Raw genomic sequence first — 115,343 nt, 5'->3', positions numbered from 1 at the left:
TCCAATCATTATGAGAGAGAAATGAATAACGAAGTTCATTCTTTTTCAAAGCTGTTAAGCCGAAATAACATGGGAAAGTTGGTTCTAGCACGACACTCGAAAAATTTTGAAATTCTTTTGCAACCCAATTTGGTATGTCAGTTCTCGTTCTCATTCCTTCATTATCTAATAAATAAGACTCATTCATTCTTTCTTTCACCTCATTATGTATAGCATTCAATTAAGAATATTACATACTCGGCCTGTCCTATACCTATTTAAAAATTCGGCTGAAAAATTATTTAAAAATACAAAAAAATAAAATCGCTTACTTGACTAATTTCTACCAATTCGTGTATATTTAAATTAATCATTTAGCAGAATATTCAAGATTATAGCATTTTTAGTTTATATTATCTTTCAAATGAATTTCACTAAATGAAAAAAGCAAATGTTTTTAGGAGGAATTGTAACATGCAAGGAAAAGTAAAATGGTTTAACAACGAAAAAGGTTTTGGATTTATCGAAATGGAAGGCGCTGACGATGTATTCGTACATTTCTCTGCTATTCAAGGTGACGGCTACAAAGCTTTAGAAGAAGGTCAAGAAGTATCTTTCGATATCACTGAAGGAAACCGCGGACCTCAAGCTGCTAACGTAGTAAAACTTTAATCCAACATATAACAGGAGGTTACCTTACTTGGTAACCTCCTTTGTTATTCCTTTGTATATTTCCGTTTTACAGAGCAAAAACTATGTGAAATGCGCAATATACAAAGGAGGAAGTAATAATGGGATCAGAAGTAAATGATTTTGAAGAAGTGAAATTCCGTGTAGAAACAGCACAAAAAATGGTAGGGTCAGCGACAATTTCAATGGATCCAGATACATTAGAGCATGCGACTACTGCTGTAGAAGCCGCTCGCTCTCAGCTTGAAATTATGAAATCTGTTGCGACAGATTTAGATGAGCCATTTTTAATGAATGAGGAAAAGAAATTAAGTAAATGCGAGCATCAATTAAATGAAGCAAGACACTAAAAAACATCCAGAGAATTTTCTCTGGATGTTTTTCATGATAACTGTTCCCCATACTTTTTCAATGTTTCTCCAACTGTACATTGCCTAATACAAAATGAATGAGCGTAATACTTACTATTTGTCTTTCGATTATGTTCTCGCAAGAAACATCCTTCACAATACGTTTCTAATAAGTCATTTACCTCTGTAATGAGTTGCTTTTTATCCACCTTTGCACCTCTCTATTCGGTTATTTCTTTATGACTATCAATGACTGTTCCTTCTAATGCTTGCGTAGCTAATTGATGCGCTTCTTTATTTTGTTTTCTAGATATCGGCTCACATACAAGTTTTAATTTCATTTGCTTCGCTTTTTGTTCAATTTGATCTAAGTAATGATTTAAATGCTCATCATAACAAGGCCATTCTCCAGCCAATTGCTGCAGTACAACTTGAGAATCGCCGCGAAGTGTAACTGCTTCATACTTAATTCCGAATTCCTCGAGTATATTCATGCCATATAGTAATGATGCATATTCCGCTTCATTATTATCATATATACCTTCTATATATGCATTACGGCGAATTCGGTATTTTGTATTTCCTTTTTTATAGTATACACATATACCTACTCCAGCTTCTTTCGTCTGTACATCATAACCGCCATCAAAATAAACGAGGATTTCTTGGGGCTCTTCCTCCACTTGTTTACTCAGCTTTTTCATTTCCTTTAATGACCATTCTGCATCCATTTCATCATAAAATGATAGTTCTTTCACTCTTCCTGTTTTCTCGAAATCCTCTGCAAATTGCAATACATCTTCTATGTTCATATAATCTGTCGTTAATTCCGTCTGCAATCCGCTCTTTGTTTTATACAACCAATGAATTTTATATTTCATACTAGATTCCCCTTATATAAGACTTCTTATATGTAGTCAGCTAATGAAAGCCTCACTTTATTTTATTATATTGTATCAAGAGTCACAGCATTATATTCAATATGATTACATACAAAAAGAGCTATCCCTATAGGAATAGCTCTTTCATCTATTGCATAAATCTTTCAAATTGTACTCGTTTATTAATCCAGTACATTACAGGCATACCAATTGCCATGACAACAAATTCACCGACGGCACATGTTAACCAAGTCAACATAAATGGTAAATCAAATGCAAGATGAAGTTCAATTGCAATCATAAACATTGTAATTGTAAAAATAACTGTATTAAAAATCATACGAGCCCAAACACCTTTAATAAATCGCATAGAAATAATCGTTGCAACTAATGCAAGAATAGATTGCCCTACTCCAAATACTAAATCGTAAGCGATCATGGGTGAGAAAAAGAGATTTGTTAAAAATACACCTAATACAATTCCGTAAATTGCTTTCTTATTAAATACAACAAGATGATTAAACATCTCTGAAATACGAAACTGTACACTCGTAAAGCCAAATGGCTGAATAAGCATAGAAACAGCAATATATAATGCCGCTAAAATACCATTACCGACTAATGTTCTTATATTCATGACAAAATCTCCTTAGTTTTTTTACGTGGGATGGTTTCGAACCACGTTATTCGTTTTTTAAGCAACAAGAATACATTCTACGCAATACACACTCTCTCGTCAATAGATTCCTATCATTAACTACCTTTTTTCTTTTAGACAACGTATAATAAAACATATGAAAGTTTTAGGAGGTTTCACTTCATGACAGCAACAATTCAAAATGAAAAAGTGATCGTTTCCATTTCTGACAAAGGTGCAGAATTACAAAGCGTTCGCTTAAAAGAAGATAACACTGAATACTTATGGCAAGGCGATTCTACTTATTGGGGGCGCCGCTCACCAATTTTATTCCCAATTGTCGGCCGATTAGTAGATAATACATACTACGTAGATGGTAAACCATATTCTTTAACACAGCACGGCTTTGCTCGTGATCTTACATTCTCTGTACAAGAACAAAGTGAAACGAAAATCACTTATATTGTAACTAGTAATGAAGAAACATTAAAAAAATACCCATACGAATTCGAATTACTCGTTTCTTATGAGCTAGACGGACAAATCGTTCATGTAACATATGAAGTAAATAACCCTACTTCAAAAGAGATGTTCTTCTCAATCGGAGCACATCCTGGTTTCAACTTCCCCTTATTAGAGGGCGAATCATTTACAGATTATCATTTATCATTTAATGGTTCTGAACGCTTAGAAACAAGCGTATTAGAAGGACCTTACCTTTCAAGTAAAAAACAATTAATCGCTGAAAATACGAATGAATTACCACTTACATACGATTTATTCAAAAATGATGCGCTTATTTTTGAAAATATGAATACGGATGAAATCTCTATTCGTTCTCATAAACATAATAAATTTGTAAAAGTAGAATTTGACGGATTCCCATTTGTCGGCGTATGGACACCAGGCGAAAACGCACCTTTCTTATGTATTGAACCTTGGTACGGTATTGCTGATGAAGTAAATCCGGCAAAAGATTTCAAGGAAAAAAAAGGAATTCAATCTTTACAAGCGAATGAAACATTTACATGTCGTTATAGTATTACAATCGGCTAAGTTACTCTATCCCCTACTTCAAAGAAACATATAAGTAGGGGATCATCTTATAATTTGGAGGTTTCTCACTTTGATTGAAGTATATATTGATGGTGCATCAAAAGGAAATCCTGGTCCTTCTGGTGCTGGAGTGTTTATTAAAGGGGTGCAACCAGCTGTACAATTATCATTGCCCCTTGGGACAATGTCCAATCATGAAGCAGAATACCACGCTTTACTTGCGGCATTAAAATATTGCACGGAGCATAATTATAACATTGTCTCTTTTCGTACAGATTCGCAACTTGTCGAGCGAGCTGTCGAAAAAGAATACGCAAAAAACAAAATGTTTGCACCACTATTAGAGGAAGCATTACAGTATATAAAAAGTTTCGATCTCTTTTTTATTAAGTGGATTCCAAGTAGTCAAAATAAAGTTGCTGATGAATTAGCTAGAAAAGCTATCTTACAAAATTAACGGGGGTATGAGTGTGAAAAAAGATTGGGTTGCTCCTCTTGCTTTATTATTTGTCTCTTTTATTTGGGGAGCTACATTTGTTGTCGTTCAAAATGCTATGTCTTTCGTTGGTCCATTTACTTTTAATGGTATTCGCTTTTTATTCGCTGGAATTATTTTATTATTCGTTCAAATGATTTTCTCAAAAAAATCTTCAAAACAAGATATAAAACAGAGTAGTCTCGCTGGATTAATCGTTGGATTTTTTTTATGCGTTGGCTATGTATTACAAACATTCGGCTTACTTTATACAACTTCTTCAAAAGCTGGTTTCTTAACAGGTCTTAGTATCGTTATGGTACCCATTTTGTCTTTTATCTTTTTAAAACAAAAAGCTACCATTTTTATCGTAATGGGCATTGCTGTAGCAACAGCAGGTTTATACTTATTAACTGCTGGTGATTCTTTTCAATTAAATATTGGAGATATACTCGTTCTCGGTTGTGCAGTTGCTTTCGCTGCCCATATTCTTGTTAACGGCTTCTTCTCTAAGAAAATGTCACCTTTATTATTAAGCACGTCGCAAGTATTAGCTGTCGGTATGTTTTCTTCTATTTGCGCCTTTTTGTTTGAAGATTTGGAAAAATTATTTTCAGTAGCACTATGGACGAATTCCTCCTTTTTATTCGCTCTATTTCTAACTTCCCTATTTGCGACATCCATTGCTTTTTTTATTCAAACATCAGCACAAAAACATACGTCTCCAACGAGAGTAGCAATTATTTTCGCAATGGAGCCTGTTTTTGCTGCATTAACAGGCGTTCTCGTTGCAAACGAACAACTTTCTATTTCTGCTATTATCGGATGCCTATGTATTTTCCTAGGCATGGTTTTTGTTGAATTACCTTCCAAAACAAAAAAAGAAGCGCAGGCTGCGTGAAGTTACGCTTGTAACTTCCGCATAAAAGCCTTAGCGCTTTTTTTATCGGTAATTTCTTCTTCTTTCAAACGTTCTAATAACGCAACAAAATAACTCCCATCAAACTGTAATTGATGTTTAATTGTCGCTTCTATTGCTGCGTTCACAATTCCATCAGATGCACCAGTATATCCTTGTCCAAACATAATAAACCCTTGTGCTTCCTCTGATAGTTTAAATCCTTTCGTATGTAAGAATGAAAGATAATCTTCTACTGTTTGCATGATATTCCCACCTACTCAAAAATTCTCCATCTCCTATCATACATGTTTTTACACGCTATGAGAATGAAATTTCTTTGACAACTTTGTAAATCTATCGTCTACTGCATACACAATAGAGGATTTCCTTGCAATATGAATGAATATGTATAGTGGAACTTATTTCATATTAAAGGGGAGACACGATGAAACAGGCACTATTAATTATCGATGCGCAGCAAGAATTAATGGATGGGAATGAACAAGAAAAAGAAGTTTTTCGCAAAAAAGAGTTATTATCTACACTAAATACAGCCGTACAAAAAGCAATACATGCAAATTCCCTTATTGTTTTCGTAAGAGATATCGATGTTGCTTCTGGTAGCGGAGAAGGATTTGAAGTACATAATGAAATTCAAGTACCTCAGTCTGCAATCCTTATTAATAAAGCAGCAACAAACGCATTCTATGGCACTTCTCTACTTGAACTTTTAAAAGAAGAAAAAATTAATCATATCGTTATCGGTGGATGTAAAACAGAACATTGCATCGACACCGCAGTTAGAACAGCTACTGTACAAGGATTTGATGTTACATTAATTAAAAACGGTCATTCCACAACTGATTCTGACGTATTGACTGCAGAACAAATTATCTCTCACCATAATAAAATTCTCCATGGTCATTATAATGTGGATCATTTTTCTATGGTGAGAGATATCGAGGAAGACCTCTTCCAACCAACTCACGACCAATATCGTGATTAATAAAAAAGAATCCTTCTTTTAGAAGGATTCTTTTTTATCCAAAAATTTGCGCTGCAATACTGTATAGTTCCCCATTTCTTTTCAAAAATTGATCACTATTTCTCATCATAATTGGCGGTGTATTAACCTTTTGAAAACCAGTAATCTCTAATTCTTTCATGAAACCTTTCTTTCCTTCTGATACATCAATTCTTAATTTACCATGATGCTCTCTTGCTAAATCATGCACAATTCTCATTGCCATCGCATCATTTTTCGCAACGACTGGACCTATTATTTTATTTTCTGGTGTTTGTATACTTAAACCGTAACCTAATACATTTTGGTTGTTGTCCTTTACAACGATGCACTGTTCACTTTGTATAATTCTTTTCGTTAAAAATGCTTTTCTATTTGTTCCAAACGCATTTTCATCTAATTTTATTATTTTTTCTAAATCACACTCTTCATAATTCATCATATAATCTTCATTTCCTACACAATAATCATTCACATTGTACGAGTTACATATGTATTTAGAAACATAGCTTACTGCCCTAAATCCTAGTTTTTCATATAACGGCTTTCCTTCATCCGTAGCAATAAGCATAATTGGAGTTTGAGCCGATACGCTCTTAATGCATGAATTCGTTATCGCCTTTCCAATCCCATTCCCCTCATATTTCGGATGTACAATGACCATTCCGATAGACGCTAATTTCTCCCCATATAATATAATTGCCGCGCTAGCAATAAGTTCCTTTCTCTTATTCCACACACCGTATATAATACCTGAATCAAAAATAGTCTCAATTTCTTCTTTATTATAATCCCACCCAATATAAAAAGATAATGCTACAATATCGCCTATTTGTTCTTCCCTAAGACGCTCCACCTTAATTTCCAATTCAAGCATACTTCATCCCCTTATCTAGACATTTAAATCATTATTATTAAATCAACTTGTACATGTTTCACTTTATTTGTCACACACATATCCTATTTTGACCAAGACTATATTATAAATGAGGTGACAACATGCCCATTACGAATCGATTTTCTACCACCACTAACGGCGCACTCGCAATTACAGGTAATACTTTAGGCTTAAGTAAAATTAGTAATCAAAACCGTGCTGGTACAATCGGGGCAATTGGTGCATTCGTAACTACGAATACTGCTTTACAAGTAACGAGTTTTCCTGCTGGTACAACATTAAACTATACACAAAATAGTTCTACCGCTCTTTTAAATATCCCTGCTGGTAGTACTATTCTTTACGCAGAACTTGTTTGGGGTGGCAACTACTTATCTCGTGATCAAAACATTACGAGTGTATTAGGAAACCCCGTTTCTTTTACAACACCTGTGTCAACATACTCAATTACCCCTTCAACCGTTACAGCTTCTAATCAAACATTCGTTTCTGGATCTGTCACATTTGGATTTTATACACGTTCCGCAGATGTAACATCCCTCGTTCAAGCTGGAGGATCTGGCTCTTATACAACCGGCTCTGTCCCTGGACTTGTTGATCCTTTGGATGCTTCTAACGGAGCTATCAATTCTTCTGGATGGACGCTCATTGTCGCTTATCAAAACGGTTCCTTACCCGCAAGAAATTTAACAATTTACGTAGCTGGTAACCGCGTTTCTGTAGAAACTGGTAGTGCAGATGTATCTGTCTCAGGGTTTTTAACACCTGCCGGAGGACCTGTAAGCGGGAGATTATTTATAAGTTCTACTGAAGGGGATGCTGATTTAACTGGGGATCAAGCATTATTTGGACCAAATTTCAGTTCATTAAATGCATTATCCGGGCCAAATAATGCTGTAAATAATTTCTTCGGTTCTCAAGTTAATAATGCTGCCGGTAATTTAGATACAACTGGGACATTTGGAACACGAAATCAAAGTGCTTCTACAAGCACAAACATCTCTGCTGGGAGACAGGGCTGGGACATTACTTCTATTGATATTTCTCCTTATTTAACAAATTCTCAAGTGTCCGCCGCAATCCGTTTAACAACTAACGGAGACGCGTATATGTTGAATACAGTCGGTTTACAAATCAACATAAATTCTCCTAATATACAAGCAACGAAAAGCGTGAATAAAAGCGTCGCTGCAATTGGAGACGTTCTCACTTATACAGTTACTATCCCTAACACTGGACTTCTTCCTGCCAATAACGTTATTTTTACAGACATTCTCCCTAACGGTACTTCCTTTATACCTGGGACTGTAACGATAGATAATGTCCCGCAAACAAACGCAAATCCGGCTGCTGGTATATCTCTTGGAACCATTAATAATAACGCTTCTCGTACAGTAACTTTTCAAGCTACTGTCGTTTCTCTTCCAAGCCAAAACCCTATCTCTAACACTGCTAATATTACATTTCAATATACACCGATCGCCGGAGGAACAACTTTTAATGGTCTTGCAACAAGCAACTCTGCAGGAACACAAATTAACCTCGCAGATATTAATGGCACAAAATCAGTTAACAAAATATTTACCGATATTGGCGAAACGTTAACTTACAGTATTGCCTTAGCTAATGTAGGAAATATCGCTGCAACTAACGTTATATATACGGATCCGTTTCCTAGCGGGACTACTTTCATTCCGGGAAGTGTAACTGTTAACGGAGTTATTCAAGCTGGAGCGAATCCCGCTAATGGTATATCCATTGGAACTATTGCTGCTAATTCTACGACTACTGTTTTATTTCAAGTATTCGTTCCTTCTATTCCCCAAACAAATCCAATATTAAATAGTGGCACAACAACATATCAATACATTCCTGTACCAAATCAGCCAGCAGTAAGCGGGACTGATACGACAAATATTGTCTCCACTCAAGTGAATAATGCTACTGTAACAATGACGAAAGCAGTAGATAAAAATTTTGCAGATATTGGTGATACATTAACTTACACCGTTTCCTTTACAGGTACAGGTAATACGAATGCGAATAACGTTATTTTTACAGATATCATTCCTACTGGAACAACTTTTGTTCTAAACAGTTTAACAATAGATGGAACGACACAAGTTGGAGCAAATCCTGCTAACGGTGTAAATGTAGGATCCATCCCAACTGGCACAACAAAAAATGTTTCGTTTCAAGTAGTAGTAAACACAATACCCGCGTCAAGTGTCGTTTCTAATGGATCAAGCGCTTCTTATCAATATACCGTCAATCCTAGCCAATCACCCGTTACAAAAAATATCTCTTCTAATCTTGTTTCCACTCAAATTAACAACGCGAATTTAACATTAACAAAATCAACAAACAAACAATTTGCTACAATTGGCGAAACGATAAGTTATACAATCCTCATTACAAACAGTGGAAATACAGCCGCAACTAACGTGCAACTAACAGATCCACTTCCAAATGGAACGATATTGACTCCTGGTACTGTAACACTAAATGGAGTTTTGCAAAATGTAAATTCTCTCGTCGCTTTACCTATCGGAACAATTCCTGGCGGAGCTACTTTTACTCTTTCTTTCCAAGTAACAGTTATTAATATTACCGCCCAAAATCCTATCATTAATAATGCTTTCGCTTCTTATCTATATACTGTTAATCCAAGTCTGCCACCAACTTCAAAAACAGCAAATTCTAATTCTGTTACATCAACAATTAGACTAGCAAACCTTCAAGCTACGAAGTCTGTAGATAAAACATTTGCGGAAGTTGGAGATGTATTAACTTATACCTTTGCTCTTACAAACGATGGAAATGTTGCGGCGAACAATGTAGTACTATCCGATTCAATTGCGAATGGTACTGCCTTTGTACCAAACAGTGTTACAATTAACAATGTTGCTCAGCCAGGTGTTACACCAGCTAGCATCAATATTGGTAGCATCAATGCAAATACTACAATTACAGCTTCATTCCAAGTATTAATAACTAGCATCCCAAATCCAAATCCTATTTCAAATAGCGCTTCTATTTCCTATAACTTTATCGTGGATCCAAACGCTTCACCTGTAAGTAAGAACACTACTTCAACCACTACATTTACTCAAGTAAACGATGCAAATGTCATTTCAGCAAAAACAGTGGATCGGGCATTTGCTACTGTTGGGGATGTATTAACTTATACTATTCTTTTAACGAATGCAGGAAGTGTTACTGCTGATAGCCCTACTTTCGTTGATACGAATCCAGACGGTACTACCTTTATTCCAAACACTTTCCTTATTAATAGTGTACTCCAAAATAACGCTGATCCAAACGCCGGTGTTCTGTTACCTTCCATTCCTGCTAACGGTGAAATTACTGTTTCTTATCAAGTAACCGTCACTGCTTTACCTACACAAAATCCAACAACAAATTCATCTAGTACACAGTATAGCTTTATTCTAAATCCAGGCGATCCACCAACTATAGAAACCTCTTTAAGTAACACTGTAAGCACACAAATTAATTTAGCAAATGTAGTTATTGTCAAACAGGTAGATTTAACTATTGCTGATGTTGGGCAACCAATCACATATACAATTGCCTTAGCGAACCTTGGGAATACTCCAGCGAATAATGTAGTTGTTACCGACATACTCCCTCCTGGTACGACTCTTGTACCAAATAGTATTTTTATAGGCGGCGCTTTACAGCTAGGTGCTGATCCAAGTGTTGGTCTTCAAGTTGGAACAATTCCCACAGGTGGAATTACAACCATTGTTTTTCAAATTAGTGCAAATAGTTTACCTTCACCAAATCCAGTTCAAAATAGTGCTGCACTACAATATAGCTTTATCGCAGATCCAAATTTACCTGCTGTTGTTAGAAATGCCACTAGCAATATCGTAACGACACAAATTAACACCGCAAATCTTGTTGCTACGAAACTAACAAGTACAAATTTCGCTGATGTTGGCGATGTCATAACTTATGCAACAATTTTAACGAATAACGGCAATATCCCTGCCACTAATGTAACGTTTACAGATATCATTCCAGATGGTACCATCTTTCTTCCTAATACTGTAACGATTAACGGTGTCCCTATAGCAAATGCAAATCCTGCTAACGGCATTTTGATCGGTACGATTGTGGCAAATTCATCACGTACCGTTTCATTCCAAGTTTTTGTACCAACTATTCCTGCTGTAAATCCAATTACGAATCAATCAGGCACTACATTCCAATACACGTACGATCCATCCAAACCAGCCATCATGCAGATGGTTGCTTCTAACACTGTACAAACAGCTATTAATAACGCTACGATTACCTCTGCAAAATCTGCTGATAAACAGTTTGCGAACGTAAATGATATTATTACGTATACGACTACTTTAACAAATAATGGGAACACACTTGCATCAAGTATAGTATTTACAGATACCATTCCAAGCGGGACATCTTTTATTCCAAATAGCGTAACAGTAAATGGTACTACGCTCTCTAATGCAAATCCAGCAAATGGCATAGCAATTGATCCGATAAATCCTAATGCAAATACGACCATCTCGTTCCAAGTGCAAGTAAATTCCATTCCGAATCCGAACCCTATCCCGAACCAAAGTAACACAACGTACCAATATTTCGTAAATCCTAACTTACCTCCAACATCCTCCAATGCGTTAAGTAACGTAATAACAACTCAAATTAATAACGCTACAATCATCGCTACGAAATCAGTGAACACACCGACTGCTGCAATTGGAGATATCGTTACCTATACGATTGCAGTAACGAACACAGGAAATATTCCCGCTAGTGCAACTGTTTTAACGGATGGACTTGGCGCAGGGGCTTCATTTATCCAGAATTCTGTAACTATTAATAATGTTCCACAGCCAGGATTAGATCCATCACTTGGTATTCACTTAGCAGATATTCCTCCCGGAGATACTATATTCATTACTTTTCAAGCACAAATTTTAGCGATACCACCTAGTGGCACATTAACAAATAATGCTCTTGTAAATTATGAATATAACGTGAATCCAAACCAATCACCTGCTGTTGGTAGTACAATTACGAATACGACGGTTACTCCAATTATTGATGCTACTCTATCTATAAATAAAACTGTCAATTCAACATTCGCTACTATTGGAGATACACTCACTTTCACTTCTACCATTATTAATTCCGGGAACACTACCGCAAACAATGTTATTTTTACAGATTTAATTCCAGATGGTACGACGTTTATCCCAAATAGTTTTACAGTAAATGGAATAACTATTCCTAATACAAATCCACAAAACGGTATCAATATCGGGAACATAAATTCAAATGCATCAGTTATACTCAGCTTTCAAGTAAACATTAAAACAATCCCAAATCCTAATCCAATTCCTAACAAATCATCGCTTCAATATAGCTTTATTGTTGATATAAATGAACCGCCTGTTTCACGGACCGTTCAATCCAATAAAACTTTTACACAAGTAAATACAGCCTCCGTAATCGCAACAAAAACTGCAAGCAGTGCATTTGCTGCTGTCGGAGATACAATTACGTATACAACTACTCTCACTAATAGCGGAAATACTACCGCAAACACACCTGTTTTTATCGATATATTACCACCTGAACTTTCATTCGTTCCTGATAGCTTACAAATTAATACCATCCCACAACTTGGATTTAGACCAGATAGCGGGATTTCTTTAGACCCCATTCCAGTTGGAGGAACAACAACAATTAGCTTCCAAGCTATCGTTGGCTCAATACCAGCTACAAATCCTACGTTGAATCAATCCAGTACGACATATTCTATCATTGTGGATCCTACCCAGCCGCCAGTGACAGAAACAGCTACAAGTAATCCAACTTTAGTGCAAATTAACGAAGCAATTATTCAAGCAACAAAAAGTGTCGATCGTATATTTTCTGACATCGCACCCGGAAATTCATTTTTAACTTATACAGTTTTATTGGATAATATAGGAAACACAACTGCTACTAATATCACTTTTACAGATCCGATTCCAAATAATACAGTATTTATAGAAGATAGCGTTCGAGTAGGTGGGGTTTTATTACCTGGAGTAAATCCGGCGAACGGGATACCAATTGGGGATATTATTGCAGGAGATTTTATAAACGTCACCTTTCGTGTGCAAGTAGTTAGCATCCCAAATCCTATTTTTACAATCGGACCTGGGGGACCAAACTCACCCGTTGTAAACGGAGCTTCTATTAATTATCAATTTATGACAGGGCCTAATTTACCACTCGTTTCACGAAGTACAACATCTAATCCGGTTTCAACACAAATAAATTCCGGAGAAATTTTGGCAATTAAATCTGTAGATAAAACTTTTGCAAAGATCGGGGATACACTTTCCTATACAATTTCATTAAGCAACCCTGGAAATGTCACTTCACAAAATATACTTTTCACGGATATTTTGCCTGATGGAACGACATTTATATCTGGTACTCTTGTAAATGATTCTGGTGCTCAGCAAATTGGAAACCCCGCTAACGGAATTCAAGTTGGAAATATAAATCCTGGCAGTACGATTGCTATTACGATAAACGTACTTGTAACAAACATTCCAAGTATAAATCCAATTTCAAATTTTAGTTCTGTACAGTATTCACATGTGGTCGATCCTAGCCAACCTGCCGTATCACAAACGAATATATCTAATACTGTTTCGACAACTATTAATAGTGCTATATTAACTACTACAAAAAGTGCTGATAAATCCATTCTTTCTGTCGGAGATACGATTACGTATACAACTACTATTACAAATACAGGAAATACTGCAGCAACGAATATTACTTTCACAAGCGCTATTCCAGCCAACACTACATTTATACCAAATTCGGTCACAATCAATGGTATGCAGCAACTTGGTGCACGGCCAGCACTTGGACTCAATATACCCAATATCGCTCCTGGCGAAACAGTAACCGTTACTTTCCAAGTAACTGTTATTTCTATTCCCCCTTCAAGTTCAATTATGGATAACGATACAATTTTATACTCTTATACCGTTGATCCAAGCGCAGCTCCTGTTACTACTTCTACTTCAACGAACAGCGTTACAAACCCTGTACTAGATGCTATGATAACGATGATTAAATCAGTTGATCAAACACTTGTAACACTAGGTGATACTATTACCTATACGACACTTTTAACGAATAGTGGGAATACAAATGCTACGAATATTACGTTCACTGACCTTATTCCAGACGGTACAACGTTCGTTTTGGATAGTGTCACAATAAATGGTATCACACAAATTGGTCTTAATCCTAATACAGGTATTACAATTGGATCAATTGCTCCTAACAGCTCAATAGCAATAGCATTTCAAGTTACCGCTACTTCTACTCCTGTTCAAAATCCTATTGCCAATTCGGCTAGTGCTTCTTACACATTTATCACTGACCCTAATGCCCCTATTGTTTCAAGGAATGTTACTTCAAACACAGTGTTCACTACAATTAACACAGCTATCATTCTTTCATTAAAACAAGTCGATAAATCCTTTAGTCGTATTGGAGACACACTCACCTATACTGTTACTTTAACAAACAATGGAAACTCATCTGCACAAAATGTTATTTTCTCAGATACAATGCCGAGCGGAACTACATTTATTGCAAACTCATTTTCTATTAACGGGGTTTCTCAAAGTGGTGCGGACCCATCGAACGGAGTAAATATTGGGCCTATAACAGCTGGGTCTACAGTAACTGTTTCATTCCAAGTAAACGTGGCGTCATTACCAACCGAGAACCAAATTGTAAATTTCTCATCAACATCGTATCAATTAGTCTCACCGCCTGATCCAGAAACTTCAATTAGTAATCCCGTTTCAACGCAAATTAAAGAAGCTATATTATCCATGACGAAAAATGAAAGTGTCTCCTTTGCAGATATCGGGCAAACTGCTTTTTATACTACGTCTATTTCGAATATAGGAAATACGGATGCCACTAATATTGTATTTACAGATGCATTACCAAGTGGACTCACATTTGTTCCTAACACATTAACAGTCGATGGCGTTTTACAACCAAATGCGAATCCAAATACAGGTGTAGTACTTGCAACACTTCCACCAAATGAAATATATAGTATCGTATTTCAAGTTACGGTTAACAGCATCCCACCTATTAATCCTGCACCAAATACAGCAGCAACGACGTATGAGTTTACTGTTGATCCAGGGAATCCGCCAGTATCGAGTGCAGCTACCTCCAACACGACACTTCTTCAAATAAACAACGCAAATATTATTAGCACAAAAACAGCAGATCTTACTTTTGCGGATGTTGGTAATACAATAACATTTACACTTAACCTTCCTAATAATGGGAATGTAGCTGCAACTGATGTTACCGTTATCGATATACTTGATAGCAATTTAAGTTTCGTTCCAAACAGTTTCACAGTTAATGGGCAAACCATTCCAAACGCTGATTTATCTACTGGTGTAAATATCGGTTCAATTAATGGTGGAAATACATCAATTGTCACATTCCAAGCCATCGTTTCAACCCTCCCAATCAACAATCCTATTTCTAATTCGGCTCTTACCACTTACCGTTATATTGTTGATTCAGATCAGCCGTTCATTTCGACTTCCAATCAATCTAATACAACGACAACACAAGTTAATAGCGCTATCCTTACTGCACAAAAAAATTCAAATGTGGAAACAGTAGATATTGGGCAAGATATTGTCTACTCAGTTACGATTACAAATAGCGGAAATGTTAGTGCGACGAATGTTATTTTTACCGACCTAATTCCAGACGGAACTTCCTTTGAACCGAATAGTTTTACACTTAACGGAACTACCATCCCAAATACAGACATAATGACAGGCGTTCCAATTGGAGATATCGCACCAAACCAGTTTGTCATCGTAGCATTTCATATTAATGCCAATGAAATTCCACCTATAAATCCAATTACCAATCAAGCTAGCATTAGCTTCCAGCATATCGTTAATCCAGCTAATCCTCCCGTTTCAAAAAATATTACTTCTACTACTGTTTCCACAAAAATCGAAAGTGCAATTTTAAACACAATTAAAATTGCCGATAAAGCTTTTGCAACGATTGGTGATACGATTACGTATACAACTACGATTACGAATACAGGAAATATTCCGGCTAATAACGTTATTTTCTCAGACCCGATACCATCGTGGACACAATTTGTGGCGGGATCAGTTATTGTTGATGGCACTCCATTACCATCTGCTTCTATCATTGATGGTGTTGGCATAAATACGATCACTCCAAATCAAACTGTAACAATCGTATTCCAAGTTCAAATTGTAAGCAACCCAACAACGTTCACACCTGAACTCCAAAACTTAGGATTTGTAAACTTCCAATATAACGTAGGAAATGCATTACAGGCTCAGCCTGGCAATGTGGAAACGAACGTCTTCGTTACTTCTATTAATTCAACAATACTTTCAGCCGTAAAAACTGCTAATACAGCCTTTGCAAACATCGGCGACACGATCACTTATACAGTTTTAATTCAAAATGGTGGCAATACAAACGCTACGAATGTAAATTTCTCAGATCCGATTCCAGCAGGAACAACTTTTGTTGAAAATAGTTTTACTGTAAATGGAAGTACCATTCCAGGTGCAAATCCAAATAACGGAGTGAATATCGGAACCGTTAACGCGGGTAGTTCCTTAACTGCTACTTTCCAAGTCATAGTTACATCTACTCCACCTTCGAATCCAATTACAAACGTTGCATCTATTCAATACGAATTTATAGTTGATCCGGCCTCTCCTCCTGTTACCGGCACAATAAATTCTAATAGTGCTTCCACACAAATTAATAACGCGACTGTTACAACTGTTTTAGAAGCAAATCGTACAATCGTATCTACCTTAGATATAATTACGTATACAGCAACATTAACGAATACTGGAAACTTCCCTGCAAATTCTGTATTACTCATTAACGGAGTTCCTGAAGGGGCATTATTTGTTCCAAATAGTGTCACGCTTAACGGGATTTCACTTCCAGATGCAAGTCCAACTCTCGGTATTCCAGTTGGTATTATCGCACCAGGTGATTCTGCTACTATTACGTTCCAATTTCTTGCAAGTTCTATTCCACCACAAGGAGCGATTATAAATCAAGCACTTACAAGTTACACTTATATCGTCGACCCAAGTCAACCTCCAGTTACAGCAACATCTTCATCTAATACGGTAAATACAGCTGTCGTTGATGCATCGCTATCTGTAATTAAAAATACAGATTCTCTCGTACAATCTACTGACGGTACAATCACTTACACGGTAGTCGTTCAAAATAACGGAAATACAACTGCAAATACAGTTACTTTAACAGATTTGGTCCCAGAAGGAACTGCATTTATTCCAAATAGCGTAACCATAAATGGCGTTTCAGCTCCGGGTGCTGATCCAAACGTAGGAATCTCCTTAAACGCCATTGCACCTTCAGAAATCGTCACCGTCACATTCCAAGTTATCGTTCAATCCATTCCAAGCGTGAATCCAATTTCTAATATAGCCCGTATTGACTATACTTTTATCGCCGATCCAACTGCTCCTATCATCTCTCGAACAATTACGTCTAATCCAGCTTTCACACAAATTTCGGATGCGAATGTTCTTTCTTTAAAAGCTGTCAATGCACAACAAGCAACAACCGGTGACATTTTGACCTATACGATAACGCTAGAAAATACCGGAAATATTCCAGCTACTAATCTCATATTTTCAGATACGATTCTAGAAGGGACTACATTCGTAGAAAATAGTTTTACACTTAACGGAACAGCTATACTTGGTGCAAATCCAAATGCAGGTGTTACTTTGCCTAACCTAGTAGCAAACGCTACTCACCTTATTTCGTTCCAAATTCTTATTAACGATTCATTCTCGCAACAATCGATTACAAATCAATCTAATACAACATATACAATTCAACCAGACCCAGGACAACCGCCTATTACTGAAACATCTACAAGTAATATCGTCATTACAAATTTCGTGCAAGCACAATTGACAGTTACAAAAACGTCCAATCCAATAACTGTAGATATTGGCGGAACTATACTTTATATTTCTGAAGTGAAAAATATCGGCAACGTTGACGCAATAAATATTATTTTTACAGATTCTATTCCAGCTGGGACTACATTCGTTCCCGACAGTGTCACAATTAACGGTGTACTTCAGCCAGGTGTAAATCCAGAAAACGGAATACCAATTGGAACGATTCCACCAAACAGTTCCAAAACAATACTATTTCAAGTACAAACAAATAATCCACCAACTGCAACCGAAATTGTAAATCAATCATCTGTAAATTACCAATATGTAAGTATTCCTACAGCTCCACCAGTGAATCGCTCTGCAAATTCTAATATCGTTACAACATCACTTCAAAATGCAAATATTATTTCTGTTAAACAGGCGGATGTTACTTTCGTAGCCATCGGGCAAAATATTACCTACACAAATACAATACAAAATATAGGAACTGTTCCAGCTAACAATACGGTGTTCATTGACAACTTTCCAGAAGGTACTATATTCATTGAAGATAGCTTATCAATAAATAATGTGATTCAGCCTGGTGCAAATCCTCAAAATGGAATAACTCTCGGCACGATACAACAAAATGAAACAGTCACTATTTCATTTCAAGTACAACTTACAAATATACCAGAGGGCAACACTGTCATTAACATTTCAGACACCTCGTATGAATACCAAATTGACCCTAGTTCTCCGATTGTTCAGCGTAGATCATTATCAAATGCAGTAAATACTGAAGTGCGGACGGCAAATGTTAGTGCAATTAAATCTGCTAACAGATCTATTACACGTATCGGTCAAATCATCACATATACAGTCGCTGTTACAAACGCTGGTACAGTACCTATTACAAATACTATCCTAATTGACGCAATTGCTGCTGGCACTGCATTCGTTCCAAATAGCATCCTTGTAGACGGCATACCAAGACCTAACGAAAATCCAATTATCGGTATCAATCTTGGTATTATCCTTCCAAATAATACGATTATTGTTACGTTCCAAGTAAATGTAGTCTCTATACCTGCACAAAATACTATTAATAATATCGCTGTTATACACTATGAATATAAACCGGAACAAAGCGCACCACCAATTTCAGAAACAACCTCTTCCAATACTACAAATATACAATTTATTGATGTGATTCTTATCGCTACAAAATCTGCTAATAAAGTATTAGCTAATATTGATGACACCATTGAATATACAGTATTCATTCAAAATAACGGATCTACTACAACTAACTCCATCTTTTTTACAGATACTATAGAAGATGGAACAGTATTTATTCCGGGAAGTGTAACAGTTAACAACACTGTACTTCCTGCAGCAGATCCGAATATCGGCTTTTTCATTCCTAATATTGCGTCAGGGCAAGCGACTACAATAACGTTACAAGTTTCCGTTACGAATTTGCCAGCTTTAAATCCAACGCCTAATACTGCAAACATCGTCTACGACTTTATTTTCAATCCTGACTTTGCACCAATTCAAAAATCTACTACTTCCAATACTACTTTCGTCCAAATTAATGATGCTGATATCGTTTCACTGAAAACTGTTGATTTAACTTCTGTAACGATTGGTGACATTTTAACTTATACAACAACTTTAACGAATATAGGAAATGCAGATGCTACTACTGTTGTATTTACAGACAATATACCTGACGGAACAACCTTTATAGAAGGTAGCGTTTTAGTAAATAATATTCCTCAGCTTAACGCGAATCCAAGTACTGGTATACTTGTAGGAACGATTGCTCCTAACGTTTCTATCCCAGTCACATTTTCCGTTACTGTGGTAGCTCTTCCAGCTAGTGGTCGTATTCAAAATCAATCAACTTCTCGTTATACAATTAATAGCGAAGAACAAATATCGACTAGTAATATTACTATCACTGAAGTTATTTCTGCTCATGTAATTGCAACAAAAACAACACCTATCCAATACGCTGACCTACAAACGATTATCCCTTACACAATTTCCATCACGAACAATGGGAATATACAAGTTGAAAACATTATCGTTACAGATATTATTCCGGCGAATACGAGCTTTATAGATAATAGTGTTATTGTGAATGGAAACGCCCGTCCAAGTGACAATCCACTTAACGGGATACGAATTGATAACATTCCGCCTAATACGACAGCAACTGTTCTATTCCAAGTACGGGTTACTTCGATTCCGCAAACAAATCCAATCTCTAACACGAGTACAATCGAATACCAATACACCATACCAAACCAGCCGCCTATTACCGAAACTATCATTTCATCAGCTGCCGTAACAGAAATTCATCACGCAAATTTAAATAGTAATAAAGCTGTTGACCTTGCATTTGCAACAGTCGGTGACACGTTAACTTATACGATTACACTCAATCAAACTGGTAATGTTGCAGCGAATAATGTAACCATTCAAGATATGATTCCTCAAGGTACTACATTTATAGAAAATAGCGTCATTGTAAACGGAGAAGCCCTTCCGGAAGTTAATCCAGTAAGTGGTATACCAATTGATACTATAACTGTCGGCGGAAACGCTGTCGCTTCATTCCAAGTAACCGTGACTTCTATCCCAACACCAAATGAATTGACGAACCAAGCCATTACTACTTTTAACTATATAGTCAATCCAAATAATTTACCTGTTACAAACACGACTACAACAAATACCGTCACAACAACTGTCCAAAATGATAATGTCGTTGCCATAAAGACTGTTAATGCTACGAATGCTTTACCTAGTCAAACTGTAACGTATACAATTACGATTACGAATAGTGGTAATGTAACGATTGAAGATATTATTGCCATAGACACCGCACCAGTAGATACAACCTTCGTTACAGGCAGCGTTACGATTAACGGAATCAATCAGCCTAATGAAAATCCTGAAAACGGTATTACATTAGGAAGCCTTACTCCTAATGAATCTACTATCATTACTTTCCAAGTAACAATATCTCCTACAACCCTTCAACCAGCAATTAATAACGATGCTTCTGTTTCCTATACTGTTACCATTGACCCGAATGAACCACCTATTACAATTACAAAGCAAACAAATGTCGTTACAACAACAGTAGTTGATCCTATGGTTCGTATTAACAAAACAGCCGACACATCTATTGCCGTTATAGGTGATATGATTACATTCACATTAGAGGTATTGAACCATTCTCCGATTCCTACGATAAGTACTTCTATTTTAGATACCATTCCAATTGGTACAACATTTATAGAAAACAGCGTAACAATTAACGGTACTCCGGTACCAAATGTTCGTCCAGACACTGGTATTAATATCGGCGCCCTACCTGCAGATGGAGTAGCAACGATAACATTTAAAGTTCTCGTCACGTCTATCCCTTCAAACAGCACAATTATCAATTCTGCTTCCGTCACAGCCGCCTTCCAATTGACACCACAGGACCCAATTATTACTTTCATTGACAATTCAAATATCGTTCGTATACCAGTTCAATTTATAACTGCAACAGTAGTGAAAGATGCTTCCGTCAGCTCAGCTTATTTAAACCAATATTTTGATTATACGATGCGTATTACGAATACTTCTGATATTTCACTTTCAAATGTTTCATTACAAGATACCATTCCAGCAGGTTTACAATTTATGAACGGTACTGTCTTTATTAACAGCGAACGCTCTCCACTAGCGAATCCGAATATCGGTTTCCTAGTCGCTACTAATTTGGAACCAAACGAAACAATTATCGTATTATTCACAGTACAAGTGATAAGTCCACCTGTTAATAATGAATTCAAAAACACGGCGAATATTTCGTTACAACTTCAGGTCTCACCTACCGATCCACCAATTACAGTAACTGTTACAAGCATCGAAAACATCGTCGCTTTTATTTCAGAAAATCCAGATGAAACACTTCCAAATTTAAGTTGCTTCTTTAACGGTGAACGTTTTATACGCGTTACTCCTCGAAATATACGAAATTACTTTTGGGCTTGGATTTGGTGGAAGTAATAAAAAAGAAAAAGCTTGTAGTTTGGATAGTATCCAAACTACAAGCTTTTTTCATAAGCAAAATTATCAATTGCTAGCAGCACTATATGCTACATGTCGTTTCTCAATTCTCTCTTCAATTTCTTTCATATTTTCTTTATTATTTAATAGTGATTGTTTATTTTCAATTAATAATTGTTTAAAAGATTTTCTCACTTTTTTTCTCATTTTCATTGTCCTCCTTGGGGGATGGTCTATATAAAAGATAAGGAATTATCTGTGTGCCCTTATAATAATTGATTGTTGTGAATTCCATTTGAACTTCATATGAAAATTCCATTTATTTTCTGACAACTTTGTGAACATACAAAAATGTGATCATCCTAAAACCATTTTGAAATTGCTTCATTTCATTATAAAAGTTGCTATTGTCATCAACTTCTATCAATATATTTTGTCGAAACATTTATATATTTAAAATTGAGTTCGATATAATTTTATTTACTACGATACTGTTCGTAAAAACAAAAAGAGGGGTGTTATATAAGTCAAACTTTGACTTATATAACACCCCTCTTTCAAAACTATTTATAGCATATTGATTAATATTTCAGGTCTTCCCCAATTCATTTCTTCACAAACGAATCTAAGTTTTTCTTCATCCATTGTGTGTAATCCTTCTTCTAGTAAACATGAAATTGGAACTTCACAATGAATTTGTGCCAATTGTAATGAAATATTTAAGTTCTCTAAATCACTTTCAATCTTTGTGCGCTGCGCTTTCGTTAATGATGCTACATTTTCTAGTACAGTTGCTACTGTTCCGTGCTCTTGAATCAATTTATACGCTGTTTTTTCCCCGATACCTTTTACACCTGGGTAATTATCGCTCGTATCTCCCATGAATGCTTTCGCATGCACGATTTGCCACGGCTCTACGCCTTTTTCTTCCATGATTTTCTCTGGTGTGTAATATTCGTAATTTCCGATTCCTTTGCGCAAGAGCATTACTGTAACGTTCTTATCAACAAGCTGAAGTAAATCCGTATCACCTGTTAAAATATACACTTCCGCTTCATTACAGTATTGTTTTGCAAGCGTGCCGATACAATCATCCGCTTCATACCCTTTCATACCGATAACTGGAATAGACAATTTCGCAGTCATTTCTTGAACTAAATCAAATTGCGGAATTAATTCTTCAGGGGGCGCTACACGATTCGCTTTATAATTCGAGAACGATTCTGTTCTAAATGTCGTACTACCCATATCCCAGCATGTTACGATATGTGTCGGTTCAATTGCTTGCATAGCTGTTAATAAATGTTTCATATAACCATGAATCCCATTTGTAGGGGTACCATCTTGTCGTTTCATAAATTGTCCGTAGACACTTGTTGCGTAAAAAGCACGAAATAATAGTGCCATACCATCAACTAATAATACTTTTTTCATAATCCCTCTCCTACCAAAAAAATAATAACCCCACGTCATCACGTAAGGTTATATAAATAGATTACCATTCTACGTTTTTTCAACTTTGTCTATTATACATTGTTTTTGTATATTTAGCATCATTTACACATTAAGACGTTCTACTACAACAAGTATGAAGAATTCCTGTATACGTATTTTTCCCAGTCGAAACAACTACAGCCTTTGCATTTCCGCCAACAATATGAGTCCCTTTGAAACATACGTTTTCAAGTTCAAGTGGATTATAGTCTTTCATTCGTTTTAAAGGAATAAATCGTTTACGCTCAAGGTGATAGCAACTTTCAAATTTCTCAATACTTGCATCTTTTCCTGTTAGCACGGATTCATTTACTAATAAATCATTCGCGTAAATGATACGTACATCTGCTGGTACTGTATCACCTTCTGAAAGAAAAATCATATCCCCAGGAACAAGCTCTTGTACTGGCACATTCATCATTTTTAATTTACCGTTTAAACCTGTTACACTAGAACATTCTACTCGAGACACAGTAATTTTCTCACATTGTAATCCATCACGCACATGTTGTTTTGAAAAACCTGGAATCATTCCACTTAGCTTCATCATTACTTCCGCAATACGCGCTCTTTTTGAAATTAATTCGTTTCGGCCGTATACTTGAATGCGTTTTTGTGCCTCTTTCATAGATAATCCGTCTCTTGTTGTTTTAAAATACGCAAATACAGATTTTACATCTCTCGTTGCGATTTCAATTAATAAATCTTTATTTTTTTGAAGCATTGTTTGTTCTTTCGTTGATTTTTTACTTAATTTATATGACGTGTTACCCACAGTTTTGTTTGCATATAACATATTATCGTCTCCTCCTGTACAACATAGGAAGAAACGCTTTGTTTCTCAATTTATCCACTTTTACCGTAACAGTGTTTAGCGCTTAAACATGCATATAAACGCTACATTATGATAAATATAGAGGGAGGAACAAGTCGTTTCCTGCCTACATCATATATTTTTGATTTGAAGTATATGGGTAACGGAACCGAGTCAGAATTTGACATGCTCCTCACCTCCTCGTTTAATTTTATAGTTTATACTATGAAGTTACTCATAGATTTGTAACAAAAAGACCCTTACTCCGAAAAGAGTAAAGGTCATGGCATACACAAATAAACGATTCCTAAACAATTAGAAATCTACGGACCTCTCCCTCGCCGAGTTTTAGCACTGTATAGCATAGGTACATTACCAGCTACGTTAAGAAAAACCTTAATTCGATCATTCCTGTTGACCCATTGGCGTCTCTCGACATTTTTGGGCAGTAGCATTTCTCTATACAGGAGCCTCACCTAACAGAGACTTATTTTTATTACATAGAAAATGTTACTCTTATTTAAAATAGATGTCAACAGTAGCCTACAATTTTTTCGAAAAGTATGGCGAACTAACGTAAAGGTTTTAATAAGTTATACAACCAGCAATTACAATCCCAATGGAAAGCGATAAAAACATAAGAAACAGACCGACTGCTTGATTATCTTCTTCAAGACTTTTGTTTATATTAAAGCGTGGTGTAAGCCACTCAGCTAAATAAAAGACGATAATTTGAGCCAAAATCCCAACGGCTCCCCACGAAACCATATCAAGAAGTGAAATGGAATTAGCTGCTGTCGAATATAAAACAATAGCTAATCCAAGTAATCGTCCTCCAAGTACATAGCTTACCGCCTTATTCCCTTGGGCCATTAACTTAAATTCTTTTACTTTCGTTGTCACTTCCATGAGGAACAGACCAATGCATAAAAGGCCCAGTGTTACTGCTAAATATAATAAAAAATTAATCATATACTTTCCTCCTTTTTTATACCTACCGGTAAATAGTACGATTCATTCCCCGTAATTTTTTCCCCAGCGCGAATACCGATACTACTCGCTTTTCCAGCAATTAGAAACGAACCAAACACATACGACAGTTTCTCCATCCCTTTCTCTGTTTCCAAAGATACGACTGGAAGTTCTGTATACTTTTGAAATATCGGCAGTGACGCTTTATACGTTTGGTGTGCATTTTGAATCATAATATTTTCGTCCTTATCGCGAACGGTAATTGTGTCTCCTTCTCTACCAAATGAAGGCTTTTGAACGAAAGAGCCTTTTCCTAAAAATAAATCTCGTTCTAAATATGTAGGTAACATATATTCTTTAATCCACTGTTGTTCCTCATTTGTATAAAAGGCCTTTTCTTCTACTAACCCCCAAATCAGACACTGAATTGATTTTGGCTGAAGCAAAAATGCTGACAAAGGATTTATTATAAAAAGCTTTCCGGCTTTTACAAGTTGCAACAGTTCCACACCTACGAAGTCTCCTGTTTCAGGATCTTGATCCTCAATTAAATCTTCTATCGGATATGTTTGGCGATATAAAATATCAATCTGTACTCCATCCCTATCCACTAAAGCATCTTTTGTAATTCTAAGTTCTGACATTGGCATTACTTTATTTTCAACATGGCATAACTGACTCAAATACATAGTCGTATTCCAATCCTCAATATGTTCATGATGTGCTGTAAAAACAACATTTGGGTTATCTATTCCCTTTGTCGCTTCCATTACGGCCTTTGTAACACCAGAAGATAGTAATCGTTCTTGACCCAAGTTTGGATCATCATAGCCTAGTTTCCCACAAATTTTTCCATTCATTTGAAAGCATTCCATAATAAAAGTTGGTGTATCACTATTAAACTCAAGCATTTTAATTTGGTTATCACTTGTTAAAACGAAATCAAATCGTGAAATAACAGATTCAGGATATAACCCTTTCATTCTAATGAAAGATAAGCTTGCAGGAGGATACCCAAGTTCAAGAAGCTGTTCGTCACTTAAATTCCGCAAAAGTTTAGCAGTCTTAAAAAATATTTTCCCCATTCGTTCAGTTGCTAATTGCAATTGTTTCATAGTCTGATTTGTTATAGAGAAAATATGAAACAAACTATACTCACATTCATATAAATCCGACCAAAAATTCGGATATTTCGAATAAAACTCTTTTCGATCCCTTATGTATTGCGACATATGTTAGCCCCCAAATCCTCCCTTTGAACCGCTTCCAATTCCACCTTTAAATTCCGCAGACGATTGATAAGATTTAAACGCCGATGAATTTTTAAAAGTGGATTTATTTTGATAGTAACTCCCACCATAAAAATAATGCCCACGATAACCTGACCTACTATCATCACACTGCCATACCCCAAGTTCATCATCCCAATCCCAATCTGAACAACTATTATCATTCGGTTTTGGGGGAAGATCTTGTGCGCAGCCAAATAAGGTGCCAGTCATTAAAGACGTTACGACACCACCTACTAGCCATTTCGTTTTTGTCACCTTCGCACTCCCCTTTTTAAATTCTATTCCTATTATATAAGATAGCATGATAAAGTAGAAGAAAAAGGAAGAAGAGGGATAAAATGCGCTTAGAATATCGACTTAATGATGAAACGAAAAGGTATCCTGCTTTATGGAACTACGCAAATATTTCTAATTCTGAAATCATCGCGCGCATGACATGTGAATATTTTATAAAAGATAACAAGACATATGTTGTTACTGCTACTTCAGTAGATCCAGACGGAATAGCAGTTATATATATTCAAAAAGAAGAGTTTGCAAATGACCCTTCAGATCCTACATACTCTCACATCGGTTTTGAGGTTAGAGAACTAAGTGAAACGAGTTCAAGCATAATAGATCGGAAAGATGTATGGAACTATGAAGAAATTTTGCCATCTCTTCATTCAGACATTATATATATTCAGCGCGACGGCATGCATATGGAGTTCGCTTTAGATTCAAGAGAGATTGATGAAGATAGAAAGTGCTATATTTATTATGGAAACTTCACAGGTGAATCCAGATAAAATAGATATATGTATGCAACAAAAAAACCTTACGTATAAAACGTAAGGTTTTTATATAGCCCCACATATGCCGTTCTCTCTAGATGTCCATAAACCTGCTCTCACAGGTGGATGCTCTCACAAATGTTTGTAACTTCCTTCTTAAAAAGATGGCATGTTAGCTACATTTAAATATTGAACTTCCATATTAAACTTATTGGTTTAAGACATGCATAAGCTACGTACACCGTAGGAATTTTATATAATGTTAGTTGAAATAAGACCCCCGCACGTGCCGCTCCTCGTAAATGTCCAAAAACCCGCTACTCGCAGGTGGATGCCCTCACAGTTACCGTACATCTTCCTCCACAAGGAAGGCTTGATGATGGTCGCTAAATATTGAGCTTCCGTATAACTAACATCGGTTTTAGACATAAATAAGTTACGTACACCGCAGGATGTATTATTTACTTGTCGTTATATTATCACATTGTTTCCAATGTGTAAAATACAAAGTTTTTCGAGTAATTTCTTGCTTGTGACCTTATTTTAATACAAATTATTTTTGCATGCAAGTGATTAATCTTCTTCTTTTGCAATTTGATTTTCTGGATAAGAAATCCAATCACTCCAGCTACCTGCATACAATTTAACATTTTGGAATCCAGCTAATTTCAATGCAAGGATATTTGGACAGGCTGTAACACCAGAACCACAATATACAATTGTTTCCTTATCTTTCGAAAGATTTCGGAATCGTTCTTGTTGCCCAGCTTCATTCTTAAATTGCCCTGATTGTACAATTCCATCCTTCCAAAAATAGTTTACTGCTGTCGGGATATGTCCTGCTTTTGAATCAACTAGTTCCTCTACACCAGCATAACGTTTTGGCTCTCTAGAATCAATTAACGTAACATCTGCACCTGCATGAATATTCTCTCTCACCGTTTCCATCGTTACAAGCATATAATCTTGTACATTTGCTTTGAATGTTTTTCGTATAGCAACAGGAATTTCCGTTGTTATCGGTAGTCCATTCTCTTTCCAAGCTGGAAATCCACCATCTAATATATATACTTTCTCATGTCCTACATAGTTTAATAACCACCAGAGACGAGAAGCATTTGCACCCGCTTGACTGTCATATGCAATTACTGTCGTATGTTCATCAATACCAGCTTGTGAAAGCTTGTCTGCAAACTCCTCAATATTCGGCAATGGATGGCGACCACCATGTTCTGTTACAAGACTTGATAAATCTAAATTCAAATCAAAATATAATGCATGAAGAATATGTTCTTCCTCATACTTTTCTCTACCCCAATTAGGATTCGCTAAATCAAAACGACAATCGATTATACGGACATTCTCATCTTCTATATGCTCACGTAACCATTCGACTGTAACTATCATCTTTAACGACCTTCTTTCTCTTGCAAACGACTTACATACTCCATAACCATTTCTTCTGTAACATATTTACGCTCTAGTGTAACACCATTTTTTGCAAGATCATTAATTTGCTTTGTTACAACATTAATGACATCAACCGAAAATTCTTTCCCATTTGACGCAAGAGATACGGCTGCTTCAATAGCTGCTTCACGCTGCGCATCTAATTGTAAACATGCTTTTACACTTTCATTTTGTTTACGAGAATGTGCTGTAATTGCTTTATGTACTTCCATCTTCTCTTCCCCCTAAATAAGTTATACGTTCTCATTCAATTCCATTGCAAGCCGAATCATATCACGGCATACAATCCCATTTTCAATAATCTCTTCTTCATAATGCTTCGAAAAGTAATCAAAATCAATAGAAAAAATACGAAACCCACATTTTTGATATAAAGCAAGTTGTGAAACACTAGAATTGCCCGTACCAACTTCAAGTTTTGACATACCATATCCTTTAGCAGTTTCTACGGCATGACTTAATAGCTGCTTTCCAATCCCTTTTCCTTGCAAATGCTCTACAACCGCAATATTCATAATTTCCATCGTCTTCGGCCTTGTTTCCAAAAGAACATATACACCGATAACTCTCCCCTCTTGCTTAGCTACATATGTTTTCCCTCTTTGTACATATGCATCAATTTGCTCCTCACTCGGATCAGCAAGCAATAATAAAGGTTTCGGTATAGCTTCTTTCGAAATATACTCTATTACTACACACATAAAAAACTCCCCTTTCTCTATTGTTCTAAACCCTCCTTGTCTACCATAAATAATAGAAAGGAGGGATTCACCATGGACAACAATGAGAAAAAGTGCAACGTCATCTCTATTGATGGAAAGAAGAAGAAAAGCGACACGTATTCCTACCCAAAATTAGTAGTAGAAAACAAAACATATGAATTTTCTTCATTCGTCTTATGCGGTGAAACACCAGACGGCAGACGACTCGTTCTTACTCATATGATTTCTACCGATGAATTTGCTGGGTTTGTCAAATCTTTAGATACAGTATTGCAAAAGAAAATTGAACGAATCTTTTTCTCATAACGACTATATCACATAAATTTCTTTTTCAATCTCTACTAACTGCTTTTGCAATTGTTCTTTACTTTGTTCATATAGTGATACATCAATTGTTTCAGCCAATGCAAATAATACACTTTCATAATAATTCATCACATCTTGCTGCATCACTTTTTGGAATAAGTTCCATTTCAAATCCCACTCTTGCTTATAATGATGAACAAATAAATCTTTTTCATCAGCTACATAGTTTGATACGAAAGGCTCTAATACAACTTTAGCCTCTTCTTGCATGAAAGCTTTATCATTTTTTTCAAAAAAGCTTTTTTCATTTTTAAAATGCGCCAGTGCTTTTTTGAAATCTTTTATTTCAACTGAAGGGAACGGTTCTTTATGTGCAATATCTTTATATTCATAATCCACTGTTCCACTCATAGAAATTGATTCATTTTCTACTTTACAGTTCACCACAATTTCATTCTTTGCACGCTTCATCGCTTCATCTATCCATTTCTCAAGGCGTAATGATGTCGCACGCATTTCTTGTAGTAAATCATGCTGAATAAATGCCACTAATTCCATAACGCACTGTTGCAACTGCACTTTCACATTCCCATCCGTTCGCAGCGATGCTGGATTAATAAATTCAGTAAACACATCGTTATAGCGTAGGAATAGACGCTGTTGCACGTAATAAAGCAATTCTTTCACTTCATTTTGCATCGCCTGCTCTTCAGCAAGCACACTATATGATGAAATAATATGAAGTAGCTGATCACGCTCTGCTTCATATTTTTTCGTTTGCTTCTCTTTCTCTTCATTCCCCTGCTTTGCACCGTTTATCATATTTACTAAAAGCTGATTTGCTCCTTGCAATGTACCATATAAAGCATGAACAGATACGAGCATTAAATCTCTCATCATAAAGGATGTAAATGATTCCTCGAACTTAGCAACCCCAGAGTTTTGTAAAATACCGTACTTCTCTTTTTCAATATTCTTTCCTTGCTTCTCTTCAAGTGCACATAAACTTGAAATTGCAAATAAACGCGGATTTCTAATACCATATTGCAGTAGCTGGTCTGCGATATAACCTTTTACCATTTCAAGTTCTTCTTCAGACTCTGCTAAATCGGCCGCATTAATTAAGAAGAACATTTTATCAAGTGCAAAAGTATCCTTTACACGACCAAGCTGGATTAAGAATTCACGGTCAGCACGAGAGAACACATGATTATAATACGTTACAAATAAAATAGCATCTGCGTTTTTAATATACTGGAACGCAACGTCCGTATGGCGGGCGTTAATAGAATCCGCTCCAGGTGTGTCTACAAGCGCTACTCCTTGCCTTGTTAAAGCACAATCATAATAAAGCTCCATGTACTCAACAAAACATGATTTTTCTTCATTCGCTACATAATCAGAAAACTCTTCTAATGTAACTTGTACTTGCTCCCCTAAATGAGCAGAAACCGTATCATACCCTTTTTGTACCGCTCGTAAAAAGCTAAATGTTGTTTTTTGCTTCCCAGTTGGTGAAGGATATTTCATAACTTTATCAATTTGTGCTAACGCTTCACCTAACGTAGTAATCTCATAATGAAACAACTTATAAACAGCTTTCATATCTTCTAATAGAGCTTGCTTTGATTTGAATTGAACCATTACTGTTCCGTGTGGCTTTTCCTCTGTAACCGGCAAAATTTGATTAATCGTTGCCGTCGTCGGATTTGGTGATACAGGAAGTACATTCCCACCAAGCAATGCATTGGCAAATGATGATTTCCCAGCACTAAAAGCTCCGAATAACGCTACTGTAAATTGTTTCGTTTCCACACGACACCTTTTTTCTATTACCTCTTGTTGTACATGTTTCAGCGCTGGCAATGGCTCTAATATCGTTTCAGCTTTCTTCACTTTCTCTAATATACGCTGAATATTTAAAGCTGCCGTTCCTTTTATCTCTTCCTCACGAGCCATTACGTTATCGTTTACGCTTTCCTGCTCTTGTAGTGTGAATTTCTCACTAACAATTTGTGTTTTACTTTGCAATATCTCCTCTATTTGCAATCCTTCTGGTGTAGCAACACGCTCGTGCCAAACATTTTGTAAATAACTTTCATATGTCTCTAAATTGTTACTGTATTGCAATTGCGTTTCTTTTGCCGTTTGCAACATCATATATTTTTCAATCTCTTCTTCAATGCGTGCAACTGCTTCCTTCACCTTTTGCTTGAAAACGACTGCACTTTTATCAAAAATTTGCTGCGCTTTTGTAAAATAACGCTTCTTCAGTTCATTCGCTACATCCGCTGTATAAAGAAGTAAGTAATCACTTGTAAAACCTGCACCTTGTTTAATGACTTCAGCTAACATTTCTGGTCCAAAAGCAATTTCTAAAGCATATATGTCTTTCCCAATTTCCTCTGTGAACAATCCTTCTTCTTTTAAGAAGGCAACAATAAATTCTTTCACATGAAAATCAAGTTGCGTTTCAACAGTCTTTTGCAAAGCAGAATAAAAAGCATCTAAACGTCTCTGTTTTTCTTGCTCCGTCTTTCCTTTCGCAAACAGCAAACCGACCTTAAATTTTGTTAATTTCGTTTCTAAATACGCATTTGCCAATTCTCTCATTTCAAATGGCATTAAATACGCGTTATCTAATATAGCTTGTAAGCCTTTTATAAATTCGTTTCTCACATGAGATTCTTTACTAGCCTCGCGTTGTTTAGTTTCCGTTAGCTCTTCTTTCTTTTCAACTATCTCTGAAATAGAAAGCGGCGATGCTAGCTCTTCCTCATATTTCAAAAGAGCTTTTTCATTTTCTGAAAGAATAAATGAAAAATGTTCCCCCATTAAATATTCTGTTTCTCGCTCCATTCCATCTCTTACATACTGCACTTTTTCTTTCATAATAGAAGTAATTAATGTTTCTAAGCTCCCAATTTCATTATGTGTATGGTTCATCATTCGTAATGAAGTATAATACACTCCATCTACTTCAATATCCCAGTTAGAGAACGATTGTTTTACACTATCTTTATAATCCTCAAACGATAATTCATTTTCTTTATGTTTATCTATTTGATTTACAACGAGATAAACCGTTTTATTACGTTGTTTCAATTCTTTAACAAATTGCAAATTCACTTCCGATTGGACGTGATTATAATCCATCATATAAAAAATCACGTCTGCTAGATGCAGCGTTGATTCTGTCGCTAATTGATGGGCATCATCTGTTGAATCAATCCCTGGTGTATCAACTAACATAACACCCTCAGGAATTGGCGCATCATTCCGATAAATATGAACACCAATTACCTCATCACCGTCTTTACAAATTTGTTTTAATTCTTCAGCTGAATATGCACCATCATATTCGTACTGTTCTCCAGATTTAACTGTTACAACAACACGATCCATTCCTTTTTCAATTTTGACAACGTTAGCGCTTGTCGGAATTGGACTTGTTGGTAACAACTGCGCTTTATATAGATGATTCATCATCGTTGATTTCCCTGCAGAGAAGTGACCGCAGAACGCTATCATAAGCTGTTCTTGTTTATATTTTTGAATCACCTCAAACAACTTTACACTATTCTCTGCATCGCCGTGTTTTTGCCACTCTTCATAAAAACAAACAAGTTTTTTCATACCGTTTGTCTGTACTATGTTTGTCATCCCCTTGTTCCCCTTTATCCAAGATGTATATACTTTTTCCCGCTATTTGCGAGCTCATAATCATCAGGAGATACATCCCCTCATCGATTACAGTTTCACTTTACTATCATACTAAATTTTCAGCATATTCTCATTAAAAATAAAAAATCCCTTTCATTCTTTTTACAAATGAAAGGGATTTTATGTCATATCACTCATTTTGCTGTTCCTACTCCATTTAAAACATACTTTGCAATAACTGCATATACAGCGACTGTACCTGCTACTAATGCATATACCATGCTCATGCACCAACCTTTTTTTGATAATGATTATCACTTTTGAATACATTTTATCATTAAAGAGAATCATTATCAATACTTTTCATAAAGAAAGCTCCTTATAGAAAGGAGCTTTACTGCCTGTTTTGAAGAAGGTTAAAACTTGTTGTGCACTCTTATTATATCTCATAATACATATCTTAACAGTTTTAAAAATTGGAAATTACCTATATACCCTCCTCTTTACATTTTGTATAATAAAAGGGAATTACTTAACAAGGAGGAAAATAATGACACAAAATATTTCACAAGGCGAGAGGATACATTCCATCGATATTATTAGAGGGATAGCTGTACTAGGTATTTTTCTTGTTAACTGGCCTATTATCGCTGGGATTGACTCACGTGATCTTTCAGGAGTTTATGAGGGGCTAGATAGCTATATCCGTCTATTTTACGATATGTTTATTCAAACAAAATTTTATACAATCTTTTCGTTTTTATTCGGCCTAGGCTTTTACATTTTTATGACTCGTGCTGAAGCGAAAACAGATCGCCCAAAAACTTTATTTGTTCGCCGCTTACTTATTTTATTATTATTTGGTTTCTTACACTACGTTCTTTTATGGGACGGGGACATTTTACATACTTATGCAATTACCGGGTTTTTCTTATTTTTATTTTACAAGAGAAAGCCACGTACTATTTTAATATGGTCAATTGTACTATTAAGTTTCATGCAATTGTTCACATTAGTAGGTTCTCTTCTCATGTTATTAGTGCCGGTAGATGAACTAGGCCTTTCCATAGCCATTATGCCATTAGAAAACTGGGGCTTACAAATTACAGACAGATTCCATTCTTTCTATTCTGAAGCAATAAGTAACAGTCTTATTATGCTTCCTGAAACACTAGGATTGTTTTTACTAGGATTATATGCCGGTAAAAAAGACATTTTCCGCCGTGCTAAAGAATTAGATCTAAAACTTAAAAAATGGCAAATCATTATGTTCATTTTAACATTACCGATGTGGTTTATTATGGTTTACTTCTTTATGAACAATCAACCATATACACCATTTTCACTTATGGGTATTACGATGATAAGCGGAAAGACATTGTTCATCTTCTACATTGTCACGTTAATGCGTTTATTACAAAAAGAAAGATGGCAAACATTATTACGTCCGTTCCAGTATGTTGGTCGAATGGCGTTAACAAATTACATCTCGCATACAATTGTTACATTACTTGTATTCGGACTATTGTTCAAAAATGATTATCTTGCTCCATTATGGGTAGGTCCTCTATTTTGCATTAGTTTCTATACGTTACAAATCTTTATTAGCCGCTGGTGGCTGTCACGTTATCAATACGGGCCACTTGAGTACATTTGGCGTCTTGGTACGTATGGGAAAATGATGCCACTTAAAAAGAAAAGCAAGGTCTCATAATGAGACCTTGCTTTTTTACGCTTCTCTTACTGCACTTTGCATAGACACTGGCTCTTCTTTCACTTTACGCTGCGGCACCATATTAAATACGATATTTAATAGTACTGCTGACACACTTCCAAGTACAATTCCGTTATCTGTTAAAATACGAATGTTTTCAGGAAGTTGTGAGAATAATGTCGGAACAACTGTAACCCCAAGCCCAATTCCAACAGAACATGCAACGATTAATAAGTTTTCTTGTTTACCAAAATCAACACTACTTAACATTTTAATGCCATATGCCATTACCATACCGAACATTGCTAACATCGCCCCGCCAAGTACGGATTTCGGAATGATTGTTGTAATAGCTGCGATTTTTGGAATAAACCCAAGAACGATTAACATACCACCACAAGTATAAATAATAACGCGATTTCTTACTCCAGTTAATTGAACAAGTCCTACGTTTTGAGAGTATGTTGTATATGGGAATGCGTTAAAAATACCACCTAACACCATCGCTAATCCTTCTGCGCGATAACCTTTTGTTAATTCTTTTTCACCAATCTTTTTATTGCAAATATCAGATAATGCAAAGTAAACACCTGTTGCTTCTACAATCCCTACGCAAGCAACTAAAATCATCGTAATAATTGGCGTTAATTCAAATGTTGGTGTACCGAAGTAAAACGGCTGAATACCATGGAACCAATCCGCTTCTCCAACCGCTTGCAAACTTACTTTCCCCATAAATGCTGCGACAATTGTACCGAACAATAGGCCAAGTAAAATAGAGATTGAACGAATAAATCCATCAAAGAAACGATACATAATGATGATAAATAGTAATACACCAAATGCTAACGCTAAATTTTCAAGACTACCAAAATCCTTACTTCCTACTCCTCCAGCCATATCATTAATCGCTGCTGGAACAAGTGTAACTCCAATTACGGTAACGACAGATCCTGTTACAACAGGTGGAAACAGTCTTACAAGCTTTCCAAATAATTTCGCAAAAATAACAACGAATAACCCGGCAGCAATAATTGCTCCATAAATAGAAGACACGCCGTATTGTTTCCCGATTGCAATCATTGGGCCAACCGCTGTAAATGTACAACCAAGTACAACTGGAAGTCCAATACCGAAAAAACGATTTGATAATGCTTGTAAAATTGTCGCAACGCCGCACATTAATAAATCAATTGAGACTAAGTATGTTAACTCTTTTTGATTTAAACCAAGTCCGCCGCCCACAATAAGCGGAACAATAATTGCTCCAGCATACATAGCAAGCATATGCTGCATACCAAGCGATGCGATTTTAAATGGATGTTGCTTCATCGTTTATTTCACCTCCGCAGTTTCTTGCTGTACAAATGTAACTGTTCCGTTATCAAGTGATGCAATTTCTGCTAGTGACTCAACACGAACTCCTTGTTCACGAAGCTTCTTTCCTCCATCTTGGAATGCTTTTTCAATAACAATACCAATTCCTGCAATACTTGCTCCAGCTTGCTCTACTAAACTCATTAAACCTAAAGCAGCCTGACCGTTTGCTAAAAAGTCATCAATAATTAAAACACGGTCATTTTCATCGATATGATTTCGAGATAATGAAATTTCATTCGTTTCTTGTTTCGTAAATGAATATACGTTTGCAACGTACATATTATCTTGTAACGTTAACGATTTACGTTTTCTTGCAAAGATTACTTTTACACCAAGCTCTAATGCAGCCATAACTGCTGGTGCAATGCCTGAAGATTCAATCGTTACGATTTTTGTAATGTTCTCTTCTTTGAAACGTTTAGCAAATTCTTTTCCAATCTCTTGCATAAGTACTGGGTCAATTTGATGATTCAAAAATGCATCTACCTTTAATACGTCACCAGATAAAACCTTTCCTTCGTTCAAAATCTTTTCTTGTAATACTTTCATGTTTGTTCCCCCTCTTATGCAATAAAAAACTCCAAAAGCCGCCACCACTCGTTACAAGTGAGAGACGCGCTTTTGGAGTTTCGCAAAAAAGAATGCTAAACAAGCAAATATATTCGTCCTCACTCATAGTCAAAGTATTTACGGTACTTCGGTAGAAACTTGCAGGCCATATCCCCGCGATTATATGAGTGTAGCTAACTATTTATTTTATAGAAGGATTATAACGCACTTTTTATACTTTGAAAAGCATTTATCGAAAAAACACGTACAAAATTTTAAAAAGAACTGTTTTCGTTCGAGTTTTGTAAACTCTTACATAATATTTCAAAGCGTCGTTAAAATAATCGGCCCATCTTTTGTAATCGCAATTGTATGCTCATATTGAGCTGATAATTTCCCATCCATCGTTCTCGCAGTCCATCCATTTAAATCTACTTTAGAATATCGCATACCTATATTTACAATCGGTTCAATTGTAATAACCATCCCTTCTTGTAACTCAGGCCCTTGTCCTGACTTTCCAAAATGAAAAATTGCTGGTTCTTCATGAATCTCTTTACCAATCCCGTGCCCCGTAAAATCTCTTGCAACCGAAAAACCTTCAGTAGCTACATAACTTTCAATTGCATAGCCAATGTCTCCTACATGATTACCGATTACCGCCTGATCAATCCCTTTATATAAAGCATTCTCAGCTACTAACAATAACTTTTCTGCTTCATCAGAAACATTTCCAATTCTATACGTCCAAGCAGAATCTGAAAGACCACCATTTAAGTTTACTACCATGTCAATTGTTACAATATCCCCCTCAGTTAAAGGAACATTGGCGGGAAACCCATGGCACATTTCAGCATTTACAGATGCACATATCGCATATGGATACCCGTTGTAACCTTTCTGCTGAGATGTTGCACCATGCTTTTCTAAATAAGCTTCAACAAACGTATCAATTTCTTTTGTCGTAATACCTGGTTTCATCATTTTGGCAATTTCCCTATGACATGAAGCAAGTAATTTCCCAGATTCATGCATCAAATCTATTTCATTTTTCGTTTTAATTGTAATCATTCTACCTCTCCTTGCTAAACCTGCTATTTGCTACTAAAGTTCAATCATACACATCCTCTGTCAAAATTTCAAAACTCTCAATTACAACAAGTACAAAAATATGTATCCTATACTTCTAAATCAAAATAAAGAAACAGAAGATCTCCTCTGTTTCTTAATCATTTTTACATATATAATTCATTTTCAAAAACTCAAAACAACTACCATTTGTTTTCTGTATAAACGTTCCAACAACTTCAAATCCTGCTCTTTTATATACTTTAATCGCTCTCTCATTACATGTCGCTACTGATAGCGTTATATAATTACAACCATATTTTTCTTTACTAAAAGCTAGTCCAGCGTTTACGAACTGTAAACCAAATCCATTTCCAGTTATATCAGGTCTCATTCCAAGACCTATATCAACCGTTCCGTCATTTATTTTACAAACAGTAAAAAAACCAATGAGAGTGCCGTTTTCCTTCACAGAAAATGTATGATCTCCTCTACTCTCATCATGTAAAAACTCAGCTAAATCTTCTTCATCTGCACCTATATCGTAAAAGGAATACCTCCCTTCATAATGCCAGTTATATGCAATTTCTTCTGCTTCTTCTTGCGTCATTACTGTATATGTATAATCCATTCTTCTATCCCCCTTGAAAAAAAGAGCTGCAATTAAGCAGCTCTTTTTTATAACTCATAGATTTCTTTATACTTCGCTTCTAAATAATCTGCTAAGTAGTTTGCATTTAATCCTTCACCTGTCACATCTTCTAAAATTTCAAGTGGCTTTTTCGTTTTACCGTATTGGTGAATATTTTCTGTTAACCATTCACGAATTGGTGTTACGTTTCCTTCTTCTAATAATGCATCAAAGTTCGGAATGTCTTTTAACATTCTTTGCTTAAATTGCGCTGCATACATATAACCAAGCGCATAAGATGGGAAGTATCCAAATGAACCACCAGCCCAGTGAACATCTTGCAATACACCTTGTGCATCGCTTTCCGGACGAATTCCTAAATATGCTTCCATCTTATCATTCCAAGCCGCTGGCAAATCCTTCACTTGTAATGTACCATCAAATAATTCTTTCTCAAGTTCATAACGAACCATGACGTGAAGCGGATATGTAAGCTCATCTGCTTCTATACGAATGAACGATGGCTTCGATTCGTTAATCGCATCATAAAACTCATCTACTGATATATCATTGAATTGACCATCGCTATACTCTTTTAATAAATCATAATTTTTCTTCCAGAATGATTTATTACGACCGATAAAGTTCTCAAAGAATAATGATTGTGACTCATGAATACCCATAGAAGTTCCACTACATAGCGGTGTACCTTCGAATTTCTCTGCAATATTTTGTTCATATACAGCATGGCCACATTCATGAATTGTTCCAAACACTGCCATACGGAAATCTTTTTCATCATAGCGTGTTGTAATGCGAACGTCCCCTCTATTTAATGTAATCTCAAATGGATGTACCGTTTCATCAAGACGACCTGCTTCAAAGTCATAATTCAATTGCTTTAATAACTCTAATGTAAAGTTCTTTTGTTTTTCTTTTGAAAAATGTTCTGATAAAGCACTTGTCTTTAATCTCTTTTGTGACTCCGATATTTCTTTTACGAGCGGAACGATACGCTCACGAAGTTGACCAAATACGTGATCTAACACTTCTACTGTAATACCTGGCTCATACATATCTAATAATGTATTATATTTATATGTTTCGTAACCCCAATATGTAATGAATTTCTTTTTAAATTCAACTATTTGTTCTAAATACGGACGGAACATTTCGAAATCAGATTTTTCCCGAGCTTCTTCCCACACACTTTCCGCTTTCGCTTCTAATTTCACATACGCCTCGTATTCCGCTTGTGGAATTTTCTTATTTCTATCATATTCTTTACGACACTCTTCAACCATTTTCTTCGTCGTTTCAGAAAGTTTATTTTCACTTATTAAAGCTTCAAGCTCTGTTAAATAATTTCCCATCTCATCTGAAGTCGACATGACAAACACTTCTGATGAAAGCATACCAATTACTTCCGAACGCTGGTCTACACCTTTTTTAGGCGCACCTGTTCTTAAGTCCCAAAACATTAAGCTTAATGCTTCACCGTAATTTTGTATCTTCTTCACATATGTTAAAAATTGTTTTTCTACTTCATATGTAGCTACTGTCATCGTATAAAACCTCCCTTTTCTACCTCAAACTTAATTCGACATGGAAACCTAAATTCCTTTTATAATAGAAAAAAAGCTTGGCAAGCGCCAAGCTTTCTCCTTATAATTCTTTACCTTCTACTGGTAGTACGTTTTTCACCGCTTCTATCACTTTCTCATCTTCTGTATCAGATAAGAAGATTGATATAGCACCTTTATCGTCGCTCGTACGAATTAAACGTCCAATCCCTTGACGAAGACGTAAAATCATATACGGTACATCTACATCCCAGAATGGATTATTTACATGTTTACGCTTCGCTTCAAACACAGGATCGTTTGGAGGGAATGGTAATGACCAAATAATAACATGCGATAATGATGAACCTGGAATATCTAAACCTTCCCATAAATGAACAGCACAAAGTACAGTCTCTTCTTCATTTTGGAAACGAGAAACGAGCTGACTAATTTCTTGATCCCCTTCATATAGGAACGGAACGGACATTTGTTCTTTACTTACATATTCTTTAAACGCTGCAAGTTCTTGTGTTGTACGGAATAATACAAGTGTACGTCCATTTGTTTTCTGTATATTTTCAAGTGTATATTGACACTTTCTTTCCCATTCGTTCTCTTTCGTATGCGATAGTAAGTTTACTGCCATTTGCTCCTCATAATCAAACGGTGAGGCAACTGAGAATGATAAGTAATCTTTTACCCCTAGGCTATTTGCTGTAAATTCGAATGAATCGTTGTTAGATAATGTAGCAGAAGAGAAAATATACGGGATTTTCTTCGAGAATACTTTCTCTTGTAATACTTCTTCAACTGCACGTGGCATAATCACTAACGTGAAGGCTCCATCACCTTCTTCACCCCATGTAATTACATTTTTCTCGTGCATGAACAGACGAAGTGAATGTTCTAATACATCTAAATGTTCATCAACGATATTTAAATCATACGTGTTTACTGTATGCATTTCACTTTCAAATACTAATGCATCACCGACTTCACCAATTTTCGCATAAAGTCTATTCGCTTCAGCTGTTACTTTTTCTGTCACAGTAATTTCTAAACGATCAGAACCGGCGATTTCCTTTTTATTTTCTTGTAACACATCAAAGAATCGCTCTGTTTGCCAAATTGTTTCTTCTACTAAATGTGCAAACTCTTCACGAATATCGTTTTGCAACAATCTTGTTAAAAGTTGCTCCATCATCGTTTGCTTTAAACGATATGTTAAAGCTTTTTGAGCTGCATATTCTACAAGATGTCCTTCATCGAATACAACGCAGCTACTTTCAGGTAATAACGGAATTTGCCCTTCACGCTTACGAGCATCGTACGTCCAAATATGATCCATGTAGAAATCTTGAGAACAAATAATTAAATCTGCCGCTTTACGATAATGTTCACGAGAAAGAGTTTGACCACAACGATGACGAGAATCACAAGTGAAGCAATCTTGGAAGTAATCCCAATTTACTTTTGACCATTCCTCATCATTTAAAAGTGGAAATTCTTTTCTGTCGCCGTAGTGAGTAAAGTTTTGCATCGTACCATGATCGAATACAAACTGTGGTAATTCGTAGTATACATCTTCAATTACTTCTGGAGCTCGTCCACTCATAACATCTTCAAGTTTACGTAAACATAAATAATTATCCATTGATTTCGCAAGTCTAACATCAACAGATAGTCCTAATGCTTCAGATAACTTAGCAATGTCTCCTTCTTCTTTCACAAGCTGCTCAATTAACGTTTCATCAGCACAAGCGATAATAGCTGGTTTTCCAGTATAACGCGCATAGCAAATTGCATATAGAAGATATACAATTGTTTTCCCTGTTCCTACACCCGCTTCTGCGAACATTACTTTCTTTTCTTGGAAAGCACGCTCTAATTGAAACGCCATAAAAATTTGTTCATCACGCTCTTCAAAGCCTTTTTCCGGAAGGATATCGTAAAACACATCTCCAATCCATTCATTCAACTTATCATAAAAATTATCTTGTTTTCCTACTTCAAATGGTAATCTCTTCTCAGTAAACATCCTTAGCCTCCAACCAAAAAGTTTTTCTATAAAAAGATATAGCAACTGCTACTCATATGTGTGCAGCCACTTTCCCCTGTTGCCATACATAGAAATACACGAAAAAAAATTTTCCTTTCGAAAAAGGAAAATTTTTTTCTATATTAATGACTTTAAATACCGTTTATCAATCGCTGTTTCGTGTGAAAGAGCTGACAAATATTCTTCTTGTGCTTTTTGTATTTCCTCTACAATCGTACCTTGGCTATCCACTTCTCTCCCGATCTCATCATACGTACGATGAATAGCTTTTTGAATCATAGATAATTGGAAACTATCCATATCACGTCCTCCTTTACGCATTACATAATAGCCAGTATATGCGCGCTGGAGGAGTTTTATACTATGAATTACGCGGTGGACGTTTTCCGAAGTATTGGTAGTAATCTGTACGGATAAACCCATTAAACAGTTTACGTTTCTTCGATGCATCTTTTCCATAACACTTTTCAAATGCTTCGTAGCTTGTTAATACATACGCTGACCATGTATCTAATGGGCGGAATACTTGTCCCATTTCTTTGTACAATTGTTCAACGAGTGCTTTTTCACTTAAACGTTCTCCGTATGGAGGATTCGTTACAACATAGCCATAATCCTCTTTTGTCGTGAAATCTTTTACTTGCATTTGTTTAAATGTAATTAAATCACTTAAGCCCACTTCTTCTGCATTATCTTGAGCAACTCGGATCATACGATGATCAATATCTGACCCAATGATTTGTAGTGGTTGATTATAATTCGCTAAATCTTCAGCTTCTTGACGAGCTTCACGCCAGTTTTGTTTACCAACCCAGCCCCACTCATCTGATGCGAAGCCACGGTTAAATCCTGGTGCAATATTTTGTCCAATTAATGCTGCTTCAATCGGAATTGTACCTGATCCACAGAAAGGATCCACGAAAGGACGATCCGGCTTCCAGTTTGTTAACTTAATTAAAGACGCAGCCAATGTTTCTTTTAATGGGGCTTCCCCTTGATCCATACGGTATCCACGTTTATGAAGTCCAACACCACTTGCATCAATTGTTAATGTTGCAATATCCTTGAGCATTGCGATCTCAATACGGAATAACGGACCATCTTCTTCAAACCAAGTTGTACGTTTATATGTTGTTTTTAATTTTTCAACGACAGCTTTTTTAACGATACGTTGGCAATCTGAAACACTGAACAACTCAGATTTTAACGATTTACCAATTACAGGGAATTCCCCATTCTCTGGAATATAATCTCCCCAGTTTAATGCTTTCGTCTTTTCAAACAGCTCATCAAATGTTGTCGCTTTGAATTCGCCAACTTTAATTTTCACACGGTCCGCAGTACGTAACCATAAGTTCGTGCGACAAATCGCCTTTTCATCTGCTTCAAATGTTACTTTGCTGTTTTCCACTTGGCATTCATAACCAAGATCACGAACTTCTCGGGCAACTAACGCTTCAATACCCATTGCCGCTGTTGCAATTAAAGTAACTTTTCCCATTTGCATTCACCTCTTATGTATAGTTAAACAATAATTAATAGCAATTTGTCCTATTAATCATTACATTTTACGAAGAATTTTCTCATTAACCATTTTAACTCATAATTTATAACTTCATACAAATAAAAAGCCCTCCTCTAACAAAGGAGAGCTGAGTTATTTCATAGTTGGTTCATAACGTTCTGTAAGCCATGTTCTGTTCCTTTGTACTGCAAACGGCCCACGCCTCGTACTCCGGTGGCAATCATCTATCTACAGGTTATACAACCTGTCCTTTCCCATCGTTCATTTCCTTGGAAAAGATTCCCCTACCATTATTTGGGTTTCTCGCTCGTGGGGTTTACCTCGTTCCACTCCTATCATTTCTTCAAGGACTTCGTCACTGTGGCACTTTAAAGGTAGTCAAACCATATCCGAAAGGACTTAGGTTTTTTCCCTGCCGTTAAACCAGCCTTACAGCCAGAATACCCTAGCTTATGAATTGGCTAGGCACGAACACTACAGCCATCTCAGGCCGTGCGAGCATGGACTTTCCTCTACAACGTTAGCGTTGCAGCGATTACCCAAACGTTATGACATCCATTAGTATAGTGGAAACAAAAAGATTTTGCAATGTTTTTTTCTATGTAAAATGCTTTAACCTTTTTACCACTAGAAATTATTCGTATAACTTACTTCCAAATACAGCTTTTTCTAAATTAGATAGACGTTTTAAAATGTCCGTATTCGTGTTGTTATATACAGGTTGTGCAACTGGTGTTTGTACAACTGGTTGTTGTGGCACTTGCGTTGCTACTAATTTTTGTTCCTCTAATTCACGCTTTAAACGAGCATTTTGTTGCTTTAATTGATCAAACTCCTTGTGGAAAGCTTCATAGTCTTTAATGATCATATCAAGAAACTTGTCTACTTCTTCTTGTTGATAGCCTCTCATGCCTGTTTTAAATTCTTTTTCTAAAATATCTTTCGCCGTTAATTTAATTTTATCCGAAATCATTTTCTTCACCTCAAATTTTTGCCAAAACTTTCATTACCTAAATTTTTTCAGAAACAATGCCTTTTGTCAATCATATATACGAGTACTATATTACATATTACTCAGCATTATTCCACTGTTCCTCTTCTATTATATCTTGTAAATCAGAAAAAAGAATAAAATAACTGTGATAATTTTCTATTTCTCCTTTTTTCTTTGCTGCTTCTACAATATATTTGGGACTCCCTGGTTTTTCTTCATCATATACAGCTAAAAGTGCATCACTTTTTTCAATAAAAAATTGATTTTTTAATTTAAATTGTTCCGGGCTTTCGTACTTCCGTTTCGTAATACTATCAATATGGTCTGCTTGAGAGAGAATACATTCGTAATATTCACGGTTATCTTCCTTCCAGCTTTCTTCTTGTTCTAAAAACGGAGTAAATACCGCTAATTTTAGATTTGGATATTCTACTTGAATTTCAAAAACAACTTCAGCAGCCCATAATTCGACTCCTAACTGCCCACTTATTATCACCCATTCCAAACCTTCTTCTACAAAAGTAGTTAATTTTCGATGCAATGCTTTTTTTATACATTCCACCCCTGGATGATCATTTTTAAATATACCAAGTTCAAATGGCTTATATCCCGTTACAGCAATAACTTTCATATCAACACTCCAATTACAAAAAAAGAACTAGCATTTCGCTAGTTCTAACATATCATTTACTTTTTAAATATTCCACCAACGTTTGGTCCAATATTCGGACCTACTGGTGATACATTGTTTGGTAAAAATGGTGATACGTTTGGTCCTGGTCCGAATGGTGATACGTTTGGTCCTGGTCCGAATGGTGATACATTTGGTCCTGGTCCAAATGGTGATACGTGATGTCCATGATGTCCATGATGTCCATGACCACATGGTCCACATCCGCCGCCGAACCCTGGATCGATCGGGTCTACAACATTTACATTCGAGTTTGTTTGTGGGAAGAAGTTTTGGTTTTTAATTTGTTGATGATGAACATGTGTTGTATGCGTTGGGAAAATGTGTGGCACCACCGTTGTTGAAAAAGAATGTGTTACGCATTGTTTCGTCGGATGAATGACAGGAGCAGTTGTACAAATAGGTCCTACAGGCTTATGCCCTCCAAAACAAGGATGACAATGATGCATAGTTTTTTCTCTCCTCTCTCGTTAAAAAAATCTGACTACACTTTACAATATGAGAAAAGAGAGAAAGCCGTTTGTTATATATACCCATTTATTACAAGGAAATTTGTCTAGCCTTCTGCTTTATACGTAATGCTTTTTATAGACAACCCCCAAGATTACTTACCAAAAAAACCTCCAACTTGCTTTACAATACCTGTCACTTGGTTCATCGCATTCATCATTTGTCCAGCTGTATTCATCATTTTATTTACATCATAGTTACCATCTGAGTTTTTAAATTGGGAAACAAAACTAGAAAATTGACTCGGTTGCTGTTGTTGTTTTTGTTTATTCTGCGTCGGGTACGGTTGTTTTGGTGGATAAAACATCGCTTGTTGATTTCCATAGGGAGATGGTGGTGGCATATAGTATTGTGAATTCATATAAGGTTGCTGTTGTTGATCCATATAGGGTTGCTGCTGTTGATCCATATAGGGTTGCTGCTGTTGATTCGTATAGGGTTGCTGCTGTTGATCCATATAGGGCTGCTGTTGTTGATTCGTATGGGGTTGCTGCTGTTGTTGTGGTTGATTCATAAACGACACTTCAAATGGCTGGTAATAATTTTGATTTCCATAATTAGGCTCGAAAGGATACATATTATACCGTAAATATGTATCCGTATTATATTGGTACATATTTTGCTGTGCATATGGATTAGATTGCTGATATACGTTAGATTGTTGAAACATGCATTCTCTCCTCCTTCACATAAGTTTCTACATATATAATATGTACTTGTAAAATAATTTGTGTGGCGGAGTATCTGTCTATTTTTGTCGGAAGTTTAAATTTTTAAAAAATTAAAAAAGAAAACCCTTCCATGCTATGATAGTGAAGAAGAAGATTCTCATGGGGGAGGAATCAACATGGTATTAGGGGATTTAAAACAAGCGTTTTCTCAAAAAAAGGGGTATTACACAGAGAATGTAAATGAATTGTTAGACTTTACGAGACAGTGGTATCTCGAAGAAAAAATATGCATTTCAGATTACCGAACATTAATAAAAGAATTAGAAATAAACGGTGCAACAAAACCTACAACAATGACAGAAGCATAAAAAAACAAGAGGGTTTCCCCTCTTGTTACTTACATTGCTCAATTATATTTTGCAAAGTATACGAAATGGCTTGATGTGTTTCAAAGAATCGGTTACCTTTACCTTTATTTACAAAACATTGCAACACATTTGTCTGTAAATTATCGTACACTTGATCAATTTGCTGTACATGTATATACTTCGGTTTTTCTTCCTTAATCCATTTATAAGCTAATTCTTTCCACACTTTTAATTCCTCATCTACCATATCTACAAATGGTTTCATATCCTTATAAAAATCGTACTCAATCATTTCTCTTTTTTTCACATTCGCTTCATTATTATACTGCATGAGTTTTTCTGAAGATTGTATTAATGCTTCATACTTCATTTTATTCCCACCTTATTATGCACTCACTACGACGTTTTGAAATGCCTTCACCCAATTCCCTTTTTCTTCGTGATGCACTAATTTATTTTCCATATGCTCAATATGCATTTCTGTTATTTCTATCTTATTGCATATTTTTTCACCCGTATCCTTCAATGCATGATTCATTCTAATCCCTATATTCATTTCCAGCAAATCGAGAGAACTTAACATTTGATCCATTGTTTTCATTACATCTTCCTTCTGAACCATCGCCATATACAAAACGCCCCCTTCTTTGCTTTTCCTTTGTCATGTAATTTCGCCGAATGACTCCTCACTCCTGCTCACATGACAAAACTAGTTGTTATTCGTCAAAGAAATCATTTTGTATGTCATTTATAGAAATGGTAACAATACAAAAAGGAGGTGTATGAAAATGGTAAAGAACAAAAACGAAAAAAAGAAAAAACAAAACAAACAAAATAAACCTGAGACTGGCAACCCTAAGTTAGATGGTCCAAACTTCCCTGCTACATAAAGTGAAACTTTAGCACTTTTACAAAAAGCTAATTTCTGAGCATCCTTAATCTCTTATATTCATTACGTTTTGAGATTAAATTCTTAGCATACACGGCAGGATTACTTTACATTAAGAAGTCCCGTCTTCATTTATGAAGACGGGACTTCTTTTTTATTATATCACGAACTCATCCATCCTTTTAACAAAACGATTTACGATAGAAGCAACATAGATTTGCTCCCTCTTTCTTTTATACCATTCTGTTATATCAACTTCACCCTTATACTCTTCCAGTAGAAACAACTCATTTATTTCCATATCTCTACAAAACCAATCTCTCATACTTATTTCCTTATGTGCAACGACAGGATAAACTTCTCTAAGGGCTGGCGTACAAGATTTTCTAGCTTCTCTTACATAATATTCATAATCTGCTCTTGATCCTGTGTGTATAGTTTGCAATGCAAACCTATGGAATAAACTTTTATAATTCGGATGAAACAGTAACTCCGCTAATTTCTGCCCTAGTTCTATACGCTTTTGTAACGTTTCAAATTGATAAACTGAAAAACCATACATCCTCCCTTCAACAGTCGGAAAAATAACAGCACTAATATGAAGCATTTCTTGCAATTTAAAAAGTGCAGTATGGAATACATGTTTTTTAAAATATAAATTCTCAATAACTGGTTTTTGAATTTTATTTTGCTCATTTATAATAAGCGCTGTCATGAGCCTATTTATATCTTTTTTTTCCCAAAAATAAATCCATTCTTTTTCCATAAAAATTGATACGTTAAAATATTGTAACAAATAGAATAGTGGTACCTGCCTCCTCTTACTTTCTTCGTATAACAATAGCTGAGGAAATGCATCTAAAAAAATAATCCAATTCGCTTCTTCATAAGTCAGAAACAAATGTTTTTTTACTGTTTGAGGTAAAACAGTAGCATAATATCTCCCTTTTAAATCAGTCATATTCCATCCCGCATTTCTCGAGACCATACTTGCTAAAAAGGCCCACCTAATTTCACTGTTCCTTACATAATATTCTTGATAAGACTGTGTTCGAGAAATGTTGTCCATATTAGCCATTTCTATTTGCCTCTTAATGTTATAAACGATTGTTTTTTCTTCGTCTGTACAAACCATATTTTTACGATATTGTTTAATTTTCTCATAATCATTCCATGTAAACATAAATAAGTCATCATACCTTTCTTCAAAAAGGTCACATCTTTTTTCATTTTTTGTTATAATCACCTTTGTAAGTAATTCTTAGCAAGTTGGGAGTGGACACACTATGACCATTCGTTACCCAAACGGAAAACGGTACAATCAAGCTTCACAACCCCATAAAACACCAATTAAAAAACATACTTATAGTAATAGAGGTATGTCCCTTGAAGAGGAATTGAATGAAACAAATGAATATTACTTAACCCATAATATTGCATGTGTACATAAAAAACCTACACCTCTTCAAATTGTAAAAGTAGATTACCCCGCTCGAAGTGCTGCAGTGGTAAAAGAAGCGTATTTTAAACAACCTTCTACAACAGATTACAACGGTGTATACAAAGGGAAATACATCGATTTTGAAGCGAAAGAAACAAAAAATAAAACCAGCTTTCCACTTCAAAACTTCCACCTTCATCAAATTGAACATATGAAGCAAGTAATCGTTCATGATGGAATTGCATTTGTTATTATTAAATTTACACTTTTTGATGAACTTTATTTACTAGATGCAAAACATATTATTGCATTTTGGAATCGTCAAAATACTGGTGGACGGAAATCGATTACGAAAGAAGAAATAGAAGAGCATGGATCTTTATTATCATGCGGTTATCACCCTCGGATTGATTATATCCGTGTACTAGACACGGTTTATTTTTCGTGATAGAGTCATCACTAAGGCTCTTTTTTCGACTTTTGGGGAGAGAATGAAAGGTAGGAGAAAGTATAATGTCAGATAATTATCGTTCTCGTACAGAACGAAATCATGTAAAAAATCAAAATCAAAAGCAAGAAACAAATAAAGAAAAAAAACCAAAGAAAAAGGGCTCCTTTTTTAAAAAATTCCTTATAGGTTGTCTACTTCTTGGTATCGTTGGTCTTATAGCTAGCGTTTCCGCTTTCTTTGTTATGGTGAAGGACGCTCCAAAATTAGACAAATCAAAACTTGTCAATCCTTTATCAACAAAGTTTCTTGATAAGAATGGGAACTTTTTCTATGAATACGGTGCTGAAAAACGAACCCACGTTACGTATGATCAAATTCCAAAGGTAGTTGAAAGTGCATTCCTTGCAACTGAGGATTCACGTTTCTATGATCATAATGGAATTGATTTTAAACGAACTACAAAAGCAGTTATGGAAAATGTCACTGGAGGGTTCGGATCTCAAGGTGGTAGTACGATTACACAACAAGTAGTCAAAAACTATTTTCTAACGATGGACAAAACTGCGAAGAGAAAAGTACAAGAATGGTACCTATCTTACAAATTAGAGCAACAATACTCTAAACATGAGATCTTAGAAATGTACTTAAATAAGATTAACTTAGGTAACCGTTCGTACGGTATTGCAACAGCAGCCCAAAAATATTATAACAAAGATTTAAAAGACTTACAGTTACATGAAGCTGCTATGCTCGCTGGTTTACCCCAAGGTCCAAACATTTATGATCCAACCAAAAAGGAAAATGTTGAACGAGCAACAAATCGTCGTAATGTCGTATTGTCATTAATGAATCGACATGGTTATATAACAAAAGATGAAATGGATAACGCAATGAAAATCTCTGTAACTGAGGGTCTTCAACCGGCTTCAGAAGTAACTGAGATGAAGTATCAAGCATTTTTAGATGCTGTTGTAAAAGAAGTTGAAAAAGAATATCCCGATATAAATATCGGTTCAGATGGTTTAACGATTCATACAACACTTGACCAAGATGCTCAAGATTATGCTGAAAAAATTATGGATGGCAATCTTATTAAGTATCCGAACGATCAATTCCAAGGATCATTCGTATTTATGGATACACAATCTGGAGAAGTTCGAGCAATTGGAGCTGGGCGTAAAGAAAGTAAGTCTACTTTCAAAGGTCATAATATGGCCACTGATTTAAAACGCCAAGTTGGTTCAACAATGAAACCAATTTTCGACTACGGTCCAGCAATTGAGAATTTACAATGGTCTACATATCATCAATTAAATGACTCAGAGTATACGTATTCCACTGGTAAAAAAATACGAAATGCAACAAATAGTTACAAAGGTGACGTTTCACTACGTGAAGCTTTGAAAAAGTCATTAAACATTCCAGCTTTAAAGACAGCTCAAGCGGTTGGTCTTCCTAAGTCACAAGCGTTTGCTGAAGGTTTAGGTATGACATTTAAAGACGGCAAAACATTTGAATCAACAGCAATTGGTAGTAACGATAGTTCTCCATTACAATTAGCGGGGTCATATGCAGCCTTTGGTAACGGTGGGAACTACAATAAACCGCACTTCGTAAAAGAAGTTATCTTCCCAGATGGGAAAAAGAAAAGTTTTAAACCGAAAGAACAACGTGCGATGCAAGACTACACAGCTTACATGGTGACTGACGTTCTTCGTGACGTAGTAAAACCTGGTGCTGGCGGTACTGGTCCAACAGCATACGTTTCAGGTGTTGATGTTGCCGGTAAAACAGGAACACAAAACTTTGATGAAGACGTTCTTAAAAAATATGGTATTCCAGCTGATGCAAACAGAGATAGTTGGTTCGCTGGATATACACCGCAATATACAATGGCAGTATGGACTGGTTACGAAAAAAATGGCCCAGAAAACTACATTAGTGATCGTTATACTAGAATTGCACAACAAATGTTCCAAGTAATGATGAGCAAATTCGCTACAGATAAATCCCGTTTCGAGCGTCCTTCTTCTGTACAAGAAATAAACGGAGAGTTATACGTAAAAGGTGCGAAAAAAGATGCAATTAAACAAATTAAAGTAGATGCACCTAGTGGTCTTAATGTCACTTTCGATGGCGCTAGTACTGTTACACTAAACTGGTCTGGACCAACAGAAGTTGATGCGTATGCAGCAAGCTATAAAGCGACTGACGGTTCAAGTGGTAGCCTATCAATAAGTGGTACGACAGCTTCTCTTGGTGGTATTAAACCTGGCGTTACTTACAGCTTCTCTGTAGTAGCGAAAAAAGGTACTGGAACAAGCCCAGCAGTTGGAGCATCCTTCACTGCGCCTGGCGGAACTCCAGATGCGAAGAAAACTGAAGAGGAAGCTGCCAAAAAGAAAGCCGAAGAAGAAGCTCAGAAAAAAGCTGATGAGGAAGCTCAGAAAAAGGCTAATGGAGATAAATTAAAACAAGAAGAAGCTCAGAAAAAAGCTGCTGAAGAGCAGCGTAAACAACAAGAGCAACAGCAACAACAAGAACAACAACGTAAACAACAAGAAGAAGCTCAGAAAAAGGCTGCTGAAGAAGAAGCTGCTAGAAAGAAAGCCGAAGAAGAAGCTGCTAGAAAGAAAGCTGAAGAAGAGGCTGCTAGAAAAAAAGCTGAAGAAGAACAACACAAGCAACAAGAACAACAACAAAATACCGGAGGAGATACACCTCACGCAGACGGAAATGTTGTCACAACAGAGTCTTAATACAAAAAAAGAAGTCCTTTCTCTTAACGAGGAAAGGACTTCTTTTTTGTTATCATTTTCTTAACATATAGCTTTTCTATTTCAATATACAACTGCGCTAACTGAATATAGGAATGATAATTATTCGGTTTCTTTATAATGAACGAATATCGCTCCATAAAATTAACTGGTTGTACTTCCAATTTACTCGTATAAGCTTCCATTTCATTCAAACTATGAACAGGTTGCTCATTTAGCCAATATATAATCGATAACAAATGTGCCGCAAAAAGAATCATTGGACCTTCAGCTTCTTGTTTATTTCTGTTTCGAAATAGCGTAGCAATGTCTTCATGCTTACTTTTCCATACATTCAACAGTACAGGAATACTATTTTCAATTTCATTCCACGGCTCATATTGTCTTTCAATATCAAATATAAAGTAAGTATTTTGTATTATTTCTTCAAAAGACTGATCTGTATGATACATAATCGAAGTTACGCTTTCTGTAAAAAATGGTAAGCACCGAAATTCTTTCGGTATTTCTATAACTCGCTCCATCCTTTATTTCCCCTTCATTCGCTTCTTTCCTTCACGACACACTTCTAGTAATCGGCACTCTTCACATTGTGGTCGCTGTGCTTTACAGTGGTAACGCCCAAAGAAAATCATACGATGATGTGTAACGCCCCATTCATCCATCGGAACTTTCTTCATTAATGTCTTTTCTACTTCTAACACCGAATCTTTCCACCTACAAATCGCTAACCGTTTACTCACTCTCTCTACATGCGTATCAACAGCAATCGCTGGAATTCCAAATGCAACCGAAACAACTACATTCGCTGTCTTTCTTCCTACTCCTGGTAATTTCGTCAGCTCGTCACGGTCTTCTGGAACTTTCCCGTTATAATCATCTAGCAACATCTGGCACAATTTTTGAATATTTTTCGCCTTATTTCTAAACAATCCAATGGAACGTATATCTTGTTGTAATTCTTCTAAAGACACGCTTAAATAATCTTCTGGTGTTTTATATTTTTGAAATAAATTTTTCGTCACTTTATTTACAAGTGCATCTGTACATTGTGCAGATAACGCCACCGCGATTACTAATTCAAATGGATTATCATGAATTAATTCACAATGTGCTTCTGGATACATATCCGCCATTGTGTCTAAACAATAGCGAATTTGCGCTTTATTTAACATATACTTCCTCCTACATTACTGCTCCAACCAATTATAAAAAGGCACTTTCCCAGTAAATTTCGTCTCTTGTTTTGTCGTTTGCTGCGTTCGTTGTTGATTTGCTCTAAATTTCCGTCCTTGGTTTTGGGCTTGATCTACTGTTTTAATACCATTCTTTTTCCACTCAAATAAAATACGATCAATATATCGGAAATTAAGCTTACCGCTCATTACAGCTTCCCTGAGGGCCGCTTGAATTAAATTCGGATGATGTTGATCTTGATCTTCCCACATACCCAACGTTTCACATTCAAACGGAGAAAGTGGTCTTCCAAATTCTTTTTCAAATACTGTATATAAATTTACTTGCAGTTGTTTTATTTCTTTTTGTTCTTCCTCTATTGATTCGTTCATTAAGAAATGCAATATTTTTTCCCATAGCGGTTGTAAAGAATAACTTTCACACATCATCGCTTCTGATTTTTGTCCACCTTCTAGTGATAAAAAACCTTTTTGAATCAATGTCTGAATTACTTCCATACATTTCATTTCAGTAATCGTCATCCGTTCTGAAATCTCTGACGGAGTCGGAAACGAATTGCCCGATTCTAAAAATGTGTGTACATGAAGTACAACCATAAATTCCATTTCATTTAACCCTAATTTTTTATAATGCATCATAAGTAATTTTGGAATTGCAATGCTTCCCTGCTCAAACCACTGTAACATCATTTTCTTTTTCATCACCAAACACCTCGCTCTCTAGTATAACACACCTTTCGCTATTTCTTTTTGCCACAATTCGTCAAAAAAACCTTCCTATTATGTAGGAAGGTTTTTTGTATTGCGTTAATAAAATATACAATTAAGCTTGCACTTTACTTTTCATAAACGTATGAATGCGTTCTAATGCTTTCTCTACTTGTTCAAGAGATGTCGCATATGATAAACGAACGTTATTTGGAGCACCAAATCCTGTACCTGGTACAAGAGCCACTTTTTCCTCTTCTAATAGAGCTTTTGCCCAATCATCCACAGTTTCGTATCCTGATAAAGCTACAGCTTCTTTTACATTAGGGAATAAGTAAAATGCACCTTGTGGTTTAATGCAAGTAAAGCCAGGGATTTGAATTAATTTATCATAAATAATGTTTAATCTTTCTTCAAATGCTTGACGCATTGTTTCTACAGGTTCTTGTGAGCCTGCATATGCTGCAATTGCGCCGTATTGAGCGATTGAAGTAGGGTTTGACGTACTATGACTCGCTAAGTTCGTCATCGCTTTAATAAGCTGCTTATTTCCTGCTGCATATCCAATACGCCATCCTGTCATAGAATGAGATTTAGATACACCATTAATAATAAGTGTTTGTTCTTTTAATGCATTAGAAAGCTGGGCAATCGAAGTATATTCTGCTCCACCATAAATTAATTTTTCATAAATTTCATCTGAAACGATTAAAATATCGTGTTCTAAACATACCTCTCCAAGCTGTTGTAATTCCTCTTTGCTATAAATCATTCCTGTTGGATTGCTCGGTGAATTAATAATAACTGCTTTCGTTTTCTCTGTAATTGCCTCACGCAGCTGCTTCGCTGTAATTTTGTACTCATTGTCTTCCAGGCCTTCTACGTAAACTGGCTTACCTCCAGCAAGCTTTACTTGCTCAGGATAACTTACCCAATAAGGAGTTGGGATGATAACTTCATCTCCTTCATCAAGTAACACTTGGAATAATGTATATAATGCATGCTTTGCACCGTTACATACAATAATTTCAGATGGATCATACGCAATTCCTTGATCACGTGTAAACTTCTTCACAATTTCTTGTTTTAACGCTTGTAATCCACCTGTTGGTGTATACTTCGTATGTCCTTCTAACATCGCTTTATGTGCAGCATCCATAATATGTTCTGGCGTATTAAAGTCAGGTTCTCCTGCCCCTAATCCAATTACATCATGACCTTCTGCTTTTAATGCTTGTGCCTTTGCTGTAATTTCTAAAGTTGCAGATGGTGTTAAAGCAGCTACTCGCTTTGCTAATTTCATTTGTAGTTCCCCCTACATCTATTTTTCAATGCTGTAGTGACCAGCATAAGCCCCATTTTGAAACTCTAAATAATAATACGTATAACGATCTTCCTGATCAATATATGTAATTTCCCACAACGGAATATCGTTTTGAGCACCTAATTTTACTTTTATAATTTCTTTTGGCTTTGGCTTTGGCTCATCACCTTTTCCTGTAGCTTGTTCAGCCAACTTTTGCAAAGCTTCTTTTTCAGGAATACCTTCACTCTTTTTCTTCACAAGGACATTCCCTTTTTTATTAGGCACCCAAACAATAATTTGTTCTCCTTTTTCGTCTACACCTTGTACGACTGTATATGAAGAATTTCCATTATAATAATCAACAGATTTTACTTTTGTAAGCTTTGCCTTTTCTTTCGCAATTTCTACAGATTTTTCCTCTTTATGGATTTTCTTTTCCATTGCTTTATTGTAAACATACGCCCCATATATTCCGCTAGCAACGATTACGATAACGATTGCAAAGATCCACTTTTTCATTGTATCACTACGTTCTGTAAATCGTAAATACAGCTATTTCTTTATCTTTTTCGTCTAATGCTAATCCGAACATGAGGTCCTGTTCTTTTAACGTACGATTCAAACTATCAACAATTTTATACAAGTCAGACGAATATTTAATACGCGTCGTTGATAGGACTTCGATTTTCTTATCCATGAAAAAACTCCTCCGTTACACAAAAATTTCTAATTATAGAAGAACGCAATACGGTTACAATAAGAGTACATTCTTTACAACCCCTGCTTCATCACCCATCTATTATAGCAGGACATGTACTGCAAAAAAAGGTTTCAAGTCGAAAACCAATACATTTTGTATACAAGAAGTAAGAAAAATAAAATTCCTCCTCCCCACATTTTTTACGCCTGAAGCTTAAATGTACTTCAGGCGTATTTTTCTTCCAATTTTATTTATTTGGCCATGCCTTTAATTGTTCTAATAATTCTTCTAGAGGGCCTTCATAAAGCGGAACAGTTGGGATTGATTGTAAAAAACGTTTTCCATAAGAAGCGCTTATCAAACGACGGTCTAATACAAATACTGTTCCGGTATCTGTACTTGTTCTAATCAGACGACCAAATCCTTGTTTGAAACGCAAGATTGCTTGCGGGAGTGCTAACTTAGCGAATACGTCCTCTCCTTGATTTTTTAACCACTCTCCTTTTGCTTCCATCATCGGTTGATGAGGAGGCGTAAAGGGAAGCCGTACAATAACAAGACAACTAAGGGCATCTCCAGGTATATCTATCCCTTCCCAAAAACTACTTGTTCCTAACAAAATCGATTTGTCGAACTCTTGAAATTTACGAATGAGACGACTTCGGCTCTTATTATTTACACTTTGCGTTAATAATAAATACCCCTCTAATTCCTCATCATTTTTCAAATTCGTATACGCTTCTTTCAACATTTCATACGAAGTGAATAAAACAAGCATTCTACCTTTTGTAGCTTTCGCTATTTTTGCAATATGTGCCGACACAGATTCAATATATTCTTCATTACTTGCTTGCTTAATAAAAGGCACATCTGTTGAAACCATTAATTTCATCTGTTCTTCAAAACGGAATGGTGATGGAACCTGTAATGTATTGGGAGCAAAATCATGTAAACCTAGCTCCTCTTTTATATAGTCAAATGAATCGTTTACTGTTAACGTTGCTGATGTGAAAATAACACTCTTTTTTTGTGTTAAAAATTCATCCGCAAGCCTTTCACCAATATGAACAGGCTGTGCATATAAAACGGTTGAATGAATTGTTCCCTTCGTTTCAGTCTCCATCCATGTCACGTATGAATTTTTTTCTAAAATGAGTAATTGTAAAGATTGTTCCATCTTTCTCAACAACTCAATTAAATGCATAAATTCACCTGTAACAACATGCATCTCCCATTCTAATTTACTTTGCAATATATCAACTTGCTTCTCAAGTATAGTCAATAATTTTCTTACATCGTATACAAAACGATTTGTTAACTCTGTAATGCTATCCCATAACTTACCTTTCTCTACTTCCGTGTTATATCGATAAATGAGTGGCATATTGCTTATCCCTTGTTCCTGCTTTGTTTGTTTAAAGATGAAAGCACGTAACATTTGGAATAGCTCATCCGCATCAAATTTCAATTCCTTCAAACTATGACTCACCATACGGAAAGTCGAACGAGAGGCTTGCTCTGATTTTTTCATCATTTTATATACTTTAGAAAGTACATCATCTGTTTCTAGCGTACCAAGACGAGATAAAACTAATTGAAAATACATACAGGAGAACTGTTCACCTAATGTTCTACTCGCCGCTTCCTCGATATGATGAGCTTCATCAAAAATAATATGTTCACATGAAGCAAATAGTGGTTCTTCACTTGAAAAATCTTGAAATAATAACGCATGATTTGTAATAACGATATCTGCAAATAATGCTTTATTCTTTGCTCGTTGATAAAAACAACGGCTATACCAGTTGCTTTGCATCCCACCTGGACTATGTACATCACTACAAATACGGTTCCAAAGTAACTTTCCGCCCTCAGGAATATTTAATTCATCACGATCGCCAGTTTCTGTTTGCAATAACCACACTAAAATTTTTGCCTTTGTGAGCGCCATATCATAATTTTTCTCTTCCTCTTGCAAAGCATATTCAAATTTATGTAGACAAAGATAATGCTTTCTTCCTTTCAAAAGAGCTACTTCAAATGAAAATGGCATTATTTTCTGTAATAATGGAATTTCTTTTTCTAATATTTGTTGTTGCAGTTGTACTGTTTGGGTACTTATGATGACAGGTTCTTCTTTTTTCGTTGCAAAATAAATACTTGGAAGTAAATATGCAAGAGTCTTTCCTGTTCCTGTTCCTGCTTCAATTAGTGAAAACCTAGAATCTCTTAGTGCTGTATATATTTCCTTCATCATAATCTGTTGGCTTTCTCTTTTTTCAAACTTTGGCATATTCAATTCAAGTTTATCGATTGCCTTATGCAAGAAAGCATCAAATTTAGATGAACATGTTTCACTGAGATTTAAAGCATAATTCCGTTTTCGAAGCGCAATATTTCGATACACTTCATACCCCTCTGCCACTTTTCTACCATGCATCATTTTCTTTAAAATATTTTCAGAAAGTACATCCGCTATATCACTTTGAAAAACATCGCTCAATTCATAAAGCGATTGCAAGGTGACAAGTGGTAACTTTTCAATTTCATTTAAAAATTGTAAAAATAATTCCGCTGTTGCAAGAGCATCACTATCCGCACGATGCGGTTGATCGTGCTCTAATTCATGTTGTTTAGCTAAATCACGTAATTTATAACTATCAGCTGTCGGCAAAAGAATTTGCGCCAACTCCACTGTATCAACTTTCGGACAATGTACTTCTGTATATCCAGCCCACCTTAATTCTTCCGTTAAAAAATTCCAATCAAAGTGAACGTTATGTGCAACGAAAGCTGCACCTTGCAATAGCTCAACAACCATCGGGGCTACATCTTGAAATAACGGGGCTTGCTTAACCATACTCTCATCAATCCCTGTTAATTCTGTAATAAATGGCGGAATCTCTCTCTTCGGATTAATAAAAGATGAAAAAATCTCTAGTATCTCTCCATCTTCCACTACAACAGCTGCGATTTGGGTAATTTTATCCTTCCCGTCCTTCCAGGAGTTCCCTGTCGTCTCTAAATCCACAACGACATAACGTTTACTCATATATGTAACACCTCAATTTCTTACCTATCAAACACAAAATTATATAATGTTACTATACCACGTTTTATCTCATCTTAATGAAAAGATGCACAAAAAAGCTATCTCCGTAATAGAGATAGCCTTCTTACTTATAATATCGTACCCGCTTTTTCAGCGCCTAACATTTGGATAATTTGATTATCATCGTCTAATACTGCAATTTTCGGCTCTTGGTTATGAATATTTTCTTCTGCCACTAAACCGTAGCAAATAATAATAACTTTATCCCCTGGCTGTACAAGCCTTGCAGCTGCACCATTTAAACAAACAACACCGCTACCGCGTTCTCCTTTAATAACATATGTCTCTAAGCGCGCACCATTATTGTTATTTACAATTTGTACTTTTTCATTTTCTACAATATTTACTGCATCCATTAAATCTTCATCAATTGTAATACTACCTACATAATTTAAGTTTGCTTCTGTTACCGTAGCGCGATGTAACTTCGCTCTCATCATTGTGCGAAACATAGATGCTCCCCCTTATTTAACCGTTAATGTTATATTGTCAATTAATCGTACATTCTCAAATTTAACTGCAATTGCTAAAATGATTCGTCCTTCAATTTTATCTATTACTTGTAGTGAAGGATAGGCATATAAATCAGCATAATCTACAGTGCCTTTCGTATACGTCTCAATATACTCTTTCACAAGAGTTGTAATGATTTCTGCATTACGTTCGCCTGCTTCAATTCTTTCTTTCGCTTTACATAGACTGCGATATAAATGAGGAGCCTCTTCACGCTCTTCTTGTGATAAATACACGTTACGAGAACTTTTCGCTAATCCATCTACTTCCCTTACAATATCCACTGGTACGATCGTAACCGGAATATTAAAATCAGCGACAAATCCTTCAATGACAGCAACTTGCTGTGCATCTTTCATACCAAAATAAGCACGCGTTGGCAATGTAATATTAAATAGTTTCATTAGTACAGTCGCAACTCCAGCGAAATGACCAGGTCTTTGTTTGCCACATAATACATCGGTACGCTTTACAACTGCTACTGTTGTCGTTTGTTCTGCTGGATACATTTCTTCTACGCTCGGATAAAATAAATAATCTACACCGTTTTCTTTTGCTACATTTTCATCTCTATCAATATCACGAGGGTATCGATCTAAATCTTCATTCGGCCCAAACTGTAGCGGATTGACAAACACGCTTAAAACCACAATTTCATTTTCTTCTCTTGCCTTACGTAATAAAGTCGCATGGCCTTCATGTAAATAACCCATCGTTGGAACAAAACCAATACTTTTTCCACTTATACGAAGTTCGTTTGTAATTTGCTGCATCTCTTGCACTGTAGTTACGATTTTCATTATTGTTTTCCTCCGTATAACGCTAAGCATTCTTCCTCTTTCATTGTGAATGAATGTTTTTCTTCTGGAAATTGCCCTGTCTTTACTTCAGTAACGTATTGTGAAATCCCTCGCACAATCTCCTCTTGAACAGACGTATATTGCTTTACAAATTTCGGAACACGATTTACGCCGTATGAGATAAGATCATGATAAACAAGTACTTGCCCATCTACTTTTTTCCCTGCTCCAATTCCAATCGTCGGAATTGTTAGTTGCTTCGAAATTAATTCCGCTAACTGCATTGGCACACATTCTAACACAAGCGCTATCGCACCAGCTTCCTCACATCTCTTCGCATCTTCTATTAATTTTTTTGCACTTTCAGCATCTTTTCCTTGTACTTTATACCCACCTAGTACTCCTACAGATTGAGGAGTTAAGCCTAAGTGTGCCACGACAGGAATTCCCGCATTCGTCAAGTAATGAATAGTTGATACCACTTCCCCTGCACCTTCTACCTTCAGTGCATGAGCACCACTCTCTTGAACAATGCGGCGTGCATTCACCATCGTATCTTGAGGCGACACATGATACGACATAAATGGCATATCAGTTACAATAAACGTCTCTTTCGCTCCTCGGCGTACAGCTTTCGTATGATGAATCATATCCTCTACTGTTACAGGTACTGTTGAATCGTAGCCGAGCACAACCATCCCAAGGGAATCTCCAACTAGAATCATATCAACTTCAGCTTCTTCTGCTAACTTAGCAGACGGATAATCATACGCCGTTAGCATCGTAATCGGCTCACCTTGCTCTTTCATCTTCAAAAAATCTGTTTTTGTTTTCAAAAACTACTCCTCCTTTATACAGGAGAGAGGAGATGGCCGAAATCATATAAAAAACCCCTCTGGCCATAAAAGGGCAGAAGGGTTGTGTGTTAGTCGGCATTATTCATCCCTCTGTCCCAGTCCGTTATTGGATCAAGGCAGAATCCAAGTTATTATTTTTCGTATTGCTTTGAATCATGGTGCAGTTCGCTCTGATACTGCCCATATTCGAACTAATTATAGCAAACTCCAAAAAGAAATTACTACATTTTTTTGAAAAAATAATTTTTTATTCCTATTACGGTATGTGAAATTTTTAAACATCACTCCATTATAGAAAGATAAATCGCTTAATTTACATGCATAGTATAACTCTTCAAATAATGATGCAGGTTAATGGAGGAAACATACTTATAAAAGGAGAATTGCGAATGTCTATGAACAAATGGTTATTTCGACTTACCGGTTTTCTTGTGATAATTGTAGGGATGATAACGTTTAGCTCCTTCCATGTATTTGCTTCAGTTAACGTCGTGACACAACCTATCGATTCAACGAAAGTAATTGAGGTTGAACTGAATGATGATTACTTTAACCCTAATGTCATCACGATTCCGATCGAACAATCTACAACATTGCTTTTGAAAAACAAAGGTAAAAGCGAGCACACCTTTACAGTAAAAACACTCGGAATTGACGTCGTAGTCGAGTCCGGAAAAGAAAAAAATATTACCGTGAAACCTACAAGTGCTGGTACATATGAATTAATATGTCGGTACCATCTCCTTAAAGGAATGGAAGGCAAAGTAATCGTCAAATAAAAAGAAGTTCCTAATAGGAACTTCTTTTACTTAATTTCGATATCCGCAGAATGAATGTGATGTACTTTCCCTTCATGGTCCTCCAGAAGCAATACACCATCCTCTGTAATTCCTTTTGCTACCCCTGTAATTGTCTCCCTCATCGTTCGAGCGGTAATTTCTTTCCCGATGCTCACAGCGTAACTTTCCCAAAGAATTTTAATGACAGAGAAACCATTTTGTAAATACTCTTCATATAATTTTTCTAGTTGTAAAAAGATTTGTTGCATAAGCTCTGCACGAACAATTGGCTTACCGGATTCAATCGCTAAAGAAGTAGCAATATGCTGAATTTCCTCATCAAAATGTTCTTGCTTTTGATTCGCATTAATACCAATCCCCATAATAACAGCATTAATTTTATCGGGATCCGCCTGCATTTCTGTTAATATACCTACAGCCTTTTTACCTTGAATTAAAATATCATTTGGCCATTTTATTCCTACGTTTACACCCGTGCACTTTTCAATTGCTTGTGCAACGCTAACAGCCGCTAATAAAGTAAGTTGTGGTGCATGATGAACCGGGATTGATGGACGTAAAATAATACTCATCCAAATTCCTGTTCCTTTTGGTGAATGCCATTTCCTGCTTAAACGACCTCTGCCGGCTGTTTGTTCTTCTGCAACAACAATCGTTCCTTCTTCTGCACCTTCATAAGCAAGTTTTGCTGCAATATGCTGCGTAGATTCAACAGACTCTTCAAAATATACCGTTCTACCAATATGTTTCGTTTGTAACCCTAACTGAATTTCATTAGCAGTCACTTTGTCTGGCTTACTCGCAATTCGATAACCTAATCGACGCACAGCTTCAAGTTCATATCCCTCATTCCGAAGGTCCTCCATATGTTTCCACACAGCGGTTCTTGAACAACCAAGTTTATCACTAATCGTTTGGCCAGATACAAACGCGCCATCCGCTTCTGAAAAAACTTGCAATAACTGCTTTCTTATAGTAGATTGCATTCTTGCAGCCACTCCCTTATACACTCTTTCTCATTAACTACGTTTCCTTGTACGATTGCTTCCTCAATTTTTTGAATCATTTCAGCAACCCACGGACCTGGCTTTTTATTTGCCCAGTTTAATAAATCATTCCCAGTCACATTCATTTCTTGTCGATTCTTGATTGGCAATGCTTCAAACAACGTTTGTACCCGTTTAACAGATGTATTATCATAGCTTTCAATCATCGCTTCATATACTCTTTCTGCCATTTCAGCGATATGAATTCCCGTTTTATAAAGAAGAACTGTATCCCAATCCTTCTCCTTTCTCGTACGGATTGTTAATAAAACTGCAACGATATCTTTTATTTTTTTATTCGAAAACTTCCATTGACGTAAAAAGACAGATGGATGCTCTTCCCCAATACAATATAAGAAGAATGCCCATGCCTCAATGTCCGTTTCAAAAGAATCCCAGTTATACTGCGTAGCTTTTAATAATCTCTCTTCTGACATTTGTAAATATGGCAGATGAGAAAATAGCTTCGTTTCTACTAATTCTTGCAAGCCCTTCACGCAATATGTACCAGTTAACAGTTTCTCAAACTCCACTGTAATTCGCTCAATTGCAATATGTTCTAGCAAATGTCCATATGTTTCTATTGCTTGTTTCGTTTTCATTTCTAAAGAAAAACCTAACGTACTTACGAAACGAATACCACGCATCATTCGCAGGGCGTCTTCTTGAAAACGATCCGCAGCATTGCCAACTGTCACAATTTCTCTCTTTTGAATCGCTTGCTGTCCAGCAAATAAATCAACCATTTTGCCTTCTTCTGTCATCGCAATTGCATTCATTGTGAAATCACGACGTTTTAAATCCTCTTCTAATGAACGAACAAATTGAACACTACTAGGTCTTCGAAAATCTTCATATTCGCTCTCTGTTCGAAAAGTGGTTACCTCATAAGGTTCACCATTTTCTACCACAATTACAGTTCCATGCTCAAGACCAACAGGAACATGTCTTGGAAATATAGCCATCACTTCTTCTGGTAAAGCAGATGTCGCAATATCAATATCTCCAATCGGCCTATCGATAATAAGATCTCGTACGCTTCCGCCGACAAAGTAGGCCTCATGTCCTCGTTGCTTTAAAGTCTCAATAATAGAACTAGCTTTTTTAAATCTTTCCATTTTTGTCATCCCTTAGTACATCATAGTAAATCGTTTCATATTGTGAGACGATTTTTTCAGAGCGGAACTGCTCGTAAACACTTGCTCTTGCTCGCTCTCCCAAATTACGGTGAAGTTCTTCATCCTTTAATAGCTGAATGGCTTGATTCGCCACTCCTGTTGGATCGCCAACTTCACATAAATATCCTGTTTCACCATGTTGAATGACTTCTGGAATACCTCCAACCCTTGTTCCGATACAAGGTACACCACACGCCATCGCTTCTAATAAAACAAGACCAAAACTCTCCTTCTCTGAAAGAAGCAACATTAAATCACTCATCGCAAGTAGCTCTGCAACATTATCTTGCTTCCCTAAGAATAAGACGCGATCTTCAATATGTAAATTTTTTACTATCTGTAAAATCGTGCAAAATTCTGGTCCATCTCCAACAAGAAGCAACTTCGCATCTACTTCTGTAACAATTTTAGCAAATGCCTGAACAACATCTTGCACACGTTTCACTTTACGGAAATTTGAAATGTGAATCAGTATCTTTTCACTCTCACTTATACCGTATTCTTTCTTTAATTGAGACATATCACGCTTGAAATATACACGCTCGTCTATAAAGTTATATACCGTTTGAATGTTTTTATTTGGTTTTACAAGCTCATGCGTTTCGTTAATCAATGAATGCGAGACAGCCGTCACAACATCAGATTGCTCAATACCAAAACGAATTAAATTATTTAACGAAGGGTCGGAACCTAACACAGTAATATCTGTTCCATGCAAGGTTGTAACAATTTTAATACGCTCTCCAATCATTTGTTTTGCTAAATAAGCACAAATGGCATGTGGTATTGCGTAATGCACATGTAAAATATCTAGGTTCTCTCTTTGTGCGACCTCTGCCATTTTACTCGCTAACGCTAAATCGTATGGTGGATATTGAAATACAGAGTATTGATTTACCGTCACTTCATGAAAATAAATGTTTGGATACACTTTATTTAACCGGAATGGTAAACCCGATGTAATAAAATGAATTTCATGCCCGCGTTCCGCTAATTGCTTTCCTAATTCTGTTCCAACAACCCCAGAACCACCTACAGAAGGATAACATGTAATACCTATTTTTAATTTCATTTACATCCCCCCTATTAAATCAGCATGTAATAAAACCGGTTTCTTACTCATAAATCCCTCGGCATATAAGACTCCAACTTCTTTTCCAAACATTTTCTCTCGAGCGACCACAGTTTCAACGTAACCTTCTGTTAACGGCGTTTTCACACCATCACTCCCTGTTGAAAACTGACTTTCATACGCTTCTAATGCTTCCACTTTTATAGAAAGGTACTCACTTATATCTATACAAAAATTCGGTTTATGAAAACCATTAATCATATAATAATAAAAAGACTCCACGCGATGTGGCGAAACCTCTGGCATATATTTACGAATTCCCGCTGAAAAAATAGCTTCTTCCACAAGTTTTGCACAATTTGCATGATCTGGATGACGATCTTCATAATACGGCGCGAAAACTAGTTTCGGTTTATATGTACGAATCACCTTTACAATTTCACGTATATACTCTTCTTTCATATACAAACCACGGTCTGGCATCGCTAAATTCAGTCTCGTTTTTACTCCCATTATACGAGCTGCCGCCTTTGCCTCTTCTTTTCTCAATTCTATCGTTCCATTAGAAGAAAGGTCAGCTTCTGTTAAATCACAAATACCTACTTCATACCCTTGCTTCGTATATTTAGCAATGGTACCAGCCATGCCGATTTCAACATCATCGGCATGAGCACCAAACGCTAATATATGTAATCCACTCATAATTGTTCCCCTCATTTTCTAAACTTGCGGTAATCTAAATCTCCTCGCTCTAATGCGTGCATTAACATTTCAGCACTTGCCATATTCGTTGCAAGTGGAATCGCATATACATCACATAAACGAAGCAATGCATTTACATCTGGTTCATGCGGCTGAGCAGTTAGTGGATCTCGGAAAAAAATCACCATATCCATATCGTTTTTTGCAATCATGGCACCAATTTCTTGATCGCCACCAAGAGGACCCGACTGAAATCTTGTTACAACTAAACCAGTTGCCTCCATAATACGAAGTCCTGTCGTCCCTGTTGCAAATAATTCATGTTGTTCAAAAATTGGTTTATATGCGTATGCAAACGAAACCATGTCATCTTTCTTTTTGTCATGTGCGATTAAGGCAATTTTCATCCGTTGTCTCCCCTTTAGTCGATAATATTTTCTAAACCGTACACAAGATGATCTAGATTCATTACTGTATCAATTGATAGTTTTACACCCGACATAAATGATGCACGATTGAATGAATCATGACGAACCGTTAACATTTGTCCATCTCCACCAAACATTACTTCTTGGTGTGCAATAAGTCCTGGTAAACGTACACTATGAATGTGAATGCCGTCTACATTTGCACCACGAGCACCTTTTAGTTGTTCTACTTCATTCGGATGACCTTGCTGCTTTGCTTCACGATTTTGACGAATTAATTCTACTGTTTTTACTGCTGTACCAGATGGTGCATCTAACTTTTGATCATGATGCAATTCAATTACTTCAACATCTTGGAAATACTTCGCTGCCATTTGTGAGAATTTCATCATAAGAACTGCACCAATTGCAAAGTTTGGAGCGATAATTGTTCCTACTGCTTTTTCTTTCGCATTCTCTCTTAATTGCTTTAGTTCTTCTTCTGTAAATCCAGTTGTACCAATAACAGAACGAAGTCCACGCTCAACTGCTAGTGTAACGTGTTGTTTCCCAACTTCTGGCGTTGTTAAATCTAACAACACATCTGCTTCTACTTCCTCTAAACAAGTATGTAAATCTGCGTAAATTGGCGCTTGTAACGCTGGCATGCCCGGTAAATCAGAAATTTTCTCTCCACCATGCTTATAATCCACTGCTGCTACCAAATTAAAATGTTCCGTTCTTTCCATAAGAAGGACTGCTTCATGTCCCATACGTCCTCTTGGTCCAGCGATAATTACTTTAATTTCTTTCATTATTCTTTCTCTCCCTCATCAATACGTGTCCAGCGATCTTTATCACGTGTATTAAATTTATTCATTACAATGTTATGTGCCGTTTCTAAATCAATATTTAAACTATTTGCCATACAAATCATAACAAATAATACATCTCCAAGCTCTTCTTCCAGACTACGTTCTTTTTCAGTTGTTTTCTTCGGTTTCTCACCATAATAATGATTTACCTCTCTTGCAAGCTCCCCCATTTCTTCCGTTAAACGAGCCATCATTGCAAGTGGACTGAAATAACCTTCTTTAAACTGACCAATATATGCATCTACTTCTTTCTGCATATCCTTCATCGTTTTTGCTTCCATACAATTCACCTCTAATCCTTCCTCTTTCATGTTAGCCAATTCATCGCGATTTGACAAATATTATTCCCTGCAAAACACCTATTTGCGCCCCCTTTTTAGATAGAATATAATAAAGTGAAACTTTCTTTTGCGGTTTTTGCAAAAGATTAGTTGAACCAATCGGGCTCTTATGGCTGGTTTGATCTCACTTCACTGCTTTACCCTCTACCAGCCGTTAGAGCGGGGTAAAGTGAAACTTTCTTTTGCGGTTTTTGCAAAAGATCAGCCAGAACCAATCGGGCTCTTATGGCTGGTTTGATCTCACTTCACTGCTTTACCCTCTACCAGCCGTTAGAGCGGGGTAAAGTGAAACTTCTTTTGCGATTTTTGCAAAAGATTAGCCCGAACCAATTGGGTTCCAGCGGCTGGTTTGCCCTCCTTCAGAGCTTTATCCCCTATCAGCCATTGGAACGGGGTAAAGTGAAACTTCTTTTGCGGTTTTTTATAGCCTTCACTATTTTTACTAAAAGCTAGAAATTACTTATCATTATGTTTTACCGTATCAGCGGAGCAATGCCATTTACATAATTAGGAGGATTTCTATATGACATCAAATTTGAAGATTCGAAATATCATTTTCATTTTAATCGGTTCCGCTATTTTTTCTTTCGGTATTGTGAATATCAATATTGAAAATCACCTTGCAGAAGGTGGATTTACCGGTATTACACTATTATTGTATTTTCTATTTAAGCTTGATCCTTCTTATTCAAACTTAATTTTAAATATCCCTATATTTTTTATTGGTTGGAAGTTACTTGGAAGAACGACATTTATTTATACACTAATCGGCACCTTCAGCGTATCTTTATTTCTATGGATTTTTCAACGTTACGAAGTTCTCAACTTACATGTAAACTTACAAAATGATATGACACTCGCGGCTTTATTCGCCGGGGCATTTATCGGTGTCGGTCTTGGAATCATATTTAAATATGGCGGGACTACTGGCGGTGTGGATATTATCGCAAGACTCGCTCATAAATATGTTGGCTGGAGTATGGGGAAAACGATGTTTATGTTTGATGCTATCGTCATTATCGTCTCTATTCTTACCTATTTATCGTACCGCGAGGGCATGTATACGTTAGTTGCTGTTTTTATCGGGGCGAAAGTCATTGATTTTATGCAAGAAGGAGCCTATGCGGCAAAAGGAGCAACTATTATCTCAGATAAAAACGATGAAATTGCTGCCAAAATTTTATCTGATATGGAACGCGGAGCTACTTTTTTAAAAGCTGTTGGATCGTATACAAAAGTGGAACGGAACGTATTATATTGCGTTGTTGCTAAAAATGAAATCGTGAAATTAAAAAATATTATTACTTCTGTAGATCCTCATGCCTTTGTTGCTGTAAGTGATGTACATGATGTAGTTGGTGAAGGTTTTACGTTAGATGAAAATAAAAATCCGTTACATAAATAAACGCAACTAGAAAAGCTCTCTAGCTTTTCTAGTTTTTTATTACATGTTTTTTAAGTTTCTCTAAATCCTCATAAATAAGCTCCAATAAACTCCGATTATAAAAAATGGAAGCAGGATGAAAAGTCGGGAAAATATGATATTCTTTCTCTGACCATGTAAACGCTGCACTTTGCATATCCTTTACTTTTTGAATAGGCTGTTTTAATAATTTTCCGTGCACATCAGTTATTTTTTTATGTTTTCCTATTAAACGTTGAAGGCCGATATTTCCAAGTGTGACGATAAGCTTCGGGTTTATTTTCTCTAATTCATAATCTAACAACGGGGCATGGGCAAGTATTTCTCCTTGATTTGGCGTTCTATTATACTTTTTCTGTATGATTTCACCATTTCGTTCTTTTTTCTCTCGCCACTTATATGGTCTACTTCGAACAGCGCTCGTGATATATACTTCTTCCCTTTTAACTTGAATACGCTCTAAAAAATCCATTAGTTGTTTTCCCGCCCTCCCGCTAAACGGAATCCCATTATGAATTTCTGTTTCACCAGGCGCTTCTCCTAACAACATAAATTTCGGATTTTCAGGACCTTGTCCACTTAAGAAACCTTCTAGCTGATAAAGAGCACTTTGTTCTTTCACTTGTTTTACTAAATGGCTTGGATATTTCATTTTCCCCACCGCCTTTCCGTATTACTTCTATTATTTCTATTTGCAATACATTATATAATTCAATTCATAAAACAAAAAAAGACTATCAAAATTGATAGTCTTTAGTCGTCGCTACGCTGCATACCAGTATACATTAATACGAGACGTAATAATTCAAATACCGCTACAGCTGCAGCTGCTACATATGTTAATGCTGCCGCATTTAATACTTTACGAGCTTGCCCATATTCATCTGTTGATACGATACCTAACGCTTCAATTTGTTGCATCGCACGCTTTGATGCATCAAACTCAACAGGTAATGTAACGAGTTGGAACACAACACCTGCTGCCATTAAGATGATACCTAATAACAATAAGTTAGACATAGATGCAAAGGCACCAATCATAATAAATACCCAGGAAATATTTGATCCAAAGTTTGCAACTGGCACTAACGAATGACGAATACGCATAAAGTTATAGTCTTTTGCATCTTGAATTGCGTGTCCTACTTCGTGTGCTGCAACTGCTGTACCAGCAACTGAATGACCGTAATAGTTGTCTGTTGATAATCGAACTGTTTTGGCAGTTGGATCATAATGGTCTGATAAATGACCTGGTGTTTCTTCTACAGCTACGTTGTATAATCCATTCTCATCTAAAATTTTTCGAGCCACTTCCGCTCCTGTCATACCTGATGTTGAATAAACTTGTGAATACTTGCTATAGGCACTACGTACTTTTGACTGTGCATACAACGGTATGATCATTATGATCGCGAAGTAAATTAAATAAAACATCATGAACCTTTGAACCTCCATTGAAGTTTTAATTATAGTACTTCTCATTCTATTTTCTTCTGACATCATTGTCAATGAATAAACCTTACAATCCATATCTTTATTTATTGCATTATCTATTTTTAGAGTGTACATTACTTTTTCTTTTTTCTCTCTCTCCTTTATACTTTCTCCATCCAACATAAGTTAATGTGAATAAAATAAGACCTCCAGTAATTGTCATAAACCAAATGAGAGAGGGTGCAATTTCATCTTTTTTTACTGTGTGAAATATTTTTTGCAAATCCCCTTTAATGATTCCTACTTGCATTTGCCCACCTTTCGTTTTTAACATAACGTTACGAAATTCATCCAAATAAGATAAATGGGCATTTACACGCTGCACTTCGTTTTCTGGCAAAGCAATCATTAAGCTTGGATAAATAATATTAAATTCATGTAAGAATGTGTTTAACGTTTGTTGAAACTGTCCCGTATCTTCTTTTTTCATCGCCTTTTCCATTTGAGAAAAGGCACCCATTACTTTTTTTTCTCTTTCCATCCAAAGTGGTTGATATTTCGACACTTTCGCATCAACAGCGAGTTGTAGGGCTAACACATTATCAATTTTAACTTGTTTACCTAAATCTGTTTCCGCGAGTGATTGTTTCGCCTTGTCGTAAGCTAAAGAAATAACTCTAACTTGATCTGGCGTTACTTCTTGCTTCTTTTCATTCCCCTTTATGACAAACTGCTCCGAGAAATGTTGTAATACTTGTACTGCTTTTTCATCTTCATTACGCTTCACTAATTGTAATGAGTCGTCTAACAACCCTGTTAGTCCACTCCACTCTTCAGCATATATACGTAACGGAAACATTATAATTAGAAATGCTATCAATCCAATTAATGTTCTCTTCATCACGGTCCCCCCTATAACTACTAGTACAAAATATGTTAATTGGGACAAGAATAGAACAGAACTGGACCGAAAAATATATTATCGTTTTACAAACAAAAAAATTCTCTTTAAACAGAGAATTTTTCCTTTGAAATCCTTTTCTTTTTTACGAAATATCTATACAAGCTGTAACAAAGTATGCTGCCACATAAAATAAATAATAAAATTGCACACGCAGCATGCATAAAGAATTCTTCTGGTAACATTAATATAATTGGATCCGTTTCAATATCAAACATCCAATAATCATTACTGAATAACAGCTTATGGAATAATACAAAACTCTTTTCAAAATTAATAGCGATCGGTAACATGAGCGCGATCGGTAAGATAATTGTTAAAATTGATCCGTGCAGTAAAAACTTTTCATTTTTCTTTTTTAATAAATAAATCCCGCCTATTATTGCAATCATAATTGTCGCATACATTACATATTGAATCTTTACTAAAATATTTTTAACATCTACAAAATGAATACGGCCATTTGTAGACATATCTAATGTTGGAAACTGTAATGCCCCGTCATAAAACGGAGATAAATATGTGATAAGCACATCATAATTTTTTTTAATATCAGCCTTCGTCATATCCGCTAAGTCTGGGATGTTTAAAAAATCAATTTCAAAATAATATAGCCATTTTCCGTATACAACCGCTGTTGTTGCGAGTGCAAATATAGAAAATGCTATGCTATATGAAACAACTATAGTAATCAATCGATCCAATATTTTTGTACCACTCTTATTTTTCTTCATTTTCTCCCCCTACATGTTCTAACTATCATAAAGAAAACTGTTTTCGGTTCTCACGCAAGCAATAATAATATGTAAGACATAGTGTGACGATGCTTAGCCAAAACGTAAAGTAACCAATTTCTTCTACAAACAAATGCATAATTCCATATCTCGGCATTTGCCAAAATAAATAATCAATTGCATCATTATGTAATGTCCATATAGCTGCTACCGCAAAATGCCATTTTTTTATACGGTAAAACGGTGCATATAACAATCCTTGTACTGCCATCGCAAAGTGCGAAAGCATTAACATATACCCCATAAGACCAATAGGACCTTTTACATAGATCATAATTGCATTTACAACAACAGCCCATATACCATATTTCATCAAAGTAACAATCGCTAGCGCCTCTATTAATCCCCAATTTCTCTTTCTTAAAAAAGCAATTAAAACAAAGACAAAAAAGAGACTCGCCATCGGGCTATCGGGTACAAACGGCCAAAATATAGGTGAGGTTTCTTTTAATTGATTTCCATACCATATAAATCCGTATATTGTACCTAATATGTTAACAACTAATAAAAATAATAATATAGAGCGTTGTCTTAACATTGCATACAAATAAACCAAGCTGTATGTCCAACACCTTTCAAACAAAGTCATTCTTTCCTCAAACTCTACTCTATTATATAGTAAACTTTCTTTCATCAAAATAAAAAGCTGACTACAATTTTTTTGCAGTCAGCTTTTTATTATTTTTTATTATACTTTGCAACGAATTCCGAAAGCTTCTTCAGTTCCTCATCTGTACCTTTAAATACCCCTTTAGGCATTGAACCTTTTCCCTCTTTCGCAATCTTAGCAATTTCTTCTGGCTTTAAAGTTAAGTTTTGCAGTGCCGGTGCTGCTGCCCCGCCTTGTAAATTGTCACCGTGACATGTTAAACAAGTATTTTTTTGCATTAATTTATAACCATCATCATTTTTATCAACTGGTGCTGTTTTTACAATTGCTCCTTGTTTTTTTGCAGCTTCCCAGTCGTGGTGTGCTACAGATTCCCAAGTTAAAAAGATAATGGATGCAATTGCTAAAAGCATAAATCCCGTTGCTACAGGACGCTTCAATGGGCGTCTTTCTGGACCTCGATCAAGAAATGGAGCTAACAGTAATGCGCCAAACGCAATCCCTGGCATAATGAATGCTCCAATTACAGTAAATGAGCCAGAAGCATAAGAATACTTTAATAACTGATACAAGAATAAGAAATACCAATCTGGAAGTGGTATATACCCAGCATCAGTTGGATCCGCCATTCTTTCAAGCGGTGACGGATGCGCCACTGTTAAACATAAATAACCGATTAAAAAAACTGCACCAACCATCCATTCTTTTAACAAGAAGTTTGGCCAAAATGCTTCTGTTTTCCCTGGGTATTCAGAATAGTCTTTTGGAATATTTGGTTTTCGAGCTACTGGTACCCGAGAATCTCCTACAAACTTCATCCCTTTACCGCGATGCATAATCTCCCTCCTTTAGTTCTTTCCCCTTTAATTTAGCAATCTCTTATAGTGGACCGGAAATACCTTGTTTGCGAATCATGATGAAGTGGAAGGCCATTAAACCTAGAAGTGCTGCTGGTAAGAAGAAGACGTGAATAGCAAAGAAGCGAGTTAATGTTTGAGCGCCAACAATTTCGGAATGACCAGCGAGTAATGTTTTAATGTAAGGACCAATGAGCGGCGTTTGCTCTGCAATTTGGATCCCTACTTTCGTAGCAAATAACGCTTTCATATCCCACGGTAATAAATATCCGGTAAAACCAAGACCTAACATAACAAAGAAAATAAGAACACCAACAATCCAGTTTAACTCACGAGGCTTTTTATACGCACCCTGGAAGAAAACTCTAAGTGTATGTAAAAACATCATTACAATGACGAGACTAGCGCCCCAGTGGTGCATACCACGAACAATTTGCCCATATGCAACTTCATTTTGTAAATAATAAACCGATTCCCAAGCATTTTTAATATCAGGCACATAATACATCGTCAAAAACATTCCTGATAAAATTTGAATTACAGTAACGAAAAAGGTAAGTCCTCCAAAGCAATAAACGAATGCAGAAAAGTGATGTGCCGGGTTTACATGTTCAGGTACTTCATGATCAGCGATATCACGCCATATTGGTGTAATATCTAACCTTTCATCTACCCAATCATAAATTTTATTTAGCATCTACTTTGCACCCCCTTTTGGCTTCGCTTTGCCTAAATACAGCGTTCCATCTTTTACTTTGGACTCGTATACATCAAGCGGAGCAAGGGGCGGCGTGCCTTTAATGTTCATCCCGTCTTTTGTGTAACGGCCCCCGTGACATGGACAAAAGAATTGATTCGGATGTGCTTTGTCCGAATTCCAGTTAACTGTACATCCTAAATGTTTACATACTGGAGAGAACGCAACAATGTCTCCGCTTTCATCTTTATGAACCCAAGCTGATTTTGGCTCTTCGGACTTGTACCAACCATCAACCTGCTTCACCTTAAAGTCGAAACGTTTCGGCTCTGTTGTAATATCCTTTACTTGTGCAACAGCAACCATATCCGTTCCCGCTTCTTTTCTTAACACCGGATCAAGCGCAAATCGCGTCATCGGCATTAAAATACCCGCTGCCATAAAGCCTCCTACCCCTGTAAGGGTGTAATTTAAAAACTGTCTTCTTGATACACGATGTTCTTTCTCGCTCACGAAAATTTCCCCCCTCTATCAGAAATTGTCCCCTCGTGATAAATTATATAAAAAATAAAAACTAGGACACTATCATGATATAATACGCTTAGGTACAGGTCAATATCATACTACTCATAATAATAAGAACTTTCTGTTTATTATTACTTTCCCCATTTTTCTTCTAACATCACCATTATATTTTTTATATGTGCATGAATAACTTCTCTTTTTGCTTGATCACTGAATTGTTCTAACGCTAATGAAGGAAACCAAAATAAATCTCCTTGTAACTCTTGCATATCTTCTTTCCATGAAAAATCACTTGTAACATAAGCAATATGCTTAAAACCTTGCTTTTGCAAATGATTTGTCCATTCTTGCAAACGACCTTTTTCATTTTTTTGACTTTCTACTAAATACGTAAATGCAGGTAGTAAAAGTACTCTTCCTTTATACTCTCTTTCCAACTCCATACTCAACAATTCGATAAATTCACCTTGTTCTACTACCATTTTCATTTCTTTTGCTGCCGAAATTGATAAAAGTGGTATAACACCAGTATCTACATAATCTCTAGCTTGCTCAAACTGCTCCACATCTTTTACACTCCATTTCAAATGTCTTCCCTCCCTTCATTTTCAAATGACAGAACTTTCACTTTATATATATTAAACCATACTAAAAGAGGTAAAAAAAGAAAAACTACCTATATTAAGGTAGTTTTTCTTAAAAAAGTCTGAAATTTGTAAAATTTTATGAATCCAAATGAATTCTATAACATCTTTAACTCAGCTGTTAACTTATGAAACGCTTCCTTATCTTGCTTATCCAGCGCTTCATCAATTTGTTTCAAAAGACGTTCTCTTCTAAAAGAAAATACACTTTCTTCTAAAAATCTTTCTGCAAGTAAACGATCTTTTTCATTTACTTCAATATGCTTTGGTAAATACGGGTTTTCTTCTAATACAGCTACATAATTGGCATTTTGAAACGATGATTTAAAATTGAGTTGAATATAAATATCTTCATCTCGATTTAAACGAATATCATGAAACGATTTTTCAGCATCTGTTGTCATAACATTTTGTTTAAAAAAGTGAAATGGTGTGTCTTTCACACAATTCGCGGACATCACTAAACCACGCGGACAATATTTTGCATGCTCTACGAAGTGGACTTTATGCATCAATTGGTCATGACTCATTAAATAATTCAAAATCCATACACATTCACGCTGTTTCAGTTGGTAATTATTCAAAAACCATTTTACAAAATCCTTCTTCTCGTTTACAGAAACAGGGGTATTCATAGCAATTAAGTCCCTCCTCTGTCTTTCTCTTTTCTTTTTAGATTCAAGAAGCGGTATTCAGTTTCCTTCCAACTTATGAAAAATCCTCTAAATTATATAACAATTCTTCAATATGAATTTGTGTCGGGTCTAGTTGTATTAACTGAGTAAATACTTCTTTCGCCTCTTTTCGCATACCTTCTTCCAATAAGAAATAACCGTACTCTTCCAAGAAGTCTGGATGATTCTTAAAAGAAGTATATGCACTTTCATAGTGTTTTAATGCATCCGAATACATTTCTAATTGTTTTTTTGCAAACGCAAGATCCCAAAGTAGTTGTGTATCTGGTTCTCCGCTATCAATCGCACGCTCTACAACTGCAATTAACTCTTCATATTTTTCTTGTTCTTTTAAGATATACGCATATTTTAATATCGCACCTAAATGTCCTGGATCTAACTCAAGCGCTTTTTGAAGCACTTCCTCTGCTTCCGCTATTTTTCCTAATTTCGCCGCAATGTTCGCTAATTCTACATAAAATGGTACAGAAAGCTCATCTACTTTAATTCCTTCTTGAAGTGTTTCATAGCTTTCTTGAAGCATTCCTTCTTTTTCATAGCTTTTCGCCAAATACATGTACAGCGATGCATACTCCGGATCTAATTCTTTTAGTTCTTGCCAAGCACCAATTGCTCTTTGGTATTCTTCACCTTGGTATAATGTGAAGGCATATCCAAATAATGAGTGGATATCTTTTTGTTCCTCTAAACCTGCTTCATAGTAAGAGATCGCTTCTTCCCAATTTCCAATCGCACTTAACGTTTCTGCGAGGCGAAGTGCAATGACAACACCACCCATGACTTTATGTTCTGCTAATAGCGACTCATAATGAGTGATTGCCTTTTGTTCTTCACCTTTACTACTATATAACTCTGCTAATCCAAACGTAATAACAGGTTCGTCAGGCATCATTTCTTTCGCCTTTAATAGTTTTTGTTCTGCTACATCATCGAAACCTTGCATTTGGAATAAATCTGCAACAAGTAATAACGATTGAACATATAAGTCATCATTTTCTGGAATATCATGAAGCACTTCAATCGCTTCATCTTCTTTGTCTAGATCAATATATAATTCTGCTAAAAATACAGTGAATTCACTTTCTTCCGGATACAATAAACGCAAGTCTTCTGTAATAGCTAACGCTTCATCCGCAAATCCAAGTGTATGATAATAGCGAGCGATATCATACTTCTCTTCATCATTCGCAATTTTTAATTGTTCTTTTAATAATTGTAATCCTTTTTCCGCTTCACCATTTTCAATATATGAAACAGCTTGTTCAAACTTTTGCATAAACGTCTCCTTTAATTCTAACAAATATTATTTTCTGTTCATTTACCCCGATTGGTGCGGGCTAATAATCAGTGAGGGGATGAGCATCCCCTCACTGATTAAAGTTTCACTTTATCATAAGCAACTAGGTGTACGAACGCAACCTTTAGAATGAGCATACTTCATCTTGTACTTTCACTGACAACGATTCAAATATGCCACCGATACCGCATTACTACTTTCTATTGTACCGTTTTCTTTCATTACCGTGCAAATAACTTCCCTTATTAATTATTAACACGCACGGATCAAGCTTTACAGGCCTTCATTTAAATAAAAAAGACTCCTATATTAGGAGCCTTCACAAACTCTTAAGAGTATGTTTCTTCTTTCTTTACTTGCTCGTTTACAAGCTCTTTCAATAATTCTATAATTTCATCATTTTCTTCTTTCAAACCGACAGTAATACGAATACCATCATGTATACCAAATGCAGCACCAGAACGAACAATATATCCTTTCTTCATTAATCGTTCGAAAGCCTCATTACCAGGAATACCGAGTTTTAAGAAAATGAAATTTGTTTGAGATGGATAATAGAATACGTTATATTCCTTACAAAATGCGTAATATTGATTTAATCCTTCTTCATTTTTTTTCACACATTCTTGTAAAAACACTTGATCTTCTAATGCAGCGAGTGCTACAGCCTGCGCTACAGTCGATGTATTAAATGGTAACCTTGCTACTTCTAGCTGCCCGATTAAATTCGCATTACCAACCGCATATCCGATACGGAAAGCAGCTAAACCATATGCTTTTGAAAACGTGCGTAAAACCATAAGATTTTCATACTGTTCAAGAAGTGGTAATGTTTGCGGATAGTCTTCTGCCCCCGCATATTCATAATATGCTTCGTCCATAATAACGAGCGCTGACTTAGGAACTGATTCTAAAAATGAAAGTAAATTTTGTTTCTCTACATATGTACCTGTCGGATTATTCGGGTTACAAATCCATACAATCTTCGTTTTATCATCTACTTGCTGTAACATTGCATCTAAATCATGAATGCCATCTTTAAGTGGTACTTCACGAACTTCTGCTCCTTCAATAACAGCATGGTGATGGTATTGCGAGAATGTTGGATTCGCCATTACAACATTTGTTCCTTCATGTAGTAATGCACGACTAATCATTTGAATGACTTCATCTAATCCACTACCAAATAACAGTTGTTCTGCTTTGACACCTAACTGCTCTGCTACTTTTGTCCGAAGTTCAAATGCATATCCATCTGGATAAAGAGCGTATTGACTCGCTAAAGAAGTTAATGCTTCTGTTACGCGTGCTGAGCAACCGAATGGATTTTCGTTCGACGCTAATTTCACAATTTTTGATAACCCATATTCCCTTTTTACTTCTTCAATATTTTTCCCAGGTACATATGCTCTCAAAGTTAACAATTGCTCTTTCACTCTCATTTTTCTTCCCCCAGTCGTTTTATTCAATTCAATTACAATAAGGTTGTAATTTCTCACTGCAATCGTTTATCTTAACCGTCACTATTACGAGGATACCTTTAAACAAGCACTTCTTAGCTCTTAAACCATATCCTTTTGAAATGCCTCTAACGCAATATGAACAGTCTCATCTGGAATAGATACGACATTCACTACCCCATATTCCTGCATTAACACCATATGAATTGCTCCAGCGTTCGCTTTCTTATCTTGTTTCATTAATTGAACGAGACGCTCTACATTCAAATCACTTGGCATTTTTGGATATCCGTACTTTAAGAACCACTGCTTCATCTCTTCATAAGAAAGATTAACCTTGTACACTTGCTCACTTAAAAACAAGGCAAATAACATTCCAACCGCTACTCCGTCACCGTGAGTAATATTTCCATATCCTAGTTCTTTTTCAAGAGCATGGCCTAACGTATGTCCAAAGTTCAAATGAGCACGTACGCCTTTTTCTGTTTCATCTTGTGATACAATATTTGCCTTTACAGGAATTGCCTTCGTTAATATATGGATTAGCTTCTCATCACGAAGATCCGCTAATGTTTGCACTTCTTCTTTTAACCAATGATACAGCTTTACATCACCAATAAGAGCATGTTTTATCACTTCTGCATAACCTGAACGCCACTCTTTTTCAGGAAGTGACTGTAAAAACGGCGTATGATATACAACTACTTCCGGTTGATGGAATGCACCGATCATATTTTTACCTAACGGATGATTGATCGCTACTTTCCCACCTACTGCGCTATCGTGAGCTAATAAAGTCGTTGGAACTTGAACGAAGCGAATTCCACGCATAAACGATGCAGCAACAAAACCAGCTAAATCTCCAATCATCCCGCCTCCAAGTGCAATAATTAAAGAATTTCTATCTAATTTATTTTCAAGAGCTGACGTATGAGCCGCATAGAAATTTTCAAAAGACTTCTCTTTTTCGCCACTCGGTACGACAAATGAAAATACTTTTTGCTTTATTTGCAATGCATCTACAACTGTCTGTAAATGTAAAGTTGCAACAACTTCATCTGAAATGATCATGATGTTTGATACAGATGGCTGCATGTTTTGAATGATTGTTGTCAAATGTGACAACGATTCTTTTCCTACATGTACATCATATTCTTTTGATTTCGTTTGAATATGTATGTTTCCCATTAAAATCCCCTCGCATATTCATTATGTTTCTCAATATTTTCACGAATAAGGTCCATACGATCTAATCCGAATTGTTCTATTAAAACTGTCGCTAATTCCCAAGCCACAACCGCTTCTGCAACGACACTAGCTGCTGGAACAGCACAACTATCTGAACGTTCAATACTTGCTGTAAAAGGCTCTTTCGTATCAATATCTATACTTTGAAGAGGTTTATATAGTGTAGGGATCGGTTTCATCACACCGCGCACAACAATTGGCATTCCAGTCGTCATACCGCCTTCTAATCCACCTGCATTATTTGTTCTTCGTGTATATCCATGTTCCTCATTCCACAGAATTTCATCATGAACTTCACTTCCCGGTCTATGCGCTGCTTCAAAACCAATTCCAATCTCGACGCCTTTAAAAGCATTAATGCTCATAATTGCAGCTGCTAATTTTGCATCCAGTTTTCGATCATAATGTACATAGCTACCGACTCCAATTGGCATTCCTTCCACAATCACTTCAACGATTCCACCTATTGAATCACCATTTGCTTTCGCATCATCAATTGCTTTCATCATTTGGTTACCTGCTTCTTCATCTAAGCAACGTACAGGTGATGCTTCTGTAATACTTTTTAATTCTTCAATTGAACTATACGTAATTTCCTGAGCCTGTACACCGCCAATTTCAATTACATGGCCCGCCACTGTAATACCAAGTTCTCCTAACACTTTTTTAGCAACCGCACCAGCAGCAACACGCACTGTCGTTTCGCGTGCTGAAGAACGCTCCAGTACATTTCTCATATCTCTATGACCATATTTAATCGCACCATTTAAATCAGCATGCCCAGGTCTTGGTTTTGTTACTTTCCTTTTCATTTCTTTTTCTTCTTGTTCCGTTAAAGGCTCTGCGCCCATAATTTTTGTCCAATGTGCAAAATCACGATTTTCAACAACAAGTGCAATTGGAGAACCTAATGTCTCTCCATGTCTAACACCACTTACAATTTGCACTTGATCTGTTTCAATTTGCATGCGTCTACCACGCCCATGCCCCTTTTGCCTTCTAGCTAACTCTTCATTTATATCATCCGCTACTAAAGGCAGTCCTGCCGGAACACCTTCTATAATCGTTGTAAGTTGTGGACCATGAGATTCACCAGCTGTAATATATCGCATACGTTATTCCTCTTTTCGCATATGTATTTATCCCGCTATATTAAGCAATGATATTATCTTTCCTTACTCTAAAAATATGAAAGAAATTATATATTTGATCAGCCATTCGCTTATTCTCCGATAGGCCTTTTACTTTACATATCAATATATCATAACAGCTCTAACTTCGTAACTAATTGCAACAAAAAAAGTGCAAGAAGAATACCCCTATTCTCCTTGCACTTTCTACTATTATCACAGTGATTAAAGCGTTTACAAATTATTTCAAAATAATTAGTAAATCCATTCATTCATTAATTTTGAGTAGTCAACTAATTCTTCTTCCTTAAAGAAAATAGCAATCTCGCGCTCTGCACTTTCTAACGAATCAGAACCATGGATAATGTTTTTCGCAACAGTTACACCGAAATCTCCACGAATTGTTCCAGGAGCTGCTTCATGTGGTCTTGTTTTACCCATCATGTTACGAGCTGTATCTACTACACCTTCACCTTGCCATACCATTGCGAATACAGGTCCAGATGTAATAAAGTCTACTAATTCACCAAAGAAAGGTTTCTCTGTGTGCTCAGCATAGTGTTGTCCAGCAATTTCCGGAGTGACTTGCATTAATTTTGCACCAACTAATTGAAAGCCTTTTTTCTCAAAACGAGCTACGATTTCCCCAATGAAGGCACGTTGTACACCGTCTGGTTTTACCATTAGAAATGTTTTTTCCATAAAAAATCTCTCCACTTCTGAATTATGTATGTAATTGTATATCCCCACACACATATTAACACCCTTATCACAATTGCGCAATAGTTTTGAAATAGAGAGATTATTTTATTTTTTAGAAAAAACACTAAAATTTTCGTTTCCCAATATACTTTGCTACATTTTGTAATGCATACCTCGCTTGTCCACGCGGAAGTGGTTTTATGATTTCTAATGCTTTATGTAAATAACGTTCACTAAACGCAAATGCTTGATCAATAGCGTCACTATTTTTTACAGCCTCAATAATTCCTTTCATTTCGTCCGCTGTTGTATTTTCATGTACAGATGTGATTTTCTTACGAAGCACGGGATCTTCCATAGCGTATAAGGCAGGAAGCGTAATATTCCCTTGTAACAAATCACCACCAGCAGGTTTTCCAAGCTTCTCTTCTGTGGAAACGAAGTCTAAAATATCATCAATAATTTGATACGACATTCCTACAAAATACCCATACCAAAATAGTCGATTTACCGTATCACGATTAGCGCCAGCAGCAATTGCTCCTAGTTGACAACTCGCAGCAATTAATAATGCTGTTTTTCGCTTTATTCTTCTTAAATACGTTCGTAAATTTTGGTCATAATTGTACTTATCTTTAATTTGTTCAATTTCACCTTTACACACTTCTAAAATGGTATGCGATAGCGCCTGATGCGCCTCTGGAATTTCGATATTTGTTATACATTCAAGAGACTTAGCGAACAAATAGTCCCCTGTATACATTGCAATACGATCTCCCCATTTCGCATTCACAGTTGCACTACCACGTCGTAAAAATGCAGCATCAATAACATCATCGTGAACAAGAGAAGCCATATGAATAAGTTCTAACGCAACAGCTACATGTTTAATTGCATCTAACTTATAATCTCCAAATTTTCCCGCAAGCAACACAAATACAGGACGAATTCGCTTCCCACCAGCTTCAATAAGTTGTAATGCCGCCTCTTCTACCAATGGCTGTTCAGAAGCAACTGTCTTTTTTAATTCTTTTTCTATCACATTAATATCCGATCGTAAAAAAGAGTACATAAGTTGTAACTTCATATTGTTCACCTTAACCTAAAACTTCTTTTTTCTTTTTTCTATTTTGATTCTGGTTTCATACCTAAATGCATCGCTGCTACCCCAAAAGTAAACGGCTTCACTTGTACACGTTCAAGTCCAGCTTCTTCAAACATATGAGCCAATTCTTTCATACCTGGGAATGTACTAGCAGATTCTTGCAGCCATGAATATTCTTTAAAACTTTTCGCAAATAACTTTCCAAATAACGGCATGATATATTTAAAGTATAAAATATATCCTTGTCGAAAACCAATCATTGTTGGTTGAGATGTTTCTAAACAAATTACTTTTCCACCTGGTTTTACTACACGCGTCATTTCTTTTAATACGTGCATATAATCCGGTACGTTACGTAAACCAAATCCAATCGTTACATAATCAAATGTGTTATCTTCAAATGGAAGTTCCATTGCATTCCCGTGTAAAAGTTCTACTTGTTTTAATTGTAACGCCTCCACCTTTTGCTTACCGACAGATAACATATTTTCACTGAAGTCTAAACCAACAACCTTGCCCTGTTCACCTACCGCTCCAGCTAGCGCAATTGTCCAGTCCGCTGTCCCGCAGCATACATCGAGAGCCTTGTTACCTGGTTTTACATCCATAATGCGCATCGTCTCTTTACGCCACGCTTTATGTCTTTGAAAACTAATGACAGAATTCATCACATCGTATTTATCAGAGATTTTCTCAAATACATCATGTACTCTTTCTTCTTTTGATTGTTGCATGCTCGTACCTTCTTCCAATGTAAAATTGCTTATGTCTTCGATCTATCTCTTAACACAGAGTTTATTTCACTTATATCTGTGTGGTTTTCCAAAAATTGATTTTCTTTCTTTCTGAGTTCCATCATCCATCCATTGATAACTGTTTCTGCATCCGCTTTATCGTTCAAAATCTCTTGAATAGCTTGAAAAACAGGTGAATGTTGTTTATCAGCGTATCGTTCACATTCTTTTTGAAGACGATTTTTTCCTAGTACATACGTTATAAACGGCTTCCAATGAGATAAATGAAAATGATCACATGTTTTTTGTAAGAGCGCAGACTCAATCGTTACTACACTTCCCATTATGTCATCCATCGTTTTATGTGCTTTTTGATATAACATTATTTTGTGCTCATTAATTTCTTTAATTCCTTCAGCAAGCGCACGAATTAAAACAATATCACGATTCATAGACAATAAGTAATAATATAACCCGCTATAGTAATCTCCAGCAAGCACTGTTAACTGGCGACGTTTATGCGATTCATTCGCTTCTTCCCCTGCTTTATTTGATACTCTTTCATGTGTATCAAGCGCAATTTGAACAAGCATAATCGTTACTACATAATGCTCAATTTGTTCTATATGTAATTTTGCACTTTTTAAAGCACCATATAACAATGCTATTTTCTCTTCATCAATATATGGTTCTTCAATATAGTTTATAAAATAAGGATGGCGTAATTTCTCCATCAATTTCTCTCTTATACCCGCATACCCTCCGTAGATGTCACACACAAAAATCACCCTTGTTTTCTAATTCATAAAACTTATTATAACACATTCATTCTATTTTCTATAACCAAAACTTGGCTACTCTTTCCAAACTTCCACCGAATGAAATAACATCTTTCATTCTTGTAAGTAGTCTTTCTATTCTCACTCTGTCTTCCTAAAACTATATCATTTATTAAAAAAAAAAAAAAAAAGAAAAGCAGTTTCCCACTTTTCTTTACTTCGTTTTAATAAAAGATAAAATTTCACTACGTGCCGCAGCATCATTTTCTAGCACACCACGTACCGCTGTTGTTACAGTTTTCGCGCCCGGCTTTTTCACACCACGCATCGTCATGCACATATGTTCCGCTTCTACTACTACCATTACACCATGCGGTTCTAGTACTTCCATAATAGAGTTCGCTACTGTTGATGTAATACGTTCTTGCAGTTGTGGACGACGTGCAATTGTATCTACAGTTCGAGCTAATTTACTTAACCCTGTCACTTTTCCGCCTTGTGGAATATATGCAACGTGAGCAACTCCATAGAATGGAACTAAATGATGCTCACACATCGAATAAAACGGTATATCTTTTACTAGTACAAGCTCCTCGTGATCTTCTCCGAACACTTTATGCAAATGTTCTTTCGGATCTTCATGCATACCCGCGAACACTTCTGCGTACATTTTTGCCACACGCTTTGGTGTATCAAGTACTCCCTCACGATTTGGGTCATCTCCGATTGCCTCTAAAATAAGGCGCACTGCATGTTCAATTTGTTCTAAATTAACTTTTGCCATCCGCTAGCCCTCCCGAAAACCTAAAAGTGATACGAACACATTCTAGCATATTTATGTTTTTAAAAGCAAAAAGAAGAGTTTCCAAAAAGGAAACTCTTCTTCCCTGTTAATATGTAAGGATTATTTAACCGCATCTTTTAACGCTTTACCAGGTTTGAATGCAGGTACTTTACTTGCAGCGATTTCAATCTCCTCACCTGTTTGTGGGTTACGACCTTTACGAGCCGCACGCTCACGAACTTCGAAGTTACCGAATCCGATCAGTTGTACTTTATCACCTTGTTTTAAAGCTTCTAAGATAGAATCAAAAACAGCGTCTACTGCTTTTGTTGCGTCCTTTTTAGAAAGGGAACTTGCTTCTGCAACAGCATTGATTAAATCTGTCTTGTTCATGCCATTCACCTCCTCCCAAAGATAAGACTGTATAATGATCATAAAATGAGTCTTACTTTCATTTGTAGGCAATTTTTACAAATTCTATACTACAAAGATGTAGATAAATCATTATCAACGCCTATATTATACGATTCTCCTTTATAATTCAATATTTTTAAGGAAATTGTTACTCTTAAAATGTGAAATTCTGATGAAACTTGACAATTTACAACAATATATTAGATAATGACTGTTTATTTTGCTATTCTATACGCGAAAATCAAAAAAAATCCCTCTACGATGAGAGGGATTTTTTCTTATAATATAATCGCAATTAATCCGCCAGATCCTTCATTAATAATTCTTTCTAGCGTTTCTTTTAATTTATATCTTGCATTTTCTGGCATTAAAGATAGTTTCGCTTGAATGCCTTCTCGAACAATAGAGCTAAGTGAACGTCCGAATATATCAGAATTCCAAATTGATAATGGGTCATCTTCAAAATCCTGCATTAAATAACGAACTAATTCTTCACTTTGCTTTTCAGTACCAATAATTGGCTCAAACGTTGACTCCACATCTACTTTAATCATATGAATAGACGGAGCTACAGCTTTTAGTTTCACACCAAACCTTGAACCGTGACGAATAATTTCTGGCTCATCTAAGCTCATGTCAGCTAACGCAGGTGCTGCTACACCATATCCTGTTTGCTTTACCATACGCAGGGCATCCGCCACTTGATCGTATTCTATTTTCGCATGAGATAAATCGAGCATAAGCTTTAATAAATGATCTTTCCCTCGAATTTCTACCCCTACTACTTCTTTTAAAATTTGATCATATAATTCATCTGGTGCATATAAATCAATTTCTGCTACGCCTTGCCCCATATCAATGCCAGCTAAGCTCGCTCGATCAATAAATTCATACTGACTAAACTGCCACACGACACGGTCCACATCACGAAGACGTTTTATATCCTTAACAGTCTCTTGAACAGCTTCTTGATAACTTTGGCGTAACCAATGCCCTTCATTTAACACCATTACCCAGCTCGGAAGGTTCACATTCACTTCTAATACTGGGAACTCAAATAACGCTTCTCGAAGCACATTGTACACATCTGTTTCTCTTAAACTTTCGACACTCATCGCAATGACTGGGATATCATATTCTTCAGATAAACTTTGACGCAATTGCTCTGTATCTGGATGATACGGCTGTACAGTGTTAATGATCATAATGAAAGGTTTTCCGACTTCTTTTAACTCATTTACTACGCGTTCTTCTGCCTCTATATAATCTCTTCTTGGAATTTCCCCAATCGTTCCATCTGTTGTAATTACAACACCAATTGTGGAATGTTCTTGAATTACTTTACGTGTTCCGATTTCTGCAGCTTCATGGAATGGAATAGGTTCTTCATACCAAGGAGTATTAATCATGCGAGGGCCATTCTCATCTTCATAGCCTTTTGCTCCTGGAACCGTATATCCAACGCAATCTACCAATCGAATATTCACTTCAAGACCTTCATCTACTTCGATAGAAACCGCTTGGTTTGGAACAAACTTCGGTTCCGTCGTCATGATTGTACGACCAGCAGCACTTTGAGGCAGTTCATCCTGCGCCCTTTGACGGTCAGACTCATTCTCAATATTAGGAATAACTACAAGTTCCATAAATTTTTTAATAAATGTTGATTTCCCTGTTCGAACAGCTCCTACAACTCCAAAATAAATATCACCGCCTGTGCGTTCCGCAATATCTTTAAAAATATCTACCTTTTCCAAGTGATTCCCTCCCTCAATATTTTTGGGAATAATTCCACATTTATAGTCAACTAATACCTTCTCTAACGTTGCCTATAATATCTGATATAATATAATGGTATTCTAGAAGTTCGGACAATATATCATATAATTTTGTCCAATTTCATATGACTATTAAAAAATACCTTTTGTTTGCATCGCAAGTTGTGTAACATAAAAAACCTTTCTTCTAGAACTTATTCACTAAAAGAAAGGTTCATGACTTATGATTTTAAAAAAATTGGTTCTCCATTCTTTACCGTATACGGTAAAGAATACGCAGGTACAAATGGAGAATCTTTCGAAAGTATATTCCGAATATCTTCCCCTTCCTTAAATTGCCCTTCATTTTTTTTCAACGCTTCATATAGATCGATTCGATAATCAACATAAATTTCTCCCTTTTCATTGATTACAAAAGGAAGCCCTTTACCAGAATACGGACTTGTCACTTGCGGCACATCTTTATATCCTAGTTTTTTGAAATCTAATTCATATACACCATCTGAAATTACCTTTTTAAAAGGCGGATATTGATGTTCATCCCGATACATCCTAAGCTTTAATGATAATTCCTGGATTTGTTCAGCCATCCTAACATCAATTAACTTTACTGTCGGGTTTGTTTCAACGTCTATTAATACGTATTGGTATACTCCTCCGCTTTCATACGCATTTCCTGGCGCTTCCTGTATGTAACGCGGAGCAATCTTTTGAAAATCGATTGGATACTTTTGATAAATAGGCGTACTCATATCCCGCGTCTTAATTGGCAATATCCCCTCATTTTGCTCCTTAAATGTCACTACAGCTTTTTGAACAACCTGTATCTGATCTTCATAAGGAACGGCATTTTGTTTCATATTTTCTTTCGGATACAGACATCCTGTTAAAAGGCTCATACAACAAAATATTAAAATAATATGGACTTTTTTCACTAGCAATCACCTTTTCATACTAATATAACTTGCTCCGTATGTAGCATTTTCGAGACCATTCCCTTTACTGCTGTACAGGTCCACTAAATACAACAAGAAAAATAACAATTCCTGACACAATCATAAGGGTGTACGCTACTAACGCTGTAATCCCTTTCAAAAATTTATTCTTTATTTTGTATCTACTTAGTAAAATAAAACTTACTGCAAAAAACATAAATCCAATTGCTCCTAAAGCAAACCACATTTTTATGAGCCCTTCTGACATATACACACCCCTTTTTATTAATCTATTTTTATACTATTTTAACAAATTAAAATCTTTAAACAAATACAAAAAGAACATTTTACTACAAATTACGAATATATAACTTTAATCAACAGGTTTTTTCGCATCTTCCACTAATCTAAATAAAAATAAAACCGAAGCGAGTGTATCTCTCGCTTCGGTTGACCAAATATGCCCAAAACAGCTCTATTCCCATACTTTCATGGCTATCATATGCAATCTACAAACTCTTTGTTTCTTATATCTTATTTTTTAAACATTTTGCTTAACGAACCAAAATCAGCGGGCATATTATTGTTAATAATTGCTTTTACAATTTGATCCTCTTGTTCTTTCGGCACTTCACGTCCTGCCATAAGAGCCACTTGATGAATCAATTGACGAAGCACAGTCTCATCACGTAAATTCGCATTCTGTACAGATGATGCTAATTTAAAAATATCTTCTTTATTCACTTTCGCTTCTTTTTCAATGTTATTAAAAATGTTATTATCCATTCTTTTCACCCTCTCCTCAAGTTACTCTTCATCCTATGCAAAATTAAAAAAATGGTGAAAAGACCCATAAAAATAAAAAGCGACAGAAGTACAAATGTACTTCTGTCGCTTTTCTTTAAAGTAAGTCAGGTATAGCTTCCACTTCATGTTTTCGAACACGTCCCATTAATGAGCCTACTGCATCTTTCACATTATTCCCATTGAATAGCACGTCATATAAAGCAGCTGTAATCGGCATTTCAACTTCCATTTTCTCTGCTAATTCGTGAGCAGCTTTCGTTGTTCTTACACCTTCTACAACCATACCCATGCTTTCTAACACCTCTTCTAAAGAGTGTCCTTTTCCAAGCATATTTCCAGCGCGCCAATTTCGGCTATGAACACTTGTACAAGTTACAATTAAGTCTCCCATACCAGTTAGACCAGCAAACGTTAATGGATTTCCGCCCATTTTTCTTCCTAAACGAGCAATCTCCGTTAAACCACGTGTCATTAATGCCGCTTTCGCATTATCACCTAATCCAAGTCCATCAGTTATCCCAGCAGCTAATGCGATAATATTTTTTAACGCACCACCAAGCTCAACTCCAACGATATCTGGATTTGTGTATACACGGAAGTAACTATTCATAAACAAATCTTGTACTTCCTCAGCCGCTTCCATACGCTTTGCTGCAGACGTAACAGTTGTCGCTTGACGTAAACCAACTTCTTCTGCATGACTCGGTCCAGATAGTACAACAACATCTTTAATCAAGTCCTCTGGAATTTCTTCCTCAATCACTTCCGAAATACGTTTTGATGTACCAGGTTCAATCCCTTTACTTGCATGAATCCAAGTAGTCGGACCTGCTACATATTTCTTCATATCTTGTAATACCTCTCTATACGCTTTCGTTGGTACTACAAGAAGTACTACATTTACATCTACTAATGCTTCTTCTAAAGAAGAGTAGGCTGCGATTGTGCTTGGCAATGTAATTCCTGGAAGATATCGACTATTCTCATGTTTTGTATTAATCTCTTCCATAAGTTCAGAACGATTTCCCCAAATACGTACATCATGTCCATTGTCAGCTAATACCATCGCTAACGCTGTTCCCCAGCTACCTGCTCCAACTACTGTGATTTTTGTCATAAAATCACATCCTCTCCATTAGTCTCTTGCTCTAGCGATAATGTGAATCGGCGTTCCTACAAAACCAAACGCTTCACGTAAACGATTCTTTAAGAAGCGCTCATATGAAAAGTGCATTAATTCTGTATCGTTTACAAATATAACAAATGTTGGTGGTTTTACCGCAACCTGTGTCGCATAGAAGATTTTCAGACGGCTACCATTATGAGTTGGTGTTGGATTCATCGCTACCGCATCCATAATTACATCATTTAATACGTTCGTTTGAATACGGATACTATGGCTTTCATTTACTTCATTAATAACTGGTAATAATGTTTGTGTACGTTTTTTCGTTTTCGCAGATAAGAATACAATCGGTGCGTACTCTAAAAATTGGAAATGAGCACGGATGTTTTCTTCAAATGCTTTCATTGTTTTTTCATCTTTTTTCACTGCATCCCATTTGTTTACGACGATAATAACAGCACGTCCTGAATCATGAGCATATCCAGCAATTTTTTTATCCTGTTCAATAATTCCTTCTTCTCCGTCTAAAACGACTAAAACAACGTCAGAACGTTCAATCGCTCTAAGCGCACGAAGTACACTATACTTTTCTGTGCTTTCGTATACTTTCCCTTTTTTACGCATACCAGCTGTATCGATGATTACATAATCTTGACCATCTTTACTATATGGTGTATCAACAGCATCACGTGTCGTTCCCGCTATATTACTTACAATTACACGTTCTTGACCAAGAAGTGCATTTACAAGTGATGATTTCCCTACATTTGGACGTCCAATTAAAGAGAAACGGATTGTTTCATCATCATACGCTTCTTCTTCAATCTTTGGAAAATGATTTGCAGCTTCATCTAACAAATCACCAAGTCCTAAACCGTGTGTACCTGAAATCGGGAATGGCTCGCCAAATCCTAATGCATAAAAATCATAAATATCACTACGCATTTCTGGATTATCAACCTTATTTACCGCAAGTACAATTGGTTTTTTAGAACGATATAAAATTTTAGCAACTTCTTCATCTGCTGCAGTTACACCATCGCGACCATTCGTCATAAAAATGATAACATCTGCTTCATCAATCGCTACTTCCGCTTGTTGACGAATTTGTGTCAAGAACGGCTCGTCTCCAATATCAATTCCACCTGTATCAATAATGTTAAATTCATGATTTAACCATTCTCCCGCACTATAAATACGGTCTCGCGTTATACCTGGTATATCTTCTACGATTGAAACTCTTTCTCCAACAATTCTATTGAAAATAGTAGATTTTCCTACGTTCGGGCGGCCTACTATTGCTATTACTGGTTTCGGCATATACTTTCATCCTTTCAACTTGCTTCTGTTTATTATGTAAAAAACCCTTCTTTGTGCAAGAAGGGATTTGCATTCCAGAATATTTCTCAGCGTATCAAAACACCTCACATTATACCACACGTTACTAATGTTTCACAATAATATATACATTCTCTTGTAAGCGATGTGCAATACCATCTAAAATTGCCTCTAAATTATTTGCAACAAATTCTAACTCATCTGTCGATTCACAAGTAAACAAAGGGGCACCACCAGCAAATTTCTCCGGCGTTGTTGTAATAACCGCGAGAATTACACTTTCTAACATCATCTTTTATCTCCCCTTCCTTTCGGGGCTTCCGATGACATATGAACAGCACTTTCTAACGTCGGCACATTCCCTATGACACCTATCGCTTTCTCTGCATCTTGATCTTGTGGCAAGACAAAAATCCCAACCCTACCATCTTCTAAATCACGCTTTGCTAGCGGCACAAGCGCTGGCGTACCAGAATCTCTATAAATCCCTAAAGCAACAGAAACATCATGTAAAATAGCTTGTCGTTGTCCTAAGTTTGAGATTGTCACCATCGCATCAATTGTTTTCGGCCTTAAAATAAAGCCCATTCCATATTTCATAATTTCCTCTTGCCTTGCTGGTAATCCAATATTCATAATGTAAATATTATCAATATACAGCCCCGCTCCTTCAAAACGAAGTGGAACATGCTCGATATCAACAAGATCATGTAACCTTCTGCCAGACATTAATTTTTTCGCGATAATAAATGCGATTATAGCCATAATTACTCCAGCAATCCATGAATGGAATCCTATATACGCAAACGTCGTTGCAAACGACGTTAACATCGCCAAATAGTTTCGACTTTCAAAAACTAATGCAATCCCTTCAATATATGTATTTCCACGCGGTACGAGCTCATATCCATCTAATTGTTGAAGGGTATTTCTTTCCATATTACGCACATCACGAAACTGTGTTGCTGCTAATGTAAGAAATGTAATAGCAGAAAAATCTTTTTTCAAAATTGACGGAATTGCAATCGCTCCTAAAGCCGCTGCAATTAACCCCATCGCAACGTGAATAATTTTCCCGTGGAGCCTCGTCGGATATTGACGCGTATCTGTCCGGAGCATTAGCACTCTCGTTACTGTCCCCGCTATTACTCCGCATAAAATGGCCGGTGTATATTCAGTCATGTATTACCCTCGCCTTTCTTTTACGTGATTTCCTCTTGAACTGTTCCATGTATACTGATGCTTTTGCAATCCAAAACAAAATTGCCATGAAAAATGTAGCAACGGCGACGATATCAAAAAACGCTAAACTTCCGTAATCATAAGGGAAATGTAGTTTTCGAAAAATAAGTGTCACTAACAATTCCCCCTGTAACATTCCTATATAAAGAGAACATAATCGTAATATGCGATCCTCATGCAATAAAACCGATGCATACACAAGAGCACCACTTACCAAAAACAACCTGTCCACCACAATCCAAATCGGATCATATACTTCTAACAAATGAAAACTTGTATATAACATTGCAATAATAAGTGCCGAAAGTAAGCTATATAATTTTTTCCAAATAGAATATAGTGCGATTCCTATAAAAGCAACAATACAAAGCAAAAGTGCATTTACTGATACCTTGAATGAAGCAATCGTTACATGTAACGGAGAGCAAATAATAAAAATCAATATACAAGCGCTTATCTTCCACCGCATAGAGTCCTTTTTCATAAAAAAAGTTACAATAATCCACCCTATCCAAGCTAAAAAATAAAAAGTACTCCCTTCCATCATTTCACCTCCTATGTTTTCCATTATGGGAACTTTTTATGAAAGTTAATCCACTTTCTTCGCGCATAGTTTTTTCATATAACAGCAACACTTTTAATAAGGAGGTGCTATTCATTATGGGTAAAGATCGTCAAGAACGAAAACTAAGAGAATCACGACGCGTTGAATCTGATCGTGACCAATCACTACAATATCCGGGTGCAACTGGACTGGATACACCAGAGCAAGCCCGAAAACAAAATCAGCACTAATGAACACAAAAAGACGGTTTCGATATTGTACGAAACCGTCTTTTACATAATTATTTTAATGATTTTTACTTATATCAAAATAACATTTAACATCCGAATTTTTCTATGGTTTAGTTTTATCTCTACCTATTTTTCCTTTGCGAAATTAAACTCTCCCCAATAATTCAGTAGCAAACTATCTACATTTTCCAGCCTCTTTTTCAGTCGCAACTTGCACAAGATAGTGTTTATATAGGAATAATTTTATTTTGATAGAATATTAATTCCATTCCTCACCTTATATTACTAAAACGAACAAAAACAAAAAAATCAACCAAACGGTTGATTTTTTTATCTTCTACTATAATGCGTCGTATCAATACCACGCTGCGTTAACCAATGATACGTTTCGCCCTTTACAACAAGAGGTACAGCCTGTAACTCTTCTATCGTCTTTGCACCAAGAGCTGTCATAATAAATTTCAAATCTGTATGTAAAAGATCAATTTCATCCACTAACTTCTCGATACCATCTTGCATTAAAATACGTAAAAAGTATCCAGCAAACGCAGTTGTATTCGCCCCTAATGCGATTGCTTTCGCTACGTCAAGCGCTGTTTGTATACCCCCAGATGCAATAAAAGAGAGGTTATTATTTGTAGAGGTTGCTTCAATAATCGAGGTTGCTGTTCGTATGCCCCAGTCATTAAAATAAGAAAGCATTCGCTGTCTTCTTTCATTTTCAACAGCAGCAAAATTTGTACCACCTTGTCCACCAATATCAATTGCCGTTACACCTATGCTCGCTAACTGTTGTACGGTTTCCTTACTCATCCCAAATCCAACTTCTTTCACAATGACAGGAACTTTACTATTTAATACAATTTTCTCAATACGCTGAAGTACACCAGTAAAGTCACGGTCTCCTTCTGGCATCGTTAACTCTTGTATGACATTTAAATGAATTTGCAATGCATTCGCTTCAATCATATCAACGGCACGCTCTGCTTGTTCGATAGTTGCCTCACTACCTAAATTAGCAAAGAAAACACCATTTGGGTTTACCTTTCTGATAATCGTATAAGAAGCAGCCTCACTTTCATCTTTTAACGCCGCCATTTGCGACCCTACAGCCATAGCAAGATTATGATGTTTCGCTACATATGCTAATTGCTCATTAATATGTAACGTTTTCTCTCCCCCACCACCAGTCATCGCATTGATAAAAATCGGCGAACTTAGTGAAAGTTCGCCGATTTTTGTTTCACATGTTATTGTGTCATAACTTGAATTTGGCAATCCTTGATGCACAAAATCAATATCATGAAATCCATGCGTACGAGACTGACCAGTAGAAAGAGCGTATTCAATATGATCTAATTTACGTTTTGCCCTTACCACTTGTACCCCTCTTTATTTCTTTAATTTTTTCAGTTGTTCACCAATAATATCACTTAATTGGAAAGTAGCAGAATCAGCATTTGGTTCATACTGACTGTAATCCTCAATTACATTATTTTCCTCAAGCGTTTCTTTTATACTTAAAGAAATACGTTTCTCTGCAACATGGACTTCAAGCACTTTCACTTTTACTTCTTGTCCCATTTCCAATACTTCATTCGGATTTTTCACGTGACGATTTGCAATTTGAGATACATGCACAAGACCTTCAACGCCAGGTAAAATTTCAACGAATGCACCGAATGTAACAAGACGTTTTACTACTCCCTCACGAATATCTCCAGCTTTTATTTCGCCAGCAACATTCTCCCAAGGTCCTGGCTGAGCTGCTTTAATTGATAAAGAAATACGTTGTGTATCAGCATCAACAGATAATACCTTTACCTTTACCTTTTGACCTTGCTCTAATACTTCAGAAGGTTGCTCTACACGTTCGTGTGAAATTTGTGAAATATGAACTAAACCGTCCACACCACCAACGTTAACGAAAGCACCAAAATCCGTTAATCGTTGCACTGTTCCTTCAACAACGTCTCCTTCTTTTAATGAAGAAATCGCTTCTTTTTTCTTAGAATCTAGTTCTAATTCTACTACTGCTTTATGCGAAAGGATTACACGATTTTTTTCGCGGTCTAATTCAACAATTTTCACGGCTAATGTTTTGCCTTTATAGTCAGTAAAATCTTCTACATAATGTACTTCTACAAGTGAAGCTGGGATAAAACCACGAACACCAAGGTCCACAACTAATCCACCATTCACGATATCTTTTACAGTAACATCAAACACATGACCAGAAGTAAATTTCTCTTGTAATTCTACCCATGCTTTTTCTGCATCAACAGCACGTTTAGATAAGACAAGATCATCTTCTTCTAATTTAATAATTTTCAATTCTAGTATTTGATCTAATTCTACAACATCGCTTGCTTTTTCAATATGAACGTTAGCTAATTCACTAATTGGAATTATGCCATCTGTTTTGTATCCAACATTTACAAGCACTTGTTTCTCTTCAACTTTCGTTACAGAACCTGTAACAACGTCACCAACTTGTAATTCTTTTGAATCCATAACTTCTTCATTCATTTTCTCTACCATGGAAATACCTCCCTACAGAATTGACAAAGCATTTTTTATGTATATACGAAATGAAAACATATGTTTTCATTTGCATGTTTAAGAATTTATCATCACATACTCAGTTTTCATACATTTCACTAGAAAATATATTAAACCTATATAAATAGTATACAGCAAAATCATCTTGAAGAAAGTATGTTTTGAAATATAATAGCGAATATATTCTGAAAGTTTTATCCTTCTTTTACTAACTTCTTACAAATCCGATCATTTGTCAAGGAAAGAGACTCACAATTCACGCATCCTTTACATTTCTATATAAACAAAAAAAGAAAGAGGTTATCCCCTTTCTTTATTTCGCAAACACTCCTGAAACAATACTCATAATTTTTTGGACAACTTCTTCAATTGATAAAGAAGTTGTATCTAATTCCAATGCATCATCAGCTTTCTTTAGAGGAGAAACCTCGCGTTCTGAATCTAATTTATCACGCTGAGCAATTTCTTTTTTTAACTGCTCTAAATTAGAATCGAAACCTTTATTTATATTTTCTAAATGTCTTCTTTCTGCTCTTTCTTCAACAGAAGCAAGCATAAAGATCTTCACTTCAGCATCTGGTAACACATGTGTACCAATATCACGGCCATCCATTACAACGCCGCCTTTTTCCGCTAACTCTTGTTGACGACGTACCATTTCTTCACGAACAAGGCGATGTTTCGCCACAATAGATACTCGATTCGTCACCTCAGGTGTACGAATTACTTCAGAAACATCTTGTCCATTTAAAAATACAAGTTGTGTATTTTCTCCTTGCTGAAACTCAATATTTACATTCTTTACAACTTCCATTAACTTCTCTTCATTTTCAATGTCCACTTTTTGTTCAAGGGCTGCATATGTAATCGTGCGGTACATTGCGCCTGTATCAATATAAACGTAAGAAAGTTTCTTTGCCACAACTTTTGCAACCGTACTTTTTCCAGCAGCTGCTGGACCATCTATAGCAATTGAAATTCGTTTATCCATTGTAACACCTCATTTTTTCACTTATAAAACAAAACGAAAAGCAGGTATTCTCCTGCTTCTTCTCATTTGCTTCACGTCATTAAATCCTCAATTATTGTAGCATAATCCTTCATAGAAGAAAATGAAAACTACCTATTCACCTGTAAGATTTCTGCTTTGTTTTTTACCATGACACCTTCATAATAAACAATTTTAGATAAATATTTCACTGATGACTTATGTATAAATAACAATTGCACAACAGAAAGACAAATGAATTGTATTACTAATATACGAATAAAAATTTTCTCCATCTTTTTCAATGTAATTGCTCCCTCCTATCCTACATTTACACATTTCGTTTCGTGATTTTATACATCGTATATATAGCAGCTAACTTTATTGTCATTTTCGATGCATACTTTTATACATTTCCATTGTCGAATTTACTCAAAACATGTTATGTTCTAAATGTATTTTTCAACTTGAAAGGGGTATAAGCATTGAAAAGAATCCTAGTTTTACACACAGGTGGAACAATTGCAATGGAGGAAGATAAAGAAACTGGGGTCGTACAGCCAGGTGAAAAAAATCCTCTTTTAAAATTTATTCCTGATTTAGAAGGCGATGTTGATTTAATCGTTGAAGACGTGTTCCATCTACCATCTCCTCATATGACACCGAGCGAAATGTTACAATTACAAGTCATCATTGATGAAAAAGTAAAACAAGACAACATTCATGGCGTAGTCATTACGCATGGTACGGATACATTAGAAGAAACAGCCTATTTCTTAGATTTAACAGTGCAAGCAACTATTCCAATCGTTGTAACAGGTGCAATGCGTTCTAGTAATGAATTAGGTGCTGATGGCCTATATAACTTCTTATCGGCTGTAAAAGTAGCTAGCTGTAGTGAAGCTGCTGAAAAAGGTGTTTTAGTCGTATTAAACGACGAAATCCATTGCGCTACAAATGTAACGAAAACACATACAAGTAACGTGGCAACATTCCAGAGTCCACAGTATGGACCAATTGGTATGGTAACAAAGCGCGGCGTTGTATTCCATCACGCTTTAGTACACCATGAAACATATTCAGTAAATAAGGTTTCTAAAAACGTAGTTGTTCTAAAAGCATACGCTGGTATGGACGATACATTGTTAGCAGCAATTGAAAACCTTCCAGTAGACGGGATTGTTATTGAAGCACTTGGACAAGGTAATTTACCTCCAAGAACACTTCCTAGTCTAGAACGATTAATCGACAAAGGAATCCCTATCGTATTAGTTTCTCGCTGTTTCAATGGCATCGTGCAAGATGTATATTCATATGAAGGTGGCGGCAAACAATTAAAAGATATGGGTATTGTATTCACATACGGTTTAAATGCTCAAAAAGCACGTATTAAATTATTAGTTGCATTAGAGAATACAAATTCTCATGAAACAATCCAAAATATGTTTATGCACAATTAAAAAGAAGCTGTCGAAGTTTATTTCGACAGCTTCTTTTTATATTTCCCTTGACGCAATGGTTTGCGCAATCGCATCCCCATGAAATCGACCGTTCTCAATAAATATTTCATTCGCATTATTCCCAGCAGCAATTACACCTGCAATGAAAATATTTTCAGCGTTCGTTTCCATTGTATCATCTGCATAAATCGGACGTCCTGTTTCTTCATCAATCCGAACACCCATCTTCGTTAAGAAACTATGATCAGGATGGTAACCAGTCATCGCAAATACAAAATCATTTTGGATTGTATATGCCTCATCATCGACTGTAAACGTTAATGTATGTTCAGTAATTTCTTTCACGTGAGCCCTAAAATGCATTTGAATTGTGCCGCTTCGTACTAACGCCTCAAACTCCGGCAAAATCCACGGCTTAATGCTTGGTGAATACTCACTTCCGCGATATAAAACCGTTACACGCGCACCGGTTTTAACAAGTTCTAACGCGGCATCTATACTCGAGTTTTTCCCACCTATAACTACTACATCTCGATCAAAATAAGGATGTCCCTCTTTAAAATAGTGAGCTACTTTCTTCAGTTCCTCGCCGGGAACATGCATATAATTTGGATTGTCATAATATCCAGTTGCTACAACAACATATTTCGCTATATATATTTCTGTACTTCCGTCACGCTTTGTTGTCTCAATATGAAAAACTTCTCCATCTTTTTGTACTTTCTCCACTCGCTCAAAAGCATTTACACGTACAGATTTACGCTTTACTACTTCACGATAATACGCAAGCGCTTGATTTCGAACTGGCTTACGATTTTCTGTAATAAAAGCTACATCACCAATTTCTAATTTTTCACTAGAAGAGAAAAATGTTTGATGAGTTGGATAATTATAAATCGCATTTACAATGTTTCCTTTTTCAATTACTAACGGATTTATCCCTACCTTTTGCAACGAAATTGCTGCTGCTAATCCGCACGGACCGCCTCCAATTATGATAGCTGTTTCTTTCTGCATACTCAGCTCACTCCTAGTCTTCTACCAATACGCTATTTATAAAAACAAGAAAAAACCTACTTACAGCAGTAGGCACCTATCTTTATTGTATTCATTTTTCATATATTTGTCATCTAAACGAAACGTACATCCGATAGACATCTGCTAAAAACTGCTGAAATTTAATACCTTGTTTCCCTAATACATTTTCAGGATCAATCTTTCTAGCTGGGTCAAGTGTTTTATGTGATACGATATCTTTCTTCGGATTCAAGCCGAAGTTTTGACATAAATACGCATGATACCACGTAAAACGGGTATATGCTTCCCAAAAGTTAACATCACCGCCATAACAAAGTTCCACTCCAATGGCAGCCTTATTAGCATCATAACCATATAAGTCATTATCTGTCGGCACACCATATCGAACGTGATAGGCAACTTCATTTATAGGAACAATTTCCAATATTGTTTTATCATCTATAAATGTATGTGCCGAAGCTTTCGGTTGTATTTCATTAAAATAATCCCGATTCCCTATCGCATTGCTACCAGGGTTCCCCGTATCATGACTTACAATAAACCTTACTTTAGAAAGAGGAATTCCCGGTCGTGAACTTCCATACCCAATATAGTTACGCTCTATAGGAAACATCGCCATTACTACCAACTCCCGCTTCAGAAGATTACCTTACTTCTTTATATATGTATTCGGTAGCAATGTCCTTATCGCATATTTCTTACGCGAAGAGAAAATCGAAAATATTTGATGTGAACACCATAAATAATAAAATACTTACAGCAACTCCATAAAAACCGTAAAACCAAACACAATCTTCTTTCGTATCTAAACCGAAAAATTTATTTACAGATTGTAATAATGTGCCGCGCTTACTTTGTTTGTTTCTTAATACTTCCACTCGTTCTACAACATCTGCTGGCATCATAAATCTTTGGTCTACTGTCATTTTCATCATTTATCTCTCCTTAAAATCATTTCCGTTTTGTTTATCTAAGGGAAGTATAGCACGTTTGTTCGTGTAGAACAAGCGTTCTTTTTTGTTTTTATTTTATTTTTCAACAATCCAAGTAAGAATTGAGATTACAAAAGCGATAATCGGCCCTACTACAACTGCACCAAATATTAAAAACAGTAGTCCTTCTCCGAACATCCGAACATTACTTGTTTTTCGGGCTTTCATCGTTCTTGAGAGTTCTCCCTCTAACCTCTTAACCTTTTCTTCTAATTGTTCTACTCGTTCCATCATTTCATTTTCCATATACAACACCTCACACTAATACTTCAACAAAAAAACGTGATTCCCTCGAAAGGAATCACGTTTTCTCACGATATAATATTATACCCAACCTCTGAAGCGACTTGCTTCAGCCATTTTACGAACACCGACCATATACGCAGCTAAGCGCATGTTCACTTTACGAACTTGTGCTGTTTCATAAATAGAATCAAATGATCTTACCATTACTTTTTCTAAACGTTGTTCTACTTCTTCTTCAGTCCAGTAGTAACCTTGGTTATTTTGTACCCACTCAAAGTAAGATACTGTTACACCGCCAGCACTTGCTAATACGTCTGGAACAAGTAAAATTCCGCGATCTGTTAAAATTTTAGTTGCTTCTAATGTTGTTGGACCATTTGCAGCTTCAACAACGATTTTTGCTTTAATATTATTAGCATTTTCTTCTGTAATTTGGTTCTCAATTGCAGCTGGAACTAAAATGTCGCAATCAAGTTCTAACAATTCTTTGTTTGAAATTGTATTATTAAATAGTTTTGTTACTGTACCGAAGCTATCACGACGGTCTAATAAATAATCAATATCTAATCCGTTTGGATCATGCAATGCACCGTAAGCATCCGAGATTGCAATAACTTTCGCGCCTGCATCATGCATAAATTTAGCTAAGAAGCTACCAGCATTACCGAATCCTTGAACAACAACGCGTGCACCTTTAATATCAATGTCGCGTTTTTTTGCAGCTTCGCGAATACAAATTGTTACACCTTTCGCCGTTGCTGTTTCACGTCCATGTGATCCACCTAATACAAGTGGCTTACCTGTAATAAATCCTGGTGAATTAAATTCATCAATACGGCTATATTCATCCATCATCCATGCCATGATTTGAGAGTTTGTGAATACATCTGGAGCTGGAATATCTTTCGTCGGTCCTACGATTTGGCTAATTGCTCGTACATAACCACGGCTTAATCTTTCTAACTCACGGAATGACATTTCACGTGGGTCACAGATAATTCCACCTTTACCTCCACCGTATGGTAAATCAACAATACCACATTTTAAGCTCATCCAGATTGAAAGTGCTTTCACTTCATTTTCTGTTACATTCGGATGGAAGCGAATTCCACCTTTCGTTGGACCAACAGCATCATTATGTTGTGCACGATATCCTGTAAATATTTTAACAGTCCCGTCATCCATACGAACTGGTATTTTCACTGTCATCATACGAATTGGTTCTTTTAATAATTCATATACTTCGTTTGGATAACCCAATTTTTCTAATGCTTCACTAATAACAATTTGTGTCGAATTCAATAGTTCAAAATGTTGTTCCCTTTGTTGTTGTGTTTTTGTTTGAGTTCCCTTTTCGGCTACCATAGTAAGTAAACCCCCTGTAATTTCACTTGTTTAGTAAACCTTCATTGCCTAGTATACACCGTTAAATTTGGAATGCAATAGAAAACGCTAACAAATATATACAAACTATTTCCTGTTGCAAGCGTTTTCACTATCATTATAGTCCTTTTATTGCTTTTAGAAAAGTAAAATACTTAAATATTTAAATATTTTTTATTTTACTTATATATAACAACTTAAGAAGATATTTTTAAGTATAGTAAAGAGCGCCCAAATATTTATGATTCCCGCTATACCATTAATCGTTTTGACATTTTCAGACCAACATTTTAGGTTTCTCCAAATAAAAAACAAAACCTTAGCTTTGTTATATTAGCTAAGGTTTTGTTTTTTCACAAAGTAATTGTGTATTTGTTCAATCGCTTGAGAAGCCATTAATTCTTTACCATACTCCATTAGACGATAAATAGTTGCTGTAGACGGATTACCATATTCCGCTAAAATAGCTATAAAATCTGCCTTCAGTAATTGAACTTGCTCCTCTTCTTCCACCCAAAGATAGAAACGCCCATCCCACGTATATAGTTTTCCGCCAGTTACATCAAGGTTATATAAACGATTCGACAGGTTAATTACGTCATCTAGTGTAGCAAACTCATACAGTATATGCTCGCTTTCATCTAGAGTCACTTGCATTTCAATAAACTCGTCACGGAACTCATCATCTGTATCCACATCTTGATGTTCTTTCGTTACAATTACGACCATTCCTTGCGCTTGTAGAGAAAATACTTCAACTGCAATCGGGCCATCCGCTTCAAACCCTAGTTCCTTATTTGCTTCTTGCATCATATCACGAAATAATTGCTGTACTTTCGGTGCATTTCTCCACAAATCTTCTTTCGTTAATCCTCGTTCAGATAAATCATCAAATGTTAAGAAAATTTTTATCTTATTGTAATTTAATCGTTCCAGCCTCATCTCATACCCTCCCTACGTAACCAATGAATATAATTTTTATTATATGAAATAGAAAATAGATGGTTCTTTTCGAACAACTATTCTAACATTTTTAACCAATCATCCCATTCTTCTTTCGTATCACCAATTAGGCATGTTTGAATGTTCAACTGATCTCGAGCACCTATTTCTCCTATAAACCCAACAGAAAGTTTCTCACTTTTTTCTTGCAACAAATTCATGTCTTTCATCGCGTTCTTAAGTTCTCGTTCCTCATCAAAAGAGACTACTACATATGTAGGTTGTATTTTCTCAACAGCTAACAAAATACCATCTTCCGCTAAGCTTGACCTAATATATATCACCTCATATCCTTTTAAGCGTAAATACGTTGAGAAAACAAACCCTTTCAACATATTATTTTCTAACACAACAACTTTGTGTATAGAAGAAAATGATGATGCATTATGATACACCATTCCTAGACGAGTTTGTAAAAATGATACGACATATTGGAATTGCACCATTGTAACTTCATTATTATTTTTTAACGTTAACAATTTATTTGACACTTGAAGAACAATACTTGCTATGACTTTTTCTGTTGCATAAATACTGAAAGCCTCGTTTAACAATGCAGAAGTTGTAATTTCATCAAATTTTAACAAAGCTTGCAGTAAATCGTCCACTAAAACAACTTCTCTATCGTAATGTATTTCTTTTTGAACATTACTCTGCGAACGATTCCCTTCTAATAATTGAACTGCTTGTCCAATCATCATGCCGGAAGAAACCTTGTCCATTAACCATTTCAAAATTTGAATATGCTCTTCTGTATATAATCGATGCCCCGCATGATTCCGCATTGGGGCAATAATTTGATATCGTCTTTCCCATGCACGAAGCGTACTCGGCTGAATTCCAATTATATTGGAAACAGCTTTTATGTTATATTTCCCGTTTAGAGTTGGCATCATTTCCCTCCGCATAACGTAATAATATGTGTTTGAGCAGGTGCTCGGAAGCGAAGTGGAATCAACGTTGTTCCATACCCATTACTAACAAAAAGAGTCATATTTGAATGCTTATATACGCCACCTTTTAAATATTTTTTAGATGGGAATAATCGAATCTGTCCTCCATGTGTATGTCCACTTAACACAAGTGAAATTTGTTCTTTTCCAGACATTTTATTTATTATATCAGGGTTATGGCTAATTAATATGCGAAAACCATCTTCTTTGCAATCAGCCAAAGCTAAATCTAAACGATCACGCTTCAAACCAACATCATCTACACCGAGCAAACAAATTTTTTCTCCTAGTTCAGACTCAAATACAACTCTTGTATTGTCTAAAACTTTCACATTATTTTCTAATAACAAAGCATCTAATTCATGATATTCAATCTCATAATCATTATTTCCCCACACAAAATATACAGGAGCTATCGCTCTTAACTTTTGTATATTTGCAGAAATTTTCGATAAAGGGACGCCTCTTTCCGCTAAATCACCGCCAATAATTACAAGGTCTACTTTTCCTTTTACTTGTTCAATTAACGAACTTGAAATGACCCTTCTATGAATATCAGAAATAAAAAACACCTTTACTTTTTGAAAACTTTTCGGAAATTCTTTAAAAAGTAAAGTATGTTCTAACACAGTATTACGCATCGCTTCTGTATACATTACAAGAAGAAATATAATACCAATACATATGAGAGCACTTAATAAGATAATCCATATCATATATTTTCACTCCCTTCCGCATAAAGATAATCCTCAGCTTTTATAGTAGGTATGTTACTAGCTATCCTGCTTTGCGGACTTATCTTTTATCGGAATTTTTATTTCTTGACCTACATTCACTTCATCTTCTTGTAAATCATTATACTTTTTAATCACTTCAATCCCAGTTTCATCTGAAAAATATTGCTTCGCTATACTTTCTAAAGTTTCTCCTTCTTTTACCGTATGCGTTACTACTTTCTCAGATGTTGCCTCAGACTCAGATTTAGCTGAATCAAAGAAAATGACCTCAAACGCACTTTTCCCAGCGTTATTACCATCACTTTTCACCTGAATATATTTATCTGTATACCATAAGATACTAATTGGTAGTAATATGAATAGAAATGTTAAAACTCGGACGAAAATATGATTCATTTTAAACTTTTCTTTTTTCTCTTTATTTCTATGAATTTCACTACGCGGCGGTAAACTTTCTTTTTCTTCCACTCGCTCAACTTCTAATTCCTCTTCGAAATCAGGAATTCGTTTTCTCATGTTGTTCACCACCACCTTACATTTATTTTCTTAATTGGAGTCCCATTATAAAATCAACAAGAAAGTGTGCAAAGATTGTTATAAACAAATTTCCTGTCCATTCAAACACATAACCAAAGACAAAACTAATGAAACAGACGAAACAAAACAAAAATGGCTTTGTTATATACCGAATATGTAACACTGCAAATACTAAACTCGCTATTACAATTCCAAAGTGCGTCTGCACTACACCTCTAAATAAAAATTCTTCTGCAAAGCCGATAATGAACGTAATAACGAGTAGGTGCATAACTGACATTCCTTGAAACATCTTATCGTTAATACCACCATCATCAAACCAAGACTCTGGAAATACTCGCATTGCAACATAATCTAATAACACAATACCAATCGCCAACAAGCCACCTATTATAAGTATAGACACCGGTTCCCACTTCCACAGACTATACACCGATTTTATATCTCGGAATAATACATATGCTAGTAAACAACCGATACCGATAATAATGAACTGTGTGATATACAGATTCAGCCTTATTTCTTTCGGACTCATATCTTCAATATTATGCCTTTGAATGTTCATCATTCCCCCATCTTTTCTAGACCGAAAAGCTTTTGTAACTCTGTTTCCCAATTATAGTCGAAATCCGATTGTTCCGCTTGTCTTTTTTTATAATCTGTTTTTGTAATACCACAATAGTCACAGCAATTTTTCAACTCGTTCTCTTTTCTATAACCGAACTGTTGTAACAAATATTCACGCCTACATTCTTTCACTTGTATCCACGACTTCATGTTTTCTAGCTCACTATATTTATTACGTAGCCTTATTTCTACTTCAGCTATTAATCTGTTCATAATTTCATCTGACAAGCTCTCTAATTTTAATTTTCGCTGTTGTATGATTCCAAGCTGTTCAAGGTGATAGCGGATGAAACGCCAATATTGTTCATTAAATCTTGCTGCATTATAACAAATTTCTTCTACCTCTTCTATTGGTAATTCTTTCGTTTGAAACATTCTTTCTTGTAGTAAAGAGAATAAAAATTGTATTTGCGACTGACTTGGCAATTCATCTTCAATTATCGAAATTGGTAAATCGTGATCTAACGGACTACATAGTAAGATAGCTATACTCGGTTCACCATCTCTTCCAGCTCTTCCGATTTCTTGTAAATAGGAAGCTATATTAGTCGGATAATGAAAATGAATAATATAGCTCGTATTCGACTTATTTACTCCCATACCAAAAGCACTTGTACATATTACAAGCTGCAACTGGTCATTCATAAACTGCTGTTGAATTAACATACGCTCTTCATGTTCCATACCACCATGATAAAAAGCGACACCAGTCACGCCTTTTCCTCTTAAATACTCCGTTAAACGTTCTGTCCACGCTCTGCTTGAACAATATACAATCCCTGGCCCTTGTAAATACATCACCTGGTTCAAAAGCGCTTCTTTCTTCTCTTCTATCGTCTCCACAAATTGTACTTCCATCGCAATATTTGGACGATCAATAGAGTATACATGCTGCGTCACTTTCTTCAAATCTAAACTCTCTGCTATATCTCGGAGTACATCTTTTGTCGCTGTTGCCGTTAATGCTAGCACCGTAGGAGACCCGATATTTTCAATGACTACATTTAGTTTTTTATAGTCTGGCCTAAAATCATAACCCCATTGTGAAATACAATGAGCCTCATCCACAACAAATAATGAAATATGAACTTTCTTCAATTCTCTTATTAACACTTCCGACTGCAACATCTCTGGTGAAACAAAAATAAATTTATATGAAGCTAATTTTTTCATCGCTTCTCTTTTTTCATGTAATGTCCGAAAACTATTAAATGCTATTACTCGGTTTTTCACAACATACTTTAATTGTGTAACTTGATCTTCCATCAAAGATAATAATGGTGATACAACAAGCACGGTTCCTTCTTGCATTAGCCCTGGAAGTTGATAGCACATAGACTTCCCTCTTCCAGTCGGGAGCATTGCTATAACATCTTTTCCTTCTAATAAATCTGTAATGACCCCTTTTTGCCCTGTACGAAATTCAGAATATCCAAACCATCTATATAAATATTCCTCAAGCTTCATTTATACCCTCCATCCGCGCCAATACAAGACGAACTTCAAAATAAGAAATACCCTCTCCAACCGCTTGTTTCAACTCACGCAACTTACGTGTTTGTAATGCCTCAATTACTTTTGTTACTTTATCTATTTTGTCTTTTTCCATAAACATCTCGATTGAAAACTCTTTTTCCCGCAAAGCAATTTCAACAAAATGATCTTCTATCGTTGCAACCTTTAAATTTCTAATTGTCGCTATTTCATCTAAAGAGCGTCCTTGTCTCCAAAAATTATATGTTTTTTTCGTTGATAAACTAAATAAATCAGCTCTCTCATTTGGATAAGAGATAATCTCAGCTAATAGCGGAAATTCATTTTCTTTATCGTGAACTTCTTGTATAAAGAAGTGAATTGTACCCCAAAATAAAAAATACACCCGGAATATATCTTGTTTCGTAATTTCCGCTAATTGCTGCAATGTACAACCGATACGTTCATATCCTGTTAATCTATATGTTACAATCGTCGCTTCTACCACATCACCTTTTCCTAAAAGATTATGTATTTCTTTCCATAATCTTTTAGCCAATTCACTTCGCCTATATGGTATACCTGTTAAAAAACGTTTTACCCACATCATTATTTCTGTATCTTGTTGAATGGGAATAAACTTCGTATTATTCTGTTGTAAATTAGATATAGTTTGAATAATTAATGATAATCGTTTCCAAAATGTTTCACCTAATTCACCATAGTGTAAACCATGTAAATGCGCAGGAAAAGCATACACTTCCTCCCATGTATGTAACTGCATTTTACCTTTAGATGTTAACAAATATGTATTTTCATGTATTTCTCGAATCAAATCTGCTTGCAACAACTTTGCAACTTCACGATCATAGTCTGTTCTATTTAACGATTTATATATTCCAAACAAAAATGAAATTCGGAACATATTTCCATCTTGTAACGTTTGCGAAGATCGTTTTCCTTTTAATAAATAATAAATAGAAGAAACGGTCCTTTCACCATTCAATTGTTTTAAACAATACAATAAAGTATATTGTAGTTGCATTACCGCTTCCACCTTTCAATCTAGCTTAATTACTTTTTAGTATGATTGCACTTACTCATTAAATTTATCATATCGGCACTATGTACTTGTATATAGTATATTGTACCAAACGAAATAACATTTACGTATTTTGAAAATCTTATGACATAATGCAAAAATTAGTTGACACTCTAATTGATAAGGATTATCATTATAATTTTATGTTGAAAAGTTTTAAAAACCGTTTTACAATAAGGTTATAATTTTTATGGCGAGCTTTTCACATACATATTATCAGGAGGGAAAAAAGATGGCAAAATATACAATCGTTGATAAAGATACTTGTATCGCATGTGGTGCTTGCGGCGCTGCTGCACCAGACATTTATGATTATGATGATGAAGGTATTGCATTTGTAACGTTAGACGATAACCAAGGTATCGTTGAAATTCCAGATGTATTAATTGAAGATATGATGGATGCATTCGAAGGTTGTCCAACTGACTCAATTAAAGTTGCTGATGAATCATTTGATGGCGACTCTTTAAAATTCGAATAGTCTTTTATTAACTTCAAAAAATATCCCTCATTCATATGAGGGATATTTTTTGTTTTCTATTTTCATTCTACTTAATAAAAAACCACTAGTAGTTCCATACTACTAATGGTTTTATTTTATATTTTATGCATTTTTCATTTTTGCAAACACCCATACTTTCAGGCGTGAGAATAACGCTACAAATACAATTGTCACAACAATTCCTTTAATCAAATTAAATGGTAAGATTGCCGTTACAACCGTTGTTCTTATAGCCTCGCTAGACATAGCTGGTGAATTTAAAAACCAAGTGTAAGCTGGGAATATAATGATGTAATTTAATACACTCATAATGAGCGCCATTGTAATTGTCCCTAGCATTAATCCTGTCGTTAAACTCTTAACAGTACGATACTTTCTAAATAAGAAAGCTGCCGGTCCAATAAATAAACATCCTGCAATAAAGTTAGCAATTTCTCCAACTGGCACTCCCGTTAAACTCCCTTGAATCCCGTAATGTAAAATATTCTTTATCGCCTCTACAATTATCCCTGCAACTGGCCCGAAAATAATTGCCGCAATTAGAGCTGGTACATCACTAAAATCAATTTTTAAAAATGGCGGAAGCCCTGGAAACGGGAAATCCAACATCATCAGTAAATATGCAATACTACTTAGCATCGCTACACTCACCATCTGCACTACACTGTTTTTTTGTTTCATCTTTCTCTCTCCTTTTCCATCGATCATCTCATGGAAAGTGGAAAGGTTCTGCTATGCCTACTTTTTCATAGAACGAAAAAACCCTTTGTGTTTTACACAAAGGGAGAATTTAAGGCACATCAAACAGACGTTCAAATCCATATCTTTTTTGAACGCTTGAACCTCCATCTTCTCCCATCCAGACTATACTGTCGGCTTTGGAATCACACCAAATCCTGCCTTAACGGCTCGCGGGCTTAGAACAAAATCACATATAGTTCATCACCGCCGGTCGGGATTTTCACCCTGCCCCGAAGATAGACCGATATTCTATTTTCCACTTTATTATACAACAACATAATCGTATTGTGAACAAAAAAAGTGTAACTTATTAAAAATAAGTTATTAATTTTATATAATTAAAACCAATTACTATATTTTACAATACACCCCAGATTTTTTAGTATTCGGCATTTCCCCTATGAATCCCCTAGTCATATATAATGAAAAGTGATAAGATGTTGAATTGTTAAGATAAGAACATTTTCTGGATTATGGAGGAAATGTCATGAAAAAAGAAAAGAGACACTCTATTCGAGAAGCAATGAAAAAAAACTTAAGAAAAGAATACTTTTACTTAAAAAAAGAATTACTTTTCTACTGTCCAATTGATTTAGGCACATTCTCAAGCGAGACATACTATGCTGCTTTCGATGAAGATGGCATCAGTATTTATCAGTATGATAAAAAAACAGAGAGTAAATTAAAACTGTGTGAGCGTCACCCATGGAAGAGTTGGAATAAAGTGAAGGTGGATCATTATTTGACAACTTCTCAATTTATTTTTCAAGGTGAGCGAAACTGGATATTATCCCTTTTCCAAAAAGGAAAAGAAGCTCAAAAAATAATTGAAGAGCACACATCTTTACAAACTGAAGTTGTTTCCCGTTCTTTCTTAAAAAAACTTCCAGGGTTCCGTTCTAATGCACCGTTGAATAAATACATCGGCAGCATTTGCTACACTGCACTTATTGCATTTTTATTAAAATGGATGATTCCATTTCAAGCACCACAAATCGCCCTGTACTCCATTTCAATCGGTTGTATGCTTCTTGGTTTACTTTGTTTGACAATCGGTTTAATTGAACCGACTATTGTACTATTTCGAACGAACGAAAAAACAAGAACGAAAGTATTTTACTTATATAGCTACTTAGCTATTTCTGGATTTATATGTGTCTTTATTTTTTGGTAAAAAAAAGAGCTAGTTTAACTAGCTCTTTTTTTACTTTACGTATAATTGTTGATTTGGATAAATCCGATCTTGCTGCAGTCCATTTTTATCTTTAACTTCCTTAACTGACATACTAAATTTCCGTGCAATACTAACTAAAGTGTCCCCTTTTTGGACGACATATAAGGATGAGGACACAACTTCATTTCTCTGTTCATTTAGAACAAGCAATGGATTCATCGCATTCTTTTTCGCCATCGTCCATCTTCCTTGATGAACTTCTAAATGTAAGTGTGCACCTCTCGATTCTCCTGTATTTCCTACTTCTCCAATTATTTCTCCTTTTGAAATATAATCCCCTTGAACTACATATCTCTTATTTAAATGCGCATACACAGCCTCATATTCTCCATGTTTAATAAATACAACGTTTCCATAACTACTTGAATAATAAGACTTTGTTACCTTACCTTCTTGAATAGCTGCCACAGGCGTGCCAATCGGTGCTGCTATATCTATACCGTAGTGTTTTCCATGCCTTGTCCCAAAATAATCACTTATCTGCCCTTCAACAGGCCATGTCCATTGATTTCCCTCTGCGTACACATGTAATTGAGATAAAAACAATACCGTCAATAACATGATGCTACATTTTAACACTTTCATATACATCCTCCGTTTTCTAATTAACACCATACCTTCTCTATTTTGGTATATTACAGAAAAAAGTATACAAAAAAAGAAAGTGAATCACTCCACTTCCTTCTCTTTTTTATCACGAAAAACGATTGCACTGCGATTATACTCCACATCTTTTACTTGTAATCGAGCGTTTATTACTCTAGCTACCGCAAACAAATAATCAGATAATCTATTTACATACTTTAGAACAACTTCATTTATTTTCCCTTCTTTTTGCAAGGACACTACACATCGTTCTGCTCGCCTTACAACTGTACGTGCAATATGAATAGCAGCTGCCGCCTCGCTTCCACCTGGTAAAATAAAACGCTCTAACGGCGGTGCTTCTTCTATATACGAATCAATCCTTCTTTCTAAGCTTTCAACCATTTCAACCGTTACTTTATAAGGAATTTTCCCCTCTACTATCGCCAAGTCTCCCCCGCAATCAAATAGTTCATGTTGAATATTTTCAAGTTCATTGTAAATATCTCCAAAAGATCCGCCTTGTAGCTTAGTCATTGCATATCCAATATGAGAATTCGCCTCATCTATCGTGCCATATGCTTCAACTCGGATATTATCTTTATCCACTCTGCCGCCTATTACACTTGTTGTCCCTTTATCTCCTGTTTTCGTATATAATTTCATCGCTTCACGACACCCCTCTTGCTATTCTTCATTCGACTAAGATAGAAAAAAAGTTCTACTATTATTTATTTAATTGATTTTACAAAAAAATAAAAAACAGTAGAACTTTATTCATTATCAACTTTAAAAACGCATATCTAAATTATACGATTCGGTAAATATACAGAGAATGTAGTTCCCTCTCCAACAACACTTGAAACAGCAATTTTACCATCATGGCCTTGCACAATATTTTTTGCAATCGCAAGCCCGAGCCCCGTTCCACCTTTTTTCCCACGTGTTCTTGCTTTATCAGCTTTGTAGAAACGATCAAATAAAAATGGAATATCTTCTTCTGGAATACCAGCGCCCGAATCTTGTACTTCAAAAGTAAGACCATTATTTTTCGTATTAATTACAAGCGTTACATGTCCGCCTGCATTCGTATGACGAATTGCGTTATCAATTAAATTCGTCAATACTTGTTCCATACGATCTGCATCAAACGGGTATTGTTCAATTGGATTCTGGAAATCAACCGTTAATGCGACTTCTTTATCCTTTGCAATTCCTTGGAATTTACGACCTATTTTTTCAACGAAAGGATGAATATCAACTTCACCTATATGTAACTCTACATTACCACTTTCCATACGCGCTAAATCTAATAGTTCATTTACAAGTTTACCTAAACGAACGGATTCATCATAAATAATTTGAACAAACTCATTAATTTCTTCTTTCGTTTGCACAATATCATCTAAAATCGCTTCACTATACCCTTGAAGCATTACCATCGGTGTACGAAGTTCATGTGATACGTTCGCAATAAAGTCTTGACGCATCTTCTCAAGACGGCGTTCTTCCGTCATATCACGTAATACAGCTACAGCGCCACGAATTTTCGTTTGGTTGTAAAGCGGCGTCATAAGAACTACATAATTCCCTTTTTGTAAATTAATTTCAACCACTTGTTGTTGTTCACTTTCTACAACGAGATGGAATAGTTCAACAAGTTCAGAAGGTAGTTTTTTACTGAGCTCTACTTCCTTTTCCTCTTGCCAAACTTGTAAGAAATGTTCAGCCGGCGGATTAATTACAACGACTTCACCTTCTTGATTTAACGTAATAACCCCATCTGCCATACTACTTAAAATACTAGCTAACTGTTCTTTTTCTTGCTGCAGGGCATTCATATTAAACTTCAACTGTTTCCCCATTTGATTTAAGGCCGTTGCAAGCTCACCAATCTCATCCTGAGATACCATAGGTGCTTTCGCATCAAACTTCCCACGCGCGACCTCAAAAGCAACCTCACGCATTTTACGGAGTGGTGCTGTAATTCGAGTAGATAAGAAGAATGCAAAGAACGTTGTTAATATAATCGCAATCCCTGCTGATAAGAATATAAAATCAGTCGTTCTCTCCATACCTTGTATTGGTACTTGTAAAGATTCGTATACGAACACTGCACTTTGATTTTTTGAATGCACTGGTTTTCCGACAATCATAATATCATTTTCAGTGTTTTTATTCTTTCTACTATTAGAGGCTTTTCTAATGTTATTCTTAATTTCTTTTTTGTCTGTAAAAACAGCCGCTAATTCTTTGTCTTCTTTCAAATCATCCATTGTAAGAGTGACTAATCCTTCTTGTTTCGGCGAAGAAGATATTTCTTTACCATCTTCTACAATAATGATCCTTGAAAGTGGATCAGAGAATTTGTACGCGATATTCTCAATCGTTTTTACATCGGCACCTTCTTCAATTAACTCTGAAACACTTGTTGCAACTT

At 35.9% G+C, this 115,343-nt stretch carries 117 protein-coding genes, 3 other RNA genes and 4 riboswitches (2 of these 124 cut by a window edge); of the genes, 20 read left to right on the top strand and 100 right to left on the bottom strand.

Translation table 11 applies throughout. The features are described from left to right. Positions 1-187: the beginning of a YqcI/YcgG family protein gene (locus ABH961_RS03345; protein ID WP_404518888.1), read on the bottom strand. 542 nt of this gene lie to the left of the window's left edge; only the first 187 of its 729 coding nucleotides appear in the window; it begins with the start codon at positions 185-187; its stop codon lies beyond the left edge, outside the window. A 266-nt stretch (positions 188-453) separates the two neighbouring features. Between ABH961_RS03345 and cspB the strand changes: the two genes are divergently transcribed. Next, positions 454-651, top strand: a complete 198-nt coding sequence (gene cspB, locus ABH961_RS03340; RefSeq protein ID WP_001161731.1) for a cold shock-like protein CspB — start codon at positions 454-456, stop codon at positions 649-651. Positions 652-770: 119 nt separating this feature from the next. Further along, the gene (locus ABH961_RS03335) at positions 771-1,019 is read left to right on the top strand and encodes a DUF2564 family protein (RefSeq protein WP_000534395.1); all 249 of its coding nucleotides are present in this window, start codon (positions 771-773) and stop codon (positions 1,017-1,019) included. Positions 1,020-1,051: 32 nt separating this feature from the next. Here the strand turns inward: ABH961_RS03335 and ABH961_RS03330 are convergent, their stop codons facing one another. From ABH961_RS03330 to ABH961_RS03320, 3 genes are all read right to left on the bottom strand, one after another. After that, positions 1,052-1,228 carry a zinc-finger domain-containing protein gene (locus ABH961_RS03330; RefSeq protein WP_000358801.1) on the bottom strand — a complete coding sequence of 59 codons (177 nt, stop codon included), beginning with the start codon at positions 1,226-1,228 and terminating at the stop codon, positions 1,052-1,054. A gap of 12 nt (positions 1,229-1,240) precedes the next feature. Continuing rightward, positions 1,241-1,900 carry a ribonuclease H family protein gene (locus tag ABH961_RS03325; RefSeq protein WP_048543444.1) on the bottom strand — a complete coding sequence of 220 codons (660 nt, stop codon included), beginning with the start codon at positions 1,898-1,900 and terminating at the stop codon, positions 1,241-1,243. A gap of 148 nt (positions 1,901-2,048) precedes the next feature. Continuing rightward, positions 2,049-2,537, bottom strand: a complete 489-nt coding sequence (locus tag ABH961_RS03320; RefSeq protein WP_048543446.1) for a QueT transporter family protein — start codon at positions 2,535-2,537, stop codon at positions 2,049-2,051. 6 nt (positions 2,538-2,543) lie between these two features. After that, positions 2,544-2,588, bottom strand: a riboswitch (PreQ1 riboswitch). Between the two features lie 132 nt (positions 2,589-2,720). Between ABH961_RS03320 and ABH961_RS03315 the strand changes: the two genes are divergently transcribed. From ABH961_RS03315 to ABH961_RS03305, 3 genes are all read left to right on the top strand, one after another. Further along, entirely contained in the window at positions 2,721-3,593 is an 873-nt protein-coding gene (locus ABH961_RS03315; protein WP_048543448.1) for an aldose 1-epimerase family protein, read from the top strand. 70 nt (positions 3,594-3,663) lie between these two features. Beyond that, the gene (locus tag ABH961_RS03310) at positions 3,664-4,050 is read left to right on the top strand and encodes a reverse transcriptase-like protein (RefSeq protein ID WP_000573873.1); all 387 of its coding nucleotides are present in this window, start codon (positions 3,664-3,666) and stop codon (positions 4,048-4,050) included. 13 nt (positions 4,051-4,063) lie between these two features. Continuing rightward, positions 4,064-4,969 carry a DMT family transporter gene (locus ABH961_RS03305; RefSeq protein ID WP_404518885.1) on the top strand — a complete coding sequence of 302 codons (906 nt, stop codon included), beginning with the start codon at positions 4,064-4,066 and terminating at the stop codon, positions 4,967-4,969. 2 nt (positions 4,970-4,971) lie between these two features. Here the strand turns inward: ABH961_RS03305 and ABH961_RS03300 are convergent, their stop codons facing one another. Continuing rightward, positions 4,972-5,232 carry a DUF6123 family protein gene (locus ABH961_RS03300; protein ID WP_001195212.1) on the bottom strand — a complete coding sequence of 87 codons (261 nt, stop codon included), beginning with the start codon at positions 5,230-5,232 and terminating at the stop codon, positions 4,972-4,974. 182 nt (positions 5,233-5,414) lie between these two features. Between ABH961_RS03300 and ABH961_RS03295 the strand changes: the two genes are divergently transcribed. Beyond that, positions 5,415-5,975, top strand: coding sequence for a cysteine hydrolase family protein (locus tag ABH961_RS03295; RefSeq protein ID WP_098078617.1), 561 nt, complete (start codon positions 5,415-5,417; stop codon positions 5,973-5,975). Positions 5,976-6,009: 34 nt separating this feature from the next. Here the strand turns inward: ABH961_RS03295 and ABH961_RS03290 are convergent, their stop codons facing one another. Continuing rightward, positions 6,010-6,870, bottom strand: a complete 861-nt coding sequence (locus ABH961_RS03290) for a GNAT family N-acetyltransferase (RefSeq protein WP_404518883.1) — start codon at positions 6,868-6,870, stop codon at positions 6,010-6,012. A 122-nt stretch (positions 6,871-6,992) separates the two neighbouring features. On the opposite strand from ABH961_RS03290, the gene ABH961_RS03285 reads away from it, so the two are divergent. Further along, entirely contained in the window at positions 6,993-22,025 is a 15,033-nt protein-coding gene (locus ABH961_RS03285) for a DUF7507 domain-containing protein (RefSeq protein ID WP_404518882.1), read from the top strand. A gap of 66 nt (positions 22,026-22,091) precedes the next feature. On the opposite strand, the gene ABH961_RS03280 is transcribed toward ABH961_RS03285, so the two are convergent. From ABH961_RS03280 to ABH961_RS03255, 6 genes are all read right to left on the bottom strand, one after another. Continuing rightward, a complete protein-coding gene (locus ABH961_RS03280; protein WP_016088576.1) occupies positions 22,092-22,232 on the bottom strand; it encodes an FbpB family small basic protein in 141 nt (46 codons plus the stop codon). A gap of 360 nt (positions 22,233-22,592) precedes the next feature. Continuing rightward, a complete protein-coding gene (locus ABH961_RS03275; protein WP_000757060.1) occupies positions 22,593-23,459 on the bottom strand; it encodes a 5'-3' exonuclease in 867 nt (288 codons plus the stop codon). A gap of 130 nt (positions 23,460-23,589) precedes the next feature. Further along, complete coding sequence (locus ABH961_RS03270; protein ID WP_098047398.1) at positions 23,590-24,315, bottom strand: P-type ATPase actuator domain-containing protein; 726 nt, start codon at positions 24,313-24,315, stop codon at positions 23,590-23,592. 343 nt (positions 24,316-24,658) lie between these two features. Beyond that, positions 24,659-24,824, bottom strand: a riboswitch (M-box (ykoK) riboswitch). 94 nt (positions 24,825-24,918) lie between these two features. Beyond that, the gene (locus tag ABH961_RS03265) at positions 24,919-25,305 is read right to left on the bottom strand and encodes a DUF350 domain-containing protein (RefSeq protein WP_000606860.1); all 387 of its coding nucleotides are present in this window, start codon (positions 25,303-25,305) and stop codon (positions 24,919-24,921) included. Further along, positions 25,302-26,537 (bottom strand): glutathionylspermidine synthase family protein, encoded by a 1,236-nt coding sequence (locus ABH961_RS03260; RefSeq protein WP_404518880.1) that lies wholly within the window; start codon positions 26,535-26,537, stop codon positions 25,302-25,304. Before ABH961_RS03260 ends, ABH961_RS03265 begins: the two co-directional genes overlap by 4 nt. A gap of 3 nt (positions 26,538-26,540) precedes the next feature. Then, positions 26,541-26,852: a hypothetical protein gene (locus tag ABH961_RS03255; RefSeq protein ID WP_000169026.1), complete on the bottom strand. Its 312-nt coding sequence runs from the start codon at positions 26,850-26,852 to the stop codon at positions 26,541-26,543. An 83-nt stretch (positions 26,853-26,935) separates the two neighbouring features. Here ABH961_RS03255 and ABH961_RS03250 point away from each other — a divergent pair, with 83 nt between their 5' ends. Further along, positions 26,936-27,385: a hypothetical protein gene (locus ABH961_RS03250; RefSeq protein ID WP_098068823.1), complete on the top strand. Its 450-nt coding sequence runs from the start codon at positions 26,936-26,938 to the stop codon at positions 27,383-27,385. A gap of 54 nt (positions 27,386-27,439) precedes the next feature. On the opposite strand, the gene ssrS (ABH961_RS03245) is transcribed toward ABH961_RS03250, so the two are convergent. From ssrS (ABH961_RS03245) to ABH961_RS03225, 5 genes are all read right to left on the bottom strand, one after another. Beyond that, a non-coding RNA gene (gene ssrS, locus ABH961_RS03245) (6S RNA) lies at positions 27,440-27,623 on the bottom strand. A gap of 21 nt (positions 27,624-27,644) precedes the next feature. Further along, positions 27,645-27,827: non-coding RNA, 6S RNA (gene ssrS, locus ABH961_RS03240), on the bottom strand. A 116-nt stretch (positions 27,828-27,943) separates the two neighbouring features. After that, entirely contained in the window at positions 27,944-28,777 is an 834-nt protein-coding gene (locus ABH961_RS03235; protein ID WP_098078626.1) for a sulfurtransferase, read from the bottom strand. A 2-nt stretch (positions 28,778-28,779) separates the two neighbouring features. Beyond that, the gene (locus ABH961_RS03230) at positions 28,780-29,052 is read right to left on the bottom strand and encodes a YpbS family protein (RefSeq protein WP_000451816.1); all 273 of its coding nucleotides are present in this window, start codon (positions 29,050-29,052) and stop codon (positions 28,780-28,782) included. Positions 29,053-29,073: 21 nt separating this feature from the next. After that, positions 29,074-29,541: a GNAT family N-acetyltransferase gene (locus tag ABH961_RS03225; RefSeq protein WP_048543472.1), complete on the bottom strand. Its 468-nt coding sequence runs from the start codon at positions 29,539-29,541 to the stop codon at positions 29,074-29,076. Between the two features lie 72 nt (positions 29,542-29,613). Between ABH961_RS03225 and ABH961_RS03220 the strand changes: the two genes are divergently transcribed. Beyond that, complete coding sequence (locus ABH961_RS03220; protein ID WP_000369740.1) at positions 29,614-29,868, top strand: DUF3931 domain-containing protein; 255 nt, start codon at positions 29,614-29,616, stop codon at positions 29,866-29,868. Between the two features lie 3 nt (positions 29,869-29,871). Here ABH961_RS03220 and ABH961_RS03215 read toward each other — a convergent pair whose 3' ends face one another. Next, positions 29,872-33,531 carry a dynamin family protein gene (locus tag ABH961_RS03215; protein ID WP_404518878.1) on the bottom strand — a complete coding sequence of 1,220 codons (3,660 nt, stop codon included), beginning with the start codon at positions 33,529-33,531 and terminating at the stop codon, positions 29,872-29,874. 550 nt (positions 33,532-34,081) lie between these two features. On the opposite strand from ABH961_RS03215, the gene ABH961_RS03210 reads away from it, so the two are divergent. Continuing rightward, positions 34,082-35,245 carry a DUF418 domain-containing protein gene (locus tag ABH961_RS03210; RefSeq protein WP_098068826.1) on the top strand — a complete coding sequence of 388 codons (1,164 nt, stop codon included), beginning with the start codon at positions 34,082-34,084 and terminating at the stop codon, positions 35,243-35,245. 15 nt (positions 35,246-35,260) lie between these two features. Here the strand turns inward: ABH961_RS03210 and pbuX are convergent, their stop codons facing one another. From pbuX to ABH961_RS03145, 13 genes are all read right to left on the bottom strand, one after another. Next, the gene (gene pbuX / locus ABH961_RS03205) at positions 35,261-36,577 is read right to left on the bottom strand and encodes a xanthine permease PbuX (protein WP_098144319.1); all 1,317 of its coding nucleotides are present in this window, start codon (positions 36,575-36,577) and stop codon (positions 35,261-35,263) included. 3 nt (positions 36,578-36,580) lie between these two features. Then, entirely contained in the window at positions 36,581-37,174 is a 594-nt protein-coding gene (locus ABH961_RS03200; RefSeq protein ID WP_000866483.1) for a xanthine phosphoribosyltransferase, read from the bottom strand. A gap of 106 nt (positions 37,175-37,280) precedes the next feature. Next, positions 37,281-37,382, bottom strand: a riboswitch (purine riboswitch). A gap of 116 nt (positions 37,383-37,498) precedes the next feature. Then, positions 37,499-38,245 carry a type I methionyl aminopeptidase gene (locus ABH961_RS03195; RefSeq protein ID WP_048543478.1) on the bottom strand — a complete coding sequence of 249 codons (747 nt, stop codon included), beginning with the start codon at positions 38,243-38,245 and terminating at the stop codon, positions 37,499-37,501. A gap of 154 nt (positions 38,246-38,399) precedes the next feature. Next, positions 38,400-38,873 (bottom strand): GNAT family N-acetyltransferase, encoded by a 474-nt coding sequence (locus ABH961_RS03190; RefSeq protein ID WP_048543481.1) that lies wholly within the window; start codon positions 38,871-38,873, stop codon positions 38,400-38,402. Positions 38,874-38,920: 47 nt separating this feature from the next. Further along, the gene (ypwA, locus tag ABH961_RS03185) at positions 38,921-40,438 is read right to left on the bottom strand and encodes a carboxypeptidase (RefSeq protein WP_000215108.1); all 1,518 of its coding nucleotides are present in this window, start codon (positions 40,436-40,438) and stop codon (positions 38,921-38,923) included. A gap of 100 nt (positions 40,439-40,538) precedes the next feature. Next, a complete protein-coding gene (locus tag ABH961_RS03180; protein WP_404518875.1) occupies positions 40,539-42,476 on the bottom strand; it encodes an ATP-dependent DNA helicase in 1,938 nt (645 codons plus the stop codon). Positions 42,477-42,614: 138 nt separating this feature from the next. Then, positions 42,615-42,797 carry a DUF3921 family protein gene (locus ABH961_RS03175; RefSeq protein WP_098078637.1) on the bottom strand — a complete coding sequence of 61 codons (183 nt, stop codon included), beginning with the start codon at positions 42,795-42,797 and terminating at the stop codon, positions 42,615-42,617. A 61-nt stretch (positions 42,798-42,858) separates the two neighbouring features. Then, positions 42,859-43,998 (bottom strand): THUMP domain-containing class I SAM-dependent RNA methyltransferase, encoded by a 1,140-nt coding sequence (locus ABH961_RS03170; RefSeq protein ID WP_000521230.1) that lies wholly within the window; start codon positions 43,996-43,998, stop codon positions 42,859-42,861. A 180-nt stretch (positions 43,999-44,178) separates the two neighbouring features. Further along, positions 44,179-44,569: RNase P RNA component class B (gene rnpB, locus ABH961_RS03165), an RNA gene on the bottom strand. A gap of 87 nt (positions 44,570-44,656) precedes the next feature. After that, entirely contained in the window at positions 44,657-44,995 is a 339-nt protein-coding gene (gpsB, locus tag ABH961_RS03160) for a cell division regulator GpsB (RefSeq protein ID WP_000622425.1), read from the bottom strand. Between the two features lie 97 nt (positions 44,996-45,092). Further along, the gene (locus tag ABH961_RS03155) at positions 45,093-45,647 is read right to left on the bottom strand and encodes an SLOG family protein (RefSeq protein ID WP_048543489.1); all 555 of its coding nucleotides are present in this window, start codon (positions 45,645-45,647) and stop codon (positions 45,093-45,095) included. 56 nt (positions 45,648-45,703) lie between these two features. After that, positions 45,704-46,156, bottom strand: a complete 453-nt coding sequence (locus ABH961_RS03150) for a CotD family spore coat protein (RefSeq protein WP_404518872.1) — start codon at positions 46,154-46,156, stop codon at positions 45,704-45,706. 155 nt (positions 46,157-46,311) lie between these two features. After that, a complete protein-coding gene (locus ABH961_RS03145) occupies positions 46,312-46,887 on the bottom strand; it encodes a YppG family protein (protein ID WP_088082998.1) in 576 nt (191 codons plus the stop codon). A 177-nt stretch (positions 46,888-47,064) separates the two neighbouring features. Here ABH961_RS03145 and ABH961_RS03140 point away from each other — a divergent pair, with 177 nt between their 5' ends. Further along, entirely contained in the window at positions 47,065-47,256 is a 192-nt protein-coding gene (locus ABH961_RS03140; RefSeq protein WP_404518870.1) for a YppF family protein, read from the top strand. Between the two features lie 25 nt (positions 47,257-47,281). Here the strand turns inward: ABH961_RS03140 and ABH961_RS03135 are convergent, their stop codons facing one another. Together ABH961_RS03135 and ABH961_RS03130 are read right to left on the bottom strand one after the other, a co-directional pair. Then, entirely contained in the window at positions 47,282-47,626 is a 345-nt protein-coding gene (locus tag ABH961_RS03135) for a YppE family protein (protein WP_404518869.1), read from the bottom strand. A 15-nt stretch (positions 47,627-47,641) separates the two neighbouring features. Beyond that, positions 47,642-47,884 (bottom strand): hypothetical protein, encoded by a 243-nt coding sequence (locus ABH961_RS03130; protein WP_001252041.1) that lies wholly within the window; start codon positions 47,882-47,884, stop codon positions 47,642-47,644. A gap of 85 nt (positions 47,885-47,969) precedes the next feature. Here ABH961_RS03130 and ABH961_RS03125 point away from each other — a divergent pair, with 85 nt between their 5' ends. Further along, complete coding sequence (locus tag ABH961_RS03125) at positions 47,970-48,146, top strand: hypothetical protein (RefSeq protein WP_003304757.1); 177 nt, start codon at positions 47,970-47,972, stop codon at positions 48,144-48,146. A 156-nt stretch (positions 48,147-48,302) separates the two neighbouring features. Here ABH961_RS03125 and ABH961_RS03120 read toward each other — a convergent pair whose 3' ends face one another. Further along, positions 48,303-49,328, bottom strand: coding sequence for a DUF2515 domain-containing protein (locus tag ABH961_RS03120; protein ID WP_404518868.1), 1,026 nt, complete (start codon positions 49,326-49,328; stop codon positions 48,303-48,305). 103 nt (positions 49,329-49,431) lie between these two features. Between ABH961_RS03120 and recU the strand changes: the two genes are divergently transcribed. Together recU and ABH961_RS03110 are read left to right on the top strand one after the other, a co-directional pair. Then, positions 49,432-50,034, top strand: coding sequence for a Holliday junction resolvase RecU (gene recU, locus ABH961_RS03115; RefSeq protein WP_046958934.1), 603 nt, complete (start codon positions 49,432-49,434; stop codon positions 50,032-50,034). A gap of 65 nt (positions 50,035-50,099) precedes the next feature. Beyond that, on the top strand, positions 50,100-52,796 hold the full coding sequence (locus ABH961_RS03110) for a PBP1A family penicillin-binding protein (RefSeq protein WP_404518866.1): 2,697 nt from the start codon (positions 50,100-50,102) through the stop codon (positions 52,794-52,796). A gap of 23 nt (positions 52,797-52,819) precedes the next feature. Here the strand turns inward: ABH961_RS03110 and ABH961_RS03105 are convergent, their stop codons facing one another. From ABH961_RS03105 to panB, 10 genes are all read right to left on the bottom strand, one after another. Further along, entirely contained in the window at positions 52,820-53,338 is a 519-nt protein-coding gene (locus ABH961_RS03105; protein ID WP_098078650.1) for a YpoC family protein, read from the bottom strand. Positions 53,339-53,341: 3 nt separating this feature from the next. Next, a complete protein-coding gene (nth, locus tag ABH961_RS03100; protein WP_098047384.1) occupies positions 53,342-53,989 on the bottom strand; it encodes an endonuclease III in 648 nt (215 codons plus the stop codon). A 15-nt stretch (positions 53,990-54,004) separates the two neighbouring features. Continuing rightward, on the bottom strand, positions 54,005-54,712 hold the full coding sequence (gene dnaD, locus ABH961_RS03095; protein ID WP_000728534.1) for a DNA replication protein DnaD: 708 nt from the start codon (positions 54,710-54,712) through the stop codon (positions 54,005-54,007). A 121-nt stretch (positions 54,713-54,833) separates the two neighbouring features. Further along, positions 54,834-56,021 (bottom strand): aspartate transaminase AspB, encoded by a 1,188-nt coding sequence (gene aspB / locus ABH961_RS03090; RefSeq protein WP_000761545.1) that lies wholly within the window; start codon positions 56,019-56,021, stop codon positions 54,834-54,836. Positions 56,022-56,039: 18 nt separating this feature from the next. Further along, on the bottom strand, positions 56,040-56,543 hold the full coding sequence (locus ABH961_RS03085) for a cell wall elongation regulator TseB-like domain-containing protein (protein WP_000758745.1): 504 nt from the start codon (positions 56,541-56,543) through the stop codon (positions 56,040-56,042). Between the two features lie 7 nt (positions 56,544-56,550). After that, the gene (locus ABH961_RS03080) at positions 56,551-56,721 is read right to left on the bottom strand and encodes a YpmA family protein (RefSeq protein ID WP_000358351.1); all 171 of its coding nucleotides are present in this window, start codon (positions 56,719-56,721) and stop codon (positions 56,551-56,553) included. 250 nt (positions 56,722-56,971) lie between these two features. Continuing rightward, positions 56,972-59,776 carry an ATP-dependent DNA helicase DinG gene (gene dinG, locus ABH961_RS03075; RefSeq protein ID WP_098047383.1) on the bottom strand — a complete coding sequence of 935 codons (2,805 nt, stop codon included), beginning with the start codon at positions 59,774-59,776 and terminating at the stop codon, positions 56,972-56,974. 128 nt (positions 59,777-59,904) lie between these two features. After that, positions 59,905-60,288, bottom strand: a complete 384-nt coding sequence (gene panD / locus ABH961_RS03070) for an aspartate 1-decarboxylase (RefSeq protein ID WP_000490178.1) — start codon at positions 60,286-60,288, stop codon at positions 59,905-59,907. A gap of 12 nt (positions 60,289-60,300) precedes the next feature. Then, positions 60,301-61,149, bottom strand: a complete 849-nt coding sequence (panC, locus tag ABH961_RS03065; RefSeq protein WP_046955211.1) for a pantoate--beta-alanine ligase — start codon at positions 61,147-61,149, stop codon at positions 60,301-60,303. Beyond that, positions 61,149-61,985 (bottom strand): 3-methyl-2-oxobutanoate hydroxymethyltransferase, encoded by an 837-nt coding sequence (gene panB / locus ABH961_RS03060; protein ID WP_000853116.1) that lies wholly within the window; start codon positions 61,983-61,985, stop codon positions 61,149-61,151. The genes panC and panB overlap by 1 nt, the downstream gene beginning before the upstream one ends. Before the next feature lie 410 nt (positions 61,986-62,395). Here panB and ABH961_RS03055 point away from each other — a divergent pair, with 410 nt between their 5' ends. Next, positions 62,396-62,785, top strand: a complete 390-nt coding sequence (locus ABH961_RS03055; protein ID WP_098069315.1) for a cupredoxin domain-containing protein — start codon at positions 62,396-62,398, stop codon at positions 62,783-62,785. Between the two features lie 26 nt (positions 62,786-62,811). Here ABH961_RS03055 and ABH961_RS03050 read toward each other — a convergent pair whose 3' ends face one another. The 7 genes from ABH961_RS03050 to ABH961_RS03020 are packed head-to-tail and all read right to left on the bottom strand — an operon-like array spanning position 62,812 to position 68,367. Then, positions 62,812-63,792 (bottom strand): biotin--[acetyl-CoA-carboxylase] ligase, encoded by a 981-nt coding sequence (locus ABH961_RS03050; protein ID WP_048543513.1) that lies wholly within the window; start codon positions 63,790-63,792, stop codon positions 62,812-62,814. After that, positions 63,777-64,970, bottom strand: a complete 1,194-nt coding sequence (locus ABH961_RS03045) for a CCA tRNA nucleotidyltransferase (RefSeq protein WP_048543517.1) — start codon at positions 64,968-64,970, stop codon at positions 63,777-63,779. The genes ABH961_RS03050 and ABH961_RS03045 overlap by 16 nt, the downstream gene beginning before the upstream one ends. Continuing rightward, complete coding sequence (gene bshA / locus ABH961_RS03040; protein WP_098078502.1) at positions 64,957-66,102, bottom strand: N-acetyl-alpha-D-glucosaminyl L-malate synthase BshA; 1,146 nt, start codon at positions 66,100-66,102, stop codon at positions 64,957-64,959. The genes ABH961_RS03045 and bshA overlap by 14 nt, the downstream gene beginning before the upstream one ends. Then, entirely contained in the window at positions 66,103-66,804 is a 702-nt protein-coding gene (gene bshB1 / locus ABH961_RS03035; RefSeq protein WP_048543522.1) for a bacillithiol biosynthesis deacetylase BshB1, read from the bottom strand. It abuts the gene before it with no gap. A gap of 11 nt (positions 66,805-66,815) precedes the next feature. Beyond that, positions 66,816-67,211, bottom strand: a complete 396-nt coding sequence (mgsA, locus tag ABH961_RS03030) for a methylglyoxal synthase (RefSeq protein WP_046955216.1) — start codon at positions 67,209-67,211, stop codon at positions 66,816-66,818. 14 nt (positions 67,212-67,225) lie between these two features. Beyond that, positions 67,226-68,026 carry a dihydrodipicolinate reductase gene (dapB, locus tag ABH961_RS03025; protein ID WP_098047377.1) on the bottom strand — a complete coding sequence of 267 codons (801 nt, stop codon included), beginning with the start codon at positions 68,024-68,026 and terminating at the stop codon, positions 67,226-67,228. Further along, the gene (locus ABH961_RS03020) at positions 68,026-68,367 is read right to left on the bottom strand and encodes a nucleotide pyrophosphohydrolase (protein ID WP_048543622.1); all 342 of its coding nucleotides are present in this window, start codon (positions 68,365-68,367) and stop codon (positions 68,026-68,028) included. The genes dapB and ABH961_RS03020 overlap by 1 nt, the downstream gene beginning before the upstream one ends. 583 nt (positions 68,368-68,950) lie before the next feature. On the opposite strand from ABH961_RS03020, the gene ABH961_RS03015 reads away from it, so the two are divergent. Continuing rightward, positions 68,951-69,832, top strand: a complete 882-nt coding sequence (locus ABH961_RS03015; protein WP_098047376.1) for a YitT family protein — start codon at positions 68,951-68,953, stop codon at positions 69,830-69,832. A 28-nt stretch (positions 69,833-69,860) separates the two neighbouring features. On the opposite strand, the gene ABH961_RS03010 is transcribed toward ABH961_RS03015, so the two are convergent. The 29 genes from ABH961_RS03010 to ABH961_RS02870 all read right to left on the bottom strand — a co-directional run bounded on the left by ABH961_RS03010 (position 69,861) and on the right by ABH961_RS02870 (position 94,490). Beyond that, entirely contained in the window at positions 69,861-70,502 is a 642-nt protein-coding gene (locus ABH961_RS03010) for a uracil-DNA glycosylase (protein ID WP_404518861.1), read from the bottom strand. A gap of 101 nt (positions 70,503-70,603) precedes the next feature. After that, positions 70,604-71,284, bottom strand: a complete 681-nt coding sequence (locus tag ABH961_RS03005) for a zinc metallopeptidase (protein WP_002096760.1) — start codon at positions 71,282-71,284, stop codon at positions 70,604-70,606. Between the two features lie 112 nt (positions 71,285-71,396). Then, positions 71,397-72,185, bottom strand: a complete 789-nt coding sequence (gene ypjB / locus ABH961_RS03000; RefSeq protein WP_048543532.1) for a sporulation protein YpjB — start codon at positions 72,183-72,185, stop codon at positions 71,397-71,399. Positions 72,186-72,292: 107 nt separating this feature from the next. Further along, positions 72,293-72,979: a lipoprotein intramolecular transacylase Lit gene (gene lit / locus ABH961_RS02995; protein WP_048543533.1), complete on the bottom strand. Its 687-nt coding sequence runs from the start codon at positions 72,977-72,979 to the stop codon at positions 72,293-72,295. 25 nt (positions 72,980-73,004) lie between these two features. Next, positions 73,005-73,595, bottom strand: coding sequence for a lipoprotein heptaprenylglyceryl N-acetyltransferase LhaT (lhaT, locus tag ABH961_RS02990; protein ID WP_000262813.1), 591 nt, complete (start codon positions 73,593-73,595; stop codon positions 73,005-73,007). Positions 73,596-73,717: 122 nt separating this feature from the next. Further along, entirely contained in the window at positions 73,718-74,485 is a 768-nt protein-coding gene (gene qcrC, locus ABH961_RS02985; protein ID WP_000554603.1) for a menaquinol-cytochrome c reductase cytochrome b/c subunit, read from the bottom strand. A 43-nt stretch (positions 74,486-74,528) separates the two neighbouring features. Further along, positions 74,529-75,203, bottom strand: coding sequence for a menaquinol-cytochrome c reductase cytochrome b subunit (qcrB, locus tag ABH961_RS02980; RefSeq protein WP_000932700.1), 675 nt, complete (start codon positions 75,201-75,203; stop codon positions 74,529-74,531). After that, positions 75,204-75,716, bottom strand: a complete 513-nt coding sequence (gene qcrA / locus ABH961_RS02975) for a menaquinol-cytochrome c reductase iron-sulfur subunit (RefSeq protein WP_001290419.1) — start codon at positions 75,714-75,716, stop codon at positions 75,204-75,206. A 143-nt stretch (positions 75,717-75,859) separates the two neighbouring features. Next, a complete protein-coding gene (locus ABH961_RS02970) occupies positions 75,860-76,315 on the bottom strand; it encodes a YpiF family protein (RefSeq protein ID WP_048543535.1) in 456 nt (151 codons plus the stop codon). A gap of 155 nt (positions 76,316-76,470) precedes the next feature. Continuing rightward, entirely contained in the window at positions 76,471-77,007 is a 537-nt protein-coding gene (locus ABH961_RS02965) for a ReoY family proteolytic degradation factor (protein WP_001095922.1), read from the bottom strand. A gap of 73 nt (positions 77,008-77,080) precedes the next feature. Continuing rightward, entirely contained in the window at positions 77,081-78,343 is a 1,263-nt protein-coding gene (locus tag ABH961_RS02960) for a tetratricopeptide repeat protein (RefSeq protein WP_098078672.1), read from the bottom strand. 350 nt (positions 78,344-78,693) lie between these two features. Next, positions 78,694-79,806 (bottom strand): histidinol-phosphate transaminase, encoded by a 1,113-nt coding sequence (hisC, locus tag ABH961_RS02955; RefSeq protein ID WP_048543540.1) that lies wholly within the window; start codon positions 79,804-79,806, stop codon positions 78,694-78,696. Positions 79,807-79,926: 120 nt separating this feature from the next. After that, positions 79,927-81,012 (bottom strand): 3-dehydroquinate synthase, encoded by a 1,086-nt coding sequence (gene aroB / locus ABH961_RS02950; protein ID WP_098047373.1) that lies wholly within the window; start codon positions 81,010-81,012, stop codon positions 79,927-79,929. Continuing rightward, positions 81,012-82,184: a chorismate synthase gene (gene aroC / locus ABH961_RS02945; protein ID WP_098847378.1), complete on the bottom strand. Its 1,173-nt coding sequence runs from the start codon at positions 82,182-82,184 to the stop codon at positions 81,012-81,014. The genes aroB and aroC overlap by 1 nt, the downstream gene beginning before the upstream one ends. A gap of 273 nt (positions 82,185-82,457) precedes the next feature. Continuing rightward, complete coding sequence (gene ndk / locus ABH961_RS02940; protein WP_000415885.1) at positions 82,458-82,904, bottom strand: nucleoside-diphosphate kinase; 447 nt, start codon at positions 82,902-82,904, stop codon at positions 82,458-82,460. Positions 82,905-83,028: 124 nt separating this feature from the next. Then, positions 83,029-83,991 carry a heptaprenyl diphosphate synthase component II gene (gene hepT, locus ABH961_RS02935; RefSeq protein WP_048543547.1) on the bottom strand — a complete coding sequence of 321 codons (963 nt, stop codon included), beginning with the start codon at positions 83,989-83,991 and terminating at the stop codon, positions 83,029-83,031. 38 nt (positions 83,992-84,029) lie between these two features. Continuing rightward, the gene (gene menG, locus ABH961_RS02930; protein WP_001187660.1) at positions 84,030-84,743 is read right to left on the bottom strand and encodes a 2-heptaprenyl-1,4-naphthoquinone methyltransferase; all 714 of its coding nucleotides are present in this window, start codon (positions 84,741-84,743) and stop codon (positions 84,030-84,032) included. Positions 84,744-84,772: 29 nt separating this feature from the next. Further along, the gene (locus tag ABH961_RS02925) at positions 84,773-85,522 is read right to left on the bottom strand and encodes a heptaprenyl diphosphate synthase component 1 (RefSeq protein WP_141520013.1); all 750 of its coding nucleotides are present in this window, start codon (positions 85,520-85,522) and stop codon (positions 84,773-84,775) included. 214 nt (positions 85,523-85,736) lie between these two features. Next, positions 85,737-86,306, bottom strand: a complete 570-nt coding sequence (gene folE, locus ABH961_RS02920) for a GTP cyclohydrolase I FolE (RefSeq protein ID WP_001151478.1) — start codon at positions 86,304-86,306, stop codon at positions 85,737-85,739. 120 nt (positions 86,307-86,426) lie between these two features. After that, positions 86,427-86,699 carry an HU family DNA-binding protein gene (locus ABH961_RS02915; protein WP_001043860.1) on the bottom strand — a complete coding sequence of 91 codons (273 nt, stop codon included), beginning with the start codon at positions 86,697-86,699 and terminating at the stop codon, positions 86,427-86,429. Positions 86,700-86,998: 299 nt separating this feature from the next. Further along, entirely contained in the window at positions 86,999-88,477 is a 1,479-nt protein-coding gene (spoIVA, locus tag ABH961_RS02910; protein ID WP_000416519.1) for a stage IV sporulation protein A, read from the bottom strand. Between the two features lie 242 nt (positions 88,478-88,719). Continuing rightward, positions 88,720-89,433: a hypothetical protein gene (locus ABH961_RS02905; RefSeq protein WP_000755477.1), complete on the bottom strand. Its 714-nt coding sequence runs from the start codon at positions 89,431-89,433 to the stop codon at positions 88,720-88,722. Positions 89,434-89,497: 64 nt separating this feature from the next. Then, on the bottom strand, positions 89,498-89,701 hold the full coding sequence (locus ABH961_RS02900; protein WP_001288995.1) for a DUF2768 domain-containing protein: 204 nt from the start codon (positions 89,699-89,701) through the stop codon (positions 89,498-89,500). Between the two features lie 266 nt (positions 89,702-89,967). Beyond that, positions 89,968-90,219, bottom strand: coding sequence for a stage VI sporulation protein F (locus ABH961_RS02895; protein ID WP_000369753.1), 252 nt, complete (start codon positions 90,217-90,219; stop codon positions 89,968-89,970). A gap of 115 nt (positions 90,220-90,334) precedes the next feature. After that, complete coding sequence (locus tag ABH961_RS02890) at positions 90,335-91,357, bottom strand: NAD(P)H-dependent glycerol-3-phosphate dehydrogenase (protein WP_404518855.1); 1,023 nt, start codon at positions 91,355-91,357, stop codon at positions 90,335-90,337. An 18-nt stretch (positions 91,358-91,375) separates the two neighbouring features. Further along, the gene (gene der, locus ABH961_RS02885) at positions 91,376-92,686 is read right to left on the bottom strand and encodes a ribosome biogenesis GTPase Der (protein ID WP_001125888.1); all 1,311 of its coding nucleotides are present in this window, start codon (positions 92,684-92,686) and stop codon (positions 91,376-91,378) included. Between the two features lie 124 nt (positions 92,687-92,810). Next, a complete protein-coding gene (locus tag ABH961_RS02880) occupies positions 92,811-92,996 on the bottom strand; it encodes a capping complex subunit for YIEGIA (RefSeq protein ID WP_000979052.1) in 186 nt (61 codons plus the stop codon). Further along, a complete protein-coding gene (locus tag ABH961_RS02875; RefSeq protein ID WP_000141603.1) occupies positions 92,993-93,886 on the bottom strand; it encodes a YIEGIA family protein in 894 nt (297 codons plus the stop codon). Before ABH961_RS02875 ends, ABH961_RS02880 begins: the two co-directional genes overlap by 4 nt. After that, on the bottom strand, positions 93,879-94,490 hold the full coding sequence (locus ABH961_RS02870; protein ID WP_048543554.1) for a YphA family membrane protein: 612 nt from the start codon (positions 94,488-94,490) through the stop codon (positions 93,879-93,881). Before ABH961_RS02870 ends, ABH961_RS02875 begins: the two co-directional genes overlap by 8 nt. Positions 94,491-94,606: 116 nt before the next feature. Here ABH961_RS02870 and ABH961_RS02865 point away from each other — a divergent pair, with 116 nt between their 5' ends. After that, the gene (locus tag ABH961_RS02865; RefSeq protein WP_000513900.1) at positions 94,607-94,741 is read left to right on the top strand and encodes a YpzI family protein; all 135 of its coding nucleotides are present in this window, start codon (positions 94,607-94,609) and stop codon (positions 94,739-94,741) included. A gap of 330 nt (positions 94,742-95,071) precedes the next feature. On the opposite strand, the gene ABH961_RS02860 is transcribed toward ABH961_RS02865, so the two are convergent. From ABH961_RS02860 to ABH961_RS02845, 4 genes are all read right to left on the bottom strand, one after another. Further along, a complete protein-coding gene (locus ABH961_RS02860; protein ID WP_098047370.1) occupies positions 95,072-96,121 on the bottom strand; it encodes a type 2 isopentenyl-diphosphate Delta-isomerase in 1,050 nt (349 codons plus the stop codon). 12 nt (positions 96,122-96,133) lie between these two features. After that, positions 96,134-97,282: a 30S ribosomal protein S1 gene (gene rpsA, locus ABH961_RS02855; RefSeq protein WP_048543558.1), complete on the bottom strand. Its 1,149-nt coding sequence runs from the start codon at positions 97,280-97,282 to the stop codon at positions 96,134-96,136. Between the two features lie 334 nt (positions 97,283-97,616). Beyond that, positions 97,617-98,294, bottom strand: coding sequence for a (d)CMP kinase (cmk, locus tag ABH961_RS02850; protein ID WP_000361262.1), 678 nt, complete (start codon positions 98,292-98,294; stop codon positions 97,617-97,619). Positions 98,295-98,422: 128 nt separating this feature from the next. Continuing rightward, positions 98,423-98,596: a YpfB family protein gene (locus ABH961_RS02845; RefSeq protein WP_000738047.1), complete on the bottom strand. Its 174-nt coding sequence runs from the start codon at positions 98,594-98,596 to the stop codon at positions 98,423-98,425. Positions 98,597-98,776: 180 nt separating this feature from the next. On the opposite strand from ABH961_RS02845, the gene ansA reads away from it, so the two are divergent. Beyond that, the gene (gene ansA, locus ABH961_RS02840; protein ID WP_088110189.1) at positions 98,777-99,751 is read left to right on the top strand and encodes an asparaginase; all 975 of its coding nucleotides are present in this window, start codon (positions 98,777-98,779) and stop codon (positions 99,749-99,751) included. Positions 99,752-99,787: 36 nt separating this feature from the next. Here the strand turns inward: ansA and ABH961_RS02835 are convergent, their stop codons facing one another. The 12 genes from ABH961_RS02835 to ABH961_RS02780 form a co-directional block, all read right to left on the bottom strand. Next, on the bottom strand, positions 99,788-100,768 hold the full coding sequence (locus ABH961_RS02835; RefSeq protein WP_404518852.1) for a YpdA family putative bacillithiol disulfide reductase: 981 nt from the start codon (positions 100,766-100,768) through the stop codon (positions 99,788-99,790). 109 nt (positions 100,769-100,877) lie between these two features. Continuing rightward, positions 100,878-101,408 carry a peptidoglycan recognition protein family protein gene (locus ABH961_RS02830; RefSeq protein ID WP_001240648.1) on the bottom strand — a complete coding sequence of 177 codons (531 nt, stop codon included), beginning with the start codon at positions 101,406-101,408 and terminating at the stop codon, positions 100,878-100,880. Between the two features lie 79 nt (positions 101,409-101,487). Then, a complete protein-coding gene (locus ABH961_RS02825; protein WP_001983018.1) occupies positions 101,488-101,724 on the bottom strand; it encodes a DUF3961 domain-containing protein in 237 nt (78 codons plus the stop codon). 93 nt (positions 101,725-101,817) lie between these two features. After that, positions 101,818-102,027, bottom strand: coding sequence for a hypothetical protein (locus ABH961_RS02820; protein WP_000426773.1), 210 nt, complete (start codon positions 102,025-102,027; stop codon positions 101,818-101,820). 78 nt (positions 102,028-102,105) lie between these two features. Then, complete coding sequence (gene gudB / locus ABH961_RS02815) at positions 102,106-103,392, bottom strand: NAD-specific glutamate dehydrogenase (RefSeq protein WP_000225171.1); 1,287 nt, start codon at positions 103,390-103,392, stop codon at positions 102,106-102,108. Positions 103,393-103,743: 351 nt separating this feature from the next. Continuing rightward, the gene (locus ABH961_RS02810) at positions 103,744-104,352 is read right to left on the bottom strand and encodes a genetic competence negative regulator (protein ID WP_098078526.1); all 609 of its coding nucleotides are present in this window, start codon (positions 104,350-104,352) and stop codon (positions 103,744-103,746) included. A 77-nt stretch (positions 104,353-104,429) separates the two neighbouring features. After that, positions 104,430-105,305, bottom strand: coding sequence for a MerR family transcriptional regulator (locus ABH961_RS02805; RefSeq protein WP_142330322.1), 876 nt, complete (start codon positions 105,303-105,305; stop codon positions 104,430-104,432). Beyond that, positions 105,305-106,081, bottom strand: coding sequence for a metallophosphoesterase (locus tag ABH961_RS02800; RefSeq protein ID WP_098078684.1), 777 nt, complete (start codon positions 106,079-106,081; stop codon positions 105,305-105,307). The genes ABH961_RS02805 and ABH961_RS02800 overlap by 1 nt, the downstream gene beginning before the upstream one ends. Positions 106,082-106,138: 57 nt before the next feature. Next, positions 106,139-106,618, bottom strand: coding sequence for a LysM peptidoglycan-binding domain-containing protein (locus ABH961_RS02795; protein WP_001231546.1), 480 nt, complete (start codon positions 106,616-106,618; stop codon positions 106,139-106,141). A gap of 22 nt (positions 106,619-106,640) precedes the next feature. Continuing rightward, positions 106,641-107,204 (bottom strand): CPBP family intramembrane glutamic endopeptidase, encoded by a 564-nt coding sequence (locus ABH961_RS02790; RefSeq protein ID WP_001025770.1) that lies wholly within the window; start codon positions 107,202-107,204, stop codon positions 106,641-106,643. Next, complete coding sequence (locus ABH961_RS02785; RefSeq protein ID WP_098078687.1) at positions 107,204-108,733, bottom strand: RecQ family ATP-dependent DNA helicase; 1,530 nt, start codon at positions 108,731-108,733, stop codon at positions 107,204-107,206. The genes ABH961_RS02790 and ABH961_RS02785 overlap by 1 nt, the downstream gene beginning before the upstream one ends. Then, positions 108,723-109,784, bottom strand: a complete 1,062-nt coding sequence (locus ABH961_RS02780; protein ID WP_048543574.1) for a YpbB family protein — start codon at positions 109,782-109,784, stop codon at positions 108,723-108,725. The genes ABH961_RS02785 and ABH961_RS02780 overlap by 11 nt, the downstream gene beginning before the upstream one ends. Positions 109,785-110,073: 289 nt before the next feature. On the opposite strand from ABH961_RS02780, the gene ABH961_RS02775 reads away from it, so the two are divergent. Beyond that, positions 110,074-110,322, top strand: coding sequence for a ferredoxin (locus ABH961_RS02775; RefSeq protein ID WP_001151994.1), 249 nt, complete (start codon positions 110,074-110,076; stop codon positions 110,320-110,322). A gap of 123 nt (positions 110,323-110,445) precedes the next feature. Here ABH961_RS02775 and ABH961_RS02770 read toward each other — a convergent pair whose 3' ends face one another. Next, positions 110,446-111,024, bottom strand: a complete 579-nt coding sequence (locus tag ABH961_RS02770; protein ID WP_000810851.1) for an ECF transporter S component — start codon at positions 111,022-111,024, stop codon at positions 110,446-110,448. 162 nt (positions 111,025-111,186) lie between these two features. Further along, a riboswitch (FMN riboswitch) is annotated at positions 111,187-111,326 on the bottom strand. Positions 111,327-111,571: 245 nt separating this feature from the next. Here ABH961_RS02770 and ABH961_RS02765 point away from each other — a divergent pair. After that, positions 111,572-112,258 (top strand): hypothetical protein, encoded by a 687-nt coding sequence (locus ABH961_RS02765; RefSeq protein ID WP_000711800.1) that lies wholly within the window; start codon positions 111,572-111,574, stop codon positions 112,256-112,258. A gap of 30 nt (positions 112,259-112,288) precedes the next feature. Here the strand turns inward: ABH961_RS02765 and ABH961_RS02760 are convergent, their stop codons facing one another. The 3 genes from ABH961_RS02760 to resE all read right to left on the bottom strand — a co-directional run. Next, positions 112,289-112,903 (bottom strand): peptidoglycan DD-metalloendopeptidase family protein, encoded by a 615-nt coding sequence (locus tag ABH961_RS02760; protein WP_048541899.1) that lies wholly within the window; start codon positions 112,901-112,903, stop codon positions 112,289-112,291. A gap of 84 nt (positions 112,904-112,987) precedes the next feature. Further along, positions 112,988-113,569 carry a cob(I)yrinic acid a,c-diamide adenosyltransferase gene (locus tag ABH961_RS02755; protein WP_048541897.1) on the bottom strand — a complete coding sequence of 194 codons (582 nt, stop codon included), beginning with the start codon at positions 113,567-113,569 and terminating at the stop codon, positions 112,988-112,990. 137 nt (positions 113,570-113,706) lie between these two features. After that, positions 113,707-115,343, bottom strand: the 3' portion of a protein-coding gene (gene resE / locus ABH961_RS02750) for a sensor histidine kinase ResE (protein ID WP_000964666.1). Its footprint extends 139 nt past the window's final position; only the last 1,637 of its 1,776 coding nucleotides appear in the window; its start codon lies beyond the right edge, outside the window; it ends in the stop codon at positions 113,707-113,709.

It is taken from the genome of Bacillus sp. RC251, assembly GCF_044908765.1.
In the GTDB taxonomy this organism is placed as follows: domain Bacteria; phylum Bacillota; class Bacilli; order Bacillales; family Bacillaceae_G; genus Bacillus_A; species Bacillus_A wiedmannii.
This window is presented reverse-complemented; position numbering and strand designations above follow the sequence as displayed.

What these genes read in the sequence shown, in the direction of transcription:
- cspB (WP_001161731.1), top strand. Translation starts at nt 454, where the DNA reads ATGCAAGGAAAAGTAAAATGGTTTAACAACGAAAAAGGTTTTGGATTT.
- ABH961_RS03335 (WP_000534395.1), top strand. Translation starts at nt 771, where the DNA reads ATGGGATCAGAAGTAAATGATTTTGAAGAAGTGAAATTCCGTGTAGAA.
- ABH961_RS03325 (WP_048543444.1), bottom strand. Translation starts at nt 1,900, where the DNA reads ATGAAATATAAAATTCATTGGTTGTATAAAACAAAGAGCGGATTGCAG.
- ABH961_RS03320 (WP_048543446.1), bottom strand. Translation starts at nt 2,537, where the DNA reads ATGAATATAAGAACATTAGTCGGTAATGGTATTTTAGCGGCATTATAT.
- ABH961_RS03315 (WP_048543448.1), top strand. Translation starts at nt 2,721, where the DNA reads ATGACAGCAACAATTCAAAATGAAAAAGTGATCGTTTCCATTTCTGAC.
- ABH961_RS03300 (WP_001195212.1), bottom strand. Translation starts at nt 5,232, where the DNA reads ATGCAAACAGTAGAAGATTATCTTTCATTCTTACATACGAAAGGATTT.
- ABH961_RS03295 (WP_098078617.1), top strand. Translation starts at nt 5,415, where the DNA reads ATGAAACAGGCACTATTAATTATCGATGCGCAGCAAGAATTAATGGAT.
- ABH961_RS03290 (WP_404518883.1), bottom strand. Translation starts at nt 6,870, where the DNA reads ATGCTTGAATTGGAAATTAAGGTGGAGCGTCTTAGGGAAGAACAAATA.
- ABH961_RS03285 (WP_404518882.1), top strand. Translation starts at nt 6,993, where the DNA reads ATGCCCATTACGAATCGATTTTCTACCACCACTAACGGCGCACTCGCA.
- ABH961_RS03280 (WP_016088576.1), bottom strand. Translation starts at nt 22,232, where the DNA reads ATGAGAAAAAAAGTGAGAAAATCTTTTAAACAATTATTAATTGAAAAT.
- ABH961_RS03275 (WP_000757060.1), bottom strand. Translation starts at nt 23,459, where the DNA reads ATGAAAAAAGTATTATTAGTTGATGGTATGGCACTATTATTTCGTGCT.
- ABH961_RS03270 (WP_098047398.1), bottom strand. Translation starts at nt 24,315, where the DNA reads ATGTTATATGCAAACAAAACTGTGGGTAACACGTCATATAAATTAAGT.
- ABH961_RS03265 (WP_000606860.1), bottom strand. Translation starts at nt 25,305, where the DNA reads ATGATTAATTTTTTATTATATTTAGCAGTAACACTGGGCCTTTTATGC.
- ABH961_RS03260 (WP_404518880.1), bottom strand. Translation starts at nt 26,537, where the DNA reads ATGTCGCAATACATAAGGGATCGAAAAGAGTTTTATTCGAAATATCCG.
- ABH961_RS03250 (WP_098068823.1), top strand. Translation starts at nt 26,936, where the DNA reads ATGCGCTTAGAATATCGACTTAATGATGAAACGAAAAGGTATCCTGCT.
- ABH961_RS03235 (WP_098078626.1), bottom strand. Translation starts at nt 28,777, where the DNA reads ATGATAGTTACAGTCGAATGGTTACGTGAGCATATAGAAGATGAGAAT.
- ABH961_RS03230 (WP_000451816.1), bottom strand. Translation starts at nt 29,052, where the DNA reads ATGGAAGTACATAAAGCAATTACAGCACATTCTCGTAAACAAAATGAA.
- ABH961_RS03225 (WP_048543472.1), bottom strand. Translation starts at nt 29,541, where the DNA reads ATGTGTGTAGTAATAGAGTATATTTCGAAAGAAGCTATACCGAAACCT.
- ABH961_RS03220 (WP_000369740.1), top strand. Translation starts at nt 29,614, where the DNA reads ATGGACAACAATGAGAAAAAGTGCAACGTCATCTCTATTGATGGAAAG.
- ABH961_RS03215 (WP_404518878.1), bottom strand. Translation starts at nt 33,531, where the DNA reads ATGACAAACATAGTACAGACAAACGGTATGAAAAAACTTGTTTGTTTT.
- ABH961_RS03210 (WP_098068826.1), top strand. Translation starts at nt 34,082, where the DNA reads ATGACACAAAATATTTCACAAGGCGAGAGGATACATTCCATCGATATT.
- pbuX (WP_098144319.1), bottom strand. Translation starts at nt 36,577, where the DNA reads ATGAAGCAACATCCATTTAAAATCGCATCGCTTGGTATGCAGCATATG.
- ABH961_RS03200 (WP_000866483.1), bottom strand. Translation starts at nt 37,174, where the DNA reads ATGAAAGTATTACAAGAAAAGATTTTGAACGAAGGAAAGGTTTTATCT.
- ABH961_RS03195 (WP_048543478.1), bottom strand. Translation starts at nt 38,245, where the DNA reads ATGATTACAATTAAAACGAAAAATGAAATAGATTTGATGCATGAATCT.
- ABH961_RS03190 (WP_048543481.1), bottom strand. Translation starts at nt 38,873, where the DNA reads ATGGATTATACATATACAGTAATGACGCAAGAAGAAGCAGAAGAAATT.
- ypwA (WP_000215108.1), bottom strand. Translation starts at nt 40,438, where the DNA reads ATGACAGTAGCTACATATGAAGTAGAAAAACAATTTTTAACATATGTG.
- ABH961_RS03180 (WP_404518875.1), bottom strand. Translation starts at nt 42,476, where the DNA reads ATGTTTACTGAGAAGAGATTACCATTTGAAGTAGGAAAACAAGATAAT.
- ABH961_RS03175 (WP_098078637.1), bottom strand. Translation starts at nt 42,797, where the DNA reads ATGGATAGTTTCCAATTATCTATGATTCAAAAAGCTATTCATCGTACG.
- ABH961_RS03170 (WP_000521230.1), bottom strand. Translation starts at nt 43,998, where the DNA reads ATGGGAAAAGTTACTTTAATTGCAACAGCGGCAATGGGTATTGAAGCG.
- gpsB (WP_000622425.1), bottom strand. Translation starts at nt 44,995, where the DNA reads ATGATTTCGGATAAAATTAAATTAACGGCGAAAGATATTTTAGAAAAA.
- ABH961_RS03155 (WP_048543489.1), bottom strand. Translation starts at nt 45,647, where the DNA reads ATGAAAGTTATTGCTGTAACGGGATATAAGCCATTTGAACTTGGTATA.
- ABH961_RS03150 (WP_404518872.1), bottom strand. Translation starts at nt 46,156, where the DNA reads ATGCATCATTGTCATCCTTGTTTTGGAGGGCATAAGCCTGTAGGACCT.
- ABH961_RS03145 (WP_088082998.1), bottom strand. Translation starts at nt 46,887, where the DNA reads ATGTTTCAACAATCTAACGTATATCAGCAATCTAATCCATATGCACAG.
- ABH961_RS03140 (WP_404518870.1), top strand. Translation starts at nt 47,065, where the DNA reads ATGGTATTAGGGGATTTAAAACAAGCGTTTTCTCAAAAAAAGGGGTAT.
- ABH961_RS03135 (WP_404518869.1), bottom strand. Translation starts at nt 47,626, where the DNA reads ATGAAGTATGAAGCATTAATACAATCTTCAGAAAAACTCATGCAGTAT.
- ABH961_RS03130 (WP_001252041.1), bottom strand. Translation starts at nt 47,884, where the DNA reads ATGGCGATGGTTCAGAAGGAAGATGTAATGAAAACAATGGATCAAATG.
- ABH961_RS03120 (WP_404518868.1), bottom strand. Translation starts at nt 49,328, where the DNA reads ATGTTTACATGGAATGATTATGAGAAAATTAAACAATATCGTAAAAAT.
- recU (WP_046958934.1), top strand. Translation starts at nt 49,432, where the DNA reads ATGACCATTCGTTACCCAAACGGAAAACGGTACAATCAAGCTTCACAA.
- ABH961_RS03110 (WP_404518866.1), top strand. Translation starts at nt 50,100, where the DNA reads ATGTCAGATAATTATCGTTCTCGTACAGAACGAAATCATGTAAAAAAT.
- ABH961_RS03105 (WP_098078650.1), bottom strand. Translation starts at nt 53,338, where the DNA reads ATGGAGCGAGTTATAGAAATACCGAAAGAATTTCGGTGCTTACCATTT.
- nth (WP_098047384.1), bottom strand. Translation starts at nt 53,989, where the DNA reads ATGTTAAATAAAGCGCAAATTCGCTATTGTTTAGACACAATGGCGGAT.
- dnaD (WP_000728534.1), bottom strand. Translation starts at nt 54,712, where the DNA reads ATGAAAAAGAAAATGATGTTACAGTGGTTTGAGCAGGGAAGCATTGCA.
- aspB (WP_000761545.1), bottom strand. Translation starts at nt 56,021, where the DNA reads ATGAAATTAGCAAAGCGAGTAGCTGCTTTAACACCATCTGCAACTTTA.
- ABH961_RS03085 (WP_000758745.1), bottom strand. Translation starts at nt 56,543, where the DNA reads ATGAAAAAGTGGATCTTTGCAATCGTTATCGTAATCGTTGCTAGCGGA.
- ABH961_RS03080 (WP_000358351.1), bottom strand. Translation starts at nt 56,721, where the DNA reads ATGGATAAGAAAATCGAAGTCCTATCAACGACGCGTATTAAATATTCG.
- dinG (WP_098047383.1), bottom strand. Translation starts at nt 59,776, where the DNA reads ATGAGTAAACGTTATGTCGTTGTGGATTTAGAGACGACAGGGAACTCC.
- panD (WP_000490178.1), bottom strand. Translation starts at nt 60,288, where the DNA reads ATGTTTCGCACAATGATGAGAGCGAAGTTACATCGCGCTACGGTAACA.
- panC (WP_046955211.1), bottom strand. Translation starts at nt 61,149, where the DNA reads ATGAAAATCGTAACTACAGTGCAAGAGATGCAGCAAATTACAAACGAA.
- ABH961_RS03055 (WP_098069315.1), top strand. Translation starts at nt 62,396, where the DNA reads ATGTCTATGAACAAATGGTTATTTCGACTTACCGGTTTTCTTGTGATA.
- ABH961_RS03050 (WP_048543513.1), bottom strand. Translation starts at nt 63,792, where the DNA reads ATGCAATCTACTATAAGAAAGCAGTTATTGCAAGTTTTTTCAGAAGCG.
- ABH961_RS03045 (WP_048543517.1), bottom strand. Translation starts at nt 64,970, where the DNA reads ATGGAAAGATTTAAAAAAGCTAGTTCTATTATTGAGACTTTAAAGCAA.
- bshA (WP_098078502.1), bottom strand. Translation starts at nt 66,102, where the DNA reads ATGAAATTAAAAATAGGTATTACATGTTATCCTTCTGTAGGTGGTTCT.
- bshB1 (WP_048543522.1), bottom strand. Translation starts at nt 66,804, where the DNA reads ATGAGTGGATTACATATATTAGCGTTTGGTGCTCATGCCGATGATGTT.
- mgsA (WP_046955216.1), bottom strand. Translation starts at nt 67,211, where the DNA reads ATGAAAATTGCCTTAATCGCACATGACAAAAAGAAAGATGACATGGTT.
- dapB (WP_098047377.1), bottom strand. Translation starts at nt 68,026, where the DNA reads ATGAAAGAAATTAAAGTAATTATCGCTGGACCAAGAGGACGTATGGGA.
- ABH961_RS03020 (WP_048543622.1), bottom strand. Translation starts at nt 68,367, where the DNA reads ATGGAAGCAAAAACGATGAAGGATATGCAGAAAGAAGTAGATGCATAT.
- ABH961_RS03015 (WP_098047376.1), top strand. Translation starts at nt 68,951, where the DNA reads ATGACATCAAATTTGAAGATTCGAAATATCATTTTCATTTTAATCGGT.
- ABH961_RS03010 (WP_404518861.1), bottom strand. Translation starts at nt 70,502, where the DNA reads ATGAAATATCCAAGCCATTTAGTAAAACAAGTGAAAGAACAAAGTGCT.
- ABH961_RS03005 (WP_002096760.1), bottom strand. Translation starts at nt 71,284, where the DNA reads ATGTTTTATTTAATTTACTTCGCGATCATAATGATCATACCGTTGTAT.
- ypjB (WP_048543532.1), bottom strand. Translation starts at nt 72,185, where the DNA reads ATGAAGAGAACATTAATTGGATTGATAGCATTTCTAATTATAATGTTT.
- lit (WP_048543533.1), bottom strand. Translation starts at nt 72,979, where the DNA reads ATGAAGAAAAATAAGAGTGGTACAAAAATATTGGATCGATTGATTACT.
- qcrC (WP_000554603.1), bottom strand. Translation starts at nt 74,485, where the DNA reads ATGCATCGCGGTAAAGGGATGAAGTTTGTAGGAGATTCTCGGGTACCA.
- qcrB (WP_000932700.1), bottom strand. Translation starts at nt 75,203, where the DNA reads ATGCTAAATAAAATTTATGATTGGGTAGATGAAAGGTTAGATATTACA.
- ABH961_RS02965 (WP_001095922.1), bottom strand. Translation starts at nt 77,007, where the DNA reads ATGAATACCCCTGTTTCTGTAAACGAGAAGAAGGATTTTGTAAAATGG.
- ABH961_RS02960 (WP_098078672.1), bottom strand. Translation starts at nt 78,343, where the DNA reads ATGCAAAAGTTTGAACAAGCTGTTTCATATATTGAAAATGGTGAAGCG.
- hisC (WP_048543540.1), bottom strand. Translation starts at nt 79,806, where the DNA reads ATGAGAGTGAAAGAGCAATTGTTAACTTTGAGAGCATATGTACCTGGG.
- aroB (WP_098047373.1), bottom strand. Translation starts at nt 81,012, where the DNA reads ATGGGAAACATACATATTCAAACGAAATCAAAAGAATATGATGTACAT.
- aroC (WP_098847378.1), bottom strand. Translation starts at nt 82,184, where the DNA reads ATGCGATATATTACAGCTGGTGAATCTCATGGTCCACAACTTACAACG.
- ndk (WP_000415885.1), bottom strand. Translation starts at nt 82,904, where the DNA reads ATGGAAAAAACATTTCTAATGGTAAAACCAGACGGTGTACAACGTGCC.
- hepT (WP_048543547.1), bottom strand. Translation starts at nt 83,991, where the DNA reads ATGAAGTTACAACTTATGTACTCTTTTTTACGATCGGATATTAATGTG.
- menG (WP_001187660.1), bottom strand. Translation starts at nt 84,743, where the DNA reads ATGCAACAATCAAAAGAAGAAAGAGTACATGATGTATTTGAGAAAATC.
- folE (WP_001151478.1), bottom strand. Translation starts at nt 86,306, where the DNA reads ATGGCAAAAGTTAATTTAGAACAAATTGAACATGCAGTGCGCCTTATT.
- ABH961_RS02915 (WP_001043860.1), bottom strand. Translation starts at nt 86,699, where the DNA reads ATGAACAAGACAGATTTAATCAATGCTGTTGCAGAAGCAAGTTCCCTT.
- ABH961_RS02900 (WP_001288995.1), bottom strand. Translation starts at nt 89,701, where the DNA reads ATGTCAGAAGGGCTCATAAAAATGTGGTTTGCTTTAGGAGCAATTGGA.
- ABH961_RS02895 (WP_000369753.1), bottom strand. Translation starts at nt 90,219, where the DNA reads ATGGATAATAACATTTTTAATAACATTGAAAAAGAAGCGAAAGTGAAT.
- ABH961_RS02890 (WP_404518855.1), bottom strand. Translation starts at nt 91,357, where the DNA reads ATGACAAAAATCACAGTAGTTGGAGCAGGTAGCTGGGGAACAGCGTTA.
- der (WP_001125888.1), bottom strand. Translation starts at nt 92,686, where the DNA reads ATGCCGAAACCAGTAATAGCAATAGTAGGCCGCCCGAACGTAGGAAAA.
- ABH961_RS02880 (WP_000979052.1), bottom strand. Translation starts at nt 92,996, where the DNA reads ATGATGTTAGAAAGTGTAATTCTCGCGGTTATTACAACAACGCCGGAG.
- ABH961_RS02875 (WP_000141603.1), bottom strand. Translation starts at nt 93,886, where the DNA reads ATGACTGAATATACACCGGCCATTTTATGCGGAGTAATAGCGGGGACA.
- ABH961_RS02870 (WP_048543554.1), bottom strand. Translation starts at nt 94,490, where the DNA reads ATGGAAGGGAGTACTTTTTATTTTTTAGCTTGGATAGGGTGGATTATT.
- ABH961_RS02865 (WP_000513900.1), top strand. Translation starts at nt 94,607, where the DNA reads ATGGGTAAAGATCGTCAAGAACGAAAACTAAGAGAATCACGACGCGTT.
- rpsA (WP_048543558.1), bottom strand. Translation starts at nt 97,282, where the DNA reads ATGGTAGAGAAAATGAATGAAGAAGTTATGGATTCAAAAGAATTACAA.
- cmk (WP_000361262.1), bottom strand. Translation starts at nt 98,294, where the DNA reads ATGGATAAACGAATTTCAATTGCTATAGATGGTCCAGCAGCTGCTGGA.
- ABH961_RS02835 (WP_404518852.1), bottom strand. Translation starts at nt 100,768, where the DNA reads ATGCAGAAAGAAACAGCTATCATAATTGGAGGCGGTCCGTGCGGATTA.
- ABH961_RS02830 (WP_001240648.1), bottom strand. Translation starts at nt 101,408, where the DNA reads ATGGCGATGTTTCCTATAGAGCGTAACTATATTGGGTATGGAAGTTCA.
- ABH961_RS02825 (WP_001983018.1), bottom strand. Translation starts at nt 101,724, where the DNA reads ATGATGAAAATGACAGTAGACCAAAGATTTATGATGCCAGCAGATGTT.
- ABH961_RS02820 (WP_000426773.1), bottom strand. Translation starts at nt 102,027, where the DNA reads ATGGAAAATGAAATGATGGAACGAGTAGAACAATTAGAAGAAAAGGTT.
- gudB (WP_000225171.1), bottom strand. Translation starts at nt 103,392, where the DNA reads ATGGTAGCCGAAAAGGGAACTCAAACAAAAACACAACAACAAAGGGAA.
- ABH961_RS02810 (WP_098078526.1), bottom strand. Translation starts at nt 104,352, where the DNA reads ATGAGGCTGGAACGATTAAATTACAATAAGATAAAAATTTTCTTAACA.
- ABH961_RS02805 (WP_142330322.1), bottom strand. Translation starts at nt 105,305, where the DNA reads ATGCCAACTCTAAACGGGAAATATAACATAAAAGCTGTTTCCAATATA.
- ABH961_RS02800 (WP_098078684.1), bottom strand. Translation starts at nt 106,081, where the DNA reads ATGATATGGATTATCTTATTAAGTGCTCTCATATGTATTGGTATTATA.
- ABH961_RS02795 (WP_001231546.1), bottom strand. Translation starts at nt 106,618, where the DNA reads ATGAGAAAACGAATTCCTGATTTCGAAGAGGAATTAGAAGTTGAGCGA.
- ABH961_RS02790 (WP_001025770.1), bottom strand. Translation starts at nt 107,204, where the DNA reads ATGAACATTCAAAGGCATAATATTGAAGATATGAGTCCGAAAGAAATA.
- ABH961_RS02785 (WP_098078687.1), bottom strand. Translation starts at nt 108,733, where the DNA reads ATGAAGCTTGAGGAATATTTATATAGATGGTTTGGATATTCTGAATTT.
- ABH961_RS02780 (WP_048543574.1), bottom strand. Translation starts at nt 109,784, where the DNA reads ATGCAACTACAATATACTTTATTGTATTGTTTAAAACAATTGAATGGT.
- ABH961_RS02775 (WP_001151994.1), top strand. Translation starts at nt 110,074, where the DNA reads ATGGCAAAATATACAATCGTTGATAAAGATACTTGTATCGCATGTGGT.
- ABH961_RS02770 (WP_000810851.1), bottom strand. Translation starts at nt 111,024, where the DNA reads ATGAAACAAAAAAACAGTGTAGTGCAGATGGTGAGTGTAGCGATGCTA.
- ABH961_RS02765 (WP_000711800.1), top strand. Translation starts at nt 111,572, where the DNA reads ATGAAAAAAGAAAAGAGACACTCTATTCGAGAAGCAATGAAAAAAAAC.
- ABH961_RS02760 (WP_048541899.1), bottom strand. Translation starts at nt 112,903, where the DNA reads ATGAAAGTGTTAAAATGTAGCATCATGTTATTGACGGTATTGTTTTTA.
- ABH961_RS02755 (WP_048541897.1), bottom strand. Translation starts at nt 113,569, where the DNA reads ATGAAATTATATACGAAAACAGGAGATAAAGGGACAACAAGTGTAATA.